General features: G+C 43.2%; 99 protein-coding genes, 1 tRNA gene, 3 pseudogenes and 1 riboswitch (2 of these 104 running past the window's edge). Of the genes and pseudogenes, 30 read left to right on the forward strand and 73 right to left on the reverse strand.

Annotation, left to right across the window (positions count from 1 at the left end):
- Together Len3610_RS10980 and hisD are read left to right on the forward strand one after the other, a co-directional pair.
- A protein-coding gene (locus tag Len3610_RS10980; protein WP_176447985.1) for a LacI family DNA-binding transcriptional regulator crosses the window boundary here: on the forward strand, window positions 1-452 show its 3' portion. 535 nt of this gene lie to the left of the window's left edge; only the last 452 of its 987 coding nucleotides appear in the window; its start codon lies beyond the left edge, outside the window; it ends in the stop codon at window positions 450-452.
- 122 nt (window positions 453-574) lie between these two features.
- Window positions 575-1,858 (forward strand): histidinol dehydrogenase, encoded by a 1,284-nt coding sequence (gene hisD / locus Len3610_RS10985; RefSeq protein WP_176447986.1) that lies wholly within the window; start codon window positions 575-577, stop codon window positions 1,856-1,858.
- Window positions 1,859-1,961: 103 nt separating this feature from the next.
- On the opposite strand, the gene Len3610_RS10990 is transcribed toward hisD, so the two are convergent.
- The 13 genes and pseudogenes from Len3610_RS10990 to Len3610_RS11045 all read right to left on the reverse strand — a co-directional run bounded on the left by Len3610_RS10990 (window position 1,962) and on the right by Len3610_RS11045 (window position 15,122).
- The gene (locus Len3610_RS10990) at window positions 1,962-2,726 is read right to left on the reverse strand and encodes an SDR family NAD(P)-dependent oxidoreductase (RefSeq protein WP_176447987.1); all 765 of its coding nucleotides are present in this window, start codon (window positions 2,724-2,726) and stop codon (window positions 1,962-1,964) included.
- 35 nt (window positions 2,727-2,761) lie between these two features.
- Window positions 2,762-3,421: an aspartate/glutamate racemase family protein gene (locus tag Len3610_RS10995; protein ID WP_176447988.1), complete on the reverse strand. Its 660-nt coding sequence runs from the start codon at window positions 3,419-3,421 to the stop codon at window positions 2,762-2,764.
- Between the two features lie 129 nt (window positions 3,422-3,550).
- Window positions 3,551-4,135, reverse strand: coding sequence for a class II aldolase/adducin family protein (locus Len3610_RS11000; protein ID WP_176447989.1), 585 nt, complete (start codon window positions 4,133-4,135; stop codon window positions 3,551-3,553).
- Window positions 4,136-4,149: 14 nt separating this feature from the next.
- The gene (otnK, locus tag Len3610_RS11005) at window positions 4,150-5,391 is read right to left on the reverse strand and encodes a 3-oxo-tetronate kinase (protein WP_176447990.1); all 1,242 of its coding nucleotides are present in this window, start codon (window positions 5,389-5,391) and stop codon (window positions 4,150-4,152) included.
- A gap of 132 nt (window positions 5,392-5,523) precedes the next feature.
- Window positions 5,524-6,480, reverse strand: a complete 957-nt coding sequence (locus tag Len3610_RS11010) for an NAD(P)-dependent oxidoreductase (RefSeq protein WP_176447991.1) — start codon at window positions 6,478-6,480, stop codon at window positions 5,524-5,526.
- Window positions 6,481-7,143 (reverse strand): aspartate/glutamate racemase family protein, encoded by a 663-nt coding sequence (locus Len3610_RS11015; RefSeq protein ID WP_176447992.1) that lies wholly within the window; start codon window positions 7,141-7,143, stop codon window positions 6,481-6,483.
- A gap of 121 nt (window positions 7,144-7,264) precedes the next feature.
- Window positions 7,265-7,948 carry a FadR/GntR family transcriptional regulator gene (locus tag Len3610_RS11020; protein ID WP_176447993.1) on the reverse strand — a complete coding sequence of 228 codons (684 nt, stop codon included), beginning with the start codon at window positions 7,946-7,948 and terminating at the stop codon, window positions 7,265-7,267.
- Between the two features lie 138 nt (window positions 7,949-8,086).
- Complete coding sequence (locus Len3610_RS11025) at window positions 8,087-9,571, reverse strand: tripartite tricarboxylate transporter permease (RefSeq protein WP_176447994.1); 1,485 nt, start codon at window positions 9,569-9,571, stop codon at window positions 8,087-8,089.
- Between the two features lie 81 nt (window positions 9,572-9,652).
- Entirely contained in the window at window positions 9,653-10,111 is a 459-nt protein-coding gene (locus Len3610_RS11030) for a tripartite tricarboxylate transporter TctB family protein (protein ID WP_176447995.1), read from the reverse strand.
- A gap of 67 nt (window positions 10,112-10,178) precedes the next feature.
- A complete protein-coding gene (locus tag Len3610_RS11035; RefSeq protein WP_217994019.1) occupies window positions 10,179-11,174 on the reverse strand; it encodes a Bug family tripartite tricarboxylate transporter substrate binding protein in 996 nt (331 codons plus the stop codon).
- 2,060 nt (window positions 11,175-13,234) lie between these two features.
- Window positions 13,235-13,780, reverse strand: a pseudogene (locus tag Len3610_RS20935) (aldehyde dehydrogenase family protein).
- Window positions 13,781-13,979: 199 nt separating this feature from the next.
- Window positions 13,980-14,522 (reverse strand): aldehyde dehydrogenase family protein, encoded by a 543-nt coding sequence (locus tag Len3610_RS20940; RefSeq protein WP_255259568.1) that lies wholly within the window; start codon window positions 14,520-14,522, stop codon window positions 13,980-13,982.
- A gap of 324 nt (window positions 14,523-14,846) precedes the next feature.
- Window positions 14,847-15,122, reverse strand: coding sequence for a hypothetical protein (locus tag Len3610_RS11045; RefSeq protein WP_176447996.1), 276 nt, complete (start codon window positions 15,120-15,122; stop codon window positions 14,847-14,849).
- Between the two features lie 251 nt (window positions 15,123-15,373).
- Between Len3610_RS11045 and Len3610_RS11050 the strand changes: the two genes are divergently transcribed.
- The 5 genes from Len3610_RS11050 (at window position 15,374) to Len3610_RS11065 (ending at window position 18,927) form a co-directional block, all read left to right on the forward strand.
- Window positions 15,374-15,568 (forward strand): hypothetical protein, encoded by a 195-nt coding sequence (locus Len3610_RS11050; RefSeq protein ID WP_176447997.1) that lies wholly within the window; start codon window positions 15,374-15,376, stop codon window positions 15,566-15,568.
- A 77-nt stretch (window positions 15,569-15,645) separates the two neighbouring features.
- On the forward strand, window positions 15,646-15,924 hold the full coding sequence (locus Len3610_RS11055; protein WP_176446154.1) for a hypothetical protein: 279 nt from the start codon (window positions 15,646-15,648) through the stop codon (window positions 15,922-15,924).
- Complete coding sequence (locus Len3610_RS20945) at window positions 15,921-16,223, forward strand: Hsp70 family protein (protein WP_255259569.1); 303 nt, start codon at window positions 15,921-15,923, stop codon at window positions 16,221-16,223. Before Len3610_RS11055 ends, Len3610_RS20945 begins: the two co-directional genes overlap by 4 nt.
- Before the next feature lie 12 nt (window positions 16,224-16,235).
- Window positions 16,236-17,672: an Hsp70 family protein gene (locus Len3610_RS11060; RefSeq protein ID WP_255259570.1), complete on the forward strand. Its 1,437-nt coding sequence runs from the start codon at window positions 16,236-16,238 to the stop codon at window positions 17,670-17,672.
- Window positions 17,673-17,685: 13 nt separating this feature from the next.
- Entirely contained in the window at window positions 17,686-18,927 is a 1,242-nt protein-coding gene (locus tag Len3610_RS11065) for a J domain-containing protein (RefSeq protein WP_176447998.1), read from the forward strand.
- Window positions 18,928-19,030: 103 nt separating this feature from the next.
- Here the strand turns inward: Len3610_RS11065 and Len3610_RS11070 are convergent, their stop codons facing one another.
- The 9 genes and pseudogenes from Len3610_RS11070 to Len3610_RS11110 form a co-directional block, all read right to left on the reverse strand.
- A complete protein-coding gene (locus tag Len3610_RS11070) occupies window positions 19,031-19,288 on the reverse strand; it encodes a hypothetical protein (protein WP_176447999.1) in 258 nt (85 codons plus the stop codon).
- A 230-nt stretch (window positions 19,289-19,518) separates the two neighbouring features.
- Window positions 19,519-20,463 carry a D-ribose ABC transporter substrate-binding protein gene (locus tag Len3610_RS11075; protein ID WP_176448000.1) on the reverse strand — a complete coding sequence of 315 codons (945 nt, stop codon included), beginning with the start codon at window positions 20,461-20,463 and terminating at the stop codon, window positions 19,519-19,521.
- A gap of 22 nt (window positions 20,464-20,485) precedes the next feature.
- Window positions 20,486-21,361: an ABC transporter permease subunit gene (gene rbsC / locus Len3610_RS11080; protein ID WP_255259897.1), complete on the reverse strand. Its 876-nt coding sequence runs from the start codon at window positions 21,359-21,361 to the stop codon at window positions 20,486-20,488.
- 49 nt (window positions 21,362-21,410) lie between these two features.
- Window positions 21,411-22,927, reverse strand: a pseudogene (locus Len3610_RS11085) (sugar ABC transporter ATP-binding protein).
- A gap of 20 nt (window positions 22,928-22,947) precedes the next feature.
- Entirely contained in the window at window positions 22,948-23,343 is a 396-nt protein-coding gene (gene rbsD, locus Len3610_RS11090) for a D-ribose pyranase (protein WP_176448002.1), read from the reverse strand.
- Window positions 23,340-24,236: a ribokinase gene (gene rbsK, locus Len3610_RS11095; RefSeq protein ID WP_176449637.1), complete on the reverse strand. Its 897-nt coding sequence runs from the start codon at window positions 24,234-24,236 to the stop codon at window positions 23,340-23,342. The genes rbsD and rbsK overlap by 4 nt, the downstream gene beginning before the upstream one ends.
- Entirely contained in the window at window positions 24,236-25,225 is a 990-nt protein-coding gene (locus Len3610_RS11100) for a LacI family DNA-binding transcriptional regulator (protein ID WP_176448003.1), read from the reverse strand. The genes rbsK and Len3610_RS11100 overlap by 1 nt, the downstream gene beginning before the upstream one ends.
- Before the next feature lie 234 nt (window positions 25,226-25,459).
- On the reverse strand, window positions 25,460-26,398 hold the full coding sequence (locus Len3610_RS11105; protein ID WP_176448004.1) for an MBL fold metallo-hydrolase: 939 nt from the start codon (window positions 26,396-26,398) through the stop codon (window positions 25,460-25,462).
- Between the two features lie 23 nt (window positions 26,399-26,421).
- Complete coding sequence (locus Len3610_RS11110) at window positions 26,422-27,189, reverse strand: alpha/beta hydrolase (RefSeq protein ID WP_176448005.1); 768 nt, start codon at window positions 27,187-27,189, stop codon at window positions 26,422-26,424.
- A gap of 288 nt (window positions 27,190-27,477) precedes the next feature.
- Between Len3610_RS11110 and Len3610_RS11115 the strand changes: the two genes are divergently transcribed.
- Window positions 27,478-27,550, forward strand: a tRNA-Ala gene (locus tag Len3610_RS11115).
- A gap of 281 nt (window positions 27,551-27,831) precedes the next feature.
- On the opposite strand, the gene Len3610_RS11120 is transcribed toward Len3610_RS11115, so the two are convergent.
- The 5 genes from Len3610_RS11120 to Len3610_RS11140 all read right to left on the reverse strand — a co-directional run bounded on the left by Len3610_RS11120 (window position 27,832) and on the right by Len3610_RS11140 (window position 34,497).
- Window positions 27,832-28,734 (reverse strand): hypothetical protein, encoded by a 903-nt coding sequence (locus Len3610_RS11120; protein WP_176448006.1) that lies wholly within the window; start codon window positions 28,732-28,734, stop codon window positions 27,832-27,834.
- A gap of 174 nt (window positions 28,735-28,908) precedes the next feature.
- Window positions 28,909-30,303, reverse strand: a complete 1,395-nt coding sequence (locus Len3610_RS11125) for an alanine/glycine:cation symporter family protein (protein ID WP_176448007.1) — start codon at window positions 30,301-30,303, stop codon at window positions 28,909-28,911.
- A 527-nt stretch (window positions 30,304-30,830) separates the two neighbouring features.
- Window positions 30,831-32,789 (reverse strand): TRAP transporter permease, encoded by a 1,959-nt coding sequence (locus tag Len3610_RS11130; protein WP_176448008.1) that lies wholly within the window; start codon window positions 32,787-32,789, stop codon window positions 30,831-30,833.
- Window positions 32,790-32,885: 96 nt separating this feature from the next.
- The gene (locus Len3610_RS11135) at window positions 32,886-33,884 is read right to left on the reverse strand and encodes a TAXI family TRAP transporter solute-binding subunit (protein ID WP_176448009.1); all 999 of its coding nucleotides are present in this window, start codon (window positions 33,882-33,884) and stop codon (window positions 32,886-32,888) included.
- 268 nt (window positions 33,885-34,152) lie between these two features.
- Window positions 34,153-34,497, reverse strand: coding sequence for a nucleotidyltransferase substrate binding protein (locus Len3610_RS11140; RefSeq protein ID WP_176448010.1), 345 nt, complete (start codon window positions 34,495-34,497; stop codon window positions 34,153-34,155).
- Window positions 34,498-34,667: 170 nt separating this feature from the next.
- On the opposite strand from Len3610_RS11140, the gene Len3610_RS11145 reads away from it, so the two are divergent.
- Window positions 34,668-35,132 carry a hypothetical protein gene (locus Len3610_RS11145; RefSeq protein WP_176448011.1) on the forward strand — a complete coding sequence of 155 codons (465 nt, stop codon included), beginning with the start codon at window positions 34,668-34,670 and terminating at the stop codon, window positions 35,130-35,132.
- 162 nt (window positions 35,133-35,294) lie between these two features.
- On the opposite strand, the gene ilvA is transcribed toward Len3610_RS11145, so the two are convergent.
- The 10 genes from ilvA to Len3610_RS11195 all read right to left on the reverse strand — a co-directional run bounded on the left by ilvA (window position 35,295) and on the right by Len3610_RS11195 (window position 48,170).
- Entirely contained in the window at window positions 35,295-36,299 is a 1,005-nt protein-coding gene (ilvA, locus tag Len3610_RS11150; protein WP_176448012.1) for a threonine ammonia-lyase, read from the reverse strand.
- A gap of 29 nt (window positions 36,300-36,328) precedes the next feature.
- A complete protein-coding gene (leuD, locus tag Len3610_RS11155; RefSeq protein WP_176449638.1) occupies window positions 36,329-36,907 on the reverse strand; it encodes a 3-isopropylmalate dehydratase small subunit in 579 nt (192 codons plus the stop codon).
- A gap of 33 nt (window positions 36,908-36,940) precedes the next feature.
- Window positions 36,941-38,353 carry a 3-isopropylmalate dehydratase large subunit gene (gene leuC, locus Len3610_RS11160; protein WP_176448013.1) on the reverse strand — a complete coding sequence of 471 codons (1,413 nt, stop codon included), beginning with the start codon at window positions 38,351-38,353 and terminating at the stop codon, window positions 36,941-36,943.
- 17 nt (window positions 38,354-38,370) lie between these two features.
- Entirely contained in the window at window positions 38,371-39,477 is a 1,107-nt protein-coding gene (gene leuB, locus Len3610_RS11165) for a 3-isopropylmalate dehydrogenase (RefSeq protein ID WP_176448014.1), read from the reverse strand.
- A 90-nt stretch (window positions 39,478-39,567) separates the two neighbouring features.
- Window positions 39,568-41,112 carry a 2-isopropylmalate synthase gene (locus tag Len3610_RS11170; RefSeq protein WP_176448015.1) on the reverse strand — a complete coding sequence of 515 codons (1,545 nt, stop codon included), beginning with the start codon at window positions 41,110-41,112 and terminating at the stop codon, window positions 39,568-39,570.
- Entirely contained in the window at window positions 41,099-42,145 is a 1,047-nt protein-coding gene (gene ilvC / locus Len3610_RS11175) for a ketol-acid reductoisomerase (RefSeq protein ID WP_176448016.1), read from the reverse strand. The genes Len3610_RS11170 and ilvC overlap by 14 nt, the downstream gene beginning before the upstream one ends.
- 36 nt (window positions 42,146-42,181) lie before the next feature.
- Window positions 42,182-42,700: an acetolactate synthase small subunit gene (ilvN, locus tag Len3610_RS11180; RefSeq protein ID WP_176448017.1), complete on the reverse strand. Its 519-nt coding sequence runs from the start codon at window positions 42,698-42,700 to the stop codon at window positions 42,182-42,184.
- Window positions 42,697-44,424 carry an acetolactate synthase large subunit gene (gene ilvB, locus Len3610_RS11185; RefSeq protein WP_176448018.1) on the reverse strand — a complete coding sequence of 576 codons (1,728 nt, stop codon included), beginning with the start codon at window positions 44,422-44,424 and terminating at the stop codon, window positions 42,697-42,699. Before ilvB ends, ilvN begins: the two co-directional genes overlap by 4 nt.
- Before the next feature lie 680 nt (window positions 44,425-45,104).
- Window positions 45,105-46,805 (reverse strand): dihydroxy-acid dehydratase, encoded by a 1,701-nt coding sequence (gene ilvD, locus Len3610_RS11190; RefSeq protein WP_176448019.1) that lies wholly within the window; start codon window positions 46,803-46,805, stop codon window positions 45,105-45,107.
- Window positions 46,806-47,207: 402 nt separating this feature from the next.
- The gene (locus Len3610_RS11195; RefSeq protein ID WP_176448020.1) at window positions 47,208-48,170 is read right to left on the reverse strand and encodes a bile acid:sodium symporter family protein; all 963 of its coding nucleotides are present in this window, start codon (window positions 48,168-48,170) and stop codon (window positions 47,208-47,210) included.
- Between the two features lie 310 nt (window positions 48,171-48,480).
- On the opposite strand from Len3610_RS11195, the gene Len3610_RS11200 reads away from it, so the two are divergent.
- A complete protein-coding gene (locus Len3610_RS11200; RefSeq protein ID WP_176448021.1) occupies window positions 48,481-49,587 on the forward strand; it encodes a branched-chain amino acid aminotransferase in 1,107 nt (368 codons plus the stop codon).
- Between the two features lie 141 nt (window positions 49,588-49,728).
- Here Len3610_RS11200 and Len3610_RS11205 read toward each other — a convergent pair whose 3' ends face one another.
- The 8 genes from Len3610_RS11205 to Len3610_RS20955 all read right to left on the reverse strand — a co-directional run bounded on the left by Len3610_RS11205 (window position 49,729) and on the right by Len3610_RS20955 (window position 56,300).
- Window positions 49,729-50,355, reverse strand: a complete 627-nt coding sequence (locus Len3610_RS11205; protein WP_176448022.1) for a queuosine precursor transporter — start codon at window positions 50,353-50,355, stop codon at window positions 49,729-49,731.
- 86 nt (window positions 50,356-50,441) lie between these two features.
- Entirely contained in the window at window positions 50,442-50,936 is a 495-nt protein-coding gene (gene queF / locus Len3610_RS11210; protein WP_176448023.1) for a preQ(1) synthase, read from the reverse strand.
- A 76-nt stretch (window positions 50,937-51,012) separates the two neighbouring features.
- A riboswitch (PreQ1 riboswitch) is annotated at window positions 51,013-51,059 on the reverse strand.
- A 394-nt stretch (window positions 51,060-51,453) separates the two neighbouring features.
- Window positions 51,454-52,107: a ribonuclease H family protein gene (locus tag Len3610_RS11215; protein ID WP_176448024.1), complete on the reverse strand. Its 654-nt coding sequence runs from the start codon at window positions 52,105-52,107 to the stop codon at window positions 51,454-51,456.
- A gap of 213 nt (window positions 52,108-52,320) precedes the next feature.
- Entirely contained in the window at window positions 52,321-52,785 is a 465-nt protein-coding gene (locus Len3610_RS11220) for a hypothetical protein (RefSeq protein WP_176448025.1), read from the reverse strand.
- 283 nt (window positions 52,786-53,068) lie between these two features.
- Window positions 53,069-53,677, reverse strand: coding sequence for an HAD family hydrolase (locus Len3610_RS11225; RefSeq protein ID WP_176448026.1), 609 nt, complete (start codon window positions 53,675-53,677; stop codon window positions 53,069-53,071).
- 126 nt (window positions 53,678-53,803) lie between these two features.
- On the reverse strand, window positions 53,804-55,240 hold the full coding sequence (locus Len3610_RS11230) for an amidase (protein WP_176448027.1): 1,437 nt from the start codon (window positions 55,238-55,240) through the stop codon (window positions 53,804-53,806).
- 244 nt (window positions 55,241-55,484) lie between these two features.
- Entirely contained in the window at window positions 55,485-55,988 is a 504-nt protein-coding gene (locus tag Len3610_RS20950; protein ID WP_255259571.1) for a proline dehydrogenase family protein, read from the reverse strand.
- A gap of 87 nt (window positions 55,989-56,075) precedes the next feature.
- The gene (locus tag Len3610_RS20955) at window positions 56,076-56,300 is read right to left on the reverse strand and encodes a hypothetical protein (RefSeq protein WP_255259572.1); all 225 of its coding nucleotides are present in this window, start codon (window positions 56,298-56,300) and stop codon (window positions 56,076-56,078) included.
- A 565-nt stretch (window positions 56,301-56,865) separates the two neighbouring features.
- Between Len3610_RS20955 and Len3610_RS11240 the strand changes: the two genes are divergently transcribed.
- Entirely contained in the window at window positions 56,866-57,054 is a 189-nt protein-coding gene (locus tag Len3610_RS11240; RefSeq protein ID WP_176448028.1) for a GNAT family protein, read from the forward strand.
- Window positions 57,055-57,916: 862 nt separating this feature from the next.
- Here the strand turns inward: Len3610_RS11240 and Len3610_RS11245 are convergent.
- Window positions 57,917-58,114 (reverse strand): hypothetical protein, encoded by a 198-nt coding sequence (locus Len3610_RS11245; protein WP_176446155.1) that lies wholly within the window; start codon window positions 58,112-58,114, stop codon window positions 57,917-57,919.
- Between the two features lie 193 nt (window positions 58,115-58,307).
- Between Len3610_RS11245 and Len3610_RS11250 the strand changes: the two are divergent.
- Window positions 58,308-59,611, forward strand: a pseudogene (locus tag Len3610_RS11250) (alanine/glycine:cation symporter family protein).
- A gap of 1,064 nt (window positions 59,612-60,675) precedes the next feature.
- Here the strand turns inward: Len3610_RS11250 and Len3610_RS11255 are convergent.
- Complete coding sequence (locus Len3610_RS11255; protein WP_176448029.1) at window positions 60,676-60,852, reverse strand: hypothetical protein; 177 nt, start codon at window positions 60,850-60,852, stop codon at window positions 60,676-60,678.
- 94 nt (window positions 60,853-60,946) lie between these two features.
- Window positions 60,947-61,210, reverse strand: a complete 264-nt coding sequence (locus Len3610_RS11260; RefSeq protein ID WP_176448030.1) for a transposase — start codon at window positions 61,208-61,210, stop codon at window positions 60,947-60,949.
- A gap of 453 nt (window positions 61,211-61,663) precedes the next feature.
- On the opposite strand from Len3610_RS11260, the gene Len3610_RS11265 reads away from it, so the two are divergent.
- On the forward strand, window positions 61,664-62,545 hold the full coding sequence (locus Len3610_RS11265) for an ATP-binding protein (protein WP_176448031.1): 882 nt from the start codon (window positions 61,664-61,666) through the stop codon (window positions 62,543-62,545).
- Window positions 62,546-62,581: 36 nt separating this feature from the next.
- Window positions 62,582-64,498: a vWA domain-containing protein gene (locus Len3610_RS11270; protein WP_176448032.1), complete on the forward strand. Its 1,917-nt coding sequence runs from the start codon at window positions 62,582-62,584 to the stop codon at window positions 64,496-64,498.
- Window positions 64,499-64,535: 37 nt separating this feature from the next.
- Here the strand turns inward: Len3610_RS11270 and Len3610_RS11275 are convergent, their stop codons facing one another.
- On the reverse strand, window positions 64,536-65,297 hold the full coding sequence (locus Len3610_RS11275) for a transposase (protein ID WP_176448033.1): 762 nt from the start codon (window positions 65,295-65,297) through the stop codon (window positions 64,536-64,538).
- Window positions 65,298-65,485: 188 nt separating this feature from the next.
- Between Len3610_RS11275 and Len3610_RS11280 the strand changes: the two genes are divergently transcribed.
- Complete coding sequence (locus Len3610_RS11280) at window positions 65,486-65,683, forward strand: hypothetical protein (RefSeq protein WP_176448034.1); 198 nt, start codon at window positions 65,486-65,488, stop codon at window positions 65,681-65,683.
- Window positions 65,684-65,713: 30 nt separating this feature from the next.
- Here the strand turns inward: Len3610_RS11280 and Len3610_RS11285 are convergent, their stop codons facing one another.
- Window positions 65,714-66,613 carry a DMT family transporter gene (locus Len3610_RS11285; protein ID WP_176448035.1) on the reverse strand — a complete coding sequence of 300 codons (900 nt, stop codon included), beginning with the start codon at window positions 66,611-66,613 and terminating at the stop codon, window positions 65,714-65,716.
- A gap of 177 nt (window positions 66,614-66,790) precedes the next feature.
- Between Len3610_RS11285 and htpX the strand changes: the two genes are divergently transcribed.
- On the forward strand, window positions 66,791-67,708 hold the full coding sequence (gene htpX, locus Len3610_RS11290) for a protease HtpX (RefSeq protein WP_176448036.1): 918 nt from the start codon (window positions 66,791-66,793) through the stop codon (window positions 67,706-67,708).
- A gap of 415 nt (window positions 67,709-68,123) precedes the next feature.
- Here htpX and Len3610_RS11295 read toward each other — a convergent pair whose 3' ends face one another.
- The 4 genes from Len3610_RS11295 to hmpA all read right to left on the reverse strand — a co-directional run bounded on the left by Len3610_RS11295 (window position 68,124) and on the right by hmpA (window position 70,849).
- Window positions 68,124-68,327, reverse strand: a complete 204-nt coding sequence (locus tag Len3610_RS11295) for a hypothetical protein (protein WP_176448037.1) — start codon at window positions 68,325-68,327, stop codon at window positions 68,124-68,126.
- Window positions 68,328-68,398: 71 nt separating this feature from the next.
- Window positions 68,399-69,142: an RQC-minor-1 family DNA-binding protein gene (locus tag Len3610_RS11300; protein WP_176448038.1), complete on the reverse strand. Its 744-nt coding sequence runs from the start codon at window positions 69,140-69,142 to the stop codon at window positions 68,399-68,401.
- Window positions 69,142-69,438 (reverse strand): hypothetical protein, encoded by a 297-nt coding sequence (locus Len3610_RS11305; RefSeq protein WP_255259573.1) that lies wholly within the window; start codon window positions 69,436-69,438, stop codon window positions 69,142-69,144. Before Len3610_RS11305 ends, Len3610_RS11300 begins: the two co-directional genes overlap by 1 nt.
- A 184-nt stretch (window positions 69,439-69,622) precedes the next feature.
- Window positions 69,623-70,849 (reverse strand): NO-inducible flavohemoprotein, encoded by a 1,227-nt coding sequence (gene hmpA / locus Len3610_RS11310; RefSeq protein WP_176448039.1) that lies wholly within the window; start codon window positions 70,847-70,849, stop codon window positions 69,623-69,625.
- Window positions 70,850-71,081: 232 nt separating this feature from the next.
- Between hmpA and Len3610_RS20960 the strand changes: the two genes are divergently transcribed.
- Entirely contained in the window at window positions 71,082-71,555 is a 474-nt protein-coding gene (locus Len3610_RS20960) for a metallophosphoesterase (protein WP_255259574.1), read from the forward strand.
- Window positions 71,548-71,895 carry a metallophosphoesterase family protein gene (locus Len3610_RS20965; protein ID WP_255259575.1) on the forward strand — a complete coding sequence of 116 codons (348 nt, stop codon included), beginning with the start codon at window positions 71,548-71,550 and terminating at the stop codon, window positions 71,893-71,895. Before Len3610_RS20960 ends, Len3610_RS20965 begins: the two co-directional genes overlap by 8 nt.
- A gap of 829 nt (window positions 71,896-72,724) precedes the next feature.
- Here Len3610_RS20965 and Len3610_RS11320 read toward each other — a convergent pair.
- Entirely contained in the window at window positions 72,725-77,593 is a 4,869-nt protein-coding gene (locus tag Len3610_RS11320) for a 5'-nucleotidase C-terminal domain-containing protein (RefSeq protein ID WP_176448040.1), read from the reverse strand.
- A 72-nt stretch (window positions 77,594-77,665) separates the two neighbouring features.
- Window positions 77,666-78,268: a class D sortase gene (locus tag Len3610_RS11325; protein WP_176448041.1), complete on the reverse strand. Its 603-nt coding sequence runs from the start codon at window positions 78,266-78,268 to the stop codon at window positions 77,666-77,668.
- Window positions 78,269-78,758: 490 nt separating this feature from the next.
- Here Len3610_RS11325 and Len3610_RS11330 point away from each other — a divergent pair, with 490 nt between their 5' ends.
- Window positions 78,759-79,229, forward strand: a complete 471-nt coding sequence (locus Len3610_RS11330) for a DinB family protein (protein WP_176448042.1) — start codon at window positions 78,759-78,761, stop codon at window positions 79,227-79,229.
- 34 nt (window positions 79,230-79,263) lie between these two features.
- Here Len3610_RS11330 and Len3610_RS11335 read toward each other — a convergent pair whose 3' ends face one another.
- The 7 genes from Len3610_RS11335 to Len3610_RS11365 all read right to left on the reverse strand — a co-directional run bounded on the left by Len3610_RS11335 (window position 79,264) and on the right by Len3610_RS11365 (window position 89,469).
- Entirely contained in the window at window positions 79,264-81,168 is a 1,905-nt protein-coding gene (locus Len3610_RS11335) for a PTS fructose transporter subunit IIABC (protein ID WP_176448043.1), read from the reverse strand.
- Complete coding sequence (pfkB, locus tag Len3610_RS11340) at window positions 81,165-82,103, reverse strand: 1-phosphofructokinase (RefSeq protein ID WP_176448044.1); 939 nt, start codon at window positions 82,101-82,103, stop codon at window positions 81,165-81,167. The genes Len3610_RS11335 and pfkB overlap by 4 nt, the downstream gene beginning before the upstream one ends.
- Window positions 82,100-82,849 carry a DeoR/GlpR family DNA-binding transcription regulator gene (locus Len3610_RS11345; protein ID WP_176448045.1) on the reverse strand — a complete coding sequence of 250 codons (750 nt, stop codon included), beginning with the start codon at window positions 82,847-82,849 and terminating at the stop codon, window positions 82,100-82,102. The genes pfkB and Len3610_RS11345 overlap by 4 nt, the downstream gene beginning before the upstream one ends.
- Window positions 82,850-83,534: 685 nt before the next feature.
- Complete coding sequence (locus tag Len3610_RS11350; protein WP_176448046.1) at window positions 83,535-85,184, reverse strand: M20/M25/M40 family metallo-hydrolase; 1,650 nt, start codon at window positions 85,182-85,184, stop codon at window positions 83,535-83,537.
- Between the two features lie 200 nt (window positions 85,185-85,384).
- Entirely contained in the window at window positions 85,385-86,305 is a 921-nt protein-coding gene (locus tag Len3610_RS11355) for a nucleotidyl transferase AbiEii/AbiGii toxin family protein (protein ID WP_176448047.1), read from the reverse strand.
- Entirely contained in the window at window positions 86,286-86,921 is a 636-nt protein-coding gene (locus Len3610_RS11360) for a hypothetical protein (RefSeq protein ID WP_176448048.1), read from the reverse strand. Before Len3610_RS11360 ends, Len3610_RS11355 begins: the two co-directional genes overlap by 20 nt.
- A gap of 268 nt (window positions 86,922-87,189) precedes the next feature.
- Window positions 87,190-89,469: a TOTE conflict system archaeo-eukaryotic primase domain-containing protein gene (locus Len3610_RS11365; protein WP_176448049.1), complete on the reverse strand. Its 2,280-nt coding sequence runs from the start codon at window positions 89,467-89,469 to the stop codon at window positions 87,190-87,192.
- Between the two features lie 413 nt (window positions 89,470-89,882).
- Here Len3610_RS11365 and Len3610_RS11370 point away from each other — a divergent pair, with 413 nt between their 5' ends.
- The 3 genes from Len3610_RS11370 to Len3610_RS11380 all read left to right on the forward strand — a co-directional run bounded on the left by Len3610_RS11370 (window position 89,883) and on the right by Len3610_RS11380 (window position 92,162).
- Window positions 89,883-91,058 (forward strand): pyridoxal phosphate-dependent aminotransferase, encoded by a 1,176-nt coding sequence (locus tag Len3610_RS11370; RefSeq protein WP_176448050.1) that lies wholly within the window; start codon window positions 89,883-89,885, stop codon window positions 91,056-91,058.
- Window positions 91,059-91,083: 25 nt separating this feature from the next.
- The gene (locus Len3610_RS11375) at window positions 91,084-91,869 is read left to right on the forward strand and encodes an ABC transporter ATP-binding protein (RefSeq protein ID WP_176448051.1); all 786 of its coding nucleotides are present in this window, start codon (window positions 91,084-91,086) and stop codon (window positions 91,867-91,869) included.
- An 89-nt stretch (window positions 91,870-91,958) separates the two neighbouring features.
- Window positions 91,959-92,162, forward strand: a complete 204-nt coding sequence (locus Len3610_RS11380; RefSeq protein ID WP_176448052.1) for a hypothetical protein — start codon at window positions 91,959-91,961, stop codon at window positions 92,160-92,162.
- 349 nt (window positions 92,163-92,511) lie between these two features.
- Here the strand turns inward: Len3610_RS11380 and Len3610_RS11385 are convergent, their stop codons facing one another.
- Both Len3610_RS11385 and Len3610_RS11390 read right to left on the reverse strand, forming a co-directional pair.
- Complete coding sequence (locus Len3610_RS11385) at window positions 92,512-92,934, reverse strand: hypothetical protein (RefSeq protein WP_176448053.1); 423 nt, start codon at window positions 92,932-92,934, stop codon at window positions 92,512-92,514.
- A gap of 180 nt (window positions 92,935-93,114) precedes the next feature.
- Window positions 93,115-94,041 (reverse strand): LCP family glycopolymer transferase, encoded by a 927-nt coding sequence (locus Len3610_RS11390; protein ID WP_176448054.1) that lies wholly within the window; start codon window positions 94,039-94,041, stop codon window positions 93,115-93,117.
- A 205-nt stretch (window positions 94,042-94,246) separates the two neighbouring features.
- Here Len3610_RS11390 and Len3610_RS11395 point away from each other — a divergent pair, with 205 nt between their 5' ends.
- A complete protein-coding gene (locus Len3610_RS11395) occupies window positions 94,247-95,113 on the forward strand; it encodes an SDR family oxidoreductase (protein ID WP_176448055.1) in 867 nt (288 codons plus the stop codon).
- 30 nt (window positions 95,114-95,143) lie between these two features.
- Here Len3610_RS11395 and Len3610_RS11400 read toward each other — a convergent pair whose 3' ends face one another.
- Window positions 95,144-96,097: a hydroxyacid dehydrogenase gene (locus Len3610_RS11400; RefSeq protein ID WP_176448056.1), complete on the reverse strand. Its 954-nt coding sequence runs from the start codon at window positions 96,095-96,097 to the stop codon at window positions 95,144-95,146.
- 197 nt (window positions 96,098-96,294) lie between these two features.
- Entirely contained in the window at window positions 96,295-97,803 is a 1,509-nt protein-coding gene (gene asnB / locus Len3610_RS11405) for an asparagine synthase B (protein WP_176448057.1), read from the reverse strand.
- 350 nt (window positions 97,804-98,153) lie between these two features.
- Here asnB and Len3610_RS11410 point away from each other — a divergent pair, with 350 nt between their 5' ends.
- The 7 genes from Len3610_RS11410 to Len3610_RS11440 all read left to right on the forward strand — a co-directional run bounded on the left by Len3610_RS11410 (window position 98,154) and on the right by Len3610_RS11440 (window position 105,538).
- Complete coding sequence (locus Len3610_RS11410) at window positions 98,154-98,801, forward strand: ABC transporter permease (protein ID WP_176449640.1); 648 nt, start codon at window positions 98,154-98,156, stop codon at window positions 98,799-98,801.
- Window positions 98,802-98,818: 17 nt separating this feature from the next.
- Window positions 98,819-99,814, forward strand: coding sequence for an ABC transporter ATP-binding protein (locus Len3610_RS11415; RefSeq protein WP_176448058.1), 996 nt, complete (start codon window positions 98,819-98,821; stop codon window positions 99,812-99,814).
- On the forward strand, window positions 99,807-100,550 hold the full coding sequence (locus Len3610_RS11420; RefSeq protein WP_176448059.1) for an ABC transporter permease: 744 nt from the start codon (window positions 99,807-99,809) through the stop codon (window positions 100,548-100,550). Before Len3610_RS11415 ends, Len3610_RS11420 begins: the two co-directional genes overlap by 8 nt.
- A gap of 45 nt (window positions 100,551-100,595) precedes the next feature.
- On the forward strand, window positions 100,596-101,495 hold the full coding sequence (locus Len3610_RS11425; protein WP_176448060.1) for an ABC transporter substrate-binding protein: 900 nt from the start codon (window positions 100,596-100,598) through the stop codon (window positions 101,493-101,495).
- 327 nt (window positions 101,496-101,822) lie between these two features.
- Window positions 101,823-102,731 carry a MurR/RpiR family transcriptional regulator gene (locus tag Len3610_RS11430; protein WP_255259576.1) on the forward strand — a complete coding sequence of 303 codons (909 nt, stop codon included), beginning with the start codon at window positions 101,823-101,825 and terminating at the stop codon, window positions 102,729-102,731.
- On the forward strand, window positions 102,697-103,617 hold the full coding sequence (murQ, locus tag Len3610_RS11435) for an N-acetylmuramic acid 6-phosphate etherase (RefSeq protein ID WP_176448061.1): 921 nt from the start codon (window positions 102,697-102,699) through the stop codon (window positions 103,615-103,617). The genes Len3610_RS11430 and murQ overlap by 35 nt, the downstream gene beginning before the upstream one ends.
- A complete protein-coding gene (locus Len3610_RS11440; protein ID WP_176448062.1) occupies window positions 103,610-105,538 on the forward strand; it encodes a glucose PTS transporter subunit IIA in 1,929 nt (642 codons plus the stop codon). Before murQ ends, Len3610_RS11440 begins: the two co-directional genes overlap by 8 nt.
- Window positions 105,539-105,676: 138 nt before the next feature.
- Here Len3610_RS11440 and Len3610_RS11445 read toward each other — a convergent pair whose 3' ends face one another.
- From Len3610_RS11445 to Len3610_RS11470, 6 genes are all read right to left on the reverse strand, one after another.
- Entirely contained in the window at window positions 105,677-106,597 is a 921-nt protein-coding gene (locus Len3610_RS11445; protein WP_255259577.1) for a glycine betaine ABC transporter substrate-binding protein, read from the reverse strand.
- 1,156 nt (window positions 106,598-107,753) lie between these two features.
- Entirely contained in the window at window positions 107,754-109,001 is a 1,248-nt protein-coding gene (locus Len3610_RS11450; RefSeq protein WP_176448063.1) for a SulP family inorganic anion transporter, read from the reverse strand.
- A 1,143-nt stretch (window positions 109,002-110,144) separates the two neighbouring features.
- Complete coding sequence (locus Len3610_RS11455) at window positions 110,145-111,425, reverse strand: Nramp family divalent metal transporter (protein WP_176448064.1); 1,281 nt, start codon at window positions 111,423-111,425, stop codon at window positions 110,145-110,147.
- Between the two features lie 499 nt (window positions 111,426-111,924).
- The gene (locus Len3610_RS11460; RefSeq protein ID WP_176448065.1) at window positions 111,925-113,160 is read right to left on the reverse strand and encodes a Zn-dependent hydrolase; all 1,236 of its coding nucleotides are present in this window, start codon (window positions 113,158-113,160) and stop codon (window positions 111,925-111,927) included.
- A gap of 24 nt (window positions 113,161-113,184) precedes the next feature.
- Complete coding sequence (locus tag Len3610_RS11465) at window positions 113,185-114,852, reverse strand: amidohydrolase (RefSeq protein WP_176448066.1); 1,668 nt, start codon at window positions 114,850-114,852, stop codon at window positions 113,185-113,187.
- Window positions 114,853-114,884: 32 nt separating this feature from the next.
- On the reverse strand, window positions 114,885-115,343 hold the end of the coding sequence (locus Len3610_RS11470) for a sodium:solute symporter family protein (RefSeq protein ID WP_176448067.1). It continues 1,002 nt past the right edge of the window; only the last 459 of its 1,461 coding nucleotides appear in the window; its start codon lies off the right edge, out of view; its stop codon occupies window positions 114,885-114,887.

Below are 115,343 nucleotides of genomic sequence, written 5' to 3' on the forward strand. Positions count from 1 at the left end.
ACCGGGATATTGTTTTTATTACAGGGAAAAGTAATGCATCAACAAGCAGAGATAGACAAAAGGGCTTCACTGATTTTTTTAAACACAAAGGGATAGCCATTACTATTTTAGAGGGAGATTATTCCTACGAGACATCCTACCATCTAACAGAAACTATAATTGAAAACGGTCACGAGCCTGAGGTGGTTTTTGGGGCTAATGATATTACAGCGATAGGTGCCTTAGATGCGTTAAAGGCAATGTCTATTTCTGTGCCAGAGGATGTTGTTGTTATAGGATTTGATAATATAAAAATGTCTTCCTGGCCTAGTTATATGCTATCTACTTGGGCACAGCCAATAGAAGAAATGGTAAATGAAACAATAAATCTACTTTTGACAAATCCGAAACGTACTAATAAAGAAACATTAAAACTAAAAGGTCATTTTATTGATCGTAATACGACAAAATAATAGAAACACTTTTTCATTGACAATTGTAACCGTTTCCGTTTATATTTTATATAAAGCTATTTACATAGCTTTTTATTTAAATATTTTTGCATACGTATGCAAAATGGAGGGAGAGAGATAACATGGCAACATATCTCAAAAAAGGGAAAATAGAAGAAGATATCCAGAAAGAAGATGCAAAGGTATCCGAAATCGTCCGTTCAACTATTAATAACATTGAAAATGAAGGGGATAAAGCAGTCAGAGAGCTATCGGAGAAATTCGATAACTGGAGTCCAGATAGCTTTCGATTAACCGGGGAACAAATTGAAGAGATTTGCTCAACTATTCCTGAACAAACGGTAAAAGACATCGAGTTTGCACAAAGCAATATAAGGAAATTTGCTGAAGAACAACGAAATTCCATGAAAGACATTGAAGTAGAAATGATGCCTGGTGTACTACTTGGTCATAAAAACATTCCTGTAAACAGTGTAGGCTGCTACATACCTGGTGGTCGCTATCCAATGGTGGCTTCTGCTCATATGAGTGTTCTAACTGCTAAAGTAGCTGGCGTGAACAGAGTGATTGCTTGCACTCCACCAATAAATGGCGAAATACCTGCTACAACTGTTTTTGCCATGCACAAAGCAGGCGCAGATGAAATTTATATTCTTGGCGGAATTCAGGCTATGGCCGGAATGGCTATTGGGACAGAAACGATCGCACCTGTAGATATGATTGTTGGACCAGGTAATGCATTTGTTGCGGAAACAAAACGTCTGCTTTACGGGCGGGTTGGAATTGACTTGTTGGCGGGTCCAACTGAAACTCTTGTTGTTGCAGACGAAACAAGTGATCCAGAAATAATTGCCACAGATCTTTTAGGACAAGGCGAACACGGACCGACATCCCCCGGTGCTTTAATAACAACATCTAAAGGCATTGCTGAGGAGACATTAAAAGAAATTGAACGACAATTAAAAGTCTTACCTACTGCTGATGTCGCAAGTGTTTCCTGGGAAGATTACGGACAAATTATCCTCGTTGATGATGAGCAAGAGGCTTTAAAAGAAGCAGACCGTCTGGCATTTGAACATGTGGAAATTTTAACGAAAAAACCTGATTTCTTTTTAGAAAACATGACGAATTACGGTTGCCTATTCTTAGGGCCAGAAACTAATGTCGCTTATGGAGATAAAGTAATTGGAACGAACCATACATTGCCAACAAAAGGAGCAGCTAAGTACACTGGGGGGCTTTGGGTAGGTAAGTTTTTAAAAACTGTTACTTATCAAAAGATCACTTCGGAAGAACAAAGTGCTTACATCGGTGAATATGCTGCCAGGCTTTGCCAGCTGGAAAATTTCTCAGGTCATGCTGAACAAGCGTTATTACGCGTTCGTAAGTATGGAAACAAAAAATAAAGGTAACTTTTTTAAACAGAAATGAAATATAAGAAAAACCGGGCGAAGTTGCCCGGTTTTTCTTATATATTAATGCCGATTATTTGATGTAACTCCTATCTATTTACCAAACAGTCCATCCACCATCCACAAAAATTGTTTGTCCTGTCACCATGCTTGAAGATGCGGAACTTAAATATAATATCGCCCCGAATAAATCTTCTGGTTTGGCTAGACGGCCAAGGGGGATACGGCTCATTACATCTTTTTGAAAATCAGGCTCCTCAAACATCGGTTTCGTAAGTGGCGTTTCAACGAATGTCGGAGCGACAGCATTAACGTTTATATTATGATTGGCCCACTCGATAGCGAGAGACCGTGTCAATTGGGTTATGCCGCCTTTACTCGAACTGTAAGCACTGCGTTTATAATATCCGACAGCCGCCATCTGTGAAGACATATTAATAATTTTTCCATTCTCGCTTTTCTTTATATATTCTGCAGCAGCTTGACAGCAGAAGAAGGCACTTTTTAAGTTCAGATCCAGAACTTGATCCCAATCCTCTTCAGTGATCTCTTCTGCCGGTTTTGTAATATTTGTTCCTGCGTTATTTAATAAGATATCAATTTGGCCAAAGTGATCATTGATTTTTTCCATAGCAGGCTGGATCTTTTCTGTGTTTTTTATATCGAGTGGTACGGCAAGAGCCTTATATCCTGAATCTGTAAGTTCTTTTTCAAGTGCTTTAAGCTTATCTTCATTTCTTGCGATAAGTGCAACACTTGCTCCTGACTCAGCCATAAATTTCGCAATCTCAATCCCAAGTCCTTGGCTCGCACCAGTAATAACGGCTACTTTCCCTGTTAGGTCAAAAAGTTTATTTATCATATGCTTCCATTCCTTCCATAAGGCCTCAATCCCTATTAACCTTTTTCAGCAAGCTTAACAATTGCATTTGCACTAACTTCCGGACCAGTTAAAATTGGCGTTGAACCTCTTTCGTAAGAATCAAGTGAACGTGCCATAGAGTACTGTGCGAGTATAAGGGCATCAGAGTCCTTGGATAGTTTGTCAATTTCTGTGTGGATTAATTCGTCATGCTTGGCTTGATTCGCTTTTTGTAAAGCTTGGAAAGCCTCCGGTATGACGACAGTATTGACATCAATCGTTTTCCCTTTCTCTTCAGCAGTTTTATATAGTAAGTTTGTTGTTGTGGGGCCAGCTTTTGCTACCGTTGCAATGACGCCGATTTTACCTCCAATTTCTACCGCTTTATCCAACATACTTTCATCTGAACTCAGTGCTGGTACACCAAACAAATGCGTGATCTCAGGAACGTACGGAGAAAATGAAGAACATGTTAATAAAATAGCGTCGGCACCTGCGTCTTCTGCTTTTCCAGTGATATCCATTAATCTTCTAATCATACTTTGTGTGATTGTATTCGTTTCATTTAATTCATAAATTAGTCCTTCATCCATCACATTGATCAAATCTACAGATGGATGATGTGTATGAAAAGCATGCAAAATTGGTTGAACAGAATTCATCGTTGCATGAACCAGGCCAATTTTTGTACTCATCGTATTCCCTCCAATAAAATAAATGGCTGTTACTTTGCTACAATTGATACCGTCTCTTAGTAACTGCTGGTTTGATATCAATTTTGAAAAACATTCTTCTACTCAGATCCGGTTTCGAACAGAAAGAAACTATAATCTATTGCGCAACTCCCATGCAATATTGGTACTTTCTTCCAGTTCTTCCAGTGCATTAAAAGCATGCATTAAATCGTTCCCTGGAACAACGGGGCCATGGTGACTTAAAAGCCAGCCATCACTGTCTGCTACACGTTCATCAAATGCATCAAAAAGCTCTTTACTTCCAGGGTGTTCATAAGGAATTAAACCGACAGTTCCCAACTGCATTTTCAAATATGGAGTATGATCTGGAATGCAATCTGATTCATTTAAATCTGGTACACAGCTCCAAAGCACAGAATATTTACTATGGACATGTATAACTGCACCAGTTTGGGGTTTTGCTTTGAAAGCAGATAAATGTAATGGCAGCTCTTTACTCGGTTTTAATTTATCGTACCTGCGGCCATCAAGACCCACAACAGCAAAATCATTTGGACTCAATTTTCCAAAACATGTTCCACTGCCTGTGATATAAACTTTATCCTGATGTAAAAAACTTAAATTCGCAACACTCCCTGTAGCTTTACCACGGTCGAATAGGCTGCGGGCAACCCATATAGCATCATCAAACTTTTCCTCTAAACTTTTATCCATACTTCCCCCATCCTTCAATATGTTAAAGATAATGCACGTAGAAAAAAGTCCGTATCTCCAAAATTTCCACTTTTGAGCACTATTTGTATTCGGGTATCCTGTGTAGGGATCATAACAGGTACTCCTGGTGCGATACTTTGCCCAATATGGTATCCTGTATATCCTAATCTTTTTGTTACCGCTCCACTTGTTTCCCCTCCAGCTACAATAATCCGATGATATCCTTCTTTCGCAGCAAGTGCTGCCAAATCCGCCATAGCTTTTTCCAATGTTTCGGCAACTTCTTCTTTTCCTTGTTCCTGTGTTCGTCTAACATTCTCTGGTGTATCACTGCTATAAACTAATACAGAGTTCTTCCTGTTTTGAGAGATGAAGTTCCAAATGTTTTCCACCGATTCTTCACCTGATAATAATTTCATTGGGTCAATAAAATAACTTTCCCCACCAGATTTTTCATACTCAGCAATCTGATTTCTAGTTGCTTCACTGCAACTGCCAGATAAAATTAGAGCCGGTGCTCCTGAGGCTGCAAAGTCTTTGGCTTCTAAACTTTTCTTGTATTTTTTCGCCAACGGCTCTGCCAGCCCACTCCCACCAGTAATCAGTTTTAAATCCCCAAAAGATCGAACCAATTTTTCTGCATCTTCTTCTTTTTCATAGTCGGGTATAATATAAAACCGCTCTGCATCTATTTCGTTTGATACATTTTCGATAAATTCATCAGTATCCTCTTCCCGATGAGAATTCGGTAATTTTACACTTGGATAATTACTTTGCGCATCCATTAAGCGAACCAAATCGCTATCCCACATCGGTGTATGTGGATGATCTTTCATCGGGCTTTCGTGTAATGGAATGCCTTTTACATATAAATGTCCTTCTTTAACCGTTCGTCCATTTACCGGGAGAGCGGGGCAAAGAATGGTATGGGGCACATCAAGTTCTTCCATTACAGCGTCACAAATTGGTCCTATGTTACCTTCAGGTGTAGAATCAAACGTAGAACAGTATTTTACATAAAATTGTTGTACTCCACGCTCCTGCAGCCACTTTATTGCTTCGAGAGATTCGTTGACAGCCGTTTTTGTTTCCTGAGTACGTGTTTTTAAGGCTATTACACATACATCGGCTTCTTCAGTAATGTCCCCTTCAGGTATACCATTGTACAAAGTTGTACTGAGGCCGCCTTTTACAAAGAAAGAGGCTATATCACTTCCACCAGTAAAATCATCTGCAATACAACCAATGCGAAACATATTTACCTCCTGGTATTTCATAATTATTAAGAATTAATTCAGTTGAGTCGAATCCACTTAGAGTAATATTGCATTTACACTAAGTGAATAAGAACAAAACACAGTCAACTGAATATTAGTAACTTCTACCTATCATTCAACCCCTTCTTTACGAACCTTTACACCTAGCATGTCTTCATAGAATCGAATCATGGCATGTTTATAATAATCACGCTGTCCACCTTGTAATGCGTGCTGATAGGATTGCATTGCCCCATTTAACGTTGGCAGTGGAATCTCATTTTTCACTAGCACTTCATACATACTCTCCATATCCTTATATGCTTTATCAAGTGAAAATCCATGTTCAAAATTTCCCTCTAATACCTTAGGTATCAGCGTTTTTGATGCAAAACTGGAACCGGTTGCTGTCATTAATACATCCCCAAGCTTTTCGGGATCGAGGCCAAGCTTAACACCTACCGGCATTAATTCAGAAAAGCTTGCTGTACAGATGTTTAACGCACTATTATTTATCATTTTTGTCAATTGTCCAGCACCACTGCCACCCATATAAAGGACTTGCGTTCCCATTTTGTCAAGCAATGGTTTTATATTATTAAATACTTCCTCATTACCACCACACATGATGCTGAGTGTTCCATCCATGCTTTTAGCTTGTTGTCCGGAAATCGGGCAATCCAGAAAATCAATGCCCTTGTCCTGACATTTTTCTGCAATTTCTTGTACGCCCAGGTAACTTATTGTGCTAAAGTCGACAATCGTCTGTCCCGGTTTTAAATGTTGCAGGATACCATTTTCACCTAATATAACTTCTTTAACGATATTTAAATTTGGCAGACATAGAAATATATAATCACTGTCTGTGGCATCAGCAATATTAGATGAGGTATTTAAACCTTCTTTTTGGAAGTCTTCAAGAGCTTGTGGACTTGTATCACATGCAAGATATTCATGCCCGCCTTCTTCTGCACCCTTTGCAAGATTTAAAGCCATTCCTTTTCCCATTACGCCTAGTCCAATAAAACTTACCTTCATTATAAAAATCTCCTTTGCTTTATACTTGTTGTTTGGAAATATTACCTTCAATTACTGTTTTTGATCTTCTACTGCTTTTAATACTGCTTCCACTGCCTCTCTTGGACTTGTCAATACCGGAATTCCTAGTGATGCAGTTTCTTGTTCAGCAGATGCCTGAGTAATCTGTGATAAAATTACAGCCTCAGATCCTCTCTTTTTCAATTCAGCTGCCGCTACGCGGTTAAGCAAGTTGTGTTCCTTTTCTTTTCCAGCCTTTAATTCTGTCATAGCTTGCGTATTTATTTCGACATCTACCTCAGCTGTTTTACCAAATTCACTTGCAAGCTTTTCTAATTGGGTCTTAGTTGCTGGTCCAGAAGGTGCGTTTGTAGCAACCACACCTATTTTTTTGTAGTTATTTATAGCTTTTTCCAACATGGGACGATCAACTGCTAATATTGGTACTTTTATAAATGGCTTTACAACATCTACAATCGGAGTTAGAACGGTACATGCTACAATGATTGCATCAACTTCTGCTTCTTGTGCCTTGATTGTAATATGAATAAAATCCCGATATATTTTATCATCCATACCCTTAATCTGATTCGCATGATATTGAATATTTTCATCTACAAAATTTAGCAAAGTTACATCAGGAGCCAGTTTTTTAAATGCTGAATTTAAGGGTGGTACTGCATTACATGTTGCATGAATAACACCAATCTTCATAGTCATTTCTCCTTGTATATGTTAGTAGTAAATGCGGAGTGTATAATAAATTTTCAGTTAAAATCTAATTCATTATCCTACACATTTTTACATCAAGAGTTGGATCCTAACTTTAGCATTACTAGTTTTTCAGGCCAGTTTCTAACAGTTCATACATAGCTAATTCACTGTTTTTGGCCTCCATATGAGATTGCATATACATCCTTGCATTATTAGCATCTCTACTCGCTATTGATCTAGCAATCATTTGATGATAATGTACTGCTTTTTCTATCATTTGCTCTTTTTTAGCAAAAGTGTGCATTAGCATTAATTCTTCTTGCAACTCTGCATACGCTTTAATGGCATATTCATTATGCGTTGCTTGAACAATTAATTTATGAAAACGTAAATCTTCCTCATGTGTTGATTGCTTATTTTCAGCCAATTCTCTCATGATATTGGTAGATTCAGTAATCATTTCTATCTCATTATTAAATGCTTGCTGTGCCGCTTCTGCAGCAAACGACGGTTCTATCATAATACGAAATTCTGTTAACTTTAATAATTTCATAAATGAAGAGCGGCTTACATTTGTAAACTGCATGGAACCGTCATAAGCTACGAAGGTTCCTCTGCCTTGTTGAATACTAACGTAACCTTTAGTTTCTAAGGATCTATACACTTCTCGTATGGTGGAGTTACCTACCTTATACTTGGCAGCTGATTGACTGATTGTTGGCAGCTTTGTTCCAACAACCCATTCTTCACTTTCGATTTTCAGCTTCATCTCATCCAAAATTTTTTGGTATTGAATTTTAAACATAGGTTCCCTCCATTATTTATTCCTGGCAATCAACTCCACATTCATCAGATGAATTAAAATTCATAAAGTGGAATCATTTAACTAATAGTTTACACAATAAGCATACAACATGGAACAATGACAGATATAAAACTTTGTTTATTTTTTAAACAATCCAACTACCTTACCAAGCAATGGTGTTGATTGAAGGACAGAAAAGAAAGCGATTATTAATAGTATTACCGCTACCGGACTGGACAGGAATACAGCCCAGCTTCCTCCCCCTATTAACAACGATTGATGCAAGCTAGTATCTAACATACTACCAAGGATCAACCCTACAACTAAAGGAGCCACGGGTACATCTATTTTATCCATGAAATAACCAAGAATTCCAAAGACGAACATAATCATTACGTCAACCATACTGTTTTGCACTGCAAAAGTTCCAACCACGGATAACAAAATGATAATTGGAGCTAAGATCTTCCCTGGTATCCTAGTAATACCTACCGCTACTTTTGTGTATAAGAGACCTATAACAAATAAAAATATACTCGAAAACAATATGGCCCATAATAAAGTATAGGCTACATCTGCATGTTCAGTCATTAGTGTAGGACCAGGCATAATTCCATGTATCATCAAACCCCCGAGCAATACAGCTGTTGCTGAACTACCGGGAACTCCCAATGTTATTGTTGGAATGAGCGCTCCGCCAACCACTGCATTATTAGCTGATTCAGGAGCAGCTAATCCATCAATGTGTCCCGTACCAAATTTTTCTTTTTCCTTTGAAAATCTTTTAGCCTCGTTGTAAGCGAACCAACTGGCTGTATCTCCACCTGTACCAGGAATCAAACCAGTAAGTACACCAATTCCACCTGAGCGTAAAAAATTTATCCTTTGTCCTATAAATTCTTTCCAACTCGGTAAAATCTTATCTTTAATTTTACTAGCTTTTGCTACTGCTTTATCTTTTTCTATTAACCTTAAAGCCTGAGGTATCGAAAATAATCCAATCAACGCAACAACAAAAGAGATACCATCAAATAAATATACACTCCCAAAGGTAAATCTGGGAATTCCAGTTATTGCGTGCATACCCATCAAGGAAACTAATAAACCAATCGTACCCGACAGAAGACCCTTAATTACAGACCCAGCTGAAAGAGACGAAATAATCGTTATGCCCAATACAGCAACTGCAAACATTTCCCGAGCTCCGATATTAAGAGCAATTTGTCCTAAAAGCGGGGAAATGGATAAAAGAACAATACCACCTATAACCCCACCTACTAGAGATGATACAAGCGAAATACCTAAAGCTCTTCCTGCGTGCCCTTTTTCTGTCATTACATATCCATCTAATATTGTAGCAGCTGCGGCGGGGGTTCCAGGAGTCCGAATCAATATTGCTAATATTGATCCCCCGTACATCCCTCCCATATATAAGGAGGCTAACATGGCAATCCCATTTGCCGGATCCATCCCATATGTTAGTGGCAATAAAATTGCGATTGCCATGGTAGCTGATAAACCTGGCATCGACCCAACGAATATCCCTAACGCCATACCTAGAGCTATAAAGAATAAACTATCTATTGAAAGGACATTCACTAAGCCTGCCATAATTTCATTCATACAATTTCCCTCCTTGCATTAAGTACTATTTCCTAGTTTATCTTTCTTTTCTTCTTGTTAGCTTGTGTAACTCCTATCTTGTTAAGAGAAAATACCCATTGGAAGGGGAATATTTAGGAACATACTAAACAAACCATAGATAAACGCTGTAAACACGATGGAAAGCAATATGGCCGTAGTAATTTTTGTAGCTTTTAAATAGGTCAGTGCTACAAAAAGAAAAATTGGCGTTAATAGGAAGTAACCGATTACATCTATGAGAATGATATATAAAGCAATTAAGGTGCCGAATAGCAGTACTCGCTTAACATTAAGTTCTTCAGCCTTTTTCTTTTCTGCTTTACTTATCTCTTCTTTCTCTTTCTTATATTTCATAAAAGCTTCTATATACATCCCGATACCCAGCAAAGCTATTATTATAATCAAAATTTGGGGCAACCTTGCAGCTGATGCAGGATAATTAAGTGATTCTATAAAGAAAACAATACTTAAAATTAAAATGAAAATACTCCCAATTGAATGCTTTACCAAATATGACACTTCTCAACCTCCTCTTCTCTTACAATATGAGAGAAGAAAGGCCTTCTTCTCTCATGTTGTATTTGAGTTACTGTTCATATTGGTCTTTAACTTCTTCCCAAAGATCAGCAGAAGTCTTTTCTTCTTCCTCAAGGTATTCAGCGTATTCGTCTCCCAGCTTAAGATCCATTGGAAGTGCTAAATTGTCCAAATCTTCCTGGAATTCCTCATTGTCTTCAAGCTGGGCGAAGGCTTCAATTAACCTTTCCTTTGCCTCTTCCGGTATATCAGCTGGTGCACTATAACCACGAGAAGAGCCAGAGACTACATCTAATCCTAATTCACTAGCAGTCGGTACATCAGGCACCATTTCAATCCTCTCTTCACTAAAGACTGCTAAGGCTCTTAAATTACCTTCTTGGATCTGCTGATATACTACGCCAAGGTTATTAAAACTGACATCTACATCACCACCGGCAGCTGCCTGCCATGATGGACCATCTCCGTCATATGGAATAAGTTCCATGTCCAATCCACTTTCTTCCATCCATTTTAGTTGAGTAAAGAAGTCATCTCCCCCAACTCCCGAATTAGAAGCAGTTAAATCTCCTGGATTTTCACTCAAATAATTGGCAAATTCCTCGTATGTTTCAAATTCACTATCCGCAGGTACTACTATAACTCCAGGATCTGTAACAACATTTGCGATGGGCTCAAAGTCCTCTAAACTATAAGAAATTTCATCGTTCATCAAGTAGTTTGTCATAAGCATCGGTCCGTTTGTAATGCTAATTGTATATCCATCATTTGGAGACTGTTGAGCAACCCTTGTCCAGCCAATCGCCCCAGCAGAGCCAGGAATATATTCATTGTTAAAAGATACACCTAAGTTTTCTTGCAAGTAAGGCTGTGTAACCTGAGCCAATTGATCACTGCCACCACCTGGATCAAACCCTTGAATAACTGTTATATCCTCATCAGGATAATTGGGGGCACTATTAGCACCATCGCTACACGCTGCTAATACTGAAACCAGTGTTACCATTAAAATCGTTACAAACATCTTTTTAAAATTAATATTCACCTTTTCCCATCCCCTTTGTTTTTTGATAACGCTTACTATTAGACTTGCTTATATTCTTTAATTTTCACAAATTAACCGTTTTCATTTTAGATCCATTATTTATCACTCTCCTTTTCTTTAATTGAGAATAAAAAATAGTAATTCTTAACAACCTATTGATTTGACTAAGCAATCATTTCTATCAAAACAAGTTTAATTCTTCCTTTGATTGTAGTGAGTTCTCCTAAGTTATAAAGTTGAAACCTACCTTACGAGAAGAAATTGCAATGATTCAGCTCATTTTTTAAATGAAAGCGTAATTGGCTCCTCCAATCAAAGCGCTTTCAACTTTTTGCAATTCCATCAAGAAACTCACTATTTTTTTGTCGAAATATCAAAATTGTGTTGATGAGTAAAATATACATCGGATGTATTTATTTGTCAATACTTTTTCTTTTTTTATTTCTTATAGTATTTTTATTTTTCTAATGACATTTTACTTTCCATTGTCATTATTTTACCACGTGAATATTGTTAGTGTTGTTACTACCTATTTTTGCAGTACATACAATCATTACTAACCAGGAACCATTGATCTCAGAGATTTTTCCGGGTATTTTTTAGCAATATTTCGGTAGAATAATATACGTATTATGGAACTTGGTTAGGAGATAAAATTCATATGCTTTTTCTTAAAATGAATTTGAAATAAGATAGGACGAAAATATTTACCATCGTATATAGTAGTCACAGTGATAGGACCACCAAATAAGCCATATTTAAAAAATTAATTCCCGTGGATACCTTGCTGAACTAAAAAAAGAGTACGAGGGCTCGATTGTTTATTAAGTTCACCATGACATTTCGGAACAGTAGTGAAGATTGTCTTCAATCGAAGCAAGCCGTAGGAAGAACTTTGACTACGCCGCGTTAAGTTGGGTTTGCTGAATGACTTATATCTTATTCAAAAGTATGAGGGATTTTCTACTGTGAAAACATGTTTGGATTATCAAATAAAAAACCGCAAAAAGTATCCCAGAGGATCTTTTCAAGGTTCATAGTCAGGAACTGGATGGAGCGACCGCTTCACTCATTGCATGAGGCATGCTGAAATAAGAGTAAGCCGTTAGAAACGCTTGCCTCCATCGCACTCGTTCTATGGCATCCTGGTATTCAACTGTTTTGAAGCCGATTTCTTGCTTATCTTTAGAAGGGGCCAGTTTTTGAGCCCTCTTAACTGATGCCACGTTGCTTGTAGTATTTCCGTCACTTGTTCGTTTAAATTTGATCGGCAAGGCCAGATACACCATAGCGTTTTTTATAGATTACAACGGCATTTTGGAGGCGACACCTCCATGATAGGCGCCCCATGACAGTTGGTCCAGTGTGGCAAATGCCATTAATCATGCTCACGGGAGATTTTTGAACTCTGAATTCAACATTAGCATCTGGTTTCCACGTACAATCAGACGTACATGAGGTTAATGGAACAAACAATGCAATGGTCGATTTTAATGCTTTTTATTTTCATACATGCTTCGCTGCTGACAGTTTAGTTCCTGTATCACCATTAATTCCGATATTGCCACTTTTCCAGGGATGACAGTACTACTTGTCGAACAAGGCACGAGACATATTCCAGGTCCCTGAGGACGTAGTTTAGTTATTACCAATAGCTTTACGAACCTTTTTGCGCCTCGGATTCTTTTGCTTGGACTTCAAGATATCCTTAGGATCAACGGTTGTAGTGGGTGATGAGCAATAACACCTTTACCCAATACGAGCACGAACAGTGTTTAACACCAATACGCCGAGCCGTTGTCCCTGCCCAGGATAGCTTGTACTAATCCACTGCCTCCGAGTCATTAGATTTGACAAGTCGCGATGCGCTTACTATTTTTCAAATAAATATGAAGGATAATATATTATAGGGGTTTGAGACATATTGCTGATTCAGTTACGAAGCCTCACTATTTCCCTGAGTCAAATTCAAACAAAAAACAAGCGGCAGTATAAAACACCGCTCATTTCATCATTACGATTCACTTACCAAGATTGTCACAGTCTCGGCGCCAGGAAGTTCAGCAGATAATCGGTCCGCCTGCTTGGCGTCTGTTTCCGGACATTTTGAATCGCCGAATGGCTGATACCAACAATAGAGCCGGTGCACCCGCGATTGAGTATAAGTTGCCGACTTCAAATTCATGACGGGCACGGTTGAGATGCTCACGATTATTCGAGATAACCGCACCAGTCAGCGCGTAATCGGTATTGTTGGCGATATCCAGCAGTTCATCAAAATCTTTTGCTTTGGCAAATCCGACAATTGGGCCAAAAATTTCTTCCTGCATGACACGGCCTCAGGATCCATGTCTTTAAAGATCGTTGCTTGAAACATGATAGCCTTTGAATCATCAGTTTCCCGCCATAAACGAGTTCGCCTCTTTTTTGCCGATTTCAATATAATCCTTAATTTTATCAAATTGCTTCTGGTTGGCCACAGCACCCATTGGCACATCCTCTTCACCAGGGTTACCGAATGTGTAGGCTTTCGCATGTTCAATCGCTTTTTCAAGCACGTCATCATAAACTCCTCTTGCACGGATCGCACGGAGCATGCCGAGCATTTTTGGCCTGGAGCCGAATGCAGAATCCACATTGGATTTGGCAGCCAGATCAGATCGGCATCCTTATCAACAATTATCGTGTCTTTCCGCCATTTCGGCACACGGCGCTCAAATGGTTCTGGCCATCCTGTACAGATGCACGGTTGTAAATGCGGTTAACAGTTCCAACTGATCGGTAAAATTAATGAAATGCGTGTCTTTAATGATCCAACGAGATAGTCACGATTTCTGGCTGGATCACCGGCACAAAGTTGAGAACGCCTTTTGGCAGGCCGGCTTCTTCCAAAATCTCCACAACTTTGTAAGCAATCACCGGTGTGTTTTCAGACGGCTTCATCAGTACCGGGTTGCCGGCTACAATCGGTCCGACAGTTGTTCCGGTCACAATGGCAAATGCAAAGTTCCACGGCGGAATGGTAACACCCGGTCCCAGCGGCTGATAAAAGTACGTGTTGTTTTCACCGGGACGGTCATTGATCTCCTTGCCTTGTCCAAGACGGATCATTTGACGGCCATAATACTCCAGGAAGTCAATGCCTTCCGCTGTGTCCGCATCTGACTGCCCCCATGGCTTGTTCGCTTCATAGGACATCAATGCAGAAATTTCATGCTTTTGGCGACGTGCGATAGCTGCTGCTTTGAACATGACCTCCGCACGCTCTTCTGCTGTCCATTTTTTCCATGATTTAAACGCTTCTTTCGCTGCTTCCATCGCCTGATCAATATGTTCTTTCGTCGCCATGGAAGATTTTCCGATAACCTGTTCTTTATTGGCCGGATTGACGACGTAAGCTTATCATCGGTATAAACGCGCTCCCGCCAATGACGAGCGATAATCCTGCCTAATTCGCTTTCAACTTTTCGGAGAGCTGCTCGTAATCTGCACGATTTTGCTTATCGCTAAAATCAGTGAATGGTTCATGTTTATAAGGTAGTACCATCGTATAACCTCCCGTAAAAAATAGAATCAAACCTATTTTCCAGTTTACTATAAACCGATGTGAAAACGCAATCTGACACAATTCATCGCATGGCCAAATCGGCGCCAGTCCCCTATACGCCTGATCTATTCATGCTCTTCACTATGAACGGTATCTTCAAGAAAAATTTCGGAATGTGTATGATCATGTACATCACAATAATAGACAACTGATTTTAGTTCATGTGAAACATCACATGTTCGCGTTCTTTCGATAAAGTTTCCAGTATGTATATTCATGTGATCCAGCTTTCGACGTTTCGTATGGGTGCTGTATTCCTGCCAATTGTGCCGCTCGGTTTCGCCTTCAATTGGTTTGGCTGAAAGCTTTCGGGAAGACAATTGGCAGAAGAACCGTATCATGAGACAAGCCCGAGAAAAAGTTTTTTCATTCACATCACACTTCACTTTGATAAAAATTTATACACTAGTCTTTTCACCTGCCACATTCTATACTTATTTTCAGACACATTATCGACAAATTTCGTTAAATATCTAACAGAAGAACCGTGAATCTGTTAAAATAAAGAAAGAAATTTTCATCTGCTTGTAACTGGATTAAGATTCACACTGAGGTTTACGTTATCCTGGATGGAAAGGAGAAAACAGCACTCATGGGTTGGCTTTTTTGGAAAAAAGACAAAGAATCAGATCAACTATCTGAAGACATCAACCAACTAAAAACACAAACAGCAGCAACTGAGGAAAAAATCGCGGAAATGGACAAGCAACTGCAGAAAATGACCAGACTGCAATATAAGTCAGGTAAACGACGGAAGACAAACTGGATATCTGACAATGGTTACTGAACATCAGGCCAACGCGACAATAGCTGATTCAAAGCGCGTTGTCGAAAACCTGATTAAACAAATCGATGATATGGACATTGCTTTCACAACTTACAGCTGATTCGGTGGTCCGGCTCATTCAGCAAATGGACCGATTCTTATTGCTGACACTTGAAGAATTTTGGTTTGACCGAAACATTGGGAAGGGGACATCTTTGATTCCGAAACTTGGCCGATCGGTTGAGTCAATCCCGGCGGAAAATAATCAGCTTCGGCCTTATGAAATCATCACTGTCCATAAACGGGGCTTTGCCTTCAACAAAGGCGACATTATCCGCAAAGCTCACGTCACAACAGTCAGGGGAAACACACAATGACGCAATCAATACAAACAATCAATCATTCCGGCCGATTATCGGATCGACTGGGAACAACCAACTCGGCGGCAGCCTATATATACAAACAAAAGCCGAACATCATTCCGATGAAGCATGATGAGCCTATGCTGCCATCTGTCGTATTGCGTGATCCCGATGGAAAAATCATTGTCGGAGAAGATGCCAGAAGTGCTTTAGTCGCCATGCCGGAACATACGAAAGCTGCTGTAAAACGGGACATGGGTGACGAAAAAACGATTCCTCTCGGCAATAAGTCATTTACACGGAGAAATCTCTGATCGATTATTACGGTGCCTGCCTATTTCACCAATCAACAGCGCCAGGCAACGAAAAAAGCCGGTGAACTTGCCGGATTCACGGTTGAACGAATCATCAATGAACCGACAGCTGCCGCACTTGCTTATGGTATCCAGCATATGCAGGACGATACGCATATACTCGTATACGACCTTGGCGGCGGCACATTTGACGTCTCGGTCGTTGAGCTGCTGGACGGTATTCTTGAAGTCAAAGCATCTGCCGGTAACCACCAGTTAGGCGGGGAAGACTTTGACTGGCTTTTGGTGGACTGGTTTGCAGAACACATCCTGGATGAGCACAAAATCGACCCTCGGGATGATGTGCGGGCAAAGGCACGTTTAAAAGAGGAAGCTGAAAAGGTGAAAAAACAACTGTCATTCAATGAATCTGCCGACGTTTCCATCCCTGTTGCTACCGTCAGCGGGAATAAACCAATTGGTCTCGACCTCACATTGACCCGTGAGAAATTTGTCAGTCTGATAGAACCGTTGCTGCATGAAACACGTGACAAACTGACACAGGTTCTGGCCGATGCTAATCTTACACAAAATGATATTGATAACGTCATCCTGGTAGGCGGTTCAACCAGAATTCCGCAAGTACACCAGCTCATATCGGATTATTTCGGACGTGAACCGAAGTCCGATATTAACCCCGATGAAGCTGTAGCATTAGGCGCAGCAGTACAGGCCGGGATTAAATCAGGCGCCCTTGAAAACAGCCATTTCATTGTGACCGATGTGGCACCTTTTTCCATGGGAATTGCAGTGTTGGATGATACCAGCCGCCGCATCAAACCTGGGGCGTTCCATAAATTGATACCGCGAAATACAACGATTCCGGTGACACGCACCGAAACGTATTATACATCAGTGGACAATCAAACAGCGGTTAATATTGAAATCTATCAAGGCGAAAATGATTGGGTAAAAGACAATTATTTTCTTAATGAATTTTTGCTGGAAGGATTGCCGCCAAAACCTGCAGGAAATGAGGCTGTCAATGTAACATTCCGCTACAACTTAAACGGTATATTGGAAGTGACAGCCAAAAATGCGTCATCCGACAATGAAATGACCGTCACGATTGATGACGCCATAGACCGGAGCTCCGAGGAAGCATTCGAGGACAGCCTGGCCAAAATCGAAGCAGCTTATGAAGTGGATGAAGACGACATCGATGAACAACTGGATTTATTTAATTGGGATGAAGAAGCAACGGATCAGGAAGCGTCCCATGACGATTTGCAAAAAGAGGCAAAAGAATGGAAAACCCGTTTTTCGGATGAGCTTGCCGGACGGTCGGAACACGATGGTTTGCAGGATGCCATCAGTGAATTGGAGAACGCCATCCAAGCAAACGATCCCATTCGTCTGAACGAAGCAATCGAACATGCCATTGACCTGGCAATTGAGCTAGAGTTATAGGGAGGGAAATTGCATGTCCAGTGAAGAGCAAAGCTACTATAAACTATTAGGAACGACTGCTAAGATCAGCCAGCGGCGAATTAAGGAAAAATATATCAAAGCTGTCAAAGCGCATCCGCCTGAAACAGATCCGGAACAATTCGAAAAAATTCGCGAAGCCTATGAAACGCTAAAGGACCCAGTCAAACGAAAACAGTACGACATTTCAAGGAAATATGGCGGAAAAATCGAAAAAATGCTGGATAAAGCCAGTCAACTTCACAATCAGGCAAATTATAAAAAAGCCGGGCAAGTCTACCAGGATGTGTTACACGTTGATCCGGATAACTTTTCCGGTCAGACAGGACTTATGTTTGCTTCCATCGGGTTGGATAATCTGGATACGGCTTATGAAATGCTGGAAAAATTATTAGCTTCACCTGTTCTTGACGAGGATGACATGCTCACGCCTGCAGAAATTTATGGAACCTTTGGACGGAAACTGCTCGATAAAGGATACATGAACGAATCTGTAAAGTTCTTTGAAGAAGGAATCAGCCGTTTTTCGGAGAACACAAGCAATTTAGCTGAGGGCTTAACGATCGCCTATCTATTAGTGGGTGATGAGGAAAAAGCCGTCGATACAGCTGAGCAAAACCTCCCACCGGAACATAATCAGTCAATTTTGGATCTTTCGAGGTTTCTCGTTTGGCTCCTGGTCATCCTCCAATCGGAAAACTGGTCGAAATTATCAAAGGTCCAGGCACGTTTCCGTAAATTCCTGAAAAATTTGCAGGACGAAGAGGATCAGGAAGAGGCATTTTATGAACTCCTGGAAGAATACGAGGAAATGTATGATCGGCAAAGCTATCGCAAGGCGGAAGTTTTCCTTGACTTTGCAAAAATTGTCAAACCGCCCTATGAGGATATAAAAGACGACTTAAAGGAAATCAAAAAGTTAGCCCGAATAGACAAGGAGTTCCAGCGACTGTTATCAGATGAATCAATTTTCCCGTTGGTTATTTATTATACAGTCCATTGGTATATTGAAGACGTGACGCATCCGCTTCTTTTGGAAATGAGCAATTTCTTCACGAACGATTTCTTAGCTGACCTCGAGGAAGAAGAGGAATACTTCGCAGCCGGGATCCTGAAATTGCAAAAATCCTACCCTGGTCTATATAATCATTTGAAGCCGCAGTGGGATGACTTATATAAAGATCTAACAAAAAACTTTAACCGTGAAATGAAAAGGGGCTTGAAGAAACTGATGTGACCTGTCCACGGTGTAATTGAAAGGAAACCGGCACATTGCGGTTTCCTTTTTCGTGGTTGTATTACAAAATCAATCGCATCATCAGATCATTTCGTTTGCAAAACTATTCCTCTGATGTTTTTCTTAATTCCCTTACTTCCTCTTGCTTTAAATCTGTTATTTCCACAATCTGCTTATCGGAGTAGTTTTGACGTATTAACTTTTGAACGACGTGTTTCAGCGCATCTTTCCTGCCTTCTTCTTTTCCTTCTTCCTTTCCTTCCTCTTTTCCTTCTTCTTTACCTTTTTCCCATCCCTCTTCCTTCAACTCGACAAAAATCTCTGCCAATGTTTGCGACGGATTTGTTTTTTCTGCCTCCATTTTTTGTGCAACCTCCTTTCCCACATACGGGATGATATCGTCCGCTAATTTTTTGGATAAATCTTTCGGAACCTGAAGTAAATAATCAAATCCTAATCATCTTTTTACAACAATCTGAACAATTGGTGATATCAGTCAGTATTATTATACTTACAAAAAAGTTTATCACACTATTCCCTGGATATATAATAGGCCACCTCACCAAGGTGAAGTGACCTCTCAACCCGCCATTATTCTGTTACAAACTCCAGTTCAACCGGAATAAACTCATCAACCGATTCATCACTGACAACAGAACCGACTGCGTCAATCGCATTTTCACCGATTAATACCGGCTGCTGAGCAATTGTCGCATCCAATGTTCCTTCTTCAACAGCTGCGACAGCATCATCTGTTGCATCAAAACCGACAACCGTCACATCGTCCAGCATACCATTTGATTCGAGTGCCTCGACTGCACCAAGCGCCATTTCATCGTTGTGGGCAAATACAGCATCGATCTCGTCGGTACTCTGAATAATATTTTCCATCACATTCAGACCTTCAGAACGGTTAAAGTTTGCTGATTGCTGGGCAACGACTTCCAAATCATCCATTTCATCAACAACATTATGGAAACCTTCTCCACGTTCATTTGTTGCCGATGCACCTGGTACACCTTGCAGTTCAACCATATTGCCACTCTCACCAAGCTCCTCGGCAATAAATTCACCAGCCATTTCGCCACCTGCAACGTTATCTGAAGCGATGTGCGTTACAACGTCACCGCCATCAGCACTGCGGTCAACTGTCATAACCGGCACATCTTGTGAGTTAGCGGATTCAATTGCTGTGACCACAGCTTCAGAATCAACAGGATTGACGAGGAGCACATCAATATTCTGCTGCAGCAAGTCTTCAATGTCACTTAATTGTGACGACGCATCATCCTGGGCGTCTGTTACGACAATCTCATAACCCGCTTCTTCTGCCGCAGCTTCAGCACCATCACGCAATGTGACAAAAAACGGATTGTTTAAAGTGGATATGGAAAGGCCGACTTTCACCGAGTCATCTGAGCCTCCCTCAGATGACGCGTCCTCTCCCTCATCTGAGCCAGGACTTTCTGTGGTACAAGCACTGACAACCAACAGCAATACTGCCAAAATCCCCATTCGTTTCAACCACTGAGTCATTGAAATTCCTCCTTAAAACTAATTATTTAGATTTTCTATCCAATAATACAGCGAGCAGAATGACGCCACCTTTTACAATTTGCTGATAGAAAGACGAGACATTCATCAGATTCAGACCATTGTCGATAACGCCGATAATCAAGGCACCGATTAATGTACCCGTGATACGTCCGCGTCCCCCCATAAGACTTGTGCCGCCAATAACCACCGCTGCAATGGCATCCAGTTCAAACATTTCCCCAGCGGTTGGCTGCGCCGAGTTGAGCCGGCTTGTCAAAATGATGCCGGCCAGAACGGATAGCATTCCGGTCAGGGAATAAACGCCTATTTTGATCCGGTCCGCCTTAATACCGGATAGGATTGAGGCTTCTTCATTACCGCCGACTGCGTACACTTGACGGCCAAACACAGTCTTTCTGAGTACAAAGTAAAGAATCAGAAAAACACCAAGCATTAAAATGACCGGAAAAGGAACACCAAAAACATAGCCACGCCCAATCATTTCAAATGTAAAGCTGTCTGACAGTCCGGTGATTGGTCGCCCGTCAGTGTAAACCAGTGTTGCGCCGCGGTAAATCGTCATCGTAGCAAGTGTCGCAATAAATGGCGCCACTTTTCCTTTCGTGATGATCAGACCGTTAATGGCCCCCAGACCTAATCCGATTAAAAGTCCCAGCAAAACTGCCAACACCGGATCCATGCCACCTGCCAGGAGTCCTGCTGTTAATGCACTTCCTAGCGCAAGCAAGGAACCGACCGATAAATCAATGCCTGCTGTTAAAATAACAAATGTCATGCCAAATGCTATCAGGGCGTTAACAGATACTTGCCGCAGCAAATTTAATATATTATCCAGTGTAAAAAAGCTATCACTCATAAAGCCAAGAAATATTACCATAATGATGAGTCCAATTAACGGCCCCAATTTGGAAAAATCCTTAAAGAGATTATCCTTCCACTTCAACTTGCTCACCTCCTGCAGCTGCTGTCATAATATTCTCCTGATCAGCTTCATCCCGGTTCATTATTTTTGCGATTGTTCCTTCATGAATCACCATAATCCGATCACTGACACCCAATACTTCCGGCAATTCCGAGGAAACCATAATGATAGACACACCATTTTTGGTTAATTCATTCATGATGTTATAAATCTCTTTCTTGGCACCAACGTCAACACCTCTGGTTGGCTCGTCCAGAATTAGCAGTTTTGGTTCAATGCCGAGCCATTTGGCAATAACGACTTTTTGCTGGTTACCACGCTTAATGCTTTCGTTTCCTGTTCTGCACCGGTTGCCTTAACCGTTAACCGATCCATTAATGCGGCAATCAATCGGTGTTCTTTTTTTGCTGAAATCACACCATTATTGGAAATCGATTTCATGTTTGTCAATGAAATATTATCGCCTATGGAGAAGTCAGTCAGTAATCCTTTAGACTTCCGATCCTCCGTAATAAAACCAATGCCTGCCTTAATCGCATCTGACGGATGTTTAATGGTTAATTCCTGACCATTCAAGTATATACGGCCGTTCTGTTTTCCGGCATACCCGAAAATTGCCTCCATAATCTCCGAGCGTCCGGCTCCCATTAGCCCGGCAACTCCCAGTATTTCGCCTTCTCTTACTGAAAAACTGATATCTTTAAACAGTTCTTTTCCAGCCAGGCTTTTCACTTCAAAGATGACATCACCGGGATTGTGGTCGCGTTCAGGGAACCTGTCCCCCAGTTCACGTCCGACCATCATTTTAACAATGGTATCGAAGTCAACATCAGCAGTGTTTTCTGTACCGATGTACTCCCCATCACGCAAGATGGTAATACGGTCACAAATCCTGAAAATTTCTTCCATCCGGTGCGAAATGTAAATCACTGCGACACCTTGCTTTCGTAATGATTCAACAACCTCAAAAAGGTTTTCAATTTCACGGTCTGTCAGTGCAGCAGTCGGCTCGTCCATCACAATCAGTTCAGCATTCGTTGAGATCGCCCTGGCAATTTCAATCATTTGCTGCTTGCCGACTGATAAATCGCCGGCAATTTCATCTGGATCGATATTCGATACCCCCAGCTTTTGCAGATTAGCCTCGCATTGTTTTCGCATTGCTTTTGTATTCAAAATACCGGTTTTGCCATAGGTGATATTTTTACCGAGAAACATGTTTTCGGTAACAGTCAGGTGCGGAATGATATTCAATTCCTGATGGATCACCATGATTCCATTCTGCTCAGCTTGTTTCGGGTGGGAAAAATCGACCTCATGCCCGTTAAGCCTAATAACACCTTTATCCCGCTTGTGGATTCCGGTCAGTATTTTAATTAACGTTGATTTACCGGCACCATTTTCCCCGACCAGCGCGTGAACCTCTCCTCTATTAATTGAGAAATTCACGTTTTTTAATACCTGGTTGCCGGAAAATGATTTGCTGATTTCCTGCATATCTGCAAATGGTGTATTCGTCATCATGTCACCTCCTCTTTCTTTTAGAAAATCACGCCGGATTTTAAAATCACATTCGCAAACGGTGTTGCTTCTCCCGTTCGGATCACTGCTTTTGCTTGTTTGATTTCTAGTTTAAAATTTTCATGCGATATATACTGAATTGGGATGCCCGCATAGTTTGATGTCACCTGGTTGTGCAATGACATATTTGCTGTTTTGATTTCTTCAGCCATTGTCATGTCTTCAATCGCCATATCCTCTGCAACGGCTTCAAGTACAGACAAAAAGTCCGGCGTCCCAAGCTTTAATGATAGATCAACAACCACTGTGTCATCCGGAATTGGCAGCCCGCAATCCGCAATGATGAGCGTATCAGTATGTCCCATTCCAGCCAGTACCGAGGCGATATCACGGTTTAAGATGCCAGCTTTCTTCATTCGGACATTTTCCTTTCCTGTAAAAATTCCTGGATGTCTTGTTTTGTCGGCATCCCGACTTGTGCACCCACTTTCGAAACCGATAAGGCTGCTGCAGCGTTTGCATTTATGACTGCATCCTCCAATGAGGCCCCAGCGGCGAGTTCTGCAGCCAATGCACCGTTGAATGTATCCCCGGCACCGGTTGTGTCTGTCACTTGAACATTATGACTCTCGATTTCCCGGCTAACGCCTTTGTCTGCAAATGAAACACCTTCATCACCACGCGTCACAATCAGCTTTTCCTGAATGGACTCAAATAGTGGATCTTCTTTCATCGATGCGAGTTCAATTTCATTTGGCGTCAAATAAGAAACATTTTCCAGGACTTTTTCCGGCAATGGCTGAAACGGTGCAGGATTCAAAATAACAGGGACACCATTCGGTTCGGCAATGCCCACGGTGTTTACAATCGTTTCCATCGGTACTTCAAGCTGCAGTAATACGATGTCACTGTTTTTGATTAAGTCACACTGTTTAGCGACAACTTCGGGCGTCACATGCTTATTGGCACCCGGAGCAAAAATGATACGGTTATCATTTTCCGATAAAATGATCGTAGCTGTTCCAGTAGCTGTATCCTGAACCGTCTCAATCCCCTCTGTTTGAATATGCTCGTTTTCAAAGTTTGCAAGAAGCGATTGGCCAAAGGGATCCTCTCCAACTGCTCCGATGAAATTCACATTTGCTCCCATTCGAGCCGCAGCAATCGCCTGATTGGCCCCTTTGCCGCCCGGATTGGTAAAAAAGTCATGACCCTGAACGGTCTCACCCTGCAGCGGCATTTTATCGGTTGTGACCATTAAGTCCATATTAATACTGCCTATAATACATACATTCGGTTTGGCGGTCATCATACCCCTCCTTTCAATGTTGATTGACGTTCAATAAGCCGAACAGTCAATTCTTCTGCTGCAACACCGTACTCAGCGGACTGGATCTGTGTCATAAGTATTTCAGCCGCTTTCGCACCAATGTCATAAATCGGCTGAGCCATTGTTGTCAGTGTTGGCGTTAACGTCCCGCCGATGGCAATGCCGTCAAACCCTGCCACGGCCAGATCATCGGGCACTTTTTTTCCTACAGAAGCCGCTGCATTTAACACACCGGCTCCCATTAAGTCATTCCCGGCAAAGATGCCGTTTATTTCCGGATAGTTGGTGAGCAGTTTTATGGCTGCTTCCCGGGCAACGTCAAAATTATAAGCACCCGACACCACATAATCACTGTTAAACCAATCTTCATGCTTCACCTCATCCAGATAACCTCTCAAACGAAGCGCAGCATTATCCACATGTTCCGGTCCGGCAATATGTGCAATCCGCGTGCAGCCAATCGATTTCAAATATTGAACCGCCTGCACGCTGCCACTGCGATTGTTAACGGTAACGGAAGAAATGTCGGGGCTTATGATCCGGTCAAGTGCCACGATTGGTACCTGAATATGCTGTAGATCTTCTTCCCTCAGTGAACTCGAAACGATAATAAAGCCGTCAGCCGATTTTTGCTGCAGTGCATTTAAATAATCCATTTGTTTGTCGATATCATTATCTGTATTGCAAAGCACAAAGGTATAATCATGCCTATTCGTAACATCTTCAATAGCACGGGCGAGCTCCGGAAAAAAGGGATTCGTAATATCCGGCACAAACAATGCGATCATTTTTGACTGCCCCTTGAACAAGCTGCGTGCCACATCATTCGGCAGGTAATTTAATTGTTCGATTGCTTCTTTGACCCGCTTCTTCGTTCCATCATTCACATAGCCATTGCTGTTAATGACTCTGGAAACCGTTGCTGTTGAAACCTTAGCGAGTTCAGCGACATCACGGATTGTTGCCATATGATGACCCTTTCAGTAAGTTATTTAATGTTGTGTAACGGGTTACACATTTAAATAAAAAAACACAAGTTGTTATGTAACCCGTTACACACTATAATAAAGCGGTTACATTAAGTTGTCAATAGACAATTGAAAATTAAATTACAGACTGGCAGACATGAATCAATCAAGGAAAAGATTTCAGGTTTCTACCAGTTTTACATTAACCATTAGGCCCGCCGAAGTAATTGATTCCTACAAATAATACCAATACGTCCCACCATTTAATTCCCGGTGACATTCACCCTTATTCCGTAAATATTCGAGGTGTGCGAGCGTTTCGCCAACCGCAAATCGCATCTCATGTACAGTCAAACGCTTTCGGAACAACTGCTGAGAGATTTGATAAATAGAAGCACCGCTGCCAATAGCCAACAATGTCTGATCCAGTCGTTTATCATGGTGTGACTTGATTTCCTCTATCCGGTCATTCGCGCCAAAAAACGGCTCACCATGGGAGGGCACAACAAAATCTGCATCACGTTGCTTAATTTTGTCCAATGACTCCAAATAGCGTGCCAGCGGATCCGGCTCACCATGAAACCAATACGAAATATTCGGTGTGATTTTCGGTAAAATATGGTCTGTCGACAGAAGCATATTATTGTCATGATTATAAAACGTAACCAGGCCATCCGAGTGTCCCGGTGTCGCAATCACTTCAAAATGGTGCTTACCAATTGAAATGGTGTCACCATCCTGCAAAAATTGATTCACTTCCGGATATGGGATCACCAATGGGACAAAATCTTTTGTATTCGTCAGCATCGCTTCCGCTGTGTCTTCCGGGATACCCGCCAGCAAATAATTTTGTGACAGTGTATCCAAAAACGGTTGATCCCAAGCTTTTGTTGCAGCCTGGAAGTCAATATCGGTCATGTGAACGCGCGCATTGTGTTTGAGCTGAAGTCCGCCTGCATAGCCGAAATGATCCGGATGATAGTGTGTTACGATAATATCGGTTACATCCTTTCCGCTCAGCTCTTCTTCCCATCGTTTCACGGTTTGTTCGTTATGCAGGCCTGTATCGATAACAGTCCAACCATGTTCACCTTCAGCCAGAAAACAATTAACATGATCAAGGCGGAATGGCAAATCCAGTGTTATACATTTTAATCCGTATTCTTCCAGCATTTTAGACCACCTCCAATCCATAACTAAAAATCATTAGCTCTTTGTATCTCCTTGATAAACGCAATACACTTCTCTGCTATCAGCTCTTTATCATTGTCCAGCGTTGCAACATGATAACTGTTCTCCAGCATGACAAATTCACGTACATCTGACGAGATTGATTCATAGATTTCCCGTGAATTCTCCGGTGGAACGACATGGTCCACAGCAGATGAAAAAATCATAGCAGGTGTATTTACCTCCGCAAGTTTCCCCCGAACCATTTCAAACAAATCGATACCCTCTTTCATCGACTTAACCGGGGTTTCTTGATAAGCCAATTCCTCTATGCCCTCCTGTTTGATATCTGACCCAATGCCTTCTACAAACCGTGTTCCTGTATTTTTCAGGGCTTCATAGTTCTCAATCATATCAGGCATATGGGTTGCAGCATTTATTGGCATAATGCCTTTTATCTCAGGATGTTCCGCTGCCAAATAAAGTGTTAATGTTCCACCCATGGACAAACCGGTCACAAACACTTCCTCACAAGTAGCCTGTAATTTTTCCAATCCTCGTTCTACCGTTTGGATCCACTCCTGATATGTACTTCCCTCCATATCCTCCGGGTCAGTTCCATGCCCGGCCAGCCGCGGACCAAATACCGTAAACCCTTGTTCGGCCAACTGCTTACCAAGAAAATGCACGCTTTGTGTTGTTCCTGTAAAACCATGTATGACAAGCACCCCTGTTTTGTTACCCGGATAATAGAATTCCTCGGCTTCTGACATAACTGGATATGTATCTGCCATCCAATCACCTTCCTTGATTTATTACTGTTAATTTTAACATAATCCAATACATATGTCTGAAAATTACAATCAAAAACTTTGCCAATCTACCATCTTAATGAATTACTGGAATGGAGGGAGGGACATCCGATTACATACGGAATTACTCCCTGATTTCGGTTTTCGACTTAAGTTGACATTTATTTCCCGGGTAATAATCCCTGGACAGAAAATTAAAATTAAAATGTTTATTCACTTAGCCCTTGAAAATCAGCTAAAAAATGACTATAATAAATATCGGAATCAGACGGGGCATTAGCTCAGTTGGGAGAGCGCATCGCTGGCAGCGATGAGGTCGTCGGTTCGAGCCCGACATGCTCCATCATATTATCTGAAATTACATCATGACAATGGTTATGGTGTTTTATTATGCGTTGACTTAGCGGAAGCGAAATACCCTTCACAACATATGGCGAAGGGTCTTCAAATAACATGTCCTTTCGAGGAGGGCGTGTTTTTTTATTGTCTAATGATAAACGGAAAGGAAAACAGGTCACCACAAAGCATTGAAGAGGTTGGAATCGTTAGCGAGTGTTGTCATCCAAGCGACAAAGCCATTTAACTCTGTTAAACGAATATTTCTTCGGGGGACTTGCGGGTAAATTAAATAGAAGAACGGTGGCGCTGACAATGAAGCAAATATCTTGTTTTACGATTGGGTAAATAAATCGCGACGGGAAAATTCCCGTCGCATTCGTATTGGTTAGGGTTATTGAAAAACGATTCAACTTTCGAAGCTTTGTCACCGTTCAATGTATATGTAACGCCATATGTTTCGCCTTCCCCGTCATGGTTCAAGGCAACGTCAAGGTCGTGAATGATTTGCTTGATATATTCATATGCCTGCCGCATTTCTTCGGGTGCTTCCTTCCATTGGTCGGAACGTTCAACGTCTTCTTTCGCTTGTCCTTGATGACCAAGGTGCGACGTTCGAGCAAATTGCATATGATTGATAAGGGTTTTCATATGTCCAATATTTACAAAATCCTTTTGAATCGTTTTGTTTAATTTCCCCATATGAAAATTTGTATTGTCCTTTGCTTCGGTAAATTCTTGCGCCTTCAAATAATAATTGAACCCTTCGTCATAACCCGTTTGTTTCCATTTTGAGTAGTCCATTTGTTCCGAAAAACTTTCCGATTGTTCCGCTATGAAATCGGAAACCTTTTCGTCCGTGTTTTTTAAAGAATCCTTATATTCTTCAACGTTTATGGGTGGCGTACCTTTCACTTTCAACATTTCTTCGCCTTGGTCGTTCGTATACCTTTCGCCCTCTAATTCTGCTAAATCTGCCACTTGTACTTCCTTAAAGTCGTCTTGTTCGCTTTTAGATTTTTCTTTTGCACTATCAACGTTTTCAACTTTGGGGGCGTCCTTTGTTTCCTTCGTTTCACCGTTGTTTAGTGCGGTTTCGTCTTCGTTTCCCCCTGCAAAAATCTGGGCGATTCCAAACGTTGACGCAACGACAACAACCGCCGAAGCTCCTGCAATAATTTTCTTTTTCATTTAACTACTATCCCCCCTTTGGAAATTATCGATAATGTAAATGTAACAAAATGTTAAAAAGACGTAAATAACTCGCAATTCCCTTTGGTCCGCTTTACATAACATGTGTTGTACAGGTTGATACCCCTCTTAAACCTCAAAAATAATCGACTTTTGAAAGTTTATCATTTTTTTCTATTTAGCTAGTTGTTTTTTTTCTACCGGATTTGCAAAGTAATTCTCTGTTTCACGTTTAACGACTTTAAACAGCAGCAATAATCCAATCAGGTTTGGTATTATCATAAGCCCATTTGTCAGATTGGCAATCGTCCACATGAGTGATAAGTCGGCTACTGAGCCAAGAAACGTACAAGCAATATAAAGCACACCGTAAATAGATAGATATTTTAAACCGAATAAATATTCAAAGCACTTCGCTCCATAGACATACCAGCCGATAATCGTGGAAAATCCAAAGAACACAACGGAAATGGACACGATATATTCACCAAGCACCCCGAGCGCTGATCCAAATGCGGCACTGGTTAATGCACCTGCTTCAAGGCTGGGATCATGTTGTACGCCGGAGAGAAGTCCTCCAGAAGGATCCCAGAAACCAGTAACAAGCAGAACAAGACCAGTCATGGTGCAAACAATAATCGTTACAATGAACGTACCTGTCATCGCAACAAGTCCCTGCCTCACAGGATGTGTTGTCTTCGCGTTACCAGCAATTAGTGCGACGGTACCCAGACCGGCTTCGTTGGAGAATATTCCTTTTGAGACACCCTGCTGGATTGCCTGGCTGACGACAACGCCTGTAAAACCGCCAGCTGCAGAAACAGGGGTAAAGGCATGTTCAAAAATCAACCCGAATGCCGGGAGAATTTTATCATAGTTAACGATTAAAACTAATAGAGCACCAACAATATATAAAACAGCTAAAATTGGTACGAATACACCAGCCACATTACTGATGCGCTTCAAACCACCAAAAATGATAAGACCAACCAGAACAACGAGCAGTAAGCCTGTAATCCAACCGGTGACATTGAAACTATTATCCATGACATCAGCAATGGTATTTGACTGGACACCATTTCCGGTTCCAAGTGCAGCAATTGCCGCGAAAAGAGCGAATGCGACAGCTAGAGGCTTCCACTTCTTGCCAATCCCGCGTTCGATATAATACATCGGTCCACTGGAATATTCACCATTCTCATTTTTTACCCGATAAATTTGCGCGAGTAATGCCTCTGAGTATTTGGTTGCCATTCCAAGCAGTCCGACAACCCACATCCAAAAGAGCGCTCCCGGTCCACCAAGTGTAATAGCCGTCGCTACCCCAGCGATGTTACCGTTGCCAATCATGCCGGCAAGCGAAGTCATCAGCGCCTTAAAGTTACTGACGTCTCCTTCAGCACTCGAATCCTTTTTGTCGGGAACAAAGGCAAGTTTTAAAGCATATGTCAGCTTGCGAAATGGCATCCCTTTTAAAATAATTGTTAGAAAGATACCGGTTCCAACAAGCAAAATTAAACTGGGTGCTCCCCAAAGAAAGTCGTTTATCTTATTTAATATATCTACCAAATATCCCATCTCCTATGACTTTAATACGATTCGATAAATGAAATGAAAACGCTTTTCATAAAGCAAAATCTTAGATATCGCTTACATTAAAATGCCTCCAAATAAACCACCTCTCCAGTAACCATTTACTCAAAATAAACCGTTATCAAAAACGACAATTATCAGACAATATAAATCTAATATTATATAATTCGTCAAAATTCGTCAATAACATAACGAATAAACAGAAATTTCCTACTTCCAGCAAATTCTAATATTTTGTTGTTGTTAATCGTGCTAATGAGGTCACCGCTTCGAACCCGATAGCTCCATCTTAATAATTCTTCTCTACTAAAAAAACAGATCAGCAGGCAGCTGCTGATCTGTTTTTTAAAAGTTAAGAAAGTATATCATCTCAAGTTCAGGGGACATTTCAATCTGAAATTAGCTAATTCACCGATTTCTTCAAGTCTGACTTCCGGTATCTGACCTCTGAAAAGACGAGTTCAGCCTAGAGTTTTTCTTAATGCTTGGTTTTTCTGTAAAAATTACGCTTCAGCCGTTTTAAGACCTCCCGCATCATCATCTTTCCGCTGTTTTTGAATGAACCATACCGCTGCAATGAGTCCTATGCCAACCACATTCGTTACGAACTCAGGAAGAATGAGCGATAAGCCTCCCGCAAACAATGCGAGCCGTTCCCAAGCTCTTGATTTTCTGGCAAAGTACCCAATCATGGCACTGCTGATTCCCATCATGCCAATGACAGCTGTAATGACGGCCATGACAAGATTCACCGCGGTCACGTCCACCAGTACAAGGATCGGATTATAAACGATAATATACGGGATGATAAACGCAGCAATAGCCAATTTGACAGCTGTTACCCCTGACTTGAATGGATTTGCTCTGGCAATGCCTGCCCCCGCATATGCGGCGAGACAGACCGGCGGGGTGATATCCGCAACAATGCCAAAATAGAACACAAACATATGCGCAGCAATCGGCTCAATCCCGAACTCATTAATTAGCGCAGGGGCTGCAACTGTCGCGGTCACAACATAATTGGCTGTAGTCGGAAGTCCCATGCCCAGTATAATACAGGCAATCATGGTGAAAATGAGTGCCAATACCAGAATACCACCGGATAAAGCGATGATTCCGGCAGCAAACTTGGATCCAAGTCCGGTGATGCTGACAACTCCCGCAATAATTCCTGCCGTCGCAACAGCTGCAATGACCGGGAGTGCCACCCTTGCCCCCTGCTCCAGCACATGAATAATCTCGCGCAGGGACATCCGGGTTTCCTTGCGAATAAAGCTGACCAAAAAGGCAGAAACAATACCGAGCAACGCAGCACGCTGAGGGGTGAACCCAATTAAAATCGTTCCAATGATCATCAGCAATGGAAGCAATAAATAGCCATATTTAATAAACAGCGTCCTGAAAACCGGCAATTCGGATTTTGGCAGCCCCAGTATACCAAGTTTTTTGGCTTCAAAGTGCGTCCCGATAAAGATACCTGTAAAATATAATATTGCCGGGATCGCCGCGGCCAGCATAATCGTTGAGTATTGCACGCCTAAATATTCCATCATAATGAAGGCCGCAGCACCCATTAACGGCGGCATGATTTGGCCACCTGTTGAAGCGGAGGCTTCGGTTCCAGCAGCAAATTCCGGTTTAAATCCGGCTTTTTTCATCATCGGTATGGTAAACGATCCCGATGCGACCGTGTTGCCAACTGAACTTCCTGAAACCATGCCCTGCATACCACTTGCTGCCACCGCTGCCTTGGCGGTTCCACCGGTATACTTTCCTGTCAGCGCAAATGCCATATCATTAAAAATTTTGCCGATATTCGTGTGAATGAGCAAGACACCAAAAAAGAGAAACAAATATATAAATTTCGAGGAGATTTGAATAGGTGTTCCAAATACACCACTTTCCTGAAACCATAAATCTGTTGCCACTGCGTCCAGAGAAAAGCCAGGATGGGATAAAACGTCTGTCGGAATATAGTTTCCGAAAATCGCATATAACAGCGTGATGCTTGCTACAATAACAATCGGAAGCCCGACCGTGCGCCGTGTTGCTTCCAGAACAAGCAATACACCAATAATAGCCAGTACAATATCAATGGGGCTATAGCCGGAAATTCTGCTTTGCAATATGGATTCAAAAAAGAAAATTTTATGATACGTCACATACATCGCCATAAATGCCAGTATCACATCATACCAGGGAACGTTTTTCTGCTTTTTCTGCAATCCTTTTTTCGCCGGGAAAAGCAAGAAAATAATCCCAAGCGCTGTCCCTAAGTGAATAGCACCTTGCTGTTGCGATGGCAGTGTGCCGAAATAGCCTGTATATAAATGGAAAAGGGTTAAGGCAACACCCAAAAACATAACGATCCATGCCCATTTCCCAAGATTAATTCGCGATTGACTTTCTTTATCATATTTCGTCAACATTTCCTGTGTATCCGCATTAGATTGATTGCTCATACCATCACCATTTCTTTGGAAGATTTGAAAGTGGAGATGGACCATTCACAGAAAATCCATCTCCACTCGATCAATTTTGGAAAATGTTAACGGTTATTACAGATCATCAAAACTTTCAATACCTGTTGCTTCACGTGTTACGATTTGGACAATCTCCGGATAGATATGGCCGATAAAGGCAGCATTGTCAACTTGGGCATCCTCAAAATCGCCTTCACCGTTCATAGCGTCAATTGCCGGGACATTAACAGTCATGCCCAGATCCATATTGCCATCACGAATGCTGGACAAGTTTTCAACGGATGCACCTGTTTCCGTATTGGTCACACTCACGCCGTCAAGATGATTATTCCATACGTTCGCCATCTCTCCACCAAGCGGATAGTAAGTGCCGCCCTGGCCTCCCGTACCCAGAACAAGCTCACTTTTACGATCTGACTCATCTGCCGGCAAATCGGCAACCTCATTTTCGACCGTTACACCTTGCTCTTCGTAATACCGTTTTGCTCCTGGATGAATCGGTAAACCTTCCGAACCCTCCAATGCATTTTCAATCGTCATTTCCTCGGACTGTGCGTGTGTATTTTCATCGGCACTTTCCACCATAATCCTGGCTAGCTCATACCCAAGTTCTTCGTCAATTGTTTCTGTGTTGCCCATCAATATAGCACGTGCGGCGACTGTATTCACATCGGAATCCTGAAACGCATATGTGTCTGCCGGAATGGTGAACTGGTTGTAACCGCTGTTTTCCTCAATATGCGAAATCGCTTCATCGGACAACCCAAGTAATTTGACATCCCCTGCTGATGCCTGCAAATTTTCGATGCTTCCGGCCGGCATGCCTAAAATACCAATTGATACATCAATATTGCCGTCCTGTACACCGTCAGCTGCATCACCAAATCCCTCTTGATACGCATTGTAGTCGTCCTCTCCAATGTCATAAGCATCAAATATTAATTGTGAAGCCGAGTTTGTCTCACTGGCAGGCGGCCCAATCGCAATATTATTCCCGCCGCCCCCGCATGCACCAAGCAGCAGCGTCACCCCAAACAACAATGATATGATACTTACCACTTGTTTCTTTCGCATTCGCATCCCCTCTCCTCTCTGTAGTGTTGACAGCGCTTTCAACGACACGTTAAATAGTGAAAATAAATGCAATGACTGATAGCGCTGTCCAATTTTAGTTCATTATATGCTCTATTATGGTAAATAATCAACAGTTTATTTCAAAAATACTAAAGTTTTGAAATTTAACAACTGTTTTCTGGTTATGCCAAAACTGTTTGGTTAACTTACAATTGAAAGGTGGATACTGTATTTTCGGCGTTCCAAAAAACGGGTTACTATCTCATTCCTACAATCGAAAGAAATGATAGAAAAGGGGCGTCTCGTCATAGGTGTGAACTGAAAGATTTCGTTTTTCTAAAGCTTTTATCCATGTATGACCATCGTCAATCAGTCCACTTTGAAAGGCTTGCTTAATGGTTTGACGCGGGCTATTGACAATAAACCCTTCTGTTTCCAGATAATCTTTAAGGACTTTCCAGGAAAGTTCACATGTCATCTCGAAAAATTGAATGATTCCAGCACGTTCCAGCTCGTTATCAATTGTCTGATTTGTATATTTTTCCAAAAGCTTATATGATCGCTCAAAGTTTTCAAAGCGCTGTCTCCATCGGCTATTTTTTGAGGAATTCATCACAAAATCCCCTCTCATCGTATTTGGTTTCATTATAAGTGAAGTTTAATCAGACAACAAACGTTTTTCCAGATAATTATGAGGTGGGGAATTGTGACATCGACCACACAAATAACTGCAGACGCGTGATATAATCAAGCTGTTAACAGTCCATGTAATTGGAGGATACGATGAACAAATGGTTCTATTTAAACGTGCTTTTACTCGGGTTAGGTCTATGGAAAATAGCTGAAAATAACATGTCCCTGCACATTTTATTCGGTGCTCTGGGACTGTTACTTTTCCTGTTTAATTGGACACGGCATGCTGTTTTCTCAACCATCCGCAACACTGACAATCGTCAAACAAAAATAAAACTCGCCAGACTATCCAGGAAAATAGTGCCTTTCCATCGCTGGATTGGCACAACAGCACTTATACTGGTATTGATTCACGCTGCTCTGATTGTTAATCTATCCGGTTTCAGCTGGCAAAATATAAAACTATTAAGCGGGCTCCTGGCAGGAATTGTTTTGATAGCGATGGTCACCAGTGGCTGGATGCGGCTTTATCGCTCCACTGCCCGAAAACGAATGATTCATATATGGCTGGGAATAACCCTGTTTTTTTTGGTTGCACTTCATATCGTGCTATAGATAGCATTAATAATTTTTGTCCTATATACTAACTATGATTGAATGGTTCCTAGCAAAAGAAACCTGCACATCCATAGTTCATGTGCAGGTTTCTTATCTCTGCTGGCGGCTCCCTAGATCTGAGAGCCCAATCAAACATCACGAGCTAAAATTGGTTTCCCTTCACGCCGAATGATGCCATTTTTTCGACAGCCTTTGAATCATCGGCAGGGTACTGATATCCATATTCCCGCCGCTGACAATGATACCGCAGTGCTCCGATTTAATGTGGCTGCCATGAGCAAACAGTGCGGCCAGTGCTGCAGCCCCAGCGCCTTCCAGCAATGTCTTGTTACGTTCAAGCATGTAGACTATTGCCGACGCGATTTCCTCATCCGTTACCGTGACAATATCATCCACATACTCATTGATCAGCGGTAACGTCCGCTCACCTGGTTTCTTGACAGCAATCCCTTCTGCAATCGTTGATACCTGATCAAGCTGTTTAACACGATTATGATAGTAGCTTTGATACATGGCAGATGCACCGGCTGACTGAACACCGATAACCTTGACATGGCGGCTCATATGCTTGGCAGCGGCGGCGATTCCGCTTATCAGTCCACCGCCGCCGACCGGAACCAGGATCGTATCAATCCGGTCTTCCTGCTGAAGCATTTCCGTGGCAATCGTCCCCTGACCGGCCATGACATCATAATCGTCAAACGGGTGGATATATTCCGCCCCAGTCTGTATTTGCCGCTTCATGGAGGCATCATAAGCTTCCTGAAACGACTCTCCCGTCAGCACAACCTCTGCGCCATAAGCGCGTGTTGCGTTCACTTTGGCTGCCGGCGTTTTTTCCGGCATAAAAATCGTTGCCCGGACATTCAATTTTGCGGCAGCATTCGCCACCCCTTGAGCATGATTGCCTGCAGATGCCGCAATCACACCTCTTTCCAGCTGTTCATCCGATAGTTGCATTAATTTAAAACTTGCACCTCTGAACTTGAATGAACCGGTTTTCTGCTGGTTTTCCATTTTAAAATAAACGCGTTTTCCGACGAGCGCATCAGTTGTCGCTGATCTCATAACGGGGGTCCGGTGAGCTAATGTTGCTAAACGATTTCGCGCTGCAGCAACGAGGTCACCTGTTAAGCAATTCCCAATTTCGTCACTCTCCTTCATGATATGAAATACGGTTGTTCTATAAAAATCTATCGAACGTTCTCAAACGTCGTAATTTTATCTTCGTGCTGCAATGTGAGTGCAATATCATCCAGTCCATGAAGCAGATTTTCCCTGTGATAGGGTGAAATGCCAAAATCAATTTTCCGTTCCCCATCCTGAATCATCTGTTTCTCCAAATCCACTGTCAGCACTAATTCATCCTTTTCAGCCTGTTTCATCCATTGTTGTACTTGTTCCTCGTTCATTTGGACAGGAATGATGCCATTTTTCATCGCATTATTATAAAAGATATCGGCAAAGCTTGATGCAATAATAACGCGAAATCCATAGTCCTCGAGCGACCACGGCGCATGCTCCCTGGATGACCCGCAGCCGAAGTTTTCCCCAGCGAGTAAAATCGTCCCATTTTGATACGCCGGTTTATTCAGGACAAAATCATCACGCGCGTCTCCATTCTCATCAAACCGCCAATTATAGAAAAGGAACTGACCAAATCCGCTTCGTTCAATTCGTTTTAAAAATTGCTTCGGGATGATCTGATCCGTATCGACATTCGCCCGGTTTAACGGAACAACTGCTCCTTCATGTTTCCGTATCGGTTCCAGTATTGACACCTCCCATCAGCTTTTTAGCACACGTTATGCTGAATAAACGTTTGCCGCAAACTTCCTGACATCTACAAAATGGCCTTGAATCGCCGCAGCTGCCGCCATTTCCGGACTTACCAAATGCGTGCGGGCGCCATTGCCCTGCCTGCCCTCAAAGTTCCGGTTCGACGTCGATGCACAGCGGCCGCCTGGTGGCACAACATCATCATTCATCGCCAGACACATGCTGCACCCTGCTTCACGCCACTCAAAGCCGGCTTCTTTAAAAATAACATCCAGCTCTTCTTTTTCGGCCTGCAGTTTTGTCCCGAATGATCCCGGGACCACGATTGCCCTGACATCGTCATTCACCTGGTGGCCTTCAACAATTTTAGCCGCTTTACGCAAGTCAGTAATGCGTGAATTCGTACAGGAGCCGATAAATACATGGTCAATGTTGATCGACTGGATTGGCTGATTTGCTTCAAGCCCCATATAATCAAGGGCGCGTGATACATCGTCCTGATTTTCAGACATATTCACATCCGGTGTGCTCCCGCTGACCGGAACACACATGCCGGGGTTGGTGCCCCATGATACTTGCGGTTCGATTTCCTCGGCATTGATTGTGACCGTTTCATCATACACGGCCCCTTCATCGGTTGCCAAATCGAGCCATTCACGAGCTTTCGCATCGAACGCTTCCCCTTGCGGCACATGCGGCTTATCACGCAAAAATTCCACCGTCGTTTCATCCGGACTGATCAAGCCAGCTCTTGCGCCGGCCTCAATTGACATATTACAAACGGTCATCCGGCCTTCCATTGACAAATTGCGGATCGCTTCACCCGTATATTCCATCACATAACCGGTGCCAAAACGAACGCCGAATTTGGAGATAATCGCTAAAATTAAATCTTTTGCGGTTACGCCTGTTCCAAGATCACCTTCCACGTGAACATTCAATGTTTTCGGTGGTTGTTGCCACAGTGACTGGGTCGCCAGTACATGCTCGACCTCACTTGTGCCAATGCCAAACGCCAATGCGCCGAAAGCCCCGTGAGTGGACGTATGACTGTCACCGCAGACAATCGTTTTACCTGGCTGTGTCAGTCCCAGCTGCGGCCCGATGACGTGGACAATCCCCTGATCGGGATGAAACATATCGGCCAGTGTAATACCAAAGTCTTGACAATTTTTCTTCAATGTTTCCATTTGTTTTTTGGAAATTTGATCGTCAATGACATCCCTGTTTTTCGTTGGCACGTTGTGGTCCATTGTCGCAAAGGTCAAGTCCGGTCTTCTTACTTTCCGGTTATTCAGCCGAAGCCCTTCAAACGCTTGCGGGGACGTCACTTCATGCACGAGATGCAAATCAATATACATCAGATTCGGTTTATCTGCTTCCTCATGCACCACATGTTTCTTCCAAATCTTTTCAACAATCGTTTCCGGCTTTCCCATTTTGTCACCTCCATTTACTAGACATATATATTGCAAATACTATCCGAAACACTTTTAACGGTCAGATTTTCCACAACAGCAGCCGTCATTTGTTCAGTACTGACGAGCTGGCCGTTTTTGATATCCAGATCAGTTGTATAATAGCCTTGTGCCAGTGATTCACGAACTGCGCGTTCAACAGCGGCAGCCTCTTCTTCCATTTGGAATGAATGTCTTAACATCATGGCCACTGAAAGAATGGTGCCTAACGGATTGGCAATTCCCTTTCCGGCAATATCAGGCGCTGAACCATGGACCGGTTCATACAAACCGACACCATCAGATCGGATGCTTGCAGATGGCAGCATTCCCAATGAACCGGTCAGGACTGACGCTTCATCACTTAAAATGTCTCCGAACATATTCTCAGTCACCATGACATCAAATTGATTTGGCTGGGTGATCAGTTTCATGGCAGCCGCGTCAACCAGTTCATGTTCAACCACAACATCAGGATATTCCTTGCTTTTTTCGTTGACGATTTCACGCCACATCCGGCTGGATTCCAAAACGTTGGCTTTATCAACGGATGTCAGATGGTTACGCCGCAAGCGGGCGCTTTGAAATGCTTTATCAATAATCCGCTCCATTTCATCCCGTGCGTAATAAAGTGTATCGACCACGGCATTGCCGTTATCCCGACGTTCACTCGGCTTGCCGAAATAAAGTCCGCCTGTCAGTTCACGGATAATTAAAATATCACTTCCATCGATGATATGCTCTTTCAGCGGGGAAGCATGCAGCAATGATGGAAATCCTTTGACCGGGCGCAAATTAGCGAACAGCCCAAGCGCTTTGCGGATTCCCAGCAAGCCTTTTTCCGGCCGCTTCTCTGCAGGAAGTGCATCCCATTTGTCACCGCCGACAGCTCCGAGTAAAATGGCATCAGCCTCCCGGGACGCTTCAAGAGTCGTTTCCGGAAGCGGGGTATCATAGTGATCGATGGCCGCACCGCCGATTGCGTACTCGTGCAGTGTAAAACTGTGGCCAAATTCGCTGGCTGCTGCATGCAGCACGTGTTTTGCCGATTCCACAATTTCGTTCCCAACACCATCACCCGGAAGCAAAACAATGTGTTTATTCATTTACTTCCCCCTCCTTTGTTTGTTTTCAGGCAAACTTGCCAGCATGTCATGAGCTGTATTCGCTTTTTTAGAGTTCCTGCTTCAGTTAGGTCATTTAACAACCTGCTCTTGATTTGATGTGCTTTGTTGAATAATATACCGGTTGACGGCATTTAAAAACGCATTGACGGAGGCTTGCAGGACGTCCTGTGCTGTGCCTCTTCCGTTCATCGTTTCGCCATTGACGACCAGCTGTACATGCGATTCAGCGAGGGCATCTTTGCCGCGTCCGACAGAATTAAGTTGGTAGTCAGTTAAATGCAGCTCTTCCGTAATCAATGTGTCCAGTGTTTTATATAACGCTTCAACACTTCCCTGCCCTGTTTGAGCTGTCTGGACGGACTTGCCATCCGGCGTTGTCAGGGAAACTGTTGCTGTCGGAATATTTGACGTCCCGTACTGCACCTGGAACATTTCCAGTTGATATTTATTGACAGCTGCTGTGTCCGTCTGGATTTCCATTAGGATGGTATACAGGTCATCATCCGTCACTTCCCGTTTACGATCAGTCAGCTGCTTGAACATCTCGAAGGCCTCTTTCAGCTTATCGTCCGAAAGATCAACTCCAAGGTCATTCACTCTGTCCTTAAAGGCATGGCGTCCGGAATGTTTTCCGAGGAATAAGGTATCGGCTTTGACACCGACCATTTCCGGCGTCATGATTTCGTAGGTTTCTTTGTTCTTCAAAACACCATCCTGATGAATGCCTGCTTCGTGCTGGAAGGCATTGCGCCCGACAATCGCCTTGTTCGCCTGCACGTACATACCGCTCAGTTTGGCAATCAAATCACTCGTGCGCTTTGTTTCATCAAGCTTCAATCCGGTGCTGTATTTGTAGTAATCTGATCGGACACGCAATGCAACAGCGACTTCCTCAAGTGATGCGTTGCCGGCTCTTTCCCCAATGCCGTTGATGGTCCCCTCAACTTGAGTGACCCCATTTTCCACAGCGGCAATCGAGTTCGCAACAGCCAATCCCAGATCATTATGACAGTGGCATGAGAGCTCTACTTTATCAATATTCGGAACATTTTCCCTGATATAGCGGAACATATAGCCATATTCCTCCGGTGTCGTGTAGCCGACCGTGTCCGGCAGATTAATAACTGTCGCCCCGGCGTCAATCACTTTTTCAATGATTTGGGCCAGAAAAGTCAAGTCTGATCGTGATGCGTCTTCGGCCGACCATTCCACTTGTGGAAACTTCTCCCGTGCATAACGGACCATACTCACGGCATTTTCCATTACCTGTTCCGGTGTCTGCTTCAACTTATACGTCATATGAATCGGGGATGTTGCCAGAAATAGATGCAAACGCGGCTCCTCAGCATATTTCAGAGCTTCCCATGCTGTATCAATATCTGATTTAACTGTTCGTGCCAGCCCTGTGACGGATGTGTTTTTAATCGTTCTGGCGATTTCTTTGACGGCTTCAAAATCGCCCTGGGAGGAAGCAGGGAATCCTGCCTCCATCCGGTCCACACCGAGTCTCTCCAACTGTTTGGCGATTTCCAGTTTTTCCGGTTTATTCAAATTGACGCCCGGTGATTGTTCGCCATCCCGCAACGTCGTATCAAAAATTTTAATTTGTGACATGTGCCTTCACATCCTTTTGTTCATTCTTTTGTTTTGCTTGCAACGGCTGTTTAACAAAAGGCATTAATTCGCGCAGCTCCCTTCCAACATGTTCAATCTGATGGTTGTTTTCCCTGGCATTGATCGCATTGAACTGCGGACGGTTTGCCTGGTTCTCCAGGATCCATCCTTTGGCAAATTCACCCGACTGCACCTCATTCAAAATTTCTTTCATACGTTCTTTCGTTTCGTCATTGACGACGCGCTTGCCGGAAACAAAGTCACCCCATTGAGCTGTATCTGAAATGGAATAACGCACATTTTCGATGCCGCCTTCATACATCAAATCAACGATCAGTTTCATTTCATGGAGACATTCAAAGTAAGCAACTTCCGGCTGGTATCCGGCATCGGTCAATGTTTCAAATCCGGCTTTGACAAGGCTGGTCAGCCCGCCGCACAGAACAGCCTGCTCACCGAACAAGTCGGTTTCCGTTTCTTCCTGAAAACTCGTTTCCAGAACACCCGCCCGAGCTGAGCCGATGCCCTGTGCATAAGCAAGTGCGACTTCCTTGGCGCCTCCCGTAACATCCTGATAGACGGCATATAGTGACGGGACACCGCCACCGTCTTCAAATGTGCGGCGAACCAGGTGTCCGGGTCCTTTTGGCGCGACCATAAAGACATCCACATCGCTCGGCGGGACGATTTGTGAAAAATGAACATTGAACCCGTGTGCAAATGCAATCGCATTGCCCGCTTCAAGATTCGGTTTAATGCTTTCTTCATAAACCGCTGTCTGATGTTCATCCGGAAGCAGAACCATCACGACTTCCGCCTGTTTGACAGCTTCAGCAACCGATGCGACATGAAACCCGTCATCTTCTGCTTTTTGCTGCGATTTTCCCGGTCTCAATCCTACGACAACATCATAGCCGCTTTCCCGGAGATTAAGTGCGTGAGCATGACCTTGTGAGCCATAGCCGACTACCGCAATCTTTTTCGCCTGCAATACCTCTTTTTGAATATCCTTTTCATAAAGTACTTTTGACATGATTTTCGTCCTCCTTGTTATTGATTGGTAAATTTTTTAAACCAAATGTGAATTGATTTCAGTAACCTCCTGAGGCTGATAACCTCTCAGAAATGCTGTCATACCAGTTCGTGCGAGTTCCTTTATGCCATATGGTCTTAATAAGGCAATCAGCGCTTCGATCTTATCCGGTTTGCCCGTCACCTGGATGGTCAGGCTATCCTTGCTGACATCAATGACGGAAGCCCGGAATGGGTTAATGACTCCCTGGATTTCAGCACGCTGCTGGCCGCTTCCGCCAACTTTGATCAACGCCAGTTCGCGTGCCACAATCGCCTTTTCCGTAATATCTTTCACCTTCAGAACATCAATTTGTTTGTTCAGCTGTTTCGTCAATTGTTCGAGCTTTTGATCGTCACTGACTTCCACAACAAACGTCATTTTTGATATGCCGTCCCGCTCCGATTTACCGACAGAAATGCTTTCGATATTGAACTGCCGCTTATGCAGCATGCCGGTAATCCGGTTCAGGACGCCGCTCTGATCCTGAACATCAGCTGTAATGATCCGTCTCATCGTGTCACCCCTATCATCTCGTGCAGCCCTTTTCCGGGAGCAATCATCGGGTAGACACATTCTTCCTGAACGACACGGCAGTCAATCACAATCGGACCATCATAAGCGAAGGCTTTTTCCAGAACTTCCGTCAATTCTGATTCTTGTTCAGCTTTCATGCCACGGATCCCGTAGCATTCCGCCAATTTAACAAAGTCGGGGTTTTCCGGAAAAATGGATTCGGAATACCTTTCTTCGTAAAATGTCTCCTGCCATTGCCGGACCATTCCGAGCGACTGATTATTGACGATGACAACCTTAACCGGCAGTTGTTTTTCTTTGATGACTGACAGTTCCTGGGCTGTCATCTGGAAACCGCCATCACCGACAACAGCCACAACCAGTTCATCCGGTGCTCCCAGTTGGGCACCGACCGCGGCCGGAAAGCCAAATCCCATTGTCCCAAGCCCGCCTGACGTTACCCAGCGGTTCGGCTTGGCAAATGGATAATATTGCGCCGCCCACATTTGATGCTGTCCGACATCTGTCGTGACAATCGCCTCACCATCCGACAACTGATAAACCTGCTCGGTCAGCCACTGTGGTGAGATGAATTTTTCAGAACGGTCATACCAGTAAGGATAATCCGTCTGCTGCTGGTGCAGTGTCTCGAGCCAAGTGTCATGACCATGGACAGCTGTCTCTCTTTCCAGTAATGCGTCCAATGCTTCTTTGGCATCTGCCACAACCGGTATCTCTGTTTCAACGTTTTTGCCAATTTCCGCCGGATCGATATCGATATGGGCTACCTTAGCATTCGGGGCAAAGTGTTTCAGATTGCCGGTCAGCCGGTCATCAAACCGTGCCCCGATATTGATAAGCAAATCACAATCATAAATCCCCATGTTCGCTGCATAGCTGCCATGCATGCCGCCCATACCCAGTGACAATTCATGTGTTCCCGGAAAACCGCCAAGACCAAGCAGTGTATTGACAACCGGGAGCTGATGTTTTTCAGCAAATGCTTTAAGCTCATCTGCCGCTTCAGCGAAGATTACACCCGCCCCTGCCAGAATCAGTGGTTTTTTGGAACGGCTTAGCGCATCTGCCAGTTTAACGATTTGCAGCGGATTCGGTTTTTTATTCGGCTGATAGCCTGGTAAGTGGCAATCAACATCAGCCTCAACATTGACATCCGAGAGCGTTGAGGAAATATCTTTCGGAATATCCACAACCACCGGTCCCGGACGCCCTGTTGATGCGATATGGAATGCCTCCTTGATGATCCGCGGTAATTGTGTCAGATCCCGGACCTGATAGTTGTATTTCGTGACCGGTGTTGTAATCCCCATCACATCCGACTCCTGAAAGGCATCCGTCCCAATGACATTGCTGGCTACCTGACCGGTAAATACGACCAGTGGCAATGAATCCATCATGGCATCAGTAATGCCTGTAATCAGATTCGTTGCCCCCGGACCTGAAGTCGCCAGGACAACCCCGGGCTTTCCGGTAACCCGTGCGTAACCCTCCGCTGCGTGGACCGCGCCCTGTTCGTGGCGTGTCAGTACATGCTGAAACGGTGCATCGCTGCGGTACAGGGCATCATAAATCGGCAGCACCGCTCCACCCGGATAACCGAATACCGTATCCACATTGGCAGCTGTTAAAGTCTGAATCAGTAAATCAGCACCGGTCACCTCTTTTTTCATTTGTCTTAATTCCTGCTCAGCCTCAACATTCACTGCGCTCGCCTCCTTTGATATTTTTATTAAAAACTTAAGGATCTTCCCGTGTTGTCAGGGAACCGCCAAAGTTTTTGTGAATTAAAAAAAGACCCTTTTCTGCCCACACAAAACTGCATTTTACAGAATCATTGGGGAGAAAAGAGCCATCTTTCCACGGTACCACCCAGTTTCATAGCATCCTCACAGATACTATCTTGCCAGCTGATATCGGATCAGCTGATTTGGTAACAGGTACAGGGAGTTGCACCCGGCCCAGCCTAATAGGGATTTCCGTTCGACAAGGCACTCAGAGAAGATGTCGGAACAATATGCACTTCCGGGCTTCCAGCAACCCCGGCTCTCTGTGAATGCATGCGTCATGTTCCTTTTTTCCCGTCATCGCGTTCAGGATATATAAATTTAATGGCTGATTGACTTTCTCTAACATTTTGAAAAGTTAATATTGCCGTTTATCATATAACGATTTTCCCGAATGGTCAACAGCTATTTTTAAATTTTTTTGATGCTTTTGATAAATCCAAAAACCTGATAACGCTTACAATGACGACGCACCATGAAGTGTACTGAAATATTTCAATTTTGTTACAGATGAAATTTAGGCTAAAAAAATAACCCCGGACAAGTGATCCGGAGTTATTGGCGGGACAAAGGGTCTGACCCCTTGTCCCACGAGGGGGTCAGACCCTTTGTCCCATCGTGTCTACAAAATCTGTTATGGCTCCTTTTGAGGAGCAGGAAACATTGTGTGCATACTTGCCTAAGACACCTTTTTTATACAGTGGCGGTGCTGTCCATTTCTGCTTGCGCTGTTCAAGTTCTTGTTCGGATACATCGGCTGTTATTTCTTTTTTGTCGGAGTCGATGGTGACACTGTCGCCTTCTTCCAAAAAGGCGATTGGTCCGCCAACTTGTGCTTCCGGAGCTATATGACCGACGACAAGACCGTGTGTGCCGCCTGAAAAACGGCCATCAGTCAGCAAAGCCACTTTTTCACCCAAGCCTTTTCCGACCAGCAAACTGGAAACGGATAACATCTCAGGCATGCCGGGACCACCTTTTGGCCCGACATAGCGAATGACCAGGACATCCCCCTCCTGGATTTCATTTTGTCTGACTGCATCTGTTGCTTCCTGTTCCGTATTAAACACACGGGCTGGCCCTGTATGGCGTTTCACTTTGACCCCGGACACTTTTGCAACTGCTCCTCTTGGCGCCAAATTGCCTTTCAGGACAATCAGCGGACCATCCGCACGTTTCGGGTTATCCAACGGTGCAATCACTTTTTGATCCTCTGCCAGTGATGGCGCTTCCGCCAGATTCTCTGCCACCGTTTTGCCGGTTACTGTCAGACAGTCGCCGTGCAGATAGCCGGCGTCATAAAGCAGCTTCATGACCGCTTGAACCCCGCCGGAATAGTGCAAATCCTGCATAACATATTGCCCGCTCGGCTTCAGATCAGCCAAATGCGGCACGTTTTCCTGAATCCGGTTGAAATCATCAATCGTGATGTCGGTCCCAACTGCATGTGCCATTCCCAGCAGGTGGAGGATGGCGTTCGTTGAGCCGCCAAGTGCCATCACAACGGTCATCGCGTTTTCAAAGGCTTCTTTCGTCATAATATCTTTTGGATAAATACCCTTTTCCAGGAGCTTGTACACCGCTTCTCCTGCCTCGGCACAATCTGCTGCTTTTTCCTCGGATTCAGCAGGATTCGAGGAGCTGCCCGGCAGGCTCATCCCCATGGCTTCAACTGCTGATGCCATCGTATTAGCCGTGTACATGCCGCCGCACGCACCGGCTCCCGGACATGCTTTGCACTCGATATTTTTTAGTTCCTGGTCATCAATATCGCCATTGTTATGTTTACCAACACCTTCGAAAACGGAGACGAGATCGATGTCCTTGCCATTGTGTGAACCCGGCGCGATTGTGCCTCCGTAAACGAAAACAGCCGGTACATCAGAATTGGCAATCGCAATCATGCAGCCGGGAATATTTTTATCACAGGCGCCAATCGCAACAAAACCATCCAGACTTTCCGCCCCGACGACTGTTTCAATTGAGTCGGCAATTAAGTCACGGCTTGGCAGCGAATAGCGCATCCCTTGAGTTCCCATGGAGATACCGTCTGAAACCGTAATCGTATTGAAAATAAGCGGGGTCGCTCCTGCTTCCCGTGCGCCTTTCTTGGCATTGACAGCCAAATCATCGATATGAATATTACATGGTGTTACCTCACTCCAAGTGCTGGCAATACCGATCATTGGCTTTTCGAAATCGTCATCCGTTACACCTACCGCCCGCAGCATGGCCCGGTTCGGTGCGCGCATCGTATCATCACTGAATACCTGGCTTTTGATGCGTAAGTCTTTTTCCATCCGGCAGTCCACCTTTCTTTTTCGGATAATTATAGACCTAATTTTCGAATCGTTCAATCTTTTTGTTGAATTTCGTGATCATTTCAGCAAAATTTATGAGCTGGTATTGTGCTCAGTCGCAAATTCAGGTGCATTGTGCGAAATTCTGGCTGAGTTAAGTTGTGTGCATCGGGTCGGTGTCGCGCGAAATCAGTGGTGCATCGCACGAAATTGGGCTGGTGTTGCGCGAAATCAGCGGTGCGTCGCGCGATATTAGGCTGTCATTGCGCGAAATCAGTGGTGCATCGCGCGATATTAGGCTGTCGTTGCGCGAAATCAGCGGTGCGCCGCGCGATCGCGCGATATTGGACTTTCATTACGCGAATTTCCGCTGTCGTCGTCGCGAAATAACCAACTCCACCCTCACCCGGCTTTATTATGCTTATCATCAGCTGATGACCCTTCACTTCGCTTGCCCCACCATGTTGCCAGAACCGGTCCTGAGATATTGTGCCACACACTGAACAAGGCACTTGGAACGGCTGCAATTGGCGAAAAGTGTGCAAGCGCTAATGTCGAACCGAGCCCGGAATTCTGCATACCGACCTCAATGGAGACTGCTTTTTGATCTGAAAAGTTAAACCTGAACAGTTTCGCCATCAAATAACCAATGACCAAACCAATGACGTTATGCAAAATGACAACTGTGAATATCAGCAAACCGGATGTGAGAATGTCCCCCTCGTTAACTGCAACAACAGCAGCCGCGACACCCACAATCCCGACAACAGACACGAGCGGCAATGCGGCAATGCTTTTTTCGACCTGTTTACTGAACAGCAAGCGAATGACGATTCCCAATACAATTGGAATCAGCACAATCTGCACAATCGACATAAACATATCAGCAGCGGATACCGGCAGCCATTGACTGGCAAAAAGCAATGTCAGTGCCGGTGTCAAAATTGGCGCAAGAATGGTTGACACGGCCGTTACAGACACAGATAAAGCTGTATTTCCCTTCGCCAGAAATGTCATGACATTCGAAGCTGTTCCGCCCGGGCAGCAGCCGACCAGGATAACACCAGCAGCAATCTCCGGCGGAAGCTGAAACAGAACTGCCAGTCCAAATGCAATGAGCGGCATAATCGTATATTGGGCCGCCACAGCAACAAGAACACTTACCGGCGCTTTGAGCACACCTTTAAAATCATCCAGTGTCAGCGTCAGCCCCATACCAAACATAATAATTCCCAGGAGCAATGACACATGGGGCGCGATCCACGCAAAACCGCCCGGAAAGATTAAACTTAGGACAGCAAATAATATGACCCAAACCGCAAACGTATTTCCTGCAAAATGACTGACCTTCTCTAATGTTTTCATCCTAATCCCCCTCCATCGTTCGTTGGATTTAAATATTCAGATAAAGTAAAGCGCATTCAGTGGGGTGCTTTTCCCCGCTGAATGTTTAGTTGAACAGAATCGGACATTTACTGGCAGTCAGCCACCGTTTTTTGGGGGCTTAATGCCAGTTACATGCTGGATGACTTAAGATTTTAGCACATTTACCCTGACAAGGGAAGGCAATTTTTAAAACATTATAACAATATACAAAAAATCAAATTTTGGGCTTGCTTTTGACTGAAATTTATTCTAAGATGGTATACAACTTTTTACACAAGGGGATGGCGACATGAAGGAGGAACAAGCAATTCGAATAGATCTCTGTTCTGCAGGCAAAGAAAAACCCCAACCGGATCAGTTGGAGTTTGGGAGAAGTTTTACAGATCATATGTTTTTAATGGATTATACGGATGATAAAGGATGGCATGACCCGCGTATTGTGCCATACGAGCCACTGACTGTCGATCCGTCAGCAATGGTTTTCCATTACGGGCAGTCAGTGTTTGAAGGCATGAAAGCATATCTCACATCAGATGGCGATGCCCAACTATTCCGGCCACAGCGCAATTTCAAGCGTATGAATCATTCCAACAGCAGGCTTTGCATCCCGGCGATTGATGAAAGTTTTGCGCTCGAGGCAGTCAAGCAGCTTGTAGGATTGGATAAAGACTGGATACCAAAAGCTGAAGGGACCTCTCTTTATATTCGTCCATTCATCATTTCAACCGAGGCTTATCTTGGAGTGGCACCATCACGTCATTATAAATTTATTATTATTTTATCGCCGGTCGGTGCTTACTACAAAGAAGGCATCAATCCGGTGAAAATTGCCGTTGAAAACGAGTATGTCCGTACTGTGACAGGCGGGACCGGTGAAGCAAAAACCGGCGGGAACTACGCAGCCAGCCTCAAAGCTCAGGAAGTCGCTGAAGAAGGTATTGCTCAGGTATTGTGGCTTGACGGTGTTGAGCGGAAATATATCGAGGAAGTCGGCAGCATGAATGTATTTTTCAAGATTGATGGTACGGTTGTCACGCCGGCTTTGAACGGCAGCATTCTGGAAGGCGTCACCCGTAATTCGGTTATTCAGCTGCTGGAGCATTGGAACGTCCCGATTGAAGAGCGTAAAATTTCAATGGAAGAAGTGAAACAGGCGCATAAAACAGGAAAGCTGGAAGAAGCATTCGGCGCCGGAACAGCAGCCGTCATATCGCCAATCGGCCAACTTGTATGGGAGCATGAGCACCTTGATATTAACGGAGGTCAGACCGGCGCTGTTGCCAAACGGCTTTACGATACCCTGACAGGCATCCAATATGGTAAAATCCAGGACCCATTTGATTGGGTTGAGAAAGTTGAAAATGTCAGACAAAGCTCGCTGAAAGCTTCTGGTTAAGAAAAAACACTGACGCGTCTTTTCAGATGCCAGAGGTCGGAGGTTGGATTGGTAGAAATGGGCGAGTTAGCCGATTTTCGAATCAAAAACCTCATCCGAAATTTACACTTTCCTACCTTATGACAAAACCCCCGGTACACATCATATGCCGGGGTTTTTAGCATTCATTGTATCTTTTTGGGCAAATTTCACGAGCAGATACACAACGGGGGTATCAGCCACCGCAATCAGCAATTTCACCAAATATTGGGAAACCAGCATGCCCATTAACACACTGAAGGGAACAGTCCCCCAGAAGGCGATTGTAATAAAAATGGCCGTATCGGCGAGCTGGCTTGTTATCGTGGATAAGTTGTTTCGGAGCCATAGTTTTGATTCCCCGTGCCTTGCCCTTAGTCTATGGAAAATACTTACATCCAGATTCTGACTAACAGCATATGAAAGCAGGCTGGCAAACATTACCCTGAAACTTCCGCCCAAAACAGCCGCAAATTCCGTCTGCATTCCAAAATCCGGGGCAGGCGGTAATTCTATGACGATAAAGATAAAAACAAGTGCAATCACCTGCGTTAAAAAGCCTGCTTGCACCGTCTTCCTAGCAGCTTCCTTCCCGTAAACTTCTCCGATCACATCCGTAATGATGTATGTGACAACATAGACAACAAGTGTGCCGGGAAGCACGACCTCGCCAATGCTGAACAGCTTGACGCCCAAAACATTGGACAATAACAACAAACCGACAAATAATGCACACAAATAAACAAACATCCAATCCTCTCCCTGTCATAAATCTAAACGCGTCATGCCAAAATATTGAAAATACGTTCGGGAAAGGATTCTTAGCCGACCCTCTATCAGCGGTTATCAATTTTTTCCGGATTCAAATCATGATTCATCAGGCGATGGGTTGCCATTTGTTCAAATCGGGTATCCGGTTTACCATAATTGCAATATGGATCAATCGATATACCGCCGCGTGGTGTGAATTGTCCCCATACCTCGATGTATCTTGGGTCCAGCAAATCTATCAAATCATTCATGATAATATTGATGCAATCTTCGTGAAAATCCCCATGGTTCCGGAAACTGAACATATACAGTTTCAACGATTTGCTTTCAACGATTTTTTCATCCGGTATATAGCTTATGTACACGGTAGCAAAATCCGGCTGCCCGGTTTGCGGACAAAGTGTTGTAAATTCAGGACAGTTGAATTTGATAAAATAATCCCTATTAGGATGCATATTATCAATTGCCTCAAGCACATCAGGCGTATAATCAAACTGATAATTGGTTCCCTGATTCCCCAATTGCGCCAAATCCTGTAAATCATCCCGACGTTCTGTCATTGTCAATTCCTCCCATCAGCATTTAAGCAATAAAAAAACCACGGCCTAAGGCACATGGTTTCAGCATTGATATCATCTGTCCTTAGTTTTTTATAGAGGGTTAAAGCTAAGAACCTCTCCCGTTGTCAGAACGGAAATTTATCCAATTCATGATGACTATTATATGGCTTAAATGTTTCTGTGTCAACGAATGAAACTTTAGGGTGTGGTGTCGTATGGTTTAGTACGGTTGTTGTACGAAATTCAGGCACACCGCGCCAAATAACAGTGAGGGTTGCGCGAAATTATGTAGTTGTTGCGCGAAATTGGGGCAGCCTCGCGCGAAAACATGTGGTTGTTGCGCGAAATTGGGGCAGCCTCGCGCGAAAACATGTGGTTGTTGCGCGAAATTGGGGCAGCCTCGCGCGAAAACACGCTGTAGCCGCGCGAATTTCGCCATTATTGCGCGGGAACCACTTTTCGCCAGGCGTATCATACTTCATTCAATGTGATTAAAAATCCTCCCAGCCAACAAGCGCTATAACTCAATCGTACTCGTTACCTCAACACCCTTTAAAGCTTGCGACGCCAGCCGGTCCGCTTCCTGATTGTTTTTTCGGGAAATAACCTCATATTCAGGCTCGATTCCAAGCCGCTCAAGGTCATGTTCAATCCGGTCAGCCCATTGATTTAACGCCGCCTCATAACATGGCCAGTCACCTTTTAGCTGATTGATCACAACCTGGGAATCTCCTGCAAATGCAATTGTCAAATGGTGAACCCCTAATACTTCCAACTCCTGTATGGCCAGATGGAGCGCCGCATACTCTGCTTCATTATTCGTTTCAAGCTCATCAACCAACGCATTTTTGCGCTGGCGCCAGGACTTGCCATTCTGCTCATAATAAACAGCACACCCAAGACCGGATTTTTTGGTTTCCCTGTCAAAGCCGCCGTCAAAATAAACCGTCACATCATGCGGTTCCGTCTGAATAGCTTCCATCTGTTTTGTTAATTCCTTCACTGTCCATTCACTATCGTACTGATCAATGAATATCAGCTGCCTGGCGCGCCCTGTCTTTTCCAGATCCTCAGCCAGCAGAAGCGCTTTGGCAGCCGGCATCTCATCTGAACTGAAAAACGTCTCAGTCCCCTTTGGTGTTGTATATGTTAATTCGATTCTGAACTTCATGGCTCAATCACCTTTGCATATTTAATTCGTCATCGATAGTTTTCCCGGTTTGTCCTGCATATAACGGTAAATAACCCATTCAGATAGCCGCCATTGCGGTTGCATCGCTTTCATAGTTTGTAACGTTAAATCAGCATAATACATTTGCATTTTCAATAAAGAGAGAATCAGAAGAGAAATACGGTCGCCTTTATCATCAAAAACAAATCACGATCATTTCTGTTGTGTCACTGGCTCTCTATTACGAAACAAAAATAGTTGTATCGGAATGGCTGCACTCATAGTGATTGCTGCTATAACAACATGTGCAACTGTATTTGTGGAATATCTTTCCGCCAGAAAATAAAAACCGTAAACGATGACGATCAATGGTAAAAAGACCAATGGCGGAATAAACCAATTAAGCAATACGGATGCCGCTAAAGCAATGCCATATATCAACGTGAATTTACCTCTAATAGATGGGTGAACGTCATTTTCTACCAATAATGTTAAGAGGAAATAATTAACAATTGGCACCCAAGCCATCCAGGCCTTATCTGCCTGCCCCTCTCTTTTGGCTATTTTGAAGAGACCAATCGCTTGCAGCACATACAAAATAACCGCAATGACACCAAAAATTAATAAAAAAATCCCCAGGCCGATAAGTAAGCCGATCAAAATACCTTCTTCTCCCATACAAATCCCCCTCGTAATCCATTCTCATTTTGTCCATGAAATGACGAAAGACCTAATTTAATATTTTATAAGACATTAATGAGCCAACAGTCCTGACAGTGATTATAGTAGCAGTTATTAACACTTATATTGAAAGAGAGCCTGGCATATTCAGCAATGATTATTTTTCATCCAATTACATCTGTCCTGAAATAGAAATGCAAAAATCCACAAGCACTCTATCCGGTTTAAAATATGTCCCAATCTTTTTTTACAGCCAGTTCTCTCAAAGACTCATCGGGATTCACAACAACCGGATGTTTACGAATTGAAACAGCGGAACGTCACTTTTGCTGTCGGCATAAGCCCATGTTTCGTTCGCCTCAGTTTCGGTCAGGTTGCCAACCCGTATTTGCCGGTTCATCCACTTCCTGACATAGTTCACTTTTTCATCGCCATTAATGAGAGAACCGACATTCCCTGTACATATACCGCTTCCATCGGCTTGCAATTCCGTGCCGATTATAGCGACATCCAATCCCACTTCTTTTGTAAATGCTTGTAAAAATGGCGTCAGAGCACCCGATAAAATTATGATATGGTCACCCTGGCGTTCATGTTCACGAATTTTATGTATCAAATCTTCATGGATATCCCGCTTGCCCATCCTCACCAGTTTATCGAAAAACGCATCAAGTTCTTTATCGGTCATTCCTTTAAATGATTTTGCAAATGCCTTGAAAAATTGCATCCTGAACGCGTTTTTACCTTTGACGAGGCCGGCAGCTGCTGCTTTGACAATGCCTTTGGCGACAACCGACCACTGTTTCAGGCCAAAAGATTTATTCGCCGCCTTGAACATCATGCTGAACGAATCACCCTGATAAAGCGTGCCATCAAAGTCAACGGTCACAACGCCCACACCCATCACCTCTGATTTAATTTTAATTCAGATCGACATTAAAGTAAATATTCGAGGCAGAAAAAGGCTGTACAATACAATACAGCCTCCACTTTAAATCCGCTTTTCACTACTGCTTCAAACCGTGGCACTCCGCACATATCCTCTCAATCGATCCTCCAACAGCTTCCCGGCATCAAAAATCGCGTTCTCATTCCCGTTAATGCTCATAACCTGAACGCCAATCGGCAGCCCATTTTCGTTCTCAGCAACGGGTACTGTCAATGACGGCAGTCCCCATACATTGGCATAGGCCACATATGGCATATACTGCAGAAAGGTTTTACGAATTGAGAAAATTTCCTGATAGACCTTACCATGTTCAGGAGCGCCCATATGATAAACGGGAAAAATCAGCAGCCGATCCTGTAAATAGGAAGCTAAGACATCATCTCCCTGTTTAATCGTCGCTTCGATTTCTTTTAATCTATGAGTGGATGGTTTGAAAAGCTTTGCGCCGATCAATGCCCATGACAGATAAGAGTGGATCGATGTTCTCTGACTGAGTTTTTCTTTCAAATAAGATAATACAACGTTTGGCTCCCCATTGTAAGCCAATTCTGCAACAGCCTTGCCACCGTCAATGGACATAATCTCTTGCCAGAGCTGAGCACTCTTGCCGAAATAAGGCGGCACAGATCGCCTGACTGTCATATCTTGCTTTAATACACCCTCAACCTGATTGAGTGCATGCTTCGTGGCAGCAGACATCGGAAAGCCCGTCCAGTCCGGCAAAATATCAATGGTAAAATCGGTTATGGTCTGTTCCACTGGACGTTCATCAGCCATCAGACGGTATAAAAGCGCAATATCCCTGACCGACTTCCCCATTGGGCCAATCCCTGACATCCGCTTCTGCAGCGGATGATCAAACCCGGGAAAATGGCCTTGATCAGACACCTGACTGGGCCCCGGTTTGAAGCCAATGACACCATTGAAATGGCTTGGAAGACGGATTGAACCGCCGATATCCGAGCCAATACCGGCAGCCGCTCCGCCTGCACCAAGCAATGCACCCTCACCGCCGCTCGAACCGCCCGATGTCCTTGTAAGATCCCACGGGTTATTCGTTCTCCCGTACAGTTTATTGTCTGTTTCCTGGCAAAAGCATAGCATCGGCGTATTCGTTTTGTTCAAAATAATCGCACCAGCTCTTTTCAACCTCCTGACCGCCTCTGCATCTTCCTTGGCGATCAGATGTTTGCGATGCACAAGCCCTCCCGTCGTTTTCATTCCTGCAACGTGAAACGATTCTTTTACACTTATCGGCACACCATACAATGGCGCGTGGTTTGCTTGACTGTGCTGTTCATCCTTTTGCCGTACTTCGTCCATAGCGCTCTCATAACGGTTTTCAACCACCGCATTGATCGCAGGATTCACTTGTCTTTGATGATTGATATAGCTTTCCACAATTTCAGTGCTTGTCCGGTCGTTATGTTGGATAGTTTCAGCCAATGATGTGGCATCCATATCAAGAATAGATGATGCTCGTTTTTCAGTATCAATCGGCATTTTTTAACACCTGCCTTTTGAACAATAATTAAGACCCCGCTAAACTTTTCGCAGTAAAACCTTAATAATTCCAAGCCGCTCTCAGGTGTAGTATATCAAAAAATTGGGAAGATTTGATTGAAATGTCATTATTTCCCGGTTCATTTTCGTCATTGAGTTGACCTTATCATTTCAATAAGCCCACCCGCCCTATCTTTTCTCAGTATTAAAAACAGCACCGCGACTCACGGTACTGCTTGCTCATTCAATCACCTTTTTTTTCCCTTCTGGCTCTAACCCCCCACAGCGCCAGTGCAGATAGGACGGCTGCCGCGGCAACAATCGGGCCTTTTTTCAATTTATTGTCCTCGGTATATAACGCATCTTTCACAATCAGATTCATGTTTTGCGGACGTTCGGCGAGACGGCGCATGAAATAGCCGAACCAATCATCGCCAAATGGAATATACGTACAGAAATTGTAACCTTCATCCGCCAGTTTGTTCTGCATATCATTCCGGAAGCCATAAAGCATCTGGAATTCAAATTTATCATGATCTATATTATTTTCCTGAACAAATGTTTTCAGCTCATTAATGATATGATGGTCATGCGTACCGATGGAAGTGAATGTATCCGCCAGTAGCCTTTGTTTGGCAAGCTTCAAAAAGTTGCGGTCGACATCCTCTTTATCTGGATAGGCCACCTCGTCACTTTCTTTATAGGCACCTTTGACGAGTCTGATCCGCACATCCTTCAAGTCAGCCAAATCATCCTCCGCGCGGTAAAGATAAATATTTGAATGCGGTCCGACATTATCATAGTTTTCCGAAGCTTATGCAGTGTCAACGTTTGCTCATAATGTGCATAAATCTCCATATCGATATTGACAAATATCGTATCGTTTCGCTGCACTCAAAATGTCTTTCATATTTTCAATACAGAAGTTTTGATCAATATCCATTCCGAGCTGGGTTAATTTTACCGATAAGTGGCAATCTGCACTTTCCTTGTGAATCGCATCGAGCAGCGTGATAATTTTATTCTTGGCCTGACTGGCTTCTGTTTTTATCTGAAACAAATCACAAGTATCCAGTGTACAGATTCCTTGCTCGTTCAGTCTTAACCGCTTTCATAACACTTTCAACAGTTAGTGCCGGCAACAAATTTATCAGCACCCCAGGACAAATCCATTTTTTCGCCTGGCTGTTTAGAAATCTATTATTTGATAAACCTATGAAAATTCGTGTCATATTTGCCATGGTGACAACTCTCGATTTAATCTGTAATACATTAATGTAAGTGCATACATAATGCTCCAAATTACCACCATGCGGTGTGGTTATATTTCTATTATACTACAAATAACTCGAAAATAAATAGCATGTTAAAGATGTGAAATATTTCCGAGTTAACATCGATGACTGACATCAGACTTCCTGCTAATATAGTGCATGTTCAAAAGAAGATGGACGTTTCGAACAATCTCTATAAATACTGAAAAAGGAGAGATGACAACATGGCAAACAATATACGATTGCGAACACTGGGAAAAGACGATTAACATTTTTGCACACGTTTATTCAACAATCCGGATGTGATGAACTACTGGTTCAGTGAAGCTTATACATGGAGCTGAAGAAACTATGATAACAAAGATATCACAGCATCGCGAATTCATTTTAACTGATGGTGATGAGTCATTGGGGTTTGTGGGATTGTTTGACATTGAACAGCGGCACCGGATGCGGAATTTGCTATCATCATCGACCCACCAGGAAACGATATGCAGCACAGCCACTAAATTAGCGATGGATTATGCGTTTTCCGTGTAAACCTGCATAGCTTTATTTTAATTGTTGATAAAGTAAACGAGAAAGCGCATCATATTTATGAAAAACTCGGCTTCCGGGCTGAGGGAGAAATGATTGAACACTTTTTTATAAACGGGGAATATCATGATGGCCTTATGATGTGTATGTTTCAACGCGACTATTGGACGTTACAATAAAGAAAAGAAACTTATTAAAGATGACAATCGCTGCATGGGATTCAGGAGGTCATAGCACTTTCTGATCAAAAGAGCAGCTTGTTGAGTATCTGCCGGAAAGGTCAGGAAGTCATAGCACTTTCTGATCCTTTTCACACACTTTATTGAAAAAACATTTTCCAAATAGGTTAAGAAAACTGACTGTACGTATGCCGAAGTTTCTTCTCGTGTTGTGCATTTTTACTGGATAGAAAGTCAACTGTTCCTGCGTTTCAGTTAATTCCACCGCATACCGCCGACTTTGCCTCGAGTCTTTCGAACCGTTCATCCATCTGGTCAAAGCGCTGTCAACCTGTTCAAAACGCTTATCCATACGCTGTTCTATGCGTTTTGCCATCTGCTGCAATTGTTGATTAATATTTTCGAAAGTTTTCTAAAGCTCCTAGATTTGCTGTAACTCCGATTTTCCCATTATCCATGTCACTCCATTTTTTACTCTTTGTTACGCCTATAATATCATACGTCTTTTCATCACAGACAAATATGCCATGGCTATCTTTAACTTTAAGATAGACGGTTTCTGAACAATAGTAAAGAGTGCAAAATTAAGTTTTATGAAGGCTCACATACTTAAAGAATTATTTTTCTGCATAACATAAACGAAAAATAAAGAATGCAGATCGCCCCAAATACAATTTTCGGGAAATTTAAAAGCTGCTGGCAATATGAACAGCAGTATTAATCAGTAAACAAGACATATTGACGCTTATTCCGCTTGTTATCAAGATTGAGAAACTCCGATCCTCAGCCAGCTCCACATCAGGATCAGGCTTTTGCTTCTCAAACCTGTTTTTATTATTCTGCTTGTTTTTATCTTTATTTCGGTTTTTATTTTCCTCTGACATATGACTTACCTCCTATACTTGGCGATGTTACAGTTATTTTCCCCACTGGCTTTTAAATTATAACGAAAACTGTTAATAGCACTTAATAATTCGTCGGAGTTATTGACATATTTAAAATATTCATATACCTTTATACTATATCTTATAATAAGGGGGAAAGATTATATGGGAGATTGGCTGGCAAACATAACCGCTGAAAATAAGCAATTTCGTTTGGGGCTTACGCTGATATCCTTTTGGTGGGGACCGGTTTATATTTAACAGTACGATTAGCGTTTTTCTCCTTTCGAATGCTGCCTTATGCACTGAAATCACCTTTAAAAACATGATCAAATCAGCAGGGGATATAATCATTTCGAGGCACTCATTGAACGGCTTTAGCCGCAACAGTTGGTACAGGGAACGTTGTTGGGGTAGCAACAGCGGTCGTTGCCGGGACCAGGTGCTGTGTTTTGGATGTGGATTACCAGCGTAGTCGGATGGCAAAATATTCCGAGGGGATTCTCGGCGTCAAATAGTCAAAAATGCTAAAGGCGAAATGTCCGGCGGTCCTATGTATTATATAGAAAAGGGTCTGGGACAAAAATGGCTGGGTATTGTGTTCGCCTTTTTTGCTGTTTTTGCGGCCATCTTCGGAATCGGCAACATGATTCAGGCAAATGCTGCTTCGGATGTTGCCAATGATGTGTTCAACATTCCGCTTTGGGTTACTGGTCTGATTTTTGCTATTCTCGTCGGACTTGTTATTATTGGTGGTGTCAAAAGTATCGGCCGGACGGCGAGTATCCTTGTCCCGGTAATGGTTGTTTTCTATCTGATAGCCGGAATTTTAATTATTTTCTTGAATATCGATGCTGTACCGGCAGCTTTTGGATTAATTTTTAATGATGCCTTTACTGGTCAGGCTGTTGCCGGGGGCGCCGTTGGAACCGTTATCCGATGGGAGTTGCCCGCGGGCTGTTTTCAAATGAGGCAGGTCTGGGTACCGGCGGGATTGCCGCTGCAGCTGCCGCACGGATGTCCCTGCACGCCAGGCACTTATTTCGATGACCCAGGTCTTTATTGATACGATTATCGTTTGTAACAGTAACAGGTCTGCCTTACATGGCCGATCTATACGCAAGTGGCACTGAGGGTGCTGCACTCACAGCCCAATCGTTTGAGCTGCTGCTGCCCGGCTTTGGTGATATCATCGTCGCTGTCACACTGTTAACATTCATTTTCTCTACTATTTTAGGCTGGAGTTACTTTGGCGAAAAATGTTTCACGTACATGGTGGGCGACAACTTTACGATGCTGTACCGAGTCATTTTTGTCCTGGCTATAATCCCCGGCGCAACAATGTCACTGGATACTGTATGGAACTTGGGTGATATTTTTAACGGTCTAATGGCCATACCGAACTTAATCGGCCTATTGCTATTATCAGGGGTCGTTGTTAAGGAAACCAAACGTTTTAACGAAATACGGGCCAAAGAGAAAAAGGAAGCGGTCTAGCATATAAAAAGCGTCTTGCTCATTATAGGGCGAGGCGCTTTCAATTTGTCTTCACTAATAGGATTGGTCAACGAACTTTAGTATGAGGCCTGAATTATTCATAGAAACACATTCTGCATATATTGAAGGTCAAAATTAAAAATTCAGAAGCATTTTTATCAATTATCTTTGTAAATCTCTTTTTCATTTGATAAAAACCCATATATTACAGTTTTCCATATTGGAGTTAAAAAGGACATACGTATCGATGGAGGAAACTCATTTTTAAATTTTCCTTGAGTCTGCGCAAATTGGCTAACACATTGGAAGCTGCTGTATTCGATTCAGCGTGCTGTAAAAGGCATTCTTATATAGCGAACTACTGGACAATTTGAATGTGATATAGCGTCCGGATCGAATCACTTTCGGCAATTTTGATTAAACTTGTGCGAATGGTTTTGGATTTGATGCTTTTTTCATCTTTGTCGGCATACAAGGCGGCGTAGTCCATTATTTAAATTGTAGCCAGGAACAGCAATCTGTATTGTTTGCGTTGATTTCAAACGCTGTGCTGCTCATTTGGCCAAAAGCGAGCCGAGCTTCTTCTTGATGTAGTTTTTTCATTTTGCCGCGCTCAGCGTAAAATTGTACGGTATCCTCCGGCGAATTCATCCAGTGTTGTGACGATAAAAGTGGGATAAACAACAATTGATCACGGCTTTTCCAGTTTTCAACATCACATTACGGGGTTCATCCAACTGGCAGCTTTGTATGTAAATGCCGTAGAATTCATGATGGCGGCCATCATAAATGTCGATTTCAGGATCATCGAGTATCTCACTTTCAAACTCACCGGCAATCCGCTGCAGGCGTTTGGTTAGCCTTCAAACGGATAACATAAATCCGCCAGTTCTTCACAAAGGTCGTACAACCGTGTGGAAATCCACTATCACACGGATGAATGATCTTGATGTGCGGATACTTCTTTCTTAATCGTTTCAGTTCAGGACTACGAAAGCAACGATTTGTCTTGATGTATACACGTTTCGGCACGCAAGGAGCTTTGAGGCAATCACTGTATACCTTCAAACATAAATGGGATGGTAGCCATTTTCACCGTAATGTGGGTTAATACGAACTGCCATACTGATCCCCCGTAGGTTTGGTGAATTGGATGAATCAATATCCAGCACCAGGATTTCAGGCGGTTCCAGTTCTTGAAAACGTCGTAATGTTTGATTTACCGTTTGAAGCTGTTTCATGGTTTCCCTTGTCAAATGTTGTTTAATCGGGACATTGTAGGCTGAGAAGCGAGCTCAGGCTATCCAGAACGGTTTGTAAATACCGGATCATATTTTAAGTATCGCCATGATCGTCCGCATCGTAACCGGCAGCATTCTGATAAATCTTTTGCATGATAACATCATGATTGACATGACTGCGATGAGATACGCCATCTTTTATATGAACCATTTCTTCAATTGCTTTATGTAATCTGATAACATGATCAAACTCTTGATAAAGCAACAGACCGGCATCGCCTGTTAAATCACCACCGTCAAAATTTACTTTTACACGTTTATTGAAGTTCATGGATTTTTCGTTTACACTAGTAGTCATAGAAGGAGCCTTGGTATTGTTTAGTCACTTATTACATTACCAAAAGTTGGGCTCCTTTTCATTTATTTTACTTTCACTTTTTGGGTGATCAGCGTTAATGCTCAAAAGTGCTGTTATAACGGGATCACCGAAGAATATATCATGAAGTTATGAATAATTCAGGATGAGGATAACTATTGGCTAATATCGTCGTACTGACCACTACCACGTGTGAATCCCGGATGATGAGGGGTGTCGCGCGAAAGATGAGGGGTGTCGCGCGATATTTAATGGGTGTTGCGCGATATTTTACCATTTACGCGCGAAAACACAGGGTGGCCGCGCGAAACACTGCAAATATTACGCGAACCAGAACTTTCGCCAGGCGTGCCGCATCACTATCACCCATCATGTGCCTAAAACTTTCTTCCCTTCTTCACAAAGGTTACAATAACTGAAGAAAGGAGTACACTCATGACACAATATAGCCAACTACCCGAATCAATCAGACATCTAATAGATCGCAATCGAAATAACAATCAGAGCAATGAATTCAATAATCTCATCCGCCAAGGCGGTTATGTCCCGCCCGAGCAAGACTTGCTGAACGATGCTATCACGGCTTTGAGCATGGGGAAAAATGTCCTGCTGAAAGGTCCGACCGGTTCAGGAAAAACACGATTTGCCGAAACACTTTCAAATTTATTTAATCAACCGATGTTCAGTGTGAATTGTTCCGTTGACCTCGACGCGGAAAGTCTCATGGGATTCAAGACGCTTGACTATGAGAACGACAGACAGGTTATCGACTTTGTACCAGGTCCAGTCACAAATGCCATGAAGAACGGAACATTTCTTTACATCGATGAAATAAACATGGCCAAACCGGAAACATTGCCGCTCATTAACGGGGTTCTGGATTACCGCCGGACGATTACCAACCCTTTCACGGAAGAAATCATTACGGCCAAAGAGGGATTCGGCGTTGTTGCTGCCATTAATGAGGGCTATGTCGGTACAGTTCCGCTCAACGAAGCACTCAAAAACCGCTTTATCGTGATTGACATCCCGTACTTGCAAGGTGAGCAATTAAAGCAGCTGATTCAAGCGACCAGCCGGCTGGAAGATGAACGGACGATTGATTTGTACGTCCGCCTCTCCGGCGATTTGATTCAAGCCGTGACACAAGGCAAACTGGCTGAAGATGCTGCCTCGATCCGTGCACTGGTTGATGCCTGTGATTTGAGTGCGATGATCCCGCCAAAACGTGCGATTCGCCGCGCGATTGCCGATAAACTGGATGAAGACAGGGAAAAAGAATTTGTGCTAACCATGGCCGAAACATTATTTGGCTAAATAACCAATCAACGTCTTTCAGATAGGAGCATCACCATGTTTCGTTTTCGTGAAAATAACGTCGATACCCGTCTTTACCTGCAGCTGCAGGATATGGCAGCCGTCCTGTCGGGAATCCCTGATTTAAAATTCGACTATGCCTATGGGTCAGCGATTGATAAGGAACATTTTAAACTAACGGCAAGCGCTAATTGGGGTATCGGCAATAAGAGAGCAAGGGAAGCAGGATTAAAGACCGACATTCTGCTGCGGACAGTTGGGACATTGCACCATTCCGATATTCCTGTCATGCAGCATCTCATGGCGGCTATTTCCGAATCAGCACTTACGAAATTTGCGGGGCAGTTGTTCACGTTGTTTGAGAATATCCGGCTGGAAGAAATCGTCAAAAAAGAACGGCCCGGAACGACAGAGCTATTTGCAATTCGCCGGCGTTATTTAAGGCACTATTTTTCCCAGCAGCTGGAGGCAAACGTGACCAGGAGCCTTTCCCTCGATGAGTTATACTGCCTGATTTATTTATCGATTCAGGCTGATACACCTGATCCTTCCTTCCCATCAGCAAACGAAAAACAAGTGGAACAGCTGGATACCCTGAAACCGATTCTTTTCGAGCTGTTTGAAGCCAGCAGCACAAACGATGTTGCGAGATTAACCGAAACGATTATCTTCCGGCTGGAAAATAACTATACCGACATGATGCATGATTATTTTATTTTTCCAGTCGACGATTTATCAAGCTATACCGAAAAAAATGCCTTTGATGAGCTGACGCGTACGGATCCGCTGGCAAACGACAGCTTGGAAGAGGACGTCAGTGACGAAAAAAGTGAAACATTCGAACAGCAATTTTCCACTTGGCACGGGGAAAATGAAAATGCCGATCGAAATCAAAATTTCATGCAGTTTGAATTGGAACAGGGGACCCGGTCGAGTCTGATGGGTGAAGGTGCACGGGAAACGGAAGAAGGCGACCAGGCAACAGCCGCCATTCAAGGCTCATCGGGTAAGAGCGAACAAAATGATTATTCCGTTATGGAAGCTATGGCGAAACGGCAGGCCGGTCAGGATAACGAAGCGTCCGGTGGTGCCTATGGACGGGAAAACCAGTATGCCGTTAAAGAAATCAAAAATGCTGAAACACCATCCGACGCTGATGAGGAACTGTACCGCGAATACGCTGAGGAAATCGCACCGCATCAGCGCAGGCTTTCGAAAACGATTGAAAAAATGCTGGAACATAAACGCCAAACACCACGCCGCAACTTATCTACCGGCCGTTTGTCAAAAAAATTGACCGCCGTTGTGACCGAAGAATTCCCGCGTCTTTTTTACAAAAAAGATGACGAATCGCGTGAAATGGATGCTGCCTTTACATTACTGGTGGACTGTTCCGCTTCAATGCTGAACAAGATGGAGGAAACCAAAAAAGGGATCGTCCTGTTCCATGAAGTGCTAAAAAGTTTAAACATTCCACATGCCATTATCGGTTTCTGGGAAGAAGCAACAAGTGTAAAAGAGCAGCTCCAGCCAAATTATTTTCATAAAATCCATTCATTCGATGATTCGCTTTATCAGAACCATGGCGCAAAAATTATGCAGCTGGAGGCTCAGGAAGACAATCGTGACGGCTACAGCATTCGTGTTGCTGCTGAAGAACTTGAAGCCCGCAATGAAAAGAACCGCTTCCTGCTTGTCTTCTCGGACGGTGAACCAGCTGCATCCAACTACAGTGAAAATGGCATCATCGACACAAATATGGCTGTTTCCGAAACACGCAAAAAGGGCATTGACGTAATCGGCATGTTTCTTTCGGAAGGCGACATCAGCGAACAGGAAGACGAACTGATGCAAAACATCTACGGCCGTGAACGCATCATGATACCAACCATCGCCGACCTGCCCGAACAATTCGCCCCACTGCTGAAAAAATTGCTGTTGAAAGCAATGTAAGTGGGACAGGGGGTCAGACCCTCTGTCCCATTCCAATCTATCGAACCCTTCCAATAACACTTTTGGGAATACCTGTCACTCTGGCAAGCTGCCTGATTGACACACCATTTATCTTTTTCAATTCAAGTATAAGCGCATCCCTTTCCCTCTTCTCCATTTGTTGAATGGTGCTTCTGGATGGTAACCCCAGTTTCTCAAGATAGCTGATAATATCTTGGTCAGATGCCTTTATTTTAGGATGACTGTCCAAAAATTCATCATTGTTCGTTGACCTCATATAGTCGGAAAACAATCGGAGGGCTTTATTTTTGTCAGGAGAAAACAATTGAAGGGTAAATTCGGTGTCAACAAGTGTGGGGTGTCCTAAATACTCGTGGAAACTTGTCCATTGAAAGTCACTTACATCGCGAACCATACCAGCCTTTACAGGATTTTGGTGTATATAACGGAGGACCCTCATAAAACCTGGAATATACTCGACGGTTTCACTTTTAAAACGATCCTGAAATAAGTGACCATTCCGTTCATATTTATCATTATACCAAAGAACATAACCGGTGCAGATCCGCTGAATTACCTTCGAGACGCTCTCATCTGTTTCTTTAATCAGTAAATGCACATGGTTGTCCATCAGGCAATAAGCATATAGCTCAAACTGACTCACCACCTTACATTTTCCAATAGCTCTCAGCAACTTAACCCTGTCCTCCCGATCTTCAAAAATTACTTGCTGATTAATGCCCCGCAGCATAATGTGGTATATACCATTAGTACTCCTCTTTCTCGGTCTTCTGGCCATAGACTCACCTCCTTTCGTGGGACAAAGGGTCTGACCTCATGTCCCATTTATACTCAATATATTCTATACCGAATGTTAAAACCCTCTTTTTACTGGAATAAAGGACCTGGCTCCTTGTACCTAGTATAGAAAAATAAAAAACTGGAGATGCTACGGTCAACAAAATGTACTTAGGTGGGTGTCTTGTCATGAGAAACGATGAACGGTTTAAGAAACATGCTAAAAACGTACAAAATGAAACCGGCAATCCTGCTATTTTAAATGATGTCATTGATAATGGCTTCGAGCAATATCCAGGTCATAATGAAAAGCTTACAAACAACAGGCCTCTATCACCAACACAAGAGGTTGCGCAAAACAATATTGACGGGAAAACATGGCAGTAGGGACACGGGGTCTGACCCTCTGTCCCAATCCTACCTTTCACGCCGCTTCAACAGCATATACTCCATAGCGCCTGTACCTAGAAACACACCGCACAATATAAGAATGAATCCGATGGCATGATTGAACGTTATGGTTTCATTTAAAAATACTGACGAGCCAATAACTGCGAAAAGGGTATTCAGATTCAGAAAAATAGCCGATTCGGCAGGTCCTACCTTTTTAATGGCGTAATTATAGGTCATATGACCAAATGCTGTTGCTAACACAGCGCTGAATAAGAAGGCTGAGCCCAGCTGCCAGTCAATCAATTTCGTAATTTCGCCGATTCCTGAACCAAGCGCCTGACTCGCTAAAAAGATAAACACCGCACCAAACACAAGCATATACCCCGTTGCCAGTCTTGGATCAAAGGTCGGTTTCAGTTTGCTGATCAAAACGAAGCTAAATCCCTGTACAGCGACCCCTAAAAATACAATGAGGTCACCCATGGAAACTCCCGTCAATTCACCTGTTCCCATAATCGTCGTTACAACGACACCAACAAATCCCAAAACAAACCCGAAAACGCGCACCCACGTCATGCGCTGGCGCAAAATAAGAAAAGCCATCATCGCCGTTATGAGCGGATTCATTCCTAAAATGAGCGACCCATTAATACCGGTTGTCATCTCCAGACCCACCGCAACAAACGAATGATGCAAAATAACGTTAAAAATCGCTATGTAAAAAATAATGAGCCATTCATGCTTATCAGGCAGCCTGAATATCCCCATGAAAGAGCAAATCACTAACACAGCAACTCCCGCTGTCATCACCCGGAAGCCTGTTAAGAGCATCGGATCAATCGCATCGACCAGCACTTTTATCGCCGATACATTCAATCCCCACATCAGCATGACCAATAATAAAAGTGTATAAATCCTAATCATAAATCGATTCACCTGCTTTCGAAAAAGCTATATCTTTATATGGTAACAGGATAAGGACCATTTTTCTTCTCAATAGCCTTATAGAATTATAAATCATGTACCGTATATTGTATTTCTCTTTTACTTTATCAGCATGTTATACTAGTATAGTATATTTTGAATTTGAGGAGGAAACAAATGGCTAAACGCCTATTTCTTTATTTATTGACCAACATTCTCGTCCTGACTACCATTGGTATTGTCTTTTCGCTTATCGTTATGTTTACAGGTGTTAGCGGCTCGTTCACAAATAGTGCTGAAGGGTTAGCGGGTATCAATTATGGATCGTTGTTGATATTCAGTTTGCTCATCGGCTTTATAGGCTCATTTCTTTCATTAGGTATGTCACGCATTATTGCCAAAAAGATGATGCGGGTCAAAGTGCTGGATCCGAACGGCCAATTATCCGCACAGGAACGTAACATCGTTGATAAAGTCCATCGGCTGTCGCGTGCAGCAGGACTCATGCATATGCCTGAGGTCGGCATATACCAATCGCGCGAAGTAAATGCCTTTGCGACAGGTCCTACGAAAAAACGCTCACTCGTTGCCGTTTCAAGCGGATTACTGAATGAAATGGATGATGATGCGGTTGAAGGCGTCATTGCCCATGAAATCGCACACGTGGCCAATGGGGATATGGTAACGATGACGCTATTGCAGGGTATCGTCAACACATTTGTTGTCTTTTTATCACGGGTGGCGGCCATTCTCGTGTCCCGGCTTGTACGCTCAGAACTACAATACGTCATTCGCTTTATCTCAATCATTATTTTTCAAATCGTATTCTCAATCCTTGGAAGTATTGTCGTCAGCGCATTTTCACGGTGGCGTGAATATCGGGCGGATCAAGGAGGCGCGGATCTGGCCGGACGCGACAAAATGGCCCATGCGCTGCGTTCGCTGAAAAGCCGTACCGGACTTGCGCAAGCCGATGACCGGACGGATGATTCAGCCGTTCAAACCATGAAGATAAATACAAAAGGGAAAGCTGTATCGCTCTTTTCATCCCACCCTCCTATCGAAGACCGAATTGCGCGTTTGGAACAAAGATAGGAAAGTAAGAAAAACTCGGGCCCAGCCTCGTTTTTCCAGAGGTCGATGCCGGAAGTCAGACTTAATGAAATCGGCGAATTAGCCGATTTCAAGATTAAAAAGCTCCCCTGAAATGATATATTTAAAAAACCGTCATGATGCCTGTGTTGGCTCGTGACGGTTTTTTTAAATAACATCGAGGGGTGCGGAGTTGATTTGGTCTCGCACGATTCAGGAGCGCTCTCGCACGGTTTGAAGATTCTCTCGCACGTTTCAGGAGCACTCTCGCACGATTTGAGGATTCTCCCGCACGTTTCAGGAGCACTCTCGCACGATTTGAGGCGCTTCTTGCACGTTTCAGGAGCACTCTCGCACGATTTGAGGTTCTTCTCGCACGATTAAGAAGCGCTCCCGCACGTTTCAGGTGTTCTCCCGCTCACTGCGATGACTTATTAGCGTCGGACTGGCTATTTTTTCGTTTGACTTCATCAACATCGGTATCGCTGTAAATATTCGTTCCGCGGCCGCCTGTGGTCCGGGCAATGAATTCCTTTGCCTCATTATACGACAAACCGGATTGCCGGCTTTGTTCTCTGACCGCTTTCTGATCAGTTCCATCAAATTTGTTTTGTTCCTTCATTTAAAAACCTCCACATGCGCTTTGGCATTATTTTGCGCAACAAAGGAGTTTTCATAACGACAAATTATTTTTCAAATAAAATCCAGTTGGCGTTCCTCCCGGCATTCCGGACATCTTTTCGGATGCACAAAGCCTTTTTGCCTGTAAAACTGCTGCTCGCCGACAGTAAAAATGAAACGTTCAGTACATTCATGGCATTTCAAATAGATATCATGCGGTTCAGAAACCTTCAATGCCGCGTTGATACTGTCGCGCCTGTCAGCCGCAACCTGCTCATCCGCCAGTGACCCTGTCTCCAAATCCTGAATAACTTCCCGGATTCTTGCTCGCACCTTCTTATAGTCAATCTTCTCCCATTCCTTTAAATAAGGAATATATTGCTTGTCGCCGGTTTCCGCGATTTTCTCAAGAAACAGCATAATCATGCCGCGGTTCCGGTCTTTCAAATAATACATATCAGGATGTTCTTTACCAGCTGCCAGCCACTCATTCCACTCATGCAACAATTCATCAGCAATCTGATCACGCTCAATTTCCCAACCGCGTTCCGTAAAAATAATCATCGGCAATTTTCCGCTGTACTCAATAGCCAGAAAGTCACGATTTAACATCCAGTCAACCTTCGTCAAAACATCATCCATTTTATCAGCTCGGAAATAGCCATAAACCGGACATTGATCCAGTTCGAGCTGCAGGACCTTTTTCTCGCGTGACCCTTTCAAAATTTTGGCAAGCAATGTCCTGCCACCTTCTGCAATAATTTCATCCGCCGCGCGTAAAATTGCCCGAATTTCGTCTTCTTGTAACTGTTTCATTAAAATGGCAACTCCTCATCGGAAATATAATGGTGATTTTTGTGTTTTTCTGGTTGCTTTCCAGGTTTTGCCGCCCCTGAATTTTCAGGCCTTAATATTTCACCAAACTTTTCTGCGTATAATTCGCGAATCCAGACCTTTACAGGTGCTTTCCACTGTTGTTTAGGCGAAGGAATATTTTTGATCAGACTTTTTGGCTTCATGCCAAGTTCCTTTGCCATTTGAATATCAGCCTGGTTGAGCCTGCAACGCTTTTTAGCCTCTGCCCACGTTGCATTCTTCATACTTTTTCCCAATTATCTCAATCCTTTCCATGTTACAACCCAACTAAACCTTTCCATTACATCAATGGTATCACTTATGAACAAAAAAAGGCCAGGTACGTGGTGGTCCTGACCTTAAACTGATGGCAGACAACGGGCAATAGCCTTTATCCGCATGTTGTTGTCCCGTTTCAGCCGGGACATTTGCGTCAAGCTTTTATGCTTCATTCAATACACTGACAGGGTTAAACACTTCATAATGCCTGTAATCGCTTGACACGCCCCAGTCTTTAAGCCCGCGATCAACCGCTTTCATGAATGGCGCTGGCCCGCAGCAATAGAAATCCGCCTGATTCCCGCATGACAGAATGGATTGCAGCCACTGGAGATTGACATAGCCTTCTTTATCATAATTGTGCTTTGTCCGGTCCTCTTCATTGGGACTATCATAGCAGACAAATGACGAAATATTCGGGTGGTCGGCAGCCATCTGTTCAACATGGTCCTTCATCGCATGGGACGAACTGTTTTGTGTTGCATGGATGAACGTTACCGGCCGATCAGGGGCTTTTTCAGCAAGCGTATCCAGCATGCCGACAACCGGTGTCACGCCAATTCCGCCACTAAGCAGGACAATCGGCTCTTTTTCGCTCGTAATTGTAAAGTCACCCGCTGGAGCGGAAAATTCCAGCATATCGCCTTCAGCCACTTGATCATGCAAATAATTGGACACCACCCCGTCAGGCACTTCCCCCTTTCCTTTTTCACGTTTAACACTTATTTTATAATGATCCTTGCCGGATGCTCCGGACAGGCTGTATTGACGCATATGGGTATGAGGTTCACCGTCAATGTCTGCTTTGAGCGTCAGATACTGGCCTGCTTTATAAGTCGCAAGCGGTTTGCCATCTTTAGGCTTAAGACAGAACGAGACAACATCATCGGTTTCCTGAATTTTTTCCTCAACGACAAATTCACGGAATCCGGTCCAGCCCCCTTCCTGCTCTTCTGTTTCACGATACTTTTTCTGTTCGATTTCAATAAAGAGATTGGCGATATAATCATAAGCAGCCGTCCATGCATCAATTATCTCGTCTGTGGCCGCTTTCCCCAGAACATCTTTAACGGCCTGGATCAGCGCCTCACCGACTACCGGATATTGGTCAGGTTTGACACCAAGCGATACATGCTTTTCAGCAATACGCTCGACAAGCTGATTGATATTCTCCAGACTGTCGATATTTTCGCCAGCTGCATAAACCGAGTAAACGAGTGCTTCCTGTTGCAGGCCTCTTTTTTGATTCGTCTGATTGAATACGTTACTGAGTTCGGGAACTCTTTCGAACAACAATTCATAGAAGTGCTTGCCAATTTCAGTACTGTTTTCCTTTAAGACAGGTGCGCTCGCTTTTACAATTTCAAGTTTTTCTGCATCAAGACTCAATTGAATTCCCTCCAGCTATTATTGTTTTGACAGGAGTTGTTCCTATATACACCATGTTAAGCTTGTGATGCACATCACACTGTGATTCACATCACACCTGGCCGTGACAGTTTTGTGAAGAATATCACATGAAGATGGGACAAAGGGTCTGACCCCTTGTCCCACTTCATTGTCTGTCACAATCAATACATGATACACTTAAATGACTTATTTTGAGTTTGGATGGTGCCACATGAGAAAGCTATTTGCCTTCTTCACATTTTTGTCATTTATAGTTACTTGTTTCGTGAAATTGTATCAGGATACCCATTATTTTAAACTTGAAAATGTTACATTTCGCAGCTCAAAACTACCGGCAAACGCTAAGTTCACCATCCTGCAGATAAGCGACTTGCATAATCACGTTTTTGGTGCTGACAACGACCGACTGATCAGCACTGTTAAAATGGCAAGGCCCGATCTGATTGTAATAACAGGTGATCTCATTGACCGAAGAACCAAGACATTTGACCATGTTTTTTCGCTGGTCGAACGGTTAACTGCGATCAATCCACATGTGCTGTTCGTATCCGGGAATCATGAATGGGGAAATGGCCGCTCCGCCGAATTCCTGAATGGCCTTGAAGAGCGGAACATTACGATTCTGAACAACCGGAACACCCAATTCACAAAAGGAACTGTAACGCTTAATATAGGTGTTGGATGACCGGCAACAAGAACACGATATCTCATCAAAAGCCTTCAAAAACTTGCGCAGCGAATACTACACTATTTTGTTGTCCCATGCACCCGACATTACGAAACAGTATCAATCCATCCCGGCTGATCTTATTCTAAGCGGCCATACACATGGTGGTCAGATAAGATTGCCGTTTATTGGCGCATTGCTCGCACCCGGTCAGGTCCTCTTCCCAAAGCTTGACAGAGGCACGTTTCCACTTGATCCGGAGCAGTATCTGTATATTGACAGCGGACTGGGCACGACCCGACTTCCAGTACGCTTTTTCAATCAAAGTCAGATGAGCCTGGTGACGATTACAGGGTAAGCTAGCGTGTGAAATCAATAATAGAGTAGGGTAACCATTTTCATGGCTACCCCCTCATCAAACCGTACGTGCCCTATTAAGGCATACGGCTTACCAGCGTGTTACAATAATTAACAATGCACCACCATTCTTTGGAGCATTCTTATTGCTTATTTCGCATCCTTCATTGTGCATATTCAGCTTGTTTATACCGAAGTATCTTTAACTGTTCGCATTGCACATCTTTACAAATGCGAATCCACGAGGTCGCTCCCCTTCCGTTCATGTATTGTTTTGTCAATACATTACTCCCGTACTATGAGAACGTCTGACTCCTCTGCCCACAGCCAAAACTTCGGCTTACCCTTATATTTGACTGCCCTAACGGTGAGGCAGAGGCCTCACGGGGTTGTCACACCTTCCTTCCATACATACCCAGTACCATCACACAGTAAGCTACAACTAATCGGCTGATTCATAGGTTAGTTGTCAATGAAGGATTTCCCATTAATTTCGGATGGTCACCAACTTACCATGCCGCTGTACCTTTACACTTCTGCATTTGGGTCTGCATGGCCGACTTCGGGTCTCTCGATTTTCCGCATCTCCTTCAGACACCACCTCACGATGATGCCCTAGATTAGTCTTCACCAGCTGTATCAGCACTCTGGTGGAAGGACTTTCACCTTCGTGATAACAAACCTTCCAGGATTTGCAGAGCCGTTCTTACCCAGGGTATCGTACTCCAATCCTTTGACAGTTCGTTCAGTGTAGCCATCTACACTAGGTGCGACTGCCCGTCGCGCAAAACAGCCCCCCTTTGCCGTGAAAAGAGGGGCTGTTTTGTCTGTTACCACTGATCGATCAGTGTATTAGCCATAGTCTGAAGTTCTTCATGTGCTTTTCCTGATATGCGCCCGGTCTCTTCCTGATAATTGACGAGCACATTAAAACCTTCCATATGCTTGATCACTTTATCCTGCAAATCATTTTCCTCGTAGTGTCTGACAGCTGTCAAATGCATTTTAAGAGCGCGTGCTGCACTTTCATCCATAATCTCCCCACTGTCCAAGAGTGATGTCACCAGTTCTTGTATATCTCCTGCATTTACCGGCTCGTCAGGCGTCTCACCCATCAAATCGACAATACGGCCTTCTCGTTCAGGGTCTACGATGCCATCCAAATCATCAACCATGTAATCTCGCAATTGCTCCCAGTCAGATGCACCGATGTCTCTTACACGGCCATCATTATAAACTTGTTCAAACGTTTCAAATCCATCGCCGCCCTGACCGGTGAAACCATTTGTTGTCACCTGATATTCCTCGTCCAGCTGAATTTCCTCAAGTTCGCCATCAACCTCAACGTACATTTCGACAACACGATTGCCCGGTTCTTCTTCACTGTCATAATAGAATTGCATACCGGACACATGCAGGAAGCCGCCGTTTTCAGCTGGAGCCTGGCGAACACTGTGCTCCAGAATATCCTTGATTTCCTGGCCGGTCAACGTCGCGACCACTGGATTGTTGCCAAATGGCAGAACGTTGATGACTTCACCGGCTGTAATTTCACCTTCATCAATCGGCGCACGGATACCACCGCCATTTTGAAAGGCAATAACAGTCTCAGGAAAACCTTTTGCCTTTGCCCCAGCGAGCATTGCATCTGTCACCAGGTTACCCAGCTCGGTTTCGTTGGCGCGGACGCTGTCGTCACCAGGTTCATCCTGACGCGGGTTTGTCAGATCTTTCATGGCCACTGCACCAATTTCCTCATTCATGACCTTATCAACTTGTTCTTGATACGGAGCAAGTGCTTCGGCAGCTTCAGGGTCTTCAGTAAATTCATCCACTGCAAGCAATTCGCCGTTATAACCTGTCACCACACCGTTCTCGTCAAATGTCACATCGAGTGTGCCAAGGTTTTCAGCATATTGTCCGGCCTGGACGATAACAGTAGGATCTTTCGCTTCCCCATCATCATCTTCCTCTACGCTTACCGGCTCGTCCAATGCCGTGTGCGAATGACCGCCGACAATCACATCGATGCCATCAACCTCTTCGGCAAGACGCAAATCATTGCCCACTTCAGGTGCACTGTCATACCCGAGGTGATTCAGCGCGATGATCTTGTCAATGCCCGCATCCTCAAGACCCTCCACTGTCGCCTCAGCCGTTTCTTTAAAGTCGCTAAACGTGACATCGGCAGGGTTGGCGATATTCGCCGTATCCTCAGACGTCAAACCGAAAATCCCGACTTGTTCACCGTCAATTTCCTTGATAATACTATCGTAAACTTCCCCGTTTTCTGGATCACTGGCGAGCGACTGATTCGTTTCAAGGCCGCTCATGTAAGGATCCTGTGAAAAATCAATATTTGTACCCAGGAATGGGAAGTTGGCATTTTCAACGAATGCTGACAGCGATTCATGACCGCCTTCTTCACCACCCAAATCGAATTCGTGATTACCGAAAACCATGGCATCAAAATCCATCAAGTTCAGTAATTCCAAATCAGCCTGTCCGGTGAATTCATTGAAATACAAGGTACCGGAAAAAACATCACCGGCATGCAAAAGCAATGAATCCGGGTTTTCCTCTCTGAATTCTTTGACCGCGGTCGTCATTTTCGGCAGTGGTTCCACACGAGCATGTGTGTCGTTCATGTGCATAATTGACAGGTCAAAATCACTAGCGGTCTCTTCAGCTGCCTCCAAATCGATCTGCGTTAAAATTGGATCGTGATCACTCGCCCGGCCATGCATATCCGTGAAGTCAGCATTGACATGCAGCACGTCAGTCTCTGTCACATCAGCCAGATTATCGGATACAAGCACATGATCAAGCACCTGTGAGTTGCCCTGGTAAAGATAGGTGTACCGCTCTTCCTCAGGCACGGACATCATAGCATTGGTCAGTTCGTCACCTTCAAGAATGTCCATCGTTTCCGTAAATTCAAAGTCATTCATATCACCTAAAACAACGACATTTTCATCCGGATTGTCTGCTTTAATAGCCGTAACAAAATCGTTGACGATACGGGCCAGCTCATGACGCTGGTCTTCGCTTCCTTTGACCGGCGGCTGATTCTGTCCGAATTCACCATCATCACCGCTCTTGGAGTTAAAATGCGTTGCTGCCACGACAACACTTTCACCATTAAATTCAAACTGGGCCGCCAGAGGCTTTCGTGTATCTTCAAGTGCAGCTTCATTTGGCGAGAAGCGTCCCGGGTTCAGCGTTAATTGGCCATCTTCATAATCTGTCGCTTCAGTCGCCGTTCCGTGCTCACCATCCGTCAAGGACACACGTTCCGGATTGTAAAGGAATCCGACGCGAATATTACCGTGTGGTGCCCCGCCATCCTGATTGTACTCAGGATCAATATTGGCATAGTCGTAATCAGGTCCTCCCTGCTCGCTGATTTCGTCAGTCAGCCGTTCATAACTTGCAGAAGCATCCGCACCATCAGGGCCTTCATCCTGGCCGTTGTTATCCATCACTTCAACAATCCCTACAATATCCGGGTTGTCCATGTCATTTGCAAAAGCGCGAGCAATGTTTTCTGATTTTTGTGGTGACGTTTCACTTTCGTTTGCCGAAAAGTTTTCCACGTTATAAGTAGCAACTGTCAGCTTGTCTTCATCTTTTTCGATAGTTGTTTGTTCCTCCGGCTGGGTATCGCCTTCTTCAAAAACCGACTCCACCTCATCCAGATCGGCATAGACTTTGTAATTTCCGTAACCGTAATTCACCACACCATCAACAGGTTCCGTGAACTTGTCTCCTGTTTTAACCGCGAAATCTCTTGCTTCATCGTTTGGATGCAGCTTATACTGAATCGTTTGCGCATTCGGTCCTTCTTCTGTTAAACGAATGCCGCCATTCGCCGTTGTGTTTTCCGGTGTGAATTCATTTGTTGCTACAACCAGATCACCATGTTCCTGCGGAGCAACTGCTCTGGATGGTGCTACTTCCACACGCATCCCTTCAAGACTTTCCCAAAAATCAATCGCATAGTTATCCGGTTCAAAACTGTCAAAACCGTCTTTACCAACAATTTCTCCAGGAATATCGCTTGATGTCAGCTCAACCGGTGACGGTAATTCAACATCGCTATCGGTGACATCAACAGCGCCGCCCTGGTCATCACGCGCATTAATTTCTGTAACCGGCAAATCTGTTTCGGTCCGATCATCATAGCCATCGATATGATATTCATCGACCTCTCCAGTTACACTGACGAGATCGCCCACGTCGACACTAGCCGCATTGCCTGTGTAGACAACGATCCCTTCTGATGTTTTGTCATTCCCGTCATAGTTTTCTTCAGGCGTCTGCATATGAAAATAATGCGAACCTCTAATCTCGTATTCATACGTGACAATCCCTTCAACGTCCTGAACGGTGCTGCCGGTCATCGGTGATTCATGTCCTTCTCCCTGAATATCGTGAATCATCACACCATCTTCAGGATTGTAGACGGAATAGTCGAAAACTGCGACATCACTCGATTCCAATCCATCTTTTTCAGCAATCGCTCTGATTGTTACATCCTCATCAACAGTTATCGCACCGCTGTATGGCTCACCATTTTCTGATGGGTCACTCCCGTCTGTGGTATATAAAATATCAGCATCCTCTGTTCCGGTTTCCAATGTGACTTCCGACCCCGCCGGAATAGTCCCTGAATCAGGACTGGCTGTTACAGGCTGGACAACCGACGCGTCCCCCACGATATCCGACTGGCTGCGCGGGATAATCTGCTGATCTGAATCAAATTGCGTCACAACACCGGTAATCGAATCATAGGTAACACCGGTTTCCAGGGTAAGGCCACCTGTCTCATCCCGTACCACAAATGTATTCCCGGCTTCATCTTCAGCTGTATAATTGGCCCAATCGCCGCCATCATCAACGTCTGTGAGTGTGACATTTTCAATGACAGCCAGTTTCGATTGATGATTTTCCAGCTCATTGCCATTGAGCGTCAAAGGTTCAGGAATGTCAGCACCTTGAGTTTTCTCATCAACTGTCGTACTGTCGAGCTGCAGCAATCCTCGATAGTCATTCAAACTGCCGGTCACAGTGATTTCATCGCCCGCTTGCACATCAAGGCTCGTTGGCCGCACAGCAATCGCTGCTGTATCGTCCTGAATTTGAATGGTATTTTTTAACTTAGCCGTGACAACACCTTGCGTTTTCGCTTCACCAGTGCCTTGGTCCCTTACATCTGCAATTGACTGCAATTCAAGCGGTTCATCCGGGTCTTCCGAAGCAAATCGCATATCGCTCGGTTCCTTAAGGCCATTATGGCTGTGGTATTCCACCATATCACCGGTGACGATAATCTCCTCATCCAAGTTGTCCGGATTTGAATGCAATCCAAATTCTGCCCGGTACTCGTCTGTCACCTGAACAAACAACATGTTATCAAGATCCGTTTCACCGGCTTCATCTGCCAGCGCAACATTATAATCCTCCCGAAAATCAGTGCGCGACACATTACCGGGGCTGATCACATACCCGACAATATGCCCCTTGACTGTCTGCTCACTACCGTCATTATCCTTCTCAATCGCATCCGCGACAGTGATTGGCTCGTCCGCCTCAGCAGCGTGCACCCCAACGGGAATCACTGCTTGCATCAGCGTACCTGTCATCAGTACAAAAATCATCAGCATACTGCAATATTTCCGCCTGATCCGTGCTTGCATTGTCCTCTCCCCCTTTTTCGATTTTTCACCGGTTAATCAAACCGATAACATTCCAAACACATGAAAATACATTTACTGGATGGCTAAGTAATCATCATCAACCGGATAGGCATAAGTAACAAAGCGATCCGGTGCACCCCCAACATAATCAAATGGATAGCACGTTGAAACGACAAGAACCTCCTCTCCCGTTTCCCCTATGACAGATGTATCATCAGCTGGAACAATTTCAGTCACCTTAATTTCGTATGTATAATTGCCATAAGGTGTTGTGACGTTATAGCGGTCCCCGATTTCAATTTTGTCGAACTGCCGGAAAACAGTATCCCGATGGCCTGACAAAACAATTTGATCATTTTGACCGGGATAGACTGAATCTGTTAAGTGACCCACGCCCTTTGCCAGAGAATCCGGATCTGCCCCTTCGACTATCGGTAATACCTTGTCCAATTTGGGTATCTCCAGAGTTGCGAATGCATCACCAACTGACGTCTTGAAATCATCCGGGGCTTCGGGACGCATACCTGCAGCATTACCCTCCGGCTGTTGGGCAATCGCTTCTTCTGCCTCTTCCAATGAAGCTTTCCGGGCTTGGTCATGGGAAACGTATTGATAGCCAAATATCATCGTGCAAACCACTCCAAGAAAAATAAGCACATAACTTATCCACTTCATACAACAACCTCCAGCTGATTCAAGGGAAATAACGCTACGTCAGCAGAAGCTATCTTTCCCAGTTGTCTCTATCATAACGAATGAAGATTAATCTACTATTAATAGATTGTAAAAATAAGTCAAAATTAATAGATTATTTCATCATTTCCAATGTATAGATAAATTCGTATAAATAAATTCGCCGACAAATTGAGTGCTTTCTCGTGAAATGTCAGAAAAGTTGCTCTGCCCACCTTTTTTCTACAACAAAACATCTGTTTATTTATAAAATAGTTAATTTTGTGCAAATTTACCAGATGCAAAAGTACTAATTCTAAACCCTATTAAACTTTAACTAGGTTAAAAGTCTTGTGAGATAAGTTATCTGCAACTAAAAAAATTGCCGACTCAGTTTACGGTACAAACAATCGTTACCCGGGCAAATATGTTGGCAGTACAGAGCAAGTAACGTTATAGTGAACTTGTGAGTAAAAGCGTAAGGAGGTATTATATGAGCAACGGAATGGAAGGCGCCGTGAATGGCTGGCTCCAGCATCGGATGGTGCTTGATGATTTACTGGCGCTGGTTGATGATGACTATATTGATTACAGACCATGGGATGGGGCTATGTCACTTGGGGAGCTGGCGATTCATATCGTGACCTCAACACACATGTTTGTGAAAGGGATCAAAAAAGGCGAATTCGAGGAACCGCCCACAGAAACGAATTATAAAACGATAAACGATCTGCGGACAATCGTGCAGCGTTACACCGACGAAACAAAGGAAGAAATCTCAACCATCTTTACGTATCAAATGAAAGGTTACATTCTGTTTAATAAAATGCGGGCACCAGGTACATATTGGTTTTCCAACGCCATCGATCATGAAATTCACCATAAAGGACAGCTGTTCACATACGTTCGCATGATCGGTGCACAAGACGTACCAAACTTCACCCGCCGGCCCGATGAAATCTAAAGTGGGACAAAGGGTCTAACCCCTTGTCCCCCACTCATTGAATTGGTTTCTTCCACAGACCGAGGATAAGGCCTGCAATAATTGATCCGATCAATAGCGCTACAAGGAAGAATAGCGCATTATCGGCTAACGGTATGACAAAGATGCCGCCGTGCGGAGCTGGTATGCTGCTTGCCCACAATTGGGTCAGACCGCCGCCAATCACAGCGCCTGCAACGGATGAACCGATAACCCGGACCGGATCAGCCGCTGCAAATGGAATCGCACCTTCTGTAATGAACGAAAGCCCCATGACATAGTTCGTCACACCTGATTTGCGCTCCTCTTCCGTAAATTTATTTTTAAAGAAGGTTGTCGCCAGCGCAATCGCAATCGGCGGAATCATACCACCCACCATAACAGCTGCCATCAAACTGCCATCACCGGTATCCGTAAAAATACCAATCGAGAACGTATAAGCTGCTTTATTAAATGGACCACCCATATCAATGGCCATCATCCCGCCAAGCAACGCACCAATCAAAACAGCATTGCCTGTTCCGAGATTTTCCAAAAAGCTGATCATTCCGGTATTAATCGTTGAAAAAACCGGGCCAATGAGGAAATACATGAACAATCCGATCAAGAATAAACCTGTTACCGGATAAAGCAGCACTGACTTCAGGCCATCAAGTGACTTCGGTAAGCCGCGAAACCATCTTTTCACCAGCAGCACAAGATAACCTGCTAAAAACCCGGCAACCAATCCACCGAGAAAGCCTGCATTGCTTTGGACTGCCATAAAACCGCCGACAAGACCTGGCATCAAACCGGGACGATCAGCGATACTCATGGCAATATAACCGGCCAGAATCGGAATCAGAAAGTTAAACGCATTACTTCCAATTGTATTGAAAAATGTAAACAGCTCACTATCATCGCCGGCAATACCTTCCACCAGGAACGATACAGCCATCAAAATACCGCCACCGACGACGAACGGCAGCATATGGGAAACGCCGTTCATCAAATCTTTATAAATTTTCCGCCAGACCGATGTTGACGCCTCTGCCTCATCATCCGCTTCAGTCGCTTCATCTGCCTGATAAATCGCTGCATCACGATTCATTGCTTTCGTGATCAGTTCTTCCGCATTGTTAATCCCGTCACTGACCGGTCTTTCCAGCACTGGTTTCCGATTAAAGCGGGACATCGGCACATTTTTATCAGCCGCAATGATGACCCCTGCTGCCCGGTCGATTTCTGCTTTCGTCAACTCATTCGAGGCACCGTCCGAGCCATTTGTTTCCACCCGGATATCAACGCCCATCACAGCAGCCTGCTTTTTCAAGGCATCTTCAGCCATATACGTATGGGCTATGCCTGTGGGACAAGCCGTCACGGCAACAACAAAAGGCCGTTCTTCTGCCTGCTCATCATCAGCTGCTTTCTCTTCGGCTGATTCAGGCGTTTCCGAAAAGTGGGACAAAGGGTCTGACCCCTTGTCCCCCTCTTCCTGATGGAAAAGACGTTGCACTTCTTCAGGTGTCGAGGTCTCTTTTAATTGAGCCACAAAATCCTGGTTGATCAGCATGCGCGATAACGCTGCCAATGTTTGCAAATGGGTATCATTCGCGCCATCCGGGACAGCAATCATGAAAAATAGATACGTTGGCTGTCCGTCCAGTGCCTCGTAATCCAGTCCGCTTTCACTTTTGGCAAACAACACCGTCGCCTCATTGACCGCATCTGTCTTGGCATGCGGCATGGCAATCCCATCACCTAAACCGGTTGATGTCTGTTCTTCACGTTTTAAAATTGCTTCCCGGAAAGTGTCAGCGTCATTGACCAGATTATTCGCAGCAAGTGACTGGATCATTTCATCAATGGCAGCCGTCTTGTTATCGGCTTGCATATTCATAATCATGATATCTTTGCGCAGTAAATCATTTATGTTCATGTTTTCTCCTTCCCTTCTATTGGAGATATCCGGGTGATGTTGATTTCTTTCAATAGCGCGTTAATATCCCCGGCCTCGGCTAAATCATCGGAAAAAGCAGTTGCACTTCCTGAAGCAAGGCTCATACGAAATGCTTCCATCACATCACCGGTTTCCCTGAACTTACCGGTAAAACCCGCAATCATGGAATCACCTGCCCCGACCGAGTTTTTAACTTGACCTTTAGGCGTCGAACCATGATATATACCTGCCCTCGTAAACAGCAAGGCTCCCTCACCGGCCATGGAAACAATTGCATGCCGGGCACCCAGATCGAGCAATTTTTCCCCGTAATATACAACATCTTCCTGGCTGTTGAGTGTAACACCAAAAAAGTCAGCCAATTCATCCTTATTCGGCTTAACCATTAACGGGTGATAAGGCAGAGCGGATTTCAATGTTTCTCCTGTCGTATCAATCACAAATGCTGCACCGGAAGCGGCAATTTTTTCAATCATTATTTGATGAAAACCTGTTTCCAGAGATGGTGGTGCACTTCCGGATAAAATAACCGTATCCTGACTGGTTACATTTTTAAGCTGCTGTAATAAATTCTCTGCTTCGTGCGGCAAAATTTCCGGACCCCGGCCGTTAATCTCCGTTTCTTCTTTCGACTTCAATTTAATGTTAATCCGTGTGTCACCCTGAATCGGCGTAAAGTTTGTCTGTATGGCTTTGTTATCCAGTGAATCAGCTATAAACTCACCGGTAAAACCTCCCAGAAAGCCCAGTGCCGTTGTATCATAAGCCAGTTCATGCAGCACACGGGAAACGTTAATCCCCTTACCGCCCGGGAATTTCATCTCGTTTTCCATTTTATTCAACTCGCCCAGGTTCAGCCGATTGACTTGAACGATATAATCAACTGAAGGATTAAGCGTTACCGTATAAATCATTTTGCCGCCTCCATAATGGTTGTTTTTTCTCTGTAATGCTGTGACAGATCACTCAATCTGTCCGTGACAATGGTGACATCCTCCAGCTCACATACATTTGCAAACGTCACTTTATTCCATTTGCTTTGATCAGCTAAAAGATAAGCCGAAGCTGCCCGCTGATGGGCCATTTGCTTTAAAGCTGCTTCCTCCGGGTCCGGTGTCGTACAGCCAAACGATAGGTCAATACCATTCATACCCAGAAAAGCCTTATCGAAGCGGTAATTTCTCAGTTCGTTTAAACTCTGGGAACCGATAATCGCTTTTGTGGAAAGCTTAATCTTTCCACCTGTCAAAAAGGTCTCAATCCCCTGATCAGCAAGACGTGAAGCATGTTGAATCCCGTTTGTCACAACCGTAATCTGCTTATCTTGTAAATACGCTATCATGGCAAGGGTTGTTGTGCCGGCATCAATGAAAATAACGTCGTTGTTCTCAACAAGGTCAGCTGCTAGTTTGCCGATTGCTTCTTTTGATTGAACGTTTTTGAATGATTTTTCCGAAGCCGTCAGTTCCTCATCCAATTGATAGCTCCGTTTGGCACCACCGTGAATGCGGGTCAGCTCCCCGGCATCCTCCAGCTGATCCAAATCCCTTCTGACGGTTGATTCAGAACAACCGACAACATCCATCAAATGCTGTGATTTTACAATACCATCCTGTTTCAACAGTTTTAAGATAAGGTTATGCCGTTCTTCGGTTAACATCACATCAACCCTCCTATACCATTATAATACCACCAAAAACACTCGAAAACAATCATCAAAACGTTTACACTGCTTTTTAGATGTCAGAGGCTGGATTGGAAATAAATGGGGTAAATCAGTCGATTACCGTATTGAATACGTCATTCGAAATGTTACACTTTCTTTCCCATAGGCTATTTTCATATATATTGTTGCTTTTCACACAGTTGATACATACTACGACATAAGTGCTATGTTGATTTCCGCTCCGGCCAGTCGCTTTCCGCGGGCACGGCTTCAGCCTCCTCGCGGAAAACCGCCGCTGCGGGGTCTTCAGACACGTGCTTTTCCCGCAGGAGTCGACTGGCCTCCACTCCAATCAACAACCACAAAAGAGGTTTGACTACACAAGAAATATGATTATAAAGCACAAAACAGCGGAGAAAATACGCGGAGACTGCGGGATGAGAGGCATAGGTGAGACCCCGGAGCGCGCCAGCGTGAGGAGGCTCAGCCGCCCGCGGAAAGCGGAGCGTATTTCCGGAGCGGTAGATGACGCGCCCAATTACACCGAAAGTTATGTCGCATTCTATGGATTTTACGTCAAACACAACATTCTTTTAAAAAACAGATTTCCCATAAAAAAACTGCCTATCTGAATCAGATTAGCAGTTTTCTTGAGATATGGAAAAATCTGTTTGATCGTTCAATCCAACAATCTCTGAATCACCCGATGCGTTAAATTAGGAACGATTTCAAATGAATAAGTCATTTCGGTTCTCTCCAGTCTTTGGTGGGCGTCCAGACCATAAGGACCAATATTAATAACAGGAACATTCAATTCGCGTACATCTTCATAACGAACATAATGCTTCGTGCCCCATGCCGGATTGTTGTCGATAACAGCTTGAATAGCTTCCGCGTCATCATTTATGGCGACAAAACTCATATCCGAAATGTGCGGAAAGAAGTTTTTGGTCATAATCGGGTACGTATACATTGGCTGTACATCTTCAATCGCTTGATCCAGAGCTTTCATTAATGCTTGTTCATCCGGAGTTTTCCCTGTCATTTCAACCCTTGGTGAGTATAAAGAAGAGTAGAATAAGATAATCGCAGGGGTTCTATCTGTCATCCATTTCCACGCTTCCTCGACGACTTTAACGGCGAACATGCGTGTATCCAATGTCTCATTTTGTAAAAGTGATTGTTTAAAATGCGCCATATGTGACGTATAGGCTTCACCATTTTCGCGGATTAACAGATCATCCATTTCTTCGTATGTTAATACGCGCGGCTGCCACGGAACACCCTGAAACGCGGCATCACTCATCTGAGAAAATTGTTTATATCTGTTTTCCATCAAAGAAAGTGCATTGTCAAAAGCTATGTAAGCATGTTCTTTTAGTTTTTCCAGTACATCTTTTGGTGACCACGAATGGACGAAAAAGTTATAATATACTAAAGCGGATAGGGCGGTCTGAGCGGTATAAACAGGTTTTAAATCCGTTTGTTTTAACGTAACCGGCGGGACGGTTAATTCACCGTATGCCTCATTGGAAAGATCCGGGTTATAATTGATCTGCCTTGTCAGTTCAGCAGCAACAAAATTCGGATCTAACCCGTCGAATGGCGACCCTGCATGCGATTCTCCCCCTGTAATAAAAAAAGTGGGCAAAAGTTTTCCAACCGTTCCCTTGTAAATGTAACGATTGTCATCATGCGCGTGATGCGGTGACACAAAGTCCGCATTGATCGCTGCCGTATAATGAAATCCATGTTCACTTTTCCATCGTTTTAAAATGTCCAGAGCAGACAGAACACCATGTGAGCCATCTTCTTCATCACACTCGGCCAAAAAGACAATATTGCCATCCAGCTCTTCAGGATGTTCTGCATAATAGTTTAAGAGATATAAATGGCTGGCAACACCGCTTTTCATATCAAGAACGCCACGGCCAAACAGCCAGTCACCGGAATCCAAATGTTCTTTAGCGGACGTGGGAAGCTCATCCTCTTTCATACGTTCCATTAATTCATCAGGATAAAAGGCGTTATCTTTTAAATGATTAAAGTCATTCACCCCAACCGTGTCCATATGGCCCATAAGGATTACTGTCCGATTGCTCGTTCCTTTCGTCCCCTTTACACAGGCCAGCACATTATACCGTTCTAATTCATCACCAGTTGTTTGGGACAACATGACATTTTCCGGATTATATTTAAAATAAGAAAGGGATGAAATCATCGCATACAGTGATTTGGCAATATCTCTCTCACCATCCGTATTGACAACACTTTTTATGTTTACTAATTGTTTGGTTAAAGCCAGCACATCATCCCAGCACATCAGCATACACTTCACTCCTTCACGTTAGAATAATTGGAAATATCATAGCAGACTGATGAATGATCAGCAAGCGGGACATACTATGAAGTTACTTTCGAGTAATAAACCTGAAATGGCTTTATAAAATATCAAATGTTTGAAAATGTGAAGATAATAAAGTGAAATTTCAATATATGGGGATAAATTAATCATATACCAAACTTGCATTATTTTGGAATAAGTCCTTGCTCTAAAAATTGGAGTAAATTTCTTTTAACAGCATCATATGAGACATCTTCAAATAATAGAGTTCTTGTAATATCTTGGTAATCTTCCTGATATACATCATCGTTTAAAATCGTTTCAATTGTTTTTGCGATATCATAATTCGGTTTCGCTGAAATGTTAATGTTGGGTCTTTTATATCTTTCGGCCCTTACTTGTTTAAAAAGTAATTGGAAACCAGCCTTATGAAAAGTGAACGATTCGATTATCTTATGTAAATCATAAAGATGTCTTGAATGTCGAGTAAATGTCTGCTGCTCATAATAGTCGCAAATCGCAAACAATTTATCGATAAACGTCCTGTCTATTCTTTGGACATGAATATTGAACGATTGAAGATGATAGGTATTAATAACTTCCGTTTCATTCTCACTTTCCAAAAAGTCCAGGATATAACTGGAAACCTGCATCTTTTCAGTCGGGAAAGCTTTTATAGGCACAAAAGTTTCAATTGATAAATGATTTTTTACGGCATCGGTTTGATCTATGATTTGTGGGAATTCTACCTCATAGTTATTATGGTCTCTTCTGGACTGAATGCTTTCAGGATTTAAATGTTTCAACCGGGCATTTTCAATCGCTTGAATAATTCCCTCTTTTAGTTGCCTTTTCTCTCCCTGACTAGGCTTTTTATTGGCCGCGTAATGAATATCGATGTCCTCGGAAAACCGTTTAACTACTCCGTAACATTTTGAAAGGGAAGTCCCGCCTTTAAAAACGATTTGAGGGACATCTTTAGCCAAATATTCCAATAAATAGGATACAAAATAATCTTTCTCCACCTGTTCTTCAGGTATAGTGAAAGATTCTGATGTTGCTGCTATAACATCTGAAAAAATTGAATCATCCTCGTGTAAGCGCATCGTATACCCCACTTTCATATGCCTTGATTATCGTTGGCATTGGATAGCTGTTAATGATGGAATCTAATTCTTTTTTATCCAGATTAACATCATCCAGATAATTAATGACAATTTCGCTACCTTCTTTTAGCTTCTTTTCGCTTAGGTTTTCATAATTCGTTAGCAGGTCTAATGCTTGAAGCACTTTGATGTTTTTTTTCTTAATAGGTATTCGCGGCTTTCTTAATATTAATTCCCAGTTATTAATTTTTGCTATTCTTTTCCGATTGGTTTCTTTATTAGTGACAATTTCAATAACACCAGCTGTTTGGGATGTTAAATTTAATCGATTGGCAAGTGCAATTCCTGTCTGGTAACCAATAGGATTCATGCCTTCATACAAATATTTCTTTTTTAATACTTTATTAAAGCTCAAGGTTTGATTTTTTAATAAAGAATTTGGCTTTGGAATATAATAAATGCCAGGTGCATATCTTTTTATTTCTTCTGTATCTACTAAGCGTTTCAGGTTCATACGCAAAGTTGAGTTTTTTACCGTTAAATCCTCTTGAAGTTCATCATTAAAAATGGGTTCATTGTATCCATAGTTATTCAAAAGGTATTGGAATAATTTCATCGCATATCACCTCTTAATTCACATTATAACATATTTATACACTTTTTGTATAAATGCGTCACAATAATATTAGATTTATCCAGTATGAACATTTTTATACATTAGATTATTACACTGAATGAACCGTTGCTGAAAGTCGTCTCAAAAAACTACGGGATACCAATATTGACATGCCCTCTGGCGGTGAAGTTAAGAAAAAAGGATATAAGAGGTCTTAATCCTGCCTTTGTCCTCTTTCAAACAGACAGCAGTTTTGATTTCTTTTACCTCAAAACAGATTCATCTGTTGTGTAATAGTACCCGAATCTTGTCTGTTGACATATCCAAGTCTTTTATAGCCCTTTTTTCTGTTATTGAACATTCTTGCTAACATTGGAACTTGGTGATCCACATAGTCATACACTTTGACAGCTGTTTTTCTCTCATGCAGCCTATGCATTCGCCCAACATATTGCTGCAATATCCCTTCCCAGGAAACAGGCATCGTCAGAAACATCGTATCCAGAAGTTTGTTATCGAACCCTTCACCGATATATTTTCCTGTTGCAATAATCAACCTTTCAGCATCATCAGGTAATTTCGCCAGTTTATTCAACCGTTCCCGTTCTTCTTTTTTATTCAATTCTCCGGTCAATACAATCAACTTTTTGACAAATCCGCTGAACACGGATTCAAACTCTTGAACATGCTCAATCCTCTCTGTCAAAACAATCGGTGCTGCTCCATCTTCCAACTCATTCAACACATCATTAAAAATCATTTCATTTCGTTTCTTATCCCTTACAATCTCTGAATAGATTGGCTGTATTTCTTGTTTTGTACTTTTATATGAGGTATATCTTGGTATCAGAATATGTTTCATCGGCCGTACTTTGGCCAGTTCTTTGGCACTTATCTTATATCTGATTGGTCCAAGCTGCATCCTGATAATCGGATCATGACCGTCTTTTCGCTTTGGTGTCGCAGTTAGTCCATAAACATAAGCTGCTTCTGGGACTTTTAGCACCTTTTCAAAACTGACCGCAGATATATGGTGACATTCATCAACTATAATCTGTCCATATTGTTTGACGATGTCTTTCACATAGCCGCCACTTTTCAAACTCTGAATCGTCGCAATATCCACGTTACCCTTTGCTGTGTTTTTGCCGCCTCCGATTCTTCCTATCATTTCCGCATCCATATTCAAAAACACGTTCAGACGCTCATACCATTGATCCATTAAGTGTTTTCGATGGACAATGACTAAAGTATTTACCTTCCGTTTAGCAATAAGGGACGCTGCAACAACTGTCTTCCCGAAACCCGTTGCTGCAGACAAAATGCCTGTATGATTTTTGACCAACTTTTGCACGGCATCTTCCTGCTGAATCGATAGCGTTCCATTGAATTCAACATCTACAGTCTCACCATAATTCGCCTTATCATTTAAGTTCATTTTAATTGATTTTTGATCTAATAATTGTTTAAGATCGTACATACACCCTCGCGGCAATATTAAATAGCTGTCCGTTTCATCAGAGCAGTCAATGATTCGTGGAATCCTTTTCGTAGACAACCGCTTCTTTTCTGCTTTATAAAATTCCGGATTATAGAACGTCGCAAGCCGGGCTATTTCCTGAATTAATTTCTGAGGTAAATCCTTTTTCGGAATATAAATACCGTCCCTGGTATGTACATCTATTTCTTCCGGCATCTTTTCATCGTAACCATAACCAAGTTTCTCCTTGACAACAAATAATTCTTGATTTTGGGCAACAATCGAAACGACATCTTGTTTTTGAACCCGTTTCACTTGTGACAAATATGCCCATTGATTCGGGTAAGGTTGTAATTGTTCATCTACAAAAACGCTATTCCCCTGTTTCCGTGGTCCTGCCTGCAGCGGTAAAGCGACCAAATTGCCTAACTTTCCATCAGGTACTGTATCCTGATTCGGAAACATTCGGTCATAAGACTCTAATGTTTTTTGTCCGTTTGTTTCCTTGGTTTTATTCAGAAGAATTTGTCCAAGTTTTCGAGCTTCCTGTGCTTTAATTGACTCTTGAAAAAAGATCCAGACGTGACAGCCATTTCCTGACCGGGACACTTCCGTATAAGCCGGTAAACCAAACGTTTTACATGTTTGCACAAAGTGATGCATATCCTTCTTCCAGTTCTTTTTGTCAAAATCAACGACCAAAAACCAGCAGGAATTATCACATAAAACAGGATAAACACCTATAGTTTTTTCACCTGTGAGGTGATCATATATAACCTGGTTTGATACAGGGAGGAATTGATTATTCTTTCGAGCTGGTGAATAACCCGTTTTTTCATTACTCATCTCCCAGCGGTAAGCAAAAACATCGTCCCTGCCTCTAAAAAGACTTCTGAAAAGATGGATTCTTTCGTTTAATTTTTCTGTTTTACTTTTGCTTCCCGCACTGTCTGCCGGTACTTGAATCTGATAATATTGCAAAGTTTGCCTTAATTCGGTGTTTTCTTTTCTTAACCGTTCTATTTCCTTAAGCGCTTGTTGTAATTGATCCTCTGTATTATAGCCCATTATCGCAGCCCTCTTTTAACCAATATACTGATTTTATAAAAAATTCCTAAGCTGAAAGGTCATAATAAAATCATTGTATTCATGTGATCCAATATATTTACTGCAATGAATATTACGGGTAGTGACGAACGTTATATACTTTGCACATCAGCTCATCCCGTCAATTTATTCAGTACTTTGAGTATTAAAGTTTTTATCATTTGGATACTTCTTCTGCCAAGGTTGTTCGTCTTCAATATATCTATTTTAATTATAACCAATTGCGCAAGGGGTGTCACATACATCATATCAGACATAACAACGAGGCAACTTTTTGGCCGAAACAGCACCAAACTATTCTTCCTCCCCCTTTACAAACCTCCCAATCAAAGCTATCATTTTAAACAATTGAAATCGTTTGGGGGAGTGGGTACATGACCAGGAATTTTGAGCAGTCGGATATGCTGAAACGCTTGCCTGAGCAGTTTTTTGCCAAGCTTGTGGCAAAGACGCAGGAAGTCAAAAACAAGGGGCATGATGTGATCAATCTCGGACAGGGCAACCCTGATTTGCCGACGCCTTATCATATTATTAAAGAATTACAGGAAGCGGCTGAAAAACCGATTAACCATAAATATTCACCTTTCCGGGGATTCAAGTATTTTAAACAGGCCGCGGCTGATTTTTATAAACGGGAATTTGATGTAACCGTCGATCCGGAGCAGGAAGTCGCTGTTTTGTTTGGGGCGAAAGCAGGGCTGGTTGAGCTGAGTCAGTGCCTTTTAAATCCTAATGACACAGCCCTTTTGCCGGACCCTGGCTACCCGGATTATATGTCAGGTATTGCAATGGCAGATGCACAGCCAACTTTCATGCCACTGCAGCGGGAAAACAATTTTTTGCCGGACTATAGCATGATTTCTGAAGAAACACTCAATCAGGCAAAATTGATGTTTTTAAATTACCCGAACAACCCGACAGCAGCCACGGCTCCAAAAACGTTTTACGATGAAACAGTCAGACTGGCCAAAAACTATCACATATGTGTCGTGCAGGATTTTGCATACGGTGCATTGGGTTTTGATGGCAAGAAACCACAAAGCTTCCTCCAGTCTGAAGGAGCAAAGGATATTGGCATCGAGATCTACACATTATCCAAAACGTATAACATGGCCGGCTGGCGGGTCGCGTTTGCCGTGGGGAATCCATCAGTCATCGAAAGCTTAAACCTCATCCAGGATCACATGTATGTCAGTTTGTTTGGCGCTGTTCAGAGTGCAGCAGCTAAGGCTTTAAACAGCGATCAAACGCCCGTCCAGCAGCTTGTGTCTACATATACAGAGCGCCGTGACAGGTTCATTCGCGCAATCCGGGATATCGGCTGGGACGTTGACACCCCGGAAGGAACATTTTTCGCATGGCTTCCTGTTCCAACTGGATATACATCCGAAGCGTTTGCTGACCTTTTATTGGAAAAGGCACATGTTGTCGTTGCACCGGGAAAAGGTTTTGGCGAATATGGAGAAGGTTTCGTACGTGTCGGATTGCTCGAATCGGCTGAACGACTTGAAGACGCAGCAGCGAGAATCGGCAGACTGGGGATATTTTAAAAGATCAGCTTAGGGGGAGATATGATTGACAAACGTCATTGAGCTTCAGGAAGTTTCCTGGAGAAGACAACAGGCAAATATTTTATCTGATATAAATTGGCATGTCGAAAAGAATCAGCACTGGGCCATTTTAGGATTAAACGGCTCCGGAAAAACTTCATTGTTAAATATCATCACCGGTTATTCGTGGCCAACAAACGGTCACGTACGTATTTTGGACCAGCCGTTTGGAAAAGTCGATATCCGCGAACTCCGCAAATCCATCGGCTGGGTAAGCTCGTCCCTCCAGGAGCGAATCAAGGAATCTGAACGGGCTGAAGATATAGTCGTCAGTGGAAAATATGCATCGATTGGGCTGGCATTCGAGGAACCGGGCGAGGCGGATTATGAAAAAGCATTCCGGATTATGGACCAGATGCGGTGCAGTCATTTGGCCGGGCGGACCTACCAGACATGTTCACAGGGAGAAAGGCAAAAACTGCTCATTGCCAGAGGTCTGATGGCGTCACCGGATCTATTGCTGCTCGACGAATCGACAAGCGGTCTGGATTTCATTGCACGTGAAGAATTACTGTCCGCCATCCAGCAGCTTGTAAAAGAGGAGAATGCGCCGACAATTATTTTTGTCACCCATCATATTGAAGAAGTGCTGCCTGAATTTTCCTGTACACTGCTGCTCCAGGATGGAAGGATTTTTGCAAAAGGCCCCAGCCACGATGTACTGACACCCGATAACCTGTCACAGTTCTTCGGCATGCAGGTAAACGTTGAATGGCATAACCAGCGTCCGTGGGTATCATTACAGGATTAAAGCAGTGACAAAGCGCTGGTTCGCTCTGATGTTTATGAACGTTCAAACCAGGAAAAACACAGGTAAAGCATTTGTACGGGGTGATAAAAATGCCAAAGAAAGAACATCAATCCTCAACGAATAAGCAGAATAAGAAAAAATTAGATGAATTTGAAGAGCAGAAAAAATTTATGGACGAGCCTCCGGATGAAGAGTTAAAAGAAGAAATGAGGGGCGAAAGAGACAAATTCACTTCTAAGGGGAGTTCCAAAAGTGAACGGAAGCATAAAAGCAATTTAAAAGACCGGAAATAGACCAGCAATTGAGGCTGGAACAAAACTATTTTGTTCCAGCCTTTTCGTTTTGTTTGAAAATTATTTGAAAAAACCGCTGTAGATTGAGCCGGAATCGCTGTAGATTACAGCGGTGCGCTGTAGATCATGTCAGAATCGCTGTAGTTTGATCTCTAATCGCTGTAGATTTGAATGAAATCGCTGTAGTTCGAGCGAAAATCGCTGTAGATCATTTTTCTACGCGTTCTTAAAGCAGCCATTAGGAGGACTTCCCTGCCCTATGGCGGTGGCGTACTGCCCGCCGCACTGCGGAATTTTTACAGCCGTTTAAACCGGGATAAACGAAGCTGCATCTGAACTGCATCCAAAATCATGCCATCCAGTACTTAATGACCCAGCCAACAACAAGTCCATACACGGCATGTGTCATCGTCCAGTAAGTCCATGCGGCAAAATCGTTTAGTGCAGGAGGCCGGTCCGCCAATCCCGTCAATGAATATAAAATGGCGCTGCCTGCCGTATAAATCAATAGATACATTGAAATGGAATGCTGCAGATGAAACATTTTAAGTATATAAAACAGCGCGATGACACTGACAATGCAAAAAACAAAATGAAAAGCTATACCGCCGAAATCCTCCGGGCCCCAATCAGGCAGCACAGGAATATAGCCTGTGTTGAACAGCAGGACATAAGCCTGACTGCCGGTCAACATCTGCATAACTTTCAACAAAGCCATAAGGGTTATACCGGCAACAGTACCAATCAAATTCAATTTCCATAGCCGCTTCATGGTAATCCACTCACTTCGATGATAAGACTGCTCTTTATCTTTTATTCCCTTGTTAAATGGTGCTAAACTGATGAATGATTTTAAATCACCGATTAGCCATTAAAAAAGCGCATGTCACGGACGATGTGACATACGCTCTTTATGCTAACATCTGCGGACAGGATCCAACCCAATCCTGCCCTATGACGTTTCTTTACTGATCATCCCATGCACTTTCTGAATCTCTTCGTCAGGCACCATGAGATAATAAATGCCGTCAATATTCGTGCCACTTCCTTGCATCTGGTAGCTGACGATATTTTCCCGCGTGTTACGGTAACCATTAAAAAGATTCTTCATATCATCAAAATCCATATTCGTCGCCATATTGCTGCCAAGGACATCGATGTAATCATTGATTTTTGTCACAGACCCAACGGAAGCACCGCGATCAATAATGCCCTCGATAACTTTGCGCTGACGATCGGTACGGCCGAAGTCACCACTCGGGTCCTGCTTGCGCATGCGGACATACGCCATCGTTTTATCGCCGTCCATCTCGACAGGACCAACGTTAAAATCATACGCACCGCCATTCCAGGCAATTTCATTATCGACTGTGATGGTGCCAAGCCTGTCAACCAGTTCTTTAAGCCCTTGCATATTCATGCGCACGTAATAGTCCAGATCGATGTCCAGAAAATTTTCGACCGTCGCAACAGACATATCACTCCCGCCGAATGCATACGCATGATTAATTTTATCCTCGATGCCTCTTCCGACAATGGTTGTTCGTGTATCACGCGGAATACTGACAAGCTGCATCGCGTCATCTTTCGGATTCAATGACAACACCATTAATGCATCCGAACGCCCGCTGTCATGTTCACGCTCATCCACACCAAGTAAAAGCACATTCAACGGTTCAGAAGCCTCCACTTTTTTCGTTGTCATATCACGATCAATCGAATCAACGGGTTCATGCATCTTTTCATTTACAGTGTCCCGGGCATTGCCATAGATGGAATAAGCATAAATTCCAACACCTGCTATCAGCACAAAAATAATGACTGCTGATATTTTCAGCCAGCGTTTTGGTTTTTTCCCGCCTGCTCTTGTTTCTTTCACATTCTCATCCCCCGATAAATATTCTATTTGGTCTTTATCATAGTTTCGCAGTATTTTGTCACATTATCTCACATTATCATTGATTTTGTAAGTATGATTTTTTGGGACATGGAGTCAGCCCCCATGTCCCAGGTTATGTTTTTTTATATCCCAAAACGGTTATGCTTCTTATTAAAGATGACATGATAAAGGAGGCTTTTTATTTATGGACCCGAGAGATATGCAAAAAGGAAGTACCCCACGACAAAAGCAGCTCAAACAACCTGGCATTGAGTCAGAAATGAACCCGCTTCCCGGCCAGCCGACAAATTATCAGGGCACGGGAAAATTGAACGGAAAAAGCGCGCTTATAACCGGTGGCGACAGTGGGATCGGACGTGCCGTATCCATATTATACGCCAAAGAAGGCGCAAACGTGGCGATTTCCTATTTGGATGAACATGGTGATGCAGAGGAAACGAAGAAGATGGTCGAATCAGAGGGGGCACAATGTCTGCTGTTGCCGGGTGATATTAAAGATGAACAACATTGCATCGATATCGTGGAAAAGACGGTGGAAGCATTCGGGAAGCTGAATATATTGGTGAATAACGCAGCCATCCAATATGTGCGTGAAGATTTGTTGGACATTTCCTCCGAGGAGTTTGAGGAAGTTTTCCGGACCAATTTCTTTTCCCATTTTTATACCACAAAAGCAGCGGTTCGCCATATGCAGAAAGGTGATGCCATCATCAGCACATCGTCCATCAATGCGTATCGCGGCAACCCGATTTTCATGGATTATTCCGCGACTAAAGGCGCCGTCACTGCGTTCACACGGAGCATTGCCCAAAGTCTGGCAAAAAAAGGGATCAGAGCCAATACTGTTGCACCCGGGCCGGTATGGACACCACTGATTCCATCTTCCTTTAATAAGGACGGTGTTGAAACATTCGGGCAGGACAGTTTAATGGAACGACCCGGACAGCCGTCTGAACACGCCTGGCCCTATGTCATGCTCGCAGCGGACGAGTCATCTTATATGACCGGACAAGCCATCCACATCAACGGCGGCTCATGGACATCGTCATGAATGGGACACGGGGTCTGACCCCGTGTCCCATCACACGACGGCACAAAGTGATTTCCCGCCGTTCAGCACCTTGTCAACTTCTTGGGCGACGAGCATGGCTGTGCGGGACTGCGATTCGTCGGTCAGACCGGCAATGTGCGGGGAAAGCCTGATGGATTCGATTTGAGCCAGCGGTGAATCCGGCTCAACCGGTTCCTTTTCAAGCACGTCAAGGTATGCGCCGGCAATCGTTTTCGACTGAATCGCTTCAACCAGGTCCTGTTCATGAACAATCCCGCCCCTGGCCGAATTGATCACGTAAGCATGCGGTTTCATCAATGGAAATTTTTCACGATTGATCATATGTTTAGTCGCTTTGGTGAGCGGCACATGCACTGACACAAAATCCGATGCCTGAAGTAGTTCGTCAAGCGTTTCTGCCGGGCGTACGCCGGTTTCTGCCAGTATATGGTCGAACGGTGCAACAAATGGGTCATAGCCAATCACTTCCATTCCGAAAGCTTTTGCCCTTCTTGCAACACGGTGTGCGATTTCACCCATTCCAATGAGGCCGAGCGTTCGCTTATTCAACTCAAAACCGGTAAAAAACTTACGGTCCCAATTCCCCTGGCGGACATCGGTATCAGCCTCCGCCAAAGGACGATAAGCATCCATCATCGCTGCCATCACGTATTCAGCAACAGATGTCGCATTGGCATTTTTAGCAGCGATGACCGGCATATTCCGTTCTTTTGCCGCTTCCAGATTAATATTGTCGAGGCCAACGCCAAGCCGGCCAATGACTTTAACATTTTTGGCTGCATCAAGCAATTCGGGATCGACCCGCGTTTCATTTCGGACAATAAGCGCATCATACACTGGAGCTAATTTAAGCAGCTCACTTCGTTTCCGGCTCAATTCCATATCATAATCAACCGAATGACCGAGTTTCCGAAGTTCTTCAATACCGTCTTCCCACATTAACTCAGTTACAAGAATCTTCATGGCTTTCCCTCCCCGTTAATGGTCAACTTACCTATCTATCTATTTCTGATTTTTCCACAATATAAACAGTTTTGCAATTATTACAGGTGTTTCTTATCTGAATATATGCAAATAAGAGGAGAGTATGTAAGCGGGACGAAGGGTCAGACCCCACGTCCCACTTCCAATTGGGACAATGGAACCGACCCTGTGTCCCCCTAAACCGTTGCCCAGTGTCCGACAGTAGCGAGCACGGAGCGGTACGGGAAGTACGTTTTGAAAATGTTGTAATACAGCAGTTCCTGTTTAGAGCGAACCCACTTATTCGCCTCATTAGCCTTAGCAAGCTCGGCATCACTGAACTCACCTTCCGCATACTTATCCAATATGTCCAGTGCCCCGCTTCCCTCGGAAAACTCCGCCTTATCACGCCAAATAATATTATCGGAAAGCCGGCCGTCATAAGCTTTTCTCAAAATCCATTTCTCGATTTGGTCGTCATTCAATTTCAATTCAGCCGGAATTTTCAATGCGTACTCGATGAATGCCATATCAAGAAACGGCACCCGGAGCTCAACCGAATGGGCCATGCTCATGCGGTCGCCCCGCTGCAGGTTGATATTATGCATGGTATTGATAATCCGGACCAATTCCTGATTCAATTTTTCCGTATTCGTTATCCCTTTGAGGTACTCATAACCCGAGAACAGTTCATCAGCACCTTCCCCAGAAAGAATAACTTTTACACCGTGTTCAGCCGCAAGCCGGGAGACGAAATAGCTTGGTATGGCACTGCGGACAAGTGATGAATCATAAGACTCCAGATAATAGATGACTTCAGGCAAGTGATCGATCAATGCCTGTTCGTCAAATATATACTCATGATGTTCACTGCCAATCTCCTCGGCCACTTGACGCGCACGCTTCACATCTTCACTGTCCGAACTGCCGACACAAAATGATTTCAATGGCTCGTTTCGCTTTCTGTTTTCCCGAGCCAGCAAAGCAATCAAGCTGCTGTCCAAACCGCCACTGAGCAGAACACCCACTTCAACTTCCGCCATCAGCTGCTTCTTAACAGCCCCTTCAAGATGTTGACGAATACCTTCCATCATCTGCGGCAATTCATTTTCCGAAAAGATTTCCCCGCTTTTAGGCTGCTGGATCTGCCGGTACATGACAAATCCTTCCTCAGGTGTATAATAATGCCCGGATGGAAACTCATGAATATCTTTAGTTACCATATCGAGCGTCTTCAATTCAGATGCAAAAATCATGTTCCCTTCATCATCTTTACCATAATACAGCGGCTTACTTCCAAGCGTATCCCTGGCTGCCATGAATGTATTATTTTCCGTATCCACAATGACAAAGGCGAACATACCATCCAACTGTTTGACAGCTGACGGGCCTTCCTGTTCATAGAGTTTCAGCGGTATTTCACTGTCAGATTCAGTCAGAAATTCCGTCGTATCCGAAAGCTGTTTTTTCAAGTCCAGGTAATTATAAACTTCCCCATCCGCCACAATCCATTTCGTGTTATCAGCATTGGCGATGGGCTGTTTTCCTTGTCTCACACCTACAATTGACAGGCGCCGATGAGCCAGATGGAACTTATCCAATAATACAGCGTCTCCTTCATCCGGTCCCCGGTGATGCATCGATTCCAATATATCCTTTATTTTCGTATCGTCTACCCGTCCTGTCATGGCAAATAGTCCACTCATTACAATGGGTCACCTCTAGTAGATTATTGTGAACGTCCCCCAAAAGGTACCACGCCCTCATGAGAAACATTTATACAGTATAGGCGAAATATGACATAAAATCAATTAATTCATAGATTTCAGACAAAATACGTTATATTTATCTATTATTGTTAATGACCGTTCAAAATAGGGAAAATTTTCGGGTTTATCTCAATCTATCGCGTTATATCTGATTATTAATCAGGTTTAAAGCGCTAACACCTTTTTGTAACCTCAATGTCATATTGATAAGATTAAATAGTTGACCCATTTCCACCCATCCCACCCTAGAGCATAACAGCAACGATTAAGTATTGGAGGTGTTAGCAATTAACGACTTTTTAAACTATTTTTCTGTTAACTCTGAGCAAATTCTTGACTACACGTTTGAACATATTCAACTGGTGGGACTTGCCATCATCATTTCGATTCTCATTGGTGTTCCACTCGGCATCTACTTAACGACCAATGAGGAATTGGCCGGTACTGTCCTGCAAATTACATCTATAATCATGACCATTCCAAGTATCGCTTTGTTTGGTATCATGATCCCAATCCTATCCATCGTTGGCCAGGGTATCGGGTTCCTGCCCGCTTTAATAGCACTCGTTCTCTATTCCCAATTACCCATTATCCGAAATACGTATACTGGAATTAAAGACGTGGATCCCAATATTCGGGATGCTGCAAAGGGAATAGGCATGACAACATTTCAAAGGCTGTGGAAAGTGGAAATTCCTAATGCGATGCCGCTTATCATGGCCGGCGTCCGTACCGCTACGGTCTTGAATATCGGAATTGGTGCTATCGCTGCGTACATCGGAGCAGGCGGTCTCGGTTCACTGATTAACCAGGGCATTTCCAGATCCAATAACACAATGGTGCTCGTCGGCGCAGTCGTGGTTTCAATTTTAGCAATTATCGCCGATTTACTTCTGAAATATATACAGAAAAAATTTACTCCTAAAGGGATTTAGAAAAAGTTGGTGAAAAGATGATACAGTTTAATGACGTTTCAAAAGTATATAATGGCAGCGTCAAGGCTGTCGACAACGTTAGCTTCAACGTTGAGGACGGTGAATTTGTTATACTGGTTGGCCCTTCAGGCTGCGGTAAAACAACGTTGCTCCGCATGGTCAACCAGTTGGAAGAAATTACGGAGGGTGAAATTATCCTCAATAATCAAAGCGTGAAAGAACTGAATAAGATTGAAATGCGCAGGAAAATCGGCTATGTCATTCAAAGCAATGGACTCTTTCCGAATATGACCATTGAAAAGAATGTCATGATTGTCCCGGACTTATTAGGCTGGGATCGCAAAAAACGACAGGACCGCTTTAATCATCTGATGGAATTGATCGGACTCCATCCAGATGAATTCCGTAAACGGTATCCGCATGAGTTGTCAGGCGGGCAGCAGCAGCGAATTGGTGTCGCACGCGCACTGGCAGCAGATCCTCCTGTCATGCTGATGGATGAACCGTTCGGTGCGCTTGACCCAATTATCCGCAACCGCCTGCAGGAAGAGTTTCTTCAGATACAAAAAGAAGTGAAAAAAACCATCCTATTTGTCAGCCACGATATCGATGAAGCCGTGAAAATGGGAGACAAAATCGCACTCCTCCGTGACGGCGAAATCATGCAATATAACCGTCCGGAAGAAATCCTGAACCATCCAAAAAACGAGTTCGTATCCAAATTCGTCGGTCAGGATCGTGTGCTAAAGAGTACCAGTCTTTATTCAGTGAAAGATCTTGACAATGAAGTCGGACTAAGCCCATATGATAAATCAGCTCATATCAAAGCCGTTCAAGAAGACACTTCCCTTCGAATCATCCTGTCCATGCTCTTGAACCAGGAGGCAGATCAACTTGTCATTGAGGATGGGAACGGAAACAGAAAAGGCAGTCTGACACTTGAGCACGTCGAAAAATTCCTCCAGGCGAAAGTTGGAGAAAACGCCGATGGAGTGGCATTACAACATGAATAGGAATAAACGCATAAGTCTGATTGTCAAAGTTCTATTTTGGGCTGGTTTAATCATCTTCTTCAGCTGGGCTTTCACAAACGGAATGTTTCAGCCAATCTTTGAAAACACCGGCACATTTTTTAATTTGCTTGGTGAACATATGCTTCTCGTATTAATATCAGGTTCACTCGCGATTTTCACGGCTATTCCAGCTGGTATTTTCCTGACGCGTCCACAATTTCAGAAAGCAGAATTTTTTGCCGTCAATCTGGCCAACCTGGGACAAACCATCCCGAGCCTGGCCATTCTCGCTTTAGCAATGGGCTTCATTGGCATTGGTATGGAAGCCGCGCTCGTTGCCCTGTTCGCTTACTCAGTTTTACCCGTTCTGCAAAACACCATTGCCGGCATTAACTCAGTGGATGAGGATACAAAAGATGCTGCACGTGGTATGGGGCTTACTAATATGCAAATTTTATGGCGAATTGAGCTCCCGAATGCAGCTTATTCAATTATCGCCGGCGTTCGAACCGCTCTCGTCATGAACATCGGAACCGCAGCCCTTGCCTATCTGATTGGCGGTGGTGGCTTCGGTGTATGGATTTTTTCGGGGATCGAACTGTTTGACAACGCCTATTTAATCTCAGGTGCTGTTCCGGTTTCCATGCTTGCGATTGCAGTCGATTATCTGTTCAGGGGCATGCAATTAATTCTCGTGCCAAAAGGGCTGCGCCTGGCCAGACAAGCAGTCAGTTAATGAGACTCACACTCGGATAAGACTTACAAGGAGGAAATAATTTTCATGAAAAAAATCAGTTTATTCATTATGACAATCATATTCACACTCGTCCTGAGCGCTTGCGGCGGTGGGGATAAACAGATTACCATTGGTTCAAAAAGTTTCACAGAACAATATTTATTCGCTAAGATTTCTACTATTCTATTGGAAGAAGAAGGATTTGACGTCGAAGAAACGACTGACCTCGGAAGTACAGCTCTCCGACAGGCACTGGAAAATCAGCAGGTTGACCTGACATGGGACTATGTTGGTACAGGACTGGTCACGTATCTTGATGAAGACCCCATGACTGACCCGCAGGAAGCGTACGAAACGTTAAATGAAATTGACCAGTCCGAAAATGATATCGTCTGGACCAATTTGAACGACGTCGATAACACGTATACATTAATGATGCGCGAAGACCATGCCAATGAACTTGGCATCACGAGCATTAGTGATCTGGCAGACCATGTCAATGAGAATCCTGATGACCTTTCCATCGCAACAAATGCGGAATTCTACAACCGTCCGGATGGTCTGCCGGGTGTTGAAGAAGCTTATGGCTTTGAATTCCCGGATGCAAACGTCAATGAAATGGAAACCGGATTGACCTATAACGCCCTCCGCGATGAAGAAGTGGATGTTGCTGTCGGGTTTGCAACAGACGGACGGATTGATGCTTTTGGATTTGTTAACCTGGAAGATGACCAAACATTCTTCCCATCCTACAACGCAGCAGCCGCCATGACAACGGAAACTTATGAAGAATATCCGGAAATCGAGGAAATCTTTGCACCACTTGATGACCTGCTCACCAGTGAAACCATGCGTGCCATGAACTATGAAGTGGACATCGAAGAAAGAAGTGTTGATGAAGTTGCCCGGGAGTTTTTGGTTGAGAATGATTTGATTGAGGAATAATTGAATAGAAGAGAGTGACTAACTCCCCCTCCTCTTGCATCGCCGCACATACGGTTCCGTATGTGCGGTTTTTTCGTGCAACGCATCGTCTCTGGTATCGGAAAGCAGACACTTTAGCCTTTGATTACCCACTACGTTTTAACCTCACCGTCTTCCTTTAAACTCTGAATCACCCCGGGCGCCTTTCTTTCGCTAACCACTGCCACTGTCTTCATATCCCTAAACTCCAAATTTCAAAATCTGAAACTTTATACCAAAATTCGTCACAAAATTGATTTTTTATGCCACAATATATACGATAAACATGAAAGCGCTAACGCCAGTTGGATGGAGGTGTTCATACTGGAAGGAATTCTTTATAAGATAAGGGAATCGCTAAATGACGTGAAACCATCGGAAGGTGCCGTTGCGGAATATATTTTAAAACATCCGAAAAATGTCGTAACCATGACCATCAATCAGCTTGCAGACGCCAGTTATTCCAGTCCTTCCGCGATCATGCGCTATTGCCACAGACTTGGCTACAAAGGCTTTAAAGAGTTTAAGTTAAAATTATCAGGCGATCTGGCAGTGATTAACCTGCATGACCTTGAGCAAGAAACCTTATCACCCGATGACTCATTCGATAAAATCATGTCGGTCATTACGAATACGAACATTCAGTCATTGTACAGTTCATTACAATTAGTGCAAAAAGATCAATTCAAGGCAGCCTATCAGCTATTGATCAATGCCAATAAAATAGACTTTTACGGTGTTGGTTCCAGTCTTTTGATAGCGCATGATGCCGTCCAAAAGTTCATGCGCATTAATAAAGCCTGTACGACTTACAATGATTTTCATATGCAAAAAGTGTCAGCCGTTAACCTGAATGAGGATGATGTGGCAGTGGCCATTTCCTACTCGGGGGAAACTCAGCAAGTGATTGATTGTGTCAAAATTGCACAGTCCAAAGGTGCCAAAGTGATAGCCATTACGAAATATGCTGATTCAGAGTTAAGTGACACAGCGGATGCTGTATTATTTGTTGCCGCCCAGGAAGATGAGTTCCGGAGCGCTGCCATGTCATCAAGAATTGCTTCATTAAATGTAATCGACATGCTTTATACGGCATGTGCATACGAGGATTACGATAGTTCCTTAACCCATTTAAACCAAACTTACGACATCATACGAAAAAGCAAGAGGGAGGAAACAAAGCGTGCTCGAAACAACGACAACCACAGAAAAACGTAATGAAAAAACCATGCATTTGGATGAAATGAATACTCATGACATTTTACAGGTGATGAACCAGGAAGATAAAACTGTTCCAGACGCCGTCAATAAAGAGATAGAGCATATCGAAAAAGCTGTTTCAGCAGTGATTGACTCATTTACCAAGGGCGGCAGGCTGATTTATATGGGAGCCGGGACAAGCGGCCGTTTGGGAATCTTGGATGCTGCGGAGTGCCCGCCGACATTTGGAACAGATCCGGAACAAGTTCAAAGCCTCATAGCCGGCGGTCAGACAGCCATTATGGAGGCTGTTGAAGGTGCTGAAGATGATCCTAAACAGGCTGAAGCTGACTTGAAAGACGTAAATGTAAATGAAAACGATACAGTCATCGGACTGGCTGCCAGCGGGCGCACCCCGTATGTCATCGGCGGCTTGCAATACAGCAACAAGGCCGGTGCACACACTGTTGCCGTCAGCTGCAACAAAAATGCCAAATCCAGCAGTTACGCAAACACCCCCATCGAAGTTGAAGTCGGGCCTGAAATTTTAACAGGATCAACCCGATTAAAAGCAGGAACGGCGCAAAAACTCGTATTGAACATGATTTCAACAAGTTCCATGATTGGCATCGGCAAAGTCTATCAAAATCTCATGGTGGATGTACGGCCAACAAATCAAAAACTTATTGAACGGGCTAAAAATATTATTTCACTTGCTGCACAAGTTGATCATGATACAGCTGCAACCTATTTGGAAAAATCACATCATAACCCAAAAGCAGCGATTATTATGATCAAAATGCAATGCAATTATAAACAAGCAACGCAACATCTGGAGCAGGCTAATGGATTTGTACGCGACGCTCTCAAACTGGCAAACAAGGAAGGTGAATCTAATGAATAACCAGGAACTCTCGCAAGCGATTGTGAAGCATCTTGGCGGTGAAAATAATATTACCAATCTCACCAATTGTATTACAAGACTTCGTATCGATTTGAAATCACGCAACAATGTGGACCTGGAAGCTATTAAAGAAATAGATGAGATCCTGAGTGTCATTGATCAGGGAACCATTCAAATCGTTCTGGGCCCAGGCAAAGTGACAAAAGTTGCAAACGAAATACACGAGAAAACGTCAATTGATGTCGATGTTGAAGACGCAGATGAAGACAGTGAATTTGATGTCGCTGGCGATACAAAAGCATCCTATAAAGCAAAGCAAACATCAATCTTTCAGCAATTATTCAGACATATCGGTAATATATTTGTTCCAATTGTCCCAGGCCTTGTAGCATCAGGGTTAATGCTGGGAATTGCAAACCTGATCCTGAACCTGGCCGATGCAGAAATGATTAACCCGGCTGTACTCGAATCAGACTGGTACATGCTGCTTGAAGCAATCGGTAATCTGCTGTTTGGTTCGCTTGGCGTATTTGTCGGTATAAATACAGCCAGAGAATTCGGCGGGACCATGGTGCTTGGCGGCATCGCAGGCTTACTGATTTACGCACCTGTCTTAGGTGATATTGGAACCTTAAGTCTATTTGGATTGAACTTGAACATCAGCTCTGGTCTCGGTGGTTTGCTTGGTGTTATTGTCGCTGCCTATCTTTTCACACGAATTGAAAAATTTATCCGCAAACGTGTACACGATAGCCTGGATCTCATTCTCACACCACTAATCACCGTCATGGTCGGATCACTGGCCACCATTGTCGTTATCCAGCCAATCGCAGGTGTGCTGATGGATGGTATTACGTGGTTCCTCGTTGATGTCATGCTTGAAGCAGGTGGTGTCATTGGCGGATTCATTCTCTCGGCCACATTCCTTCCACTTGTAACCGTGGGAATGCATCAGGGATTGATTCCGGTACACCTGGAACTCATTGATCAGTTTGGTTCAACCACACTGCTCCCTATTCTTGCCATGGCAGGCGGTGGACAAGTCGGTGCTATGATCGCCATTTATATTAAAACAAAGAATAAACGGCTCAAAAATACAGTCGCAAGCGTTACCCCCGTTGGATTTCTCGGGATAGGCGAACCGCTCATTTATGGTGTTACCCTGCCACTTGGCCGGCCGTTTATTACAGCCAGTCTTGGAGCAGGATTTGGCGGTGCATTCCTATCTCTGTTCAGCGTAGGCGCAATCACTGTCGGTCCTTCAGGTATTGTCATGATTCCGCTTATTGCAGATAATAACTATTTACTCTATATTATCGGGCTTGTCATTTCGTATATCGGCGGATTTATTCTGACCTATCTGTTCGGCTACAAGGAAGAAATGGTCCATAAGCTTTATGGTGACAGCACAGCTAAGACAAAAACAGCTCAGGCAAAAGAAGAAGCAAGTGCGTCCTCACAAATTCACGAAGAGACGCACATAAACAGCCCATTAACAGGCGAGTTACGCCCGTTGACTGAGCTGACAGATGAAGTTTTCGCTACCGAAGCAGTCGGAAAAGGGGTAGCCATATATCCGAGAGAAGGTAAATTATACGCACCTGTAAGCGGCACGGTATCAACCGTTTTTCCAACCGGCCATGCCATTGGAATAACATCTGATAACGGTATTGAAATACTGTTGCACATTGGCCTTGACACGGTCGATATTAAGGAAAACGTATTTGAATTACACGTTGCAAAAGATGAGAAAGTTGAATCAGGCCAGCTTTTATGTACCTTTGATATCGATGCTATCACCAATAAAGGCTATGATATAACATCACCGATTGTGATCACCAATTCCGACAGCTATGAAACCATTAATCCAGTAAGTCAGAAGCAAATTGAAGCAGGAAGCAAATTGCTGGAAGTGAAATAAGCAAAAAACCGGGAACAAGGGCGATCCTTGTTCCCGACTTTTAATTGCTGCAGACCTTAAAGCGAAAAACCCCATCCTCCTTCCCATAAACAAAAAATGGAACAGGAATAATCAAACAATCCCTGCTCCACTCATCTATTATTCTCTTGGTACCCCATCAAGCCATTCGTCAACCAGTTCAGGGTTATTGTCAATAAATTCCTGAACAACCTCTGCCGGGTCCTGATCTTCATCATGAACTTTCGGCATCATTTCGTTAATCATGTCATAATTTTCCTCATATTGCTCGAGTACTTTATAAGCGCGCGGGGCATCTTCTTCCAAACCTTCACGGGCGACTGTGTAAATCTGGTCACCTTCACCGCCATAAACTTCTTCCGGATCTTCAAGCATTTTCAAATCCAGGACACCGAAAATCCAATGCGGCTGCCAAAGCGGCACAACTATCGGTTCTTCATTTTCAACGGCATCCTGCAATTCAGTAAGCATCGCCGCTTCGGAACTTGATGTCAGTTCCCAGTTGTCCAAGCCATACACGTCAAACGCTTCTTGTGTATTTTCCATAATACCGGCGCCTGGATCAATGCCAACGACTTCCCAATTGACGGCCTCACCGAGCTCCTCATTACCTTGTAAATCTTCCAGGGAGTTGACATCTTCCATGTAACTTGGAACGCCTAAAGACAGTGGTGCTTTATCAAGTACTTGTTTAACTTGATCAATATCGTTCTGGTACTCATCCCAATATGATCCGTGAGTGGCCGGGAGCCATGCAGATGTATGGAAATCCGCTGAACCATCAGCAACACTGGACCACATCGGACCGGCCTCCACTTGTGTCAGTTCAACATTGTAGCCGACCATCTCAAGCAATGCGCCAAGCAGATGTGTACTGATTGTTTCCCTTGCCCATGCAACATAAGGCTGGGTTAAATTTTCCTGACCAATTTCGGGTCCCTCACTTGTCTCTTCAGACCCCTCATCACCAGAGGAATCCGCGTCTCCGCCATCATCCTCTTCTCCGTTGCCCCCACATGCAGCCAGGAGCATCGACAGCATAAGAATCACAGCAAAAGCTGTCAGTCTAAACTTCCATTTGCGATCTGTGAAAATAGAAAAAACCCCCTAAGTTTTTTAGTTCGGGACTCTCTATTGCCTTTTTCAATTTTTTAAAGGTATAAAAGAGTCTGCTGCTGATCATTGTAAAAAATCCTGTCTGGGTCACTTCATTTAAAATGATAAACATGACCTCCCCGGCAATTCACAATTAACCAGCAATAAACAAACCAAACCTGTCTTATATACTACCAAAGAACGGCTATCAATTGAAAATGAGTATTTAAAACATATTCCGTTTTATAAGAGGTATAATTAGGAATAAGTGGATTAAGTGAGATTATTGGGTGATTTTTAGGTATTACACGTCTATCTGCCGGTTTTTGAATGTTGCAATGGAATCCTTGGTTCCCTTTCATCTTTTTAACAACATGCTTTTCGTAAATCAAGTCAGCCTCAAACAATCAGCTAAGGTGCCCGCTTCCAGACTTTGGGACAGAGGGTCAGACAGTAACCATGAGAATCAGTTAACAGCATACTCGAACGATTGAGGTGGAGTCTTACTGCCAGTTACGTGCGAGATAAAAACTCAATTTTAGTTCTACCATACTGTTGGTTCTATCCAAATCATCATTTCCAGTATTTTTATATTTTTTTACTTCCTGTCGTTTTGGTTGTACGGTAAAATCTGCGGAGAGTAGCTTCGACATAGTATATCACTTTATACTTATTCACATCCAGTCCCTGTGTCCTCCAGTATTCTGGATAAATTTTTAGCATACATTTGATATTTTTTATAGGTATCCTTGTAAATTTCCTCGGGACTATGATAGAAACATTCAATGTCCCAGAGGCATTGGGCGATTTCTAGTATTAGAGACGCTTTAAACGGATGGCTGGGCGATTGCTCGATGATAAATCGATTTAAATAGAAATGTCTTTTTTATGGTTACAATTGCTCAACCAATGATTCAGCAGAAGACAAATCACTTTATGCATAACTTTCTTGGGTGAAGTGGGAGATGGTGTTAGCTGGGTCACGGGGGCTGACCAAATAACCCCGCGTCCCTCAAATAACTCTATGCCCTTTTTCAGTGCTTTCGTTTACCTAATCACTGTCGAAGTTGAGACTGACTTAGCAAGAGTTTTTCCTTGGTTTTCAACTTCGAAAGTTAAGTACTATAGTTAAGCCAATACCTACAACCAATCCCACAAACACACCCATTATTAATGTAGCAGTAAATGTGGCTAAAAATATAAATGCTTGAAGGGGTTCATTTTTTTGATAGTGTCTAAGTTGCTTTACATTTATCAGATTAACAACCGCAATAATTATGATTGCTGCAAGTGTTGCTTTTGGGAGATAATAAAACAAAGGAGTTACGTAAAAGATAGCTAATAACATCAAAAATGCTGTAATAAAAAGGGAGAATTTTGTCTTTGCACCGGACTCGTAGTTGACAGCAGTTCTAGAAATGGCACCAGCAACAGGGATCGAACCTACAAGGGAGCTCGTCATATTAGCAAAACCTAGGCTAACCAATTCTTGATTGGAATTTAGATCTTCATTTTCTTTATCTGCCAGGTTTTTAGCCACAGAGAATGATTCAAAGAACGATATAAACCCGATTATTAAGGCAATTGGGACTAAGGCATAGATTGTTTCCATAGCAGGAAGACTTAATGCAACATTTGGGGATTCCCGTGAAATCCCACCGACTATTTCTACACCTTTTTTATCTAAATCAAAATAATCTACAACTAGAATGGAAGTAATAATAATAATAAGTGGACCAGGAGATACACGAAATATCTTTTTTAAGACTAGTAAAAAAAGAAGACTTATTAATCCGATCATCACAGTTAATACATGTGCTTTGGGAATAGTAGTCATAATTTCAAGAGAATAAGCAAGGAAATTTTGATACGATGACGTAGTAGCGCCTATAATTGAATCCATCTGATTAAAAATGATAATAATTGCTAAAGCGGAGGTGAAACCGCCAATTACTGCGGGAGAAACATATTTTAATAAGGAGCCAACCTTTAGTAATCCCAATATTAATTGCACAATACCAACCAGTAAAGAAAGAATAACCATAATTTCTAAAAAACGTTCAGAATCTGGCTTTGCCACACTGGATACGGCTGTAAATGCCAAAAGAGATACGATAGATACGGGTCCTACAGATAAATATTTCGAACTACCAAAAAGAGCATAAATTATTAACGGAAAGGTACCCGACAGTAAACCCATTGTAAGCGGAACTCCTGCTATAATTGCATAAGCCATACTTTGTGGGAGTAATAAGAATGTTACGATTACTCCAGCAGTAATGTCACCTGTAAAATTTGAGGCATTATAAGGTAAAAGTTGCTTTAGTCCAAGTAGTGGTTTAAGAATCATCTCATATGCTCCTTCCCAAAGTACTAACACTACACTTGTACTATATTTGGGAAGTTATAGTTTTATTCTCCTTGACTTATGTTCGCGTTAACAGCAATACCATTACATTTGTGTTCTCGTTGATTTATATAAACGTGAAATTATTGTTCATGGTGCAAATCCTTATAATAGTACAATTTTATTTCAACGTACAACACTCAAGCAGGATTGAATTGAACGATTTTTATTGGCTGCTAAGCGGATAAAAGGCTCTATCTGTCTTATCGCAGACAGTTTTTTGCCTGAGAAGATTTAAACAATGTGATGCTTTCCATTGAAAGTTGGAAATATCAAGAGTGTCATGAACGAGTTTCAGCAATTGAAAAGCATCGAAAAAGCTGATTCATCGTCTCCTGTTTGTTGGATCATGATATAGTTTGTAACGAACGTACCTTAAATATACTGGAGAACACAGTAGAAACCAGGAACGGCCAAAAACAGCACACATTCCTGAGCGACCTCAAAATTAGACGAAAAAATGCGACAAACCTTCTGATGGCGGAAAAAAGCCGATGAGAAATTAAAGGATTCAATAATCAAAAAATATCCAATATAACATTGAGCACGCTAGTAGCCATAACTATCAGGGGATGAAAAATCACTATCTTCTTACACAAAAGACGGATATTTTTAAGCAGTTGTTTGAAAAAGGTGCAGTCTTAAAAAAACACAAAAAACGGCAAAAGCAATATCCTCAAAACTGTTAGCACCCGATTTTTAATAGATGAGGATATAAAGAATTCGGTAACCCCAAAAGGAGTTTTTACTCTAACTTTTGGGGTGCAGTACATTAACCTTATGGTTTCATCATCAAAAGGTCGATAATAAGCAACTAATCACATTATCTAAATTATATACATTCTAGAAAATATTTTTGGATAATTGCTATCTTTTTTATAAAATAGGGAGATTTATTTTATGCAATACTCCGATAATATGTTTTAGTCGACTTCTAAATATACAGAAATTTACTCTTCATAGTTGATATTACTCCATAAATTTTCACCACTTCTAGTAGACTGCTTTTATAATTTACTTAATTTCATAGTTCGGAAAGTCTTTTTCGGTGATTACGAACTGGAGCCTCCCCACTTTAAAATGTTGTTACATAAACTCATTAATTCCTAGCGTAACAAAAACAACTATCACAAAGACAAGTGCGGCGTTTTGAAAAAAATTATTCTTAAATTGCTTTGTTACATATCTTGAGTTTAAAAGATACAGTAAAGTAATGGCCAAAAAAGGAATAAATGCTGAACCCAGCGCAGCATATAGTAACACTAAACCAATTGGTTGGTTAAATATATATAGTAACATGGAAGGGAATGTCAACCAGGCCAGAAAGAACTTATAAGCAGGGTCTTTGATGGATACAGGGTTACCGTTACTACTCTGTGTTAATTCTTTTTTCTTTTTGTTTTTCTTCATAATGCGAATAAAATCCGCAAATAAATAAGGGATGCCATTCCATGAACCAATTAATGAGCTGCAAGTGGCTGCCCAAAAGCCAATATTTAAAATTAACTGTGGAACTGAGCCAAAATTTTCACCATAAATATTCAAAAAATCACGCATACCTTGTGCTCCTTCAAAAGATACGCTGCCGCCATATAGAAATTGAGTACTGACTAACATAAGAGAAATTGAGAATATTCCGGTCATGATATAAGCAAATGATGCATCCAAACGCATTATTGGTAACCAGGAAGCGTCTCGCCATCCTTTTTCACGTATCCAATAACCATATGATGCTAATGCCAGTGTTCCCCCTATCCCTCCAATAATACCTAGAATTCGGAATAGAGAGCCATCAGGAATCCCTAACGAAAATGCTTCCCAGGGGACAGTTCTCAGGCTTGGAATAAGCATAATTGCTGAGCCAACAACCGTCACAAACATAGTCCCGATCAATACGATGATAACCCGTTCAAAAATTTTGTAACGTCCGAACCAAATCAAAAGAAAACCCGCAATGGAATGTATGATAGCCCATGCCCATACAGGTATTACAGGGAGCATCGCATGCATCATAATACCGCATGCCGTACCTATTGCCGCTCCATAGATAAGACCAAATAAAGTGACATAGATAACGAAGTATCCCATTGTCCAACGCCCCAGAAGTCGCCACCCTTCCAAGATTGTTTTGCCAGTAGCAAGTGTCCATCTGGCTACACCTTCTGAAAGTAAAAGTTTTAATGACACACCTATAATTACTGCCCATGCTAATACCATCCCAAAATCTGCACCAGCTACGGTTGACGTTACCAAGTCACCAGAACCAATTCCAGTAGCAGCTAAAATAATACCTGGACCGATAATCTTGAGTTTAGCCTTAAAATTAATAGGCTTTGTTGAAACAGTCTCGGGTACTCTTTTTTCCATTAAGATACCTCCCACAATAAGTTTAAATACCTGTAAAAGATCGGCCTCTTACCAATTCAAAACCCCTATAACCTGTGCGCGTCCAACACATTTATCTTTGTCCCTCAAAAATGATACCGTTTACAAATAATGTTGTATTTAACGTTTGTTGGTGGGTATATGATTATTTAATGATTATTCTGCAAATTATACTAATTAGAAAATACATTGAACGTTATTAAAAACCTTTATATCAAGGGGGACGAGGTGTCTTAATTTCTCGTCAATCAACCTGAGCATATATATTGCTTACAACACCTCAAAGATAACAAACCTTCACTTGACTATTACAGAAATTATTCACTTACAATAAATAATCATATTACATCCCCCTCATCCTCGCATTTAGATGAGGGGGGATAAAGATAGTTCCATCACTTTATTGTTTTATGTCAATTATGGAAATTGGCCAGGGATGATTTGTGAATTTAAAATAGGTTCCATCTTCATTTTATAATATTTAACTGGTTGTCAATGAAAGAACGGTTCCCAAAATGACATTAGCCCCTTTTTCACAGTCCTCCCATTTAGTAAGTTCATCCTCGGCATGACTCTTCCCATGAACACTTGGGACAAAAACCATTGCAGATGGGACATATTCTGAAATAAACAGAGCATCGTGACGCGCTCCACTTACCATCCGTTTATACTTGTATTTCAATGACTGCGTTGACTGCTCAAGTTGGTCAACAAGCCCCTGATTAAACCACAACGTTTCACTTCCCCATAACCTGGTTGCTTTGACTGTACACTTTTCTTTTCCAGATGATTCAGGAAGTTGGTGAATAATTTCCTCTACTTGTTTAAGTGTCATCATATCCTGATGTCTTGCTTCCATCGTAAAAATAACTTTTTCTGGAATAACGTTGTGTATGTTCGGTTCAACATTCAAACGGCCGATTGTGTAGACCAAATCCTTATCAAGCCTACTTAATTTTTCTTGTGCTTCAGTTATTAAGTTTATAGCTGCCATTAAAGAATCTTTTCGCGTCGACATTGGCGTTGTACCAGCATGGTCAGAATCACCAGTTACCTCGATTTGGCAGCATACCATTCCAAGTATACCTTCAACAACGCCAATTTCCAGTGACTCATTGTCCAAAACAGGCCCTTGTTCAATATGTAACTCGAGAAAAGCTCGGGCTTTTTTCAGACGGTTTTCTTTTTCGCCCAAATACCCGGAAGCCTCCAAAGCATCCTTAAACGTGACCCCTTCTTTGTCTGTAGATTGCAGCATCTTAGCTTTGTTATACCTTCCTGAAAGAACCCCTGATCCCATCAAAGAAGGATCGAATCTGGCGCCTTCCTCATTTGTTAAATTGGCTATAGTGATCGGAACTTTAGGCTTAATATTATAATCAACTAAAGTTCGAACAACTTCCAATCCGGTTAACACACCTAAGACACCATCAAAGCGCCCTCCTTTTTCAACGGAATCCAAGTGTGACCCAATGACGACCGGTTCTTTAGTATCGTCATTTGCGGGAAGCGTTGCATACATATTTCCCATATCATCATATGAAACTGTCATGCCAAGTTCTTCACAGCATATGAGAAAATAATCTCTAGCTTTTATATCCATTTCCGATAAAGCCAAACGTGTTACGCCATTATCCTTTGTTCTACCAAAGTCAGCGAATTCTTCCAATGTATATCTAAGCCGCTCCCCATTAATCGAAACTTTTTGCTTTTCCATACCGCCATCTCCTATCACTATTTTTTAATTTTGTAATGTACCTTTACTTGCCTCGTAAACCGCCTTTCCACCAATAACAGTAGTTTGAACAGGTATGTCTTTTATTTCAATCGGGGCAACCTGTGTCGGGTCATCTTCTAACACCGCAAAATCCGCTTGTTTTCCTATTTCAATACTTCCGGAACGATCTTCGCTAAAATTTAATTTTGCACCATAACTTGTCATTGCTTTCAAAGCAGTACTCACGTCAATCCGCTGTCCAGGTCCCAATATTTCCCCATTACTTGTTAAACGATTAACTGCTGCCCATACAGAAAATAAAGGGGATATAGGTGTTACGGGGCAATCAGAATGTAATGTATATAGAAGGCCCCGCTCCATCATATCTGCTAAAGGACTTATTCTGACGGCTCTATCAGGCCCGAGAAACAAGTTGTTGTGTCTATCCCCCCAATAATAAACATGATTAATAAAAACAGAACCAGCTATACCTAATTTTTGCATTGTGTCCAAATCATCTGATGTTGCCGTCTGCACATGCTCTATCCGATGTCTGTGATCGCTTCTTGGTGATTGTTTTAATGCATTAGCAAATCCTTCTAATATAGACCCAATTGCTCTGTCACCATTTCCATGAATGGCAATGCGAAAACCACGCTTATGCAAGTCTAGTATTTTGTCATTGAAGGCGCGCTGATCATGCAGTAACTCTCCCGATACATGAGGATTATTATAGTAAGGTTGTCTTAAAGCACCTGTTAGCCCTTGGATCGAACCGTCTTGAAACATTTTGGCACTGTCTAACCTGACATTACCATTAGTTGTTTTCATTATTTCATTGTTTAATTGATCTACACTATAATGACGAAACTTTCCATTTTCTTGTAAAAGCGTATGCATCATCATTAATTGTGAGCGCATAGGATTAATTCCTTTATTTGAAGCAATTATATGGGCATCAAACCCTGTCTCACCAAAGAATAGTCCAACGCCTGCATCTGTATTGGTCGTAATACCTTGGGCTAGGTAGTCTTGGGCTCCTTTTTCCAAAGCATGAACCATCTCTTTTGTAGTGGGGAGCGGAATCGCCCTTTGTACGTAATTCATAGCGGGAATTTCATGAAGTACACCGTCCAGTCTGCCAGCGTGATCCCGTCCGAAATGGCTTCCTTGGGGATCTGTGACATCTTCATCTATCCCTGCTACTTCTAACGCTTTTGAATTAGCTACAGCAAAATGACTGGATATATGCGTTATAAAAACCGGATGATCCGGTGCCGCTTTATCTAATTCACCCTTGGTTGGATGTCTCTTTTCCCCGAGCAAGGAATCATCATAACCATAACCTTGAACCCATTCTTCTTTTGGCGTCTCCTTCGCCTTCAAATTGACTTTCTCTAAAATATCATTAATATTTTTATTTGGTGGCGTGCTACAATCGACTTTATCCTTATTAAGCGAATACATTAAAATATGATTGTGGGTATCAATAAACCCCGGAATTAAGGTAGCCCCTCGCAGATTGACTACTTCGGTTTCTGGAGAATAACTAAATGACTCACGTGGTGGTTCAGGCGTAAACCAAATTCTGCTAATATATCCATTTGTAACTGCCAATGACCCTGCACGCCTGTTCTCATCGTCTAACGTTAAAATATTGGCATTTGTTATTAAAAGATTTTCTTTTGACATAGAATTGCTCCCTTCTCATTGTATAAGCTACCTTATATTTCAGCCGACTTTGACTCCTCTGACTCGATTACGGCAGAACCTTTTTCTTCTTTATAAGTGTGGTAGTAAGCTGTAACTTCCTCATCATCTGAGTGTCCCGTAAATAAACTTACTAGTATTAGCAATATGAATGATGTTATCAGCCCTGGCAAAATTTCATGTATTCCGAATGGTTCACCAGAAAAGCGCCATATGGTAGAAATAATGATACTTCCAATCATGCTGGCAATAACGCCGGTTTTTGTAGCACGTTTCCAAAACATGATCGCCAACACCGGGGCAACCAAAGTAACAGCTGTAAAGGATAAAGCAATTTGGTAAATTTCAATAACATCAGTAATATACAAAGCAATCATAAGCCCTAATACGGCCATTCCGAGTACAGCAATACGTGATACTTTTAGAATTTTATCATCCTCTGCGTCAGGGTTGACCCACTCTTGATAGATATC

This window comes from Lentibacillus sp. CBA3610, assembly GCF_013373365.1.
Taxonomy (GTDB): Bacteria; Bacillota; Bacilli; order Bacillales; family Amphibacillaceae; genus Lentibacillus.

Excerpts from the sequence above, each read along its gene's own strand:
- Len3610_RS11260 (WP_176448030.1), bottom strand. The coding sequence starts at position 61,210 with ATGACTACTAGTGTAAACGAAAAATCCATGAACTTCAATAAACGTGTA.
- Len3610_RS11170 (WP_176448015.1), bottom strand. The coding sequence starts at position 41,112 with ATGTCACAAATTAAAATTTTTGATACGACGTTGCGGGATGGCGAACAA.
- Len3610_RS11145 (WP_176448011.1), top strand. The coding sequence starts at position 34,668 with ATGAACAAATGGTTCTATTTAAACGTGCTTTTACTCGGGTTAGGTCTA.
- Len3610_RS11440 (WP_176448062.1), top strand. The coding sequence starts at position 103,610 with ATGAATAACCAGGAACTCTCGCAAGCGATTGTGAAGCATCTTGGCGGT.
- Len3610_RS11320 (WP_176448040.1), bottom strand. The coding sequence starts at position 77,593 with ATGCAAGCACGGATCAGGCGGAAATATTGCAGTATGCTGATGATTTTT.
- Len3610_RS11295 (WP_176448037.1), bottom strand. The coding sequence starts at position 68,327 with ATGAAGGAACAAAACAAATTTGATGGAACTGATCAGAAAGCGGTCAGA.
- Len3610_RS11455 (WP_176448064.1), bottom strand. The coding sequence starts at position 111,425 with ATGGAAAAAAGAGTACCCGAGACTGTTTCAACAAAGCCTATTAATTTT.
- Len3610_RS20940 (WP_255259568.1), bottom strand. The coding sequence starts at position 14,522 with ATGGCGACGAAAGAACATATTGATCAGGCGATGGAAGCAGCGAAAGAA.
- Len3610_RS11070 (WP_176447999.1), bottom strand. The coding sequence starts at position 19,288 with ATGGAGGCAGAAAAAACAAATCCGTCGCAAACATTGGCAGAGATTTTT.
- Len3610_RS11230 (WP_176448027.1), bottom strand. The coding sequence starts at position 55,240 with ATGCCGATTGATACTGAAAAACGAGCATCATCTATTCTTGATATGGAT.
- Len3610_RS11105 (WP_176448004.1), bottom strand. The coding sequence starts at position 26,398 with ATGCTGGAAGAATACGGATTAAAATGTATAACACTGGATTTGCCATTC.
- Len3610_RS11255 (WP_176448029.1), bottom strand. The coding sequence starts at position 60,852 with ATGAAACAGCTTCAAACGGTAAATCAAACATTACGACGTTTTCAAGAA.
- Len3610_RS20960 (WP_255259574.1), top strand. The coding sequence starts at position 71,082 with ATGAGAAAGCTATTTGCCTTCTTCACATTTTTGTCATTTATAGTTACT.
- hisD (WP_176447986.1), top strand. The coding sequence starts at position 575 with ATGGCAACATATCTCAAAAAAGGGAAAATAGAAGAAGATATCCAGAAA.
- Len3610_RS11195 (WP_176448020.1), bottom strand. The coding sequence starts at position 48,170 with ATGAAAACATTAGAGAAGGTCAGTCATTTTGCAGGAAATACGTTTGCG.
- Len3610_RS11240 (WP_176448028.1), top strand. The coding sequence starts at position 56,866 with ATGATAACAAAGATATCACAGCATCGCGAATTCATTTTAACTGATGGT.
- Len3610_RS11130 (WP_176448008.1), bottom strand. The coding sequence starts at position 32,789 with ATGAGCAATCAATCTAATGCGGATACACAGGAAATGTTGACGAAATAT.
- Len3610_RS11285 (WP_176448035.1), bottom strand. The coding sequence starts at position 66,613 with ATGATTAGGATTTATACACTTTTATTATTGGTCATGCTGATGTGGGGA.
- Len3610_RS11380 (WP_176448052.1), top strand. The coding sequence starts at position 91,959 with ATGCCAAAGAAAGAACATCAATCCTCAACGAATAAGCAGAATAAGAAA.
- rbsC (WP_255259897.1), bottom strand. The coding sequence starts at position 21,361 with ATGGTAATATTTCTTGGCTTTATGAGTGATAGCTTTTTTACACTGGAT.
- Len3610_RS20945 (WP_255259569.1), top strand. The coding sequence starts at position 15,921 with ATGACGCAATCAATACAAACAATCAATCATTCCGGCCGATTATCGGAT.
- Len3610_RS11205 (WP_176448022.1), bottom strand. The coding sequence starts at position 50,355 with ATGTTTGTTTATTTGTGTGCATTATTTGTCGGTTTGTTGTTATTGTCC.
- Len3610_RS11245 (WP_176446155.1), bottom strand. The coding sequence starts at position 58,114 with ATGTCAGAGGAAAATAAAAACCGAAATAAAGATAAAAACAAGCAGAAT.
- Len3610_RS11075 (WP_176448000.1), bottom strand. The coding sequence starts at position 20,463 with ATGACTCAGTGGTTGAAACGAATGGGGATTTTGGCAGTATTGCTGTTG.
- Len3610_RS11050 (WP_176447997.1), top strand. The coding sequence starts at position 15,374 with ATGGGTTGGCTTTTTTGGAAAAAAGACAAAGAATCAGATCAACTATCT.
- Len3610_RS11395 (WP_176448055.1), top strand. The coding sequence starts at position 94,247 with ATGGACCCGAGAGATATGCAAAAAGGAAGTACCCCACGACAAAAGCAG.
- Len3610_RS11350 (WP_176448046.1), bottom strand. The coding sequence starts at position 85,184 with ATGCTGATGTGCTGGGATGATGTGCTGGCTTTAACCAAACAATTAGTA.
- Len3610_RS11335 (WP_176448043.1), bottom strand. The coding sequence starts at position 81,168 with ATGAACATAAATGATTTACTGCGCAAAGATATCATGATTATGAATATG.
- ilvN (WP_176448017.1), bottom strand. The coding sequence starts at position 42,700 with ATGAGACGGATCATTACAGCTGATGTTCAGGATCAGAGCGGCGTCCTG.
- leuC (WP_176448013.1), bottom strand. The coding sequence starts at position 38,353 with ATGGGAAAGCCGGAAACGATTGTTGAAAAGATTTGGAAGAAACATGTG.
- ilvD (WP_176448019.1), bottom strand. The coding sequence starts at position 46,805 with ATGGAAAAAGACTTACGCATCAAAAGCCAGGTATTCAGTGATGATACG.
- Len3610_RS11385 (WP_176448053.1), bottom strand. The coding sequence starts at position 92,934 with ATGAAGCGGCTATGGAAATTGAATTTGATTGGTACTGTTGCCGGTATA.
- Len3610_RS11355 (WP_176448047.1), bottom strand. The coding sequence starts at position 86,305 with ATGCGCTTACACGAGGATGATTCAATTTTTTCAGATGTTATAGCAGCA.
- Len3610_RS11325 (WP_176448041.1), bottom strand. The coding sequence starts at position 78,268 with ATGAAGTGGATAAGTTATGTGCTTATTTTTCTTGGAGTGGTTTGCACG.
- Len3610_RS11450 (WP_176448063.1), bottom strand. The coding sequence starts at position 109,001 with ATGATTCTTAAACCACTACTTGGACTAAAGCAACTTTTACCTTATAAT.
- Len3610_RS11000 (WP_176447989.1), bottom strand. The coding sequence starts at position 4,135 with ATGGATAAAAGTTTAGAGGAAAAGTTTGATGATGCTATATGGGTTGCC.
- leuB (WP_176448014.1), bottom strand. The coding sequence starts at position 39,477 with ATGAATAAACACATTGTTTTGCTTCCGGGTGATGGTGTTGGGAACGAA.
- Len3610_RS11365 (WP_176448049.1), bottom strand. The coding sequence starts at position 89,469 with ATGGGCTATAATACAGAGGATCAATTACAACAAGCGCTTAAGGAAATA.
- Len3610_RS11420 (WP_176448059.1), top strand. The coding sequence starts at position 99,807 with ATGAATAGGAATAAACGCATAAGTCTGATTGTCAAAGTTCTATTTTGG.
- pfkB (WP_176448044.1), bottom strand. The coding sequence starts at position 82,103 with ATGATTTATACGGTAACGCTTAATCCTTCAGTTGATTATATCGTTCAA.
- Len3610_RS10995 (WP_176447988.1), bottom strand. The coding sequence starts at position 3,421 with ATGAGTACAAAAATTGGCCTGGTTCATGCAACGATGAATTCTGTTCAA.
- rbsD (WP_176448002.1), bottom strand. The coding sequence starts at position 23,343 with ATGAAGAAAGCTGGCATCTTAAACCGTGATATCGCCTCGGTACTGGCT.
- Len3610_RS11465 (WP_176448066.1), bottom strand. The coding sequence starts at position 114,852 with ATGTCAAAAGAAAATCTTTTAATAACAAATGCCAATATTTTAACGTTA.
- Len3610_RS11300 (WP_176448038.1), bottom strand. The coding sequence starts at position 69,142 with ATGAAACAGTTACAAGAAGACGAAATTCGGGCAATTTTACGCGCGGCG.
- Len3610_RS11345 (WP_176448045.1), bottom strand. The coding sequence starts at position 82,849 with ATGTTAACCGAAGAACGGCATAACCTTATCTTAAAACTGTTGAAACAG.
- Len3610_RS11460 (WP_176448065.1), bottom strand. The coding sequence starts at position 113,160 with ATGGAAAAGCAAAAAGTTTCGATTAATGGGGAGCGGCTTAGATATACA.
- Len3610_RS11445 (WP_255259577.1), bottom strand. The coding sequence starts at position 106,597 with ATGCTGTCGATGCTCCTGGCTGCATGTGGGGGCAACGGAGAAGAGGAT.
- Len3610_RS11020 (WP_176447993.1), bottom strand. The coding sequence starts at position 7,948 with ATGTTTAAAATTCAATACCAAAAAATTTTGGATGAGATGAAGCTGAAA.
- Len3610_RS10990 (WP_176447987.1), bottom strand. The coding sequence starts at position 2,726 with ATGATAAATAAACTTTTTGACCTAACAGGGAAAGTAGCCGTTATTACT.
- Len3610_RS11045 (WP_176447996.1), bottom strand. The coding sequence starts at position 15,122 with ATGATACGGTTCTTCTGCCAATTGTCTTCCCGAAAGCTTTCAGCCAAA.
- Len3610_RS11025 (WP_176447994.1), bottom strand. The coding sequence starts at position 9,571 with ATGAATGAAATTATGGCAGGCTTAGTGAATGTCCTTTCAATAGATAGT.
- Len3610_RS11400 (WP_176448056.1), bottom strand. The coding sequence starts at position 96,097 with ATGAAGATTCTTGTAACTGAGTTAATGTGGGAAGACGGTATTGAAGAA.
- Len3610_RS11330 (WP_176448042.1), top strand. The coding sequence starts at position 78,759 with ATGAGCAACGGAATGGAAGGCGCCGTGAATGGCTGGCTCCAGCATCGG.
- Len3610_RS11065 (WP_176447998.1), top strand. The coding sequence starts at position 17,686 with ATGTCCAGTGAAGAGCAAAGCTACTATAAACTATTAGGAACGACTGCT.
- Len3610_RS11215 (WP_176448024.1), bottom strand. The coding sequence starts at position 52,107 with ATGAAGTTCAGAATCGAATTAACATATACAACACCAAAGGGGACTGAG.
- ilvC (WP_176448016.1), bottom strand. The coding sequence starts at position 42,145 with ATGTCAAAAGTACTTTATGAAAAGGATATTCAAAAAGAGGTATTGCAG.
- htpX (WP_176448036.1), top strand. The coding sequence starts at position 66,791 with ATGGCTAAACGCCTATTTCTTTATTTATTGACCAACATTCTCGTCCTG.
- rbsK (WP_176449637.1), bottom strand. The coding sequence starts at position 24,236 with ATGACCGCCAAACCGAATGTATGTATTATAGGCAGTATTAATATGGAC.
- Len3610_RS11370 (WP_176448050.1), top strand. The coding sequence starts at position 89,883 with ATGACCAGGAATTTTGAGCAGTCGGATATGCTGAAACGCTTGCCTGAG.
- asnB (WP_176448057.1), bottom strand. The coding sequence starts at position 97,803 with ATGAGTGGACTATTTGCCATGACAGGACGGGTAGACGATACGAAAATA.
- Len3610_RS11415 (WP_176448058.1), top strand. The coding sequence starts at position 98,819 with ATGATACAGTTTAATGACGTTTCAAAAGTATATAATGGCAGCGTCAAG.
- Len3610_RS11200 (WP_176448021.1), top strand. The coding sequence starts at position 48,481 with ATGAAGGAGGAACAAGCAATTCGAATAGATCTCTGTTCTGCAGGCAAA.
- Len3610_RS11140 (WP_176448010.1), bottom strand. The coding sequence starts at position 34,497 with ATGAATTCCTCAAAAAATAGCCGATGGAGACAGCGCTTTGAAAACTTT.
- Len3610_RS11135 (WP_176448009.1), bottom strand. The coding sequence starts at position 33,884 with ATGCGAAAGAAACAAGTGGTAAGTATCATATCATTGTTGTTTGGGGTG.
- queF (WP_176448023.1), bottom strand. The coding sequence starts at position 50,936 with ATGACAGAACGTCGGGATGATTTACAGGATTTGGCGCAATTGGGGAAT.
- Len3610_RS11110 (WP_176448005.1), bottom strand. The coding sequence starts at position 27,189 with ATGGCAGATACATATCCAGTTATGTCAGAAGCCGAGGAATTCTATTAT.
- Len3610_RS11100 (WP_176448003.1), bottom strand. The coding sequence starts at position 25,225 with ATGGCAACAATCCGTGATGTCGCTGAACTCGCTAAGGTTTCAACAGCA.
- Len3610_RS11430 (WP_255259576.1), top strand. The coding sequence starts at position 101,823 with ATGGAGGTGTTCATACTGGAAGGAATTCTTTATAAGATAAGGGAATCG.
- Len3610_RS11220 (WP_176448025.1), bottom strand. The coding sequence starts at position 52,785 with ATGGGAGAAGAAGGTATTTTGATCGGCTTACTTATCGGCCTGGGGATT.
- Len3610_RS11270 (WP_176448032.1), top strand. The coding sequence starts at position 62,582 with ATGTTTCGTTTTCGTGAAAATAACGTCGATACCCGTCTTTACCTGCAG.
- Len3610_RS11265 (WP_176448031.1), top strand. The coding sequence starts at position 61,664 with ATGACACAATATAGCCAACTACCCGAATCAATCAGACATCTAATAGAT.
- Len3610_RS11280 (WP_176448034.1), top strand. The coding sequence starts at position 65,486 with ATGAGAAACGATGAACGGTTTAAGAAACATGCTAAAAACGTACAAAAT.
- Len3610_RS11425 (WP_176448060.1), top strand. The coding sequence starts at position 100,596 with ATGAAAAAAATCAGTTTATTCATTATGACAATCATATTCACACTCGTC.
- Len3610_RS11360 (WP_176448048.1), bottom strand. The coding sequence starts at position 86,921 with ATGAAATTATTCCAATACCTTTTGAATAACTATGGATACAATGAACCC.
- otnK (WP_176447990.1), bottom strand. The coding sequence starts at position 5,391 with ATGTTTCGCATTGGTTGTATTGCAGATGATTTTACTGGTGGAAGTGAT.
- Len3610_RS11275 (WP_176448033.1), bottom strand. The coding sequence starts at position 65,297 with ATGGCCAGAAGACCGAGAAAGAGGAGTACTAATGGTATATACCACATT.
- Len3610_RS11015 (WP_176447992.1), bottom strand. The coding sequence starts at position 7,143 with ATGAAGATTGGTGTTATTCATGCAACATGTAATGCAGTACCACCCTTA.
- ilvA (WP_176448012.1), bottom strand. The coding sequence starts at position 36,299 with ATGAAGGAGAGTGACGAAATTGGGAATTGCTTAACAGGTGACCTCGTT.
- Len3610_RS11120 (WP_176448006.1), bottom strand. The coding sequence starts at position 28,734 with ATGAAAAAGAAAATTATTGCAGGAGCTTCGGCGGTTGTTGTCGTTGCG.